Annotated in this window: 87 protein-coding genes and 2 tRNA genes (1 of these 89 running past the window's edge); 39 read left to right on the top strand and 50 right to left on the bottom strand. The window is 40.0% G+C overall.

The features are described from left to right. On the top strand, nucleotides 1-144 hold the 3' end of the coding sequence (locus tag B2W36_RS06895; RefSeq protein WP_293887039.1) for a hypothetical protein. 771 nt of this gene lie to the left of the window's left edge; 144 of the gene's 915 nt are visible here — the last part of the coding sequence; its start codon lies off the left edge, out of view; the stop codon is at nucleotides 142-144. Nucleotides 145-199: 55 nt separating this feature from the next. On the opposite strand, the gene B2W36_RS06890 is transcribed toward B2W36_RS06895, so the two are convergent. The 3 genes from B2W36_RS06890 to B2W36_RS06880 form a co-directional block, all read right to left on the bottom strand. Next, nucleotides 200-1,705, bottom strand: a complete 1,506-nt coding sequence (locus B2W36_RS06890; protein WP_293887038.1) for a S41 family peptidase — start codon at nucleotides 1,703-1,705, stop codon at nucleotides 200-202. Nucleotides 1,706-1,859: 154 nt separating this feature from the next. Further along, nucleotides 1,860-3,068, bottom strand: a complete 1,209-nt coding sequence (locus tag B2W36_RS06885) for a hypothetical protein (protein ID WP_293887036.1) — start codon at nucleotides 3,066-3,068, stop codon at nucleotides 1,860-1,862. Nucleotides 3,069-3,091: 23 nt separating this feature from the next. Then, nucleotides 3,092-5,500, bottom strand: a complete 2,409-nt coding sequence (locus B2W36_RS06880) for a TonB-dependent receptor (RefSeq protein ID WP_293887034.1) — start codon at nucleotides 5,498-5,500, stop codon at nucleotides 3,092-3,094. 344 nt (nucleotides 5,501-5,844) lie between these two features. Between B2W36_RS06880 and B2W36_RS06875 the strand changes: the two genes are divergently transcribed. From B2W36_RS06875 to B2W36_RS06865, 3 genes are read left to right on the top strand one after another with little or no spacing between them, the layout of a single operon-like run. Further along, the gene (locus B2W36_RS06875) at nucleotides 5,845-6,177 is read left to right on the top strand and encodes a hypothetical protein (protein ID WP_293887032.1); all 333 of its coding nucleotides are present in this window, start codon (nucleotides 5,845-5,847) and stop codon (nucleotides 6,175-6,177) included. 3 nt (nucleotides 6,178-6,180) lie between these two features. Further along, nucleotides 6,181-6,456 carry a hypothetical protein gene (locus B2W36_RS06870; protein WP_293887030.1) on the top strand — a complete coding sequence of 92 codons (276 nt, stop codon included), beginning with the start codon at nucleotides 6,181-6,183 and terminating at the stop codon, nucleotides 6,454-6,456. 10 nt (nucleotides 6,457-6,466) lie between these two features. Next, on the top strand, nucleotides 6,467-8,293 hold the full coding sequence (locus B2W36_RS06865; protein ID WP_293887028.1) for a PepSY-associated TM helix domain-containing protein: 1,827 nt from the start codon (nucleotides 6,467-6,469) through the stop codon (nucleotides 8,291-8,293). A gap of 142 nt (nucleotides 8,294-8,435) precedes the next feature. Here the strand turns inward: B2W36_RS06865 and B2W36_RS06860 are convergent, their stop codons facing one another. Beyond that, the gene (locus B2W36_RS06860; protein WP_293887026.1) at nucleotides 8,436-9,716 is read right to left on the bottom strand and encodes a replication-associated recombination protein A; all 1,281 of its coding nucleotides are present in this window, start codon (nucleotides 9,714-9,716) and stop codon (nucleotides 8,436-8,438) included. Between the two features lie 216 nt (nucleotides 9,717-9,932). Here B2W36_RS06860 and B2W36_RS06855 point away from each other — a divergent pair, with 216 nt between their 5' ends. From B2W36_RS06855 to B2W36_RS06845, 3 genes are all read left to right on the top strand, one after another. After that, nucleotides 9,933-11,030, top strand: a complete 1,098-nt coding sequence (locus B2W36_RS06855) for a tetratricopeptide repeat protein (protein ID WP_293887024.1) — start codon at nucleotides 9,933-9,935, stop codon at nucleotides 11,028-11,030. A gap of 198 nt (nucleotides 11,031-11,228) precedes the next feature. Then, nucleotides 11,229-13,355, top strand: coding sequence for a carboxy terminal-processing peptidase (locus B2W36_RS06850; RefSeq protein WP_293887022.1), 2,127 nt, complete (start codon nucleotides 11,229-11,231; stop codon nucleotides 13,353-13,355). Nucleotides 13,356-13,600: 245 nt separating this feature from the next. Beyond that, nucleotides 13,601-14,431 (top strand): universal stress protein, encoded by an 831-nt coding sequence (locus B2W36_RS06845; RefSeq protein WP_293887020.1) that lies wholly within the window; start codon nucleotides 13,601-13,603, stop codon nucleotides 14,429-14,431. 53 nt (nucleotides 14,432-14,484) lie between these two features. Here the strand turns inward: B2W36_RS06845 and B2W36_RS06840 are convergent, their stop codons facing one another. After that, a complete protein-coding gene (locus B2W36_RS06840) occupies nucleotides 14,485-14,892 on the bottom strand; it encodes a DoxX family protein (RefSeq protein ID WP_293887018.1) in 408 nt (135 codons plus the stop codon). A 237-nt stretch (nucleotides 14,893-15,129) separates the two neighbouring features. Between B2W36_RS06840 and B2W36_RS06835 the strand changes: the two genes are divergently transcribed. Continuing rightward, nucleotides 15,130-15,960: a universal stress protein gene (locus B2W36_RS06835; protein WP_293887016.1), complete on the top strand. Its 831-nt coding sequence runs from the start codon at nucleotides 15,130-15,132 to the stop codon at nucleotides 15,958-15,960. A gap of 39 nt (nucleotides 15,961-15,999) precedes the next feature. Here B2W36_RS06835 and B2W36_RS06830 read toward each other — a convergent pair whose 3' ends face one another. After that, entirely contained in the window at nucleotides 16,000-16,902 is a 903-nt protein-coding gene (locus B2W36_RS06830) for a S66 peptidase family protein (RefSeq protein ID WP_293887014.1), read from the bottom strand. A 240-nt stretch (nucleotides 16,903-17,142) separates the two neighbouring features. Here B2W36_RS06830 and metG point away from each other — a divergent pair, with 240 nt between their 5' ends. After that, entirely contained in the window at nucleotides 17,143-19,212 is a 2,070-nt protein-coding gene (gene metG / locus B2W36_RS06825; RefSeq protein WP_293887332.1) for a methionine--tRNA ligase, read from the top strand. Nucleotides 19,213-19,346: 134 nt separating this feature from the next. Here the strand turns inward: metG and B2W36_RS06820 are convergent, their stop codons facing one another. From B2W36_RS06820 to B2W36_RS06780, 9 genes are all read right to left on the bottom strand, one after another. Next, nucleotides 19,347-20,129, bottom strand: a complete 783-nt coding sequence (locus B2W36_RS06820) for a GLPGLI family protein (RefSeq protein ID WP_293887012.1) — start codon at nucleotides 20,127-20,129, stop codon at nucleotides 19,347-19,349. Between the two features lie 118 nt (nucleotides 20,130-20,247). Further along, complete coding sequence (locus B2W36_RS06815; protein WP_293887011.1) at nucleotides 20,248-23,034, bottom strand: outer membrane beta-barrel protein; 2,787 nt, start codon at nucleotides 23,032-23,034, stop codon at nucleotides 20,248-20,250. A 213-nt stretch (nucleotides 23,035-23,247) separates the two neighbouring features. Next, the gene (locus B2W36_RS06810) at nucleotides 23,248-23,688 is read right to left on the bottom strand and encodes an RrF2 family transcriptional regulator (RefSeq protein WP_209577387.1); all 441 of its coding nucleotides are present in this window, start codon (nucleotides 23,686-23,688) and stop codon (nucleotides 23,248-23,250) included. Nucleotides 23,689-23,832: 144 nt separating this feature from the next. Continuing rightward, nucleotides 23,833-25,476, bottom strand: coding sequence for an alkaline phosphatase PafA (gene pafA / locus B2W36_RS06805; protein WP_293887010.1), 1,644 nt, complete (start codon nucleotides 25,474-25,476; stop codon nucleotides 23,833-23,835). A gap of 56 nt (nucleotides 25,477-25,532) precedes the next feature. Beyond that, nucleotides 25,533-28,334 (bottom strand): excinuclease ABC subunit UvrA, encoded by a 2,802-nt coding sequence (gene uvrA / locus B2W36_RS06800; RefSeq protein ID WP_293887008.1) that lies wholly within the window; start codon nucleotides 28,332-28,334, stop codon nucleotides 25,533-25,535. A 145-nt stretch (nucleotides 28,335-28,479) separates the two neighbouring features. Beyond that, on the bottom strand, nucleotides 28,480-30,285 hold the full coding sequence (gene typA / locus B2W36_RS06795; RefSeq protein WP_209577176.1) for a translational GTPase TypA: 1,806 nt from the start codon (nucleotides 30,283-30,285) through the stop codon (nucleotides 28,480-28,482). Nucleotides 30,286-30,363: 78 nt separating this feature from the next. After that, nucleotides 30,364-31,554, bottom strand: coding sequence for a glycine C-acetyltransferase (gene kbl / locus B2W36_RS06790; protein WP_293887006.1), 1,191 nt, complete (start codon nucleotides 31,552-31,554; stop codon nucleotides 30,364-30,366). Nucleotides 31,555-31,813: 259 nt separating this feature from the next. Continuing rightward, nucleotides 31,814-33,061 (bottom strand): ABC transporter permease, encoded by a 1,248-nt coding sequence (locus B2W36_RS06785; protein WP_293887004.1) that lies wholly within the window; start codon nucleotides 33,059-33,061, stop codon nucleotides 31,814-31,816. 155 nt (nucleotides 33,062-33,216) lie between these two features. Next, entirely contained in the window at nucleotides 33,217-33,642 is a 426-nt protein-coding gene (locus B2W36_RS06780) for a DUF2147 domain-containing protein (RefSeq protein ID WP_209577168.1), read from the bottom strand. A 257-nt stretch (nucleotides 33,643-33,899) separates the two neighbouring features. Here B2W36_RS06780 and B2W36_RS06775 point away from each other — a divergent pair, with 257 nt between their 5' ends. Both B2W36_RS06775 and B2W36_RS06770 read left to right on the top strand, forming a co-directional pair. After that, nucleotides 33,900-34,241 carry a phage holin family protein gene (locus tag B2W36_RS06775; RefSeq protein WP_293880060.1) on the top strand — a complete coding sequence of 114 codons (342 nt, stop codon included), beginning with the start codon at nucleotides 33,900-33,902 and terminating at the stop codon, nucleotides 34,239-34,241. A gap of 169 nt (nucleotides 34,242-34,410) precedes the next feature. After that, nucleotides 34,411-36,327, top strand: coding sequence for a heavy metal translocating P-type ATPase (locus tag B2W36_RS06770; protein WP_293887003.1), 1,917 nt, complete (start codon nucleotides 34,411-34,413; stop codon nucleotides 36,325-36,327). A 168-nt stretch (nucleotides 36,328-36,495) separates the two neighbouring features. Here the strand turns inward: B2W36_RS06770 and pgi are convergent, their stop codons facing one another. Then, a complete protein-coding gene (gene pgi, locus B2W36_RS06765) occupies nucleotides 36,496-38,163 on the bottom strand; it encodes a glucose-6-phosphate isomerase (protein ID WP_293887001.1) in 1,668 nt (555 codons plus the stop codon). A 215-nt stretch (nucleotides 38,164-38,378) separates the two neighbouring features. On the opposite strand from pgi, the gene prfB reads away from it, so the two are divergent. The 3 genes from prfB (at nucleotide 38,379) to B2W36_RS06750 (ending at nucleotide 42,664) form a co-directional block, all read left to right on the top strand. Continuing rightward, a protein-coding gene (gene prfB, locus B2W36_RS06760) for a peptide chain release factor 2 (RefSeq protein ID WP_293880361.1) occupies nucleotides 38,379-39,462 on the top strand; the annotation gives its coding sequence in 2 pieces (ribosomal slippage) (nucleotides 38,379-38,438 and nucleotides 38,440-39,462; 1,083 coding nt in all). A gap of 420 nt (nucleotides 39,463-39,882) precedes the next feature. After that, on the top strand, nucleotides 39,883-41,328 hold the full coding sequence (locus B2W36_RS06755; protein ID WP_293880066.1) for a glycosyltransferase: 1,446 nt from the start codon (nucleotides 39,883-39,885) through the stop codon (nucleotides 41,326-41,328). A gap of 34 nt (nucleotides 41,329-41,362) precedes the next feature. Further along, complete coding sequence (locus B2W36_RS06750) at nucleotides 41,363-42,664, top strand: nucleotide sugar dehydrogenase (protein WP_293887000.1); 1,302 nt, start codon at nucleotides 41,363-41,365, stop codon at nucleotides 42,662-42,664. A 119-nt stretch (nucleotides 42,665-42,783) separates the two neighbouring features. On the opposite strand, the gene B2W36_RS06745 is transcribed toward B2W36_RS06750, so the two are convergent. Further along, nucleotides 42,784-43,422, bottom strand: coding sequence for a carbonic anhydrase family protein (locus tag B2W36_RS06745; protein WP_293880070.1), 639 nt, complete (start codon nucleotides 43,420-43,422; stop codon nucleotides 42,784-42,786). A 204-nt stretch (nucleotides 43,423-43,626) separates the two neighbouring features. Beyond that, nucleotides 43,627-43,698: transfer RNA gene (locus B2W36_RS06740), tRNA-Glu, on the bottom strand. Nucleotides 43,699-43,838: 140 nt separating this feature from the next. Between B2W36_RS06740 and B2W36_RS06735 the strand changes: the two genes are divergently transcribed. Continuing rightward, the gene (locus tag B2W36_RS06735) at nucleotides 43,839-46,355 is read left to right on the top strand and encodes a family 20 glycosylhydrolase (RefSeq protein WP_293886999.1); all 2,517 of its coding nucleotides are present in this window, start codon (nucleotides 43,839-43,841) and stop codon (nucleotides 46,353-46,355) included. A gap of 129 nt (nucleotides 46,356-46,484) precedes the next feature. Here B2W36_RS06735 and nagB read toward each other — a convergent pair whose 3' ends face one another. Both nagB and B2W36_RS06725 read right to left on the bottom strand, forming a co-directional pair. Then, nucleotides 46,485-48,413 carry a glucosamine-6-phosphate deaminase gene (gene nagB, locus B2W36_RS06730; protein WP_293886998.1) on the bottom strand — a complete coding sequence of 643 codons (1,929 nt, stop codon included), beginning with the start codon at nucleotides 48,411-48,413 and terminating at the stop codon, nucleotides 46,485-46,487. Nucleotides 48,414-48,557: 144 nt separating this feature from the next. After that, a complete protein-coding gene (locus B2W36_RS06725; protein WP_293886996.1) occupies nucleotides 48,558-49,706 on the bottom strand; it encodes a methionine aminotransferase in 1,149 nt (382 codons plus the stop codon). 72 nt (nucleotides 49,707-49,778) lie between these two features. On the opposite strand from B2W36_RS06725, the gene B2W36_RS06720 reads away from it, so the two are divergent. Beyond that, a complete protein-coding gene (locus B2W36_RS06720) occupies nucleotides 49,779-50,462 on the top strand; it encodes a peroxiredoxin family protein (protein ID WP_293880079.1) in 684 nt (227 codons plus the stop codon). A gap of 185 nt (nucleotides 50,463-50,647) precedes the next feature. On the opposite strand, the gene radA is transcribed toward B2W36_RS06720, so the two are convergent. The 3 genes from radA to B2W36_RS06705 form a co-directional block, all read right to left on the bottom strand. Next, on the bottom strand, nucleotides 50,648-52,033 hold the full coding sequence (gene radA / locus B2W36_RS06715; RefSeq protein ID WP_293880081.1) for a DNA repair protein RadA: 1,386 nt from the start codon (nucleotides 52,031-52,033) through the stop codon (nucleotides 50,648-50,650). A gap of 145 nt (nucleotides 52,034-52,178) precedes the next feature. Continuing rightward, nucleotides 52,179-53,339: a dipeptidase gene (locus B2W36_RS06710; RefSeq protein ID WP_293886994.1), complete on the bottom strand. Its 1,161-nt coding sequence runs from the start codon at nucleotides 53,337-53,339 to the stop codon at nucleotides 52,179-52,181. Further along, a complete protein-coding gene (locus tag B2W36_RS06705) occupies nucleotides 53,336-55,060 on the bottom strand; it encodes a serine hydrolase domain-containing protein (protein WP_293886993.1) in 1,725 nt (574 codons plus the stop codon). The genes B2W36_RS06710 and B2W36_RS06705 overlap by 4 nt, the downstream gene beginning before the upstream one ends. A 230-nt stretch (nucleotides 55,061-55,290) precedes the next feature. On the opposite strand from B2W36_RS06705, the gene xseA reads away from it, so the two are divergent. Both xseA and xseB read left to right on the top strand, forming a co-directional pair. Continuing rightward, nucleotides 55,291-56,577 (top strand): exodeoxyribonuclease VII large subunit, encoded by a 1,287-nt coding sequence (xseA, locus tag B2W36_RS06700; protein ID WP_293886991.1) that lies wholly within the window; start codon nucleotides 55,291-55,293, stop codon nucleotides 56,575-56,577. Between the two features lie 40 nt (nucleotides 56,578-56,617). After that, entirely contained in the window at nucleotides 56,618-56,839 is a 222-nt protein-coding gene (gene xseB, locus B2W36_RS06695) for an exodeoxyribonuclease VII small subunit (protein ID WP_209577096.1), read from the top strand. Nucleotides 56,840-56,952: 113 nt separating this feature from the next. Here xseB and B2W36_RS06690 read toward each other — a convergent pair whose 3' ends face one another. The 5 genes from B2W36_RS06690 to B2W36_RS06670 are packed head-to-tail and all read right to left on the bottom strand — an operon-like array spanning nucleotide 56,953 to nucleotide 65,406. Next, nucleotides 56,953-57,699, bottom strand: a complete 747-nt coding sequence (locus tag B2W36_RS06690; protein WP_293886989.1) for an aspartate/glutamate racemase family protein — start codon at nucleotides 57,697-57,699, stop codon at nucleotides 56,953-56,955. A gap of 56 nt (nucleotides 57,700-57,755) precedes the next feature. Further along, the gene (locus tag B2W36_RS06685; RefSeq protein WP_293880091.1) at nucleotides 57,756-58,739 is read right to left on the bottom strand and encodes a DUF4973 domain-containing protein; all 984 of its coding nucleotides are present in this window, start codon (nucleotides 58,737-58,739) and stop codon (nucleotides 57,756-57,758) included. Between the two features lie 15 nt (nucleotides 58,740-58,754). Beyond that, on the bottom strand, nucleotides 58,755-60,812 hold the full coding sequence (locus tag B2W36_RS06680; RefSeq protein ID WP_293886987.1) for a RagB/SusD family nutrient uptake outer membrane protein: 2,058 nt from the start codon (nucleotides 60,810-60,812) through the stop codon (nucleotides 58,755-58,757). Between the two features lie 11 nt (nucleotides 60,813-60,823). After that, nucleotides 60,824-63,937, bottom strand: coding sequence for a SusC/RagA family TonB-linked outer membrane protein (locus B2W36_RS06675; RefSeq protein WP_293886985.1), 3,114 nt, complete (start codon nucleotides 63,935-63,937; stop codon nucleotides 60,824-60,826). A gap of 11 nt (nucleotides 63,938-63,948) precedes the next feature. Continuing rightward, complete coding sequence (locus tag B2W36_RS06670; protein WP_293886983.1) at nucleotides 63,949-65,406, bottom strand: IPT/TIG domain-containing protein; 1,458 nt, start codon at nucleotides 65,404-65,406, stop codon at nucleotides 63,949-63,951. Between the two features lie 694 nt (nucleotides 65,407-66,100). Between B2W36_RS06670 and B2W36_RS06665 the strand changes: the two genes are divergently transcribed. Then, nucleotides 66,101-66,772 carry a DUF6624 domain-containing protein gene (locus tag B2W36_RS06665; protein ID WP_293886981.1) on the top strand — a complete coding sequence of 224 codons (672 nt, stop codon included), beginning with the start codon at nucleotides 66,101-66,103 and terminating at the stop codon, nucleotides 66,770-66,772. 315 nt (nucleotides 66,773-67,087) lie between these two features. Beyond that, complete coding sequence (locus B2W36_RS06660; RefSeq protein WP_293886979.1) at nucleotides 67,088-68,047, top strand: class I SAM-dependent methyltransferase; 960 nt, start codon at nucleotides 67,088-67,090, stop codon at nucleotides 68,045-68,047. Nucleotides 68,048-68,171: 124 nt separating this feature from the next. On the opposite strand, the gene B2W36_RS06655 is transcribed toward B2W36_RS06660, so the two are convergent. The 3 genes from B2W36_RS06655 to B2W36_RS06645 all read right to left on the bottom strand — a co-directional run bounded on the left by B2W36_RS06655 (nucleotide 68,172) and on the right by B2W36_RS06645 (nucleotide 69,118). Then, complete coding sequence (locus tag B2W36_RS06655) at nucleotides 68,172-68,414, bottom strand: DUF3253 domain-containing protein (RefSeq protein WP_293886977.1); 243 nt, start codon at nucleotides 68,412-68,414, stop codon at nucleotides 68,172-68,174. 91 nt (nucleotides 68,415-68,505) lie between these two features. Beyond that, nucleotides 68,506-68,646: a DUF2256 domain-containing protein gene (locus tag B2W36_RS06650; RefSeq protein ID WP_293880103.1), complete on the bottom strand. Its 141-nt coding sequence runs from the start codon at nucleotides 68,644-68,646 to the stop codon at nucleotides 68,506-68,508. Next, the gene (locus B2W36_RS06645) at nucleotides 68,633-69,118 is read right to left on the bottom strand and encodes a DUF4385 domain-containing protein (protein ID WP_293886975.1); all 486 of its coding nucleotides are present in this window, start codon (nucleotides 69,116-69,118) and stop codon (nucleotides 68,633-68,635) included. Before B2W36_RS06645 ends, B2W36_RS06650 begins: the two co-directional genes overlap by 14 nt. 694 nt (nucleotides 69,119-69,812) lie before the next feature. Between B2W36_RS06645 and B2W36_RS06640 the strand changes: the two genes are divergently transcribed. Continuing rightward, on the top strand, nucleotides 69,813-70,430 hold the full coding sequence (locus B2W36_RS06640) for a hypothetical protein (protein ID WP_293886973.1): 618 nt from the start codon (nucleotides 69,813-69,815) through the stop codon (nucleotides 70,428-70,430). 1,022 nt (nucleotides 70,431-71,452) lie between these two features. Further along, nucleotides 71,453-73,516, top strand: coding sequence for a S41 family peptidase (locus tag B2W36_RS06635; RefSeq protein ID WP_293886971.1), 2,064 nt, complete (start codon nucleotides 71,453-71,455; stop codon nucleotides 73,514-73,516). Between the two features lie 252 nt (nucleotides 73,517-73,768). Here the strand turns inward: B2W36_RS06635 and B2W36_RS06630 are convergent, their stop codons facing one another. The 5 genes from B2W36_RS06630 to B2W36_RS06610 all read right to left on the bottom strand — a co-directional run bounded on the left by B2W36_RS06630 (nucleotide 73,769) and on the right by B2W36_RS06610 (nucleotide 81,413). Next, the gene (locus B2W36_RS06630; RefSeq protein WP_293886969.1) at nucleotides 73,769-75,121 is read right to left on the bottom strand and encodes an HlyD family efflux transporter periplasmic adaptor subunit; all 1,353 of its coding nucleotides are present in this window, start codon (nucleotides 75,119-75,121) and stop codon (nucleotides 73,769-73,771) included. Between the two features lies 1 nt (nucleotide 75,122). Further along, nucleotides 75,123-77,351 (bottom strand): peptidase domain-containing ABC transporter, encoded by a 2,229-nt coding sequence (locus B2W36_RS06625; protein ID WP_293886967.1) that lies wholly within the window; start codon nucleotides 77,349-77,351, stop codon nucleotides 75,123-75,125. Nucleotides 77,352-77,507: 156 nt separating this feature from the next. Next, entirely contained in the window at nucleotides 77,508-78,626 is a 1,119-nt protein-coding gene (gene glf / locus B2W36_RS06620) for a UDP-galactopyranose mutase (RefSeq protein WP_293886965.1), read from the bottom strand. Then, nucleotides 78,623-79,555, bottom strand: coding sequence for a hypothetical protein (locus B2W36_RS06615; protein ID WP_293886963.1), 933 nt, complete (start codon nucleotides 79,553-79,555; stop codon nucleotides 78,623-78,625). The genes glf and B2W36_RS06615 overlap by 4 nt, the downstream gene beginning before the upstream one ends. Next, nucleotides 79,545-81,413: a glycosyltransferase family 2 protein gene (locus B2W36_RS06610; protein WP_293886962.1), complete on the bottom strand. Its 1,869-nt coding sequence runs from the start codon at nucleotides 81,411-81,413 to the stop codon at nucleotides 79,545-79,547. The genes B2W36_RS06615 and B2W36_RS06610 overlap by 11 nt, the downstream gene beginning before the upstream one ends. A 690-nt stretch (nucleotides 81,414-82,103) precedes the next feature. Between B2W36_RS06610 and B2W36_RS06605 the strand changes: the two genes are divergently transcribed. Then, nucleotides 82,104-83,168 (top strand): hypothetical protein, encoded by a 1,065-nt coding sequence (locus B2W36_RS06605; RefSeq protein ID WP_293886960.1) that lies wholly within the window; start codon nucleotides 82,104-82,106, stop codon nucleotides 83,166-83,168. A 31-nt stretch (nucleotides 83,169-83,199) separates the two neighbouring features. Continuing rightward, complete coding sequence (locus B2W36_RS06600) at nucleotides 83,200-84,051, top strand: hypothetical protein (RefSeq protein WP_293886958.1); 852 nt, start codon at nucleotides 83,200-83,202, stop codon at nucleotides 84,049-84,051. 253 nt (nucleotides 84,052-84,304) lie between these two features. Here B2W36_RS06600 and B2W36_RS06595 read toward each other — a convergent pair whose 3' ends face one another. The 3 genes from B2W36_RS06595 to purD all read right to left on the bottom strand — a co-directional run bounded on the left by B2W36_RS06595 (nucleotide 84,305) and on the right by purD (nucleotide 86,611). Beyond that, the gene (locus B2W36_RS06595) at nucleotides 84,305-84,865 is read right to left on the bottom strand and encodes a phage integrase SAM-like domain-containing protein (RefSeq protein ID WP_293886957.1); all 561 of its coding nucleotides are present in this window, start codon (nucleotides 84,863-84,865) and stop codon (nucleotides 84,305-84,307) included. A 311-nt stretch (nucleotides 84,866-85,176) separates the two neighbouring features. Next, nucleotides 85,177-85,248: transfer RNA gene (locus tag B2W36_RS06590), tRNA-Glu, on the bottom strand. Nucleotides 85,249-85,336: 88 nt separating this feature from the next. Further along, nucleotides 85,337-86,611, bottom strand: a complete 1,275-nt coding sequence (purD, locus tag B2W36_RS06585; protein ID WP_293886956.1) for a phosphoribosylamine--glycine ligase — start codon at nucleotides 86,609-86,611, stop codon at nucleotides 85,337-85,339. Nucleotides 86,612-86,733: 122 nt separating this feature from the next. Here purD and B2W36_RS06580 point away from each other — a divergent pair, with 122 nt between their 5' ends. The 6 genes from B2W36_RS06580 (at nucleotide 86,734) to B2W36_RS06555 (ending at nucleotide 94,622) form a co-directional block, all read left to right on the top strand. Then, entirely contained in the window at nucleotides 86,734-89,418 is a 2,685-nt protein-coding gene (locus B2W36_RS06580) for a carboxypeptidase-like regulatory domain-containing protein (RefSeq protein ID WP_293886954.1), read from the top strand. 35 nt (nucleotides 89,419-89,453) lie between these two features. Further along, a complete protein-coding gene (locus tag B2W36_RS06575) occupies nucleotides 89,454-90,218 on the top strand; it encodes an enoyl-CoA hydratase/isomerase family protein (protein WP_293880113.1) in 765 nt (254 codons plus the stop codon). 17 nt (nucleotides 90,219-90,235) lie between these two features. After that, entirely contained in the window at nucleotides 90,236-90,919 is a 684-nt protein-coding gene (locus B2W36_RS06570; protein ID WP_293886952.1) for a hypothetical protein, read from the top strand. A 32-nt stretch (nucleotides 90,920-90,951) separates the two neighbouring features. Next, nucleotides 90,952-92,688, top strand: a complete 1,737-nt coding sequence (locus B2W36_RS06565; protein WP_293886950.1) for a phospho-sugar mutase — start codon at nucleotides 90,952-90,954, stop codon at nucleotides 92,686-92,688. Next, nucleotides 92,688-93,230 (top strand): NUDIX hydrolase, encoded by a 543-nt coding sequence (locus B2W36_RS06560; RefSeq protein ID WP_293886948.1) that lies wholly within the window; start codon nucleotides 92,688-92,690, stop codon nucleotides 93,228-93,230. Before B2W36_RS06565 ends, B2W36_RS06560 begins: the two co-directional genes overlap by 1 nt. A gap of 78 nt (nucleotides 93,231-93,308) precedes the next feature. Then, on the top strand, nucleotides 93,309-94,622 hold the full coding sequence (locus B2W36_RS06555; protein WP_209577041.1) for a nicotinamide mononucleotide adenylyltransferase: 1,314 nt from the start codon (nucleotides 93,309-93,311) through the stop codon (nucleotides 94,620-94,622). 200 nt (nucleotides 94,623-94,822) lie between these two features. Here B2W36_RS06555 and B2W36_RS06550 read toward each other — a convergent pair whose 3' ends face one another. Continuing rightward, nucleotides 94,823-95,650: an N-acetylmuramoyl-L-alanine amidase gene (locus B2W36_RS06550; protein WP_293886946.1), complete on the bottom strand. Its 828-nt coding sequence runs from the start codon at nucleotides 95,648-95,650 to the stop codon at nucleotides 94,823-94,825. Between the two features lie 242 nt (nucleotides 95,651-95,892). Beyond that, nucleotides 95,893-98,766 carry an aminomethyl-transferring glycine dehydrogenase gene (gcvP, locus tag B2W36_RS06545; protein ID WP_293886945.1) on the bottom strand — a complete coding sequence of 958 codons (2,874 nt, stop codon included), beginning with the start codon at nucleotides 98,764-98,766 and terminating at the stop codon, nucleotides 95,893-95,895. A gap of 579 nt (nucleotides 98,767-99,345) precedes the next feature. Here gcvP and ctlX point away from each other — a divergent pair. Continuing rightward, on the top strand, nucleotides 99,346-100,296 hold the full coding sequence (gene ctlX / locus B2W36_RS06540) for a citrulline utilization hydrolase CtlX (RefSeq protein ID WP_293886943.1): 951 nt from the start codon (nucleotides 99,346-99,348) through the stop codon (nucleotides 100,294-100,296). Nucleotides 100,297-100,455: 159 nt separating this feature from the next. On the opposite strand, the gene B2W36_RS06535 is transcribed toward ctlX, so the two are convergent. From B2W36_RS06535 to rpmB, 7 genes are all read right to left on the bottom strand, one after another. Further along, the gene (locus B2W36_RS06535; protein WP_293886941.1) at nucleotides 100,456-103,635 is read right to left on the bottom strand and encodes a TonB-dependent receptor; all 3,180 of its coding nucleotides are present in this window, start codon (nucleotides 103,633-103,635) and stop codon (nucleotides 100,456-100,458) included. Between the two features lie 260 nt (nucleotides 103,636-103,895). Then, complete coding sequence (gene bshC, locus B2W36_RS06530) at nucleotides 103,896-105,485, bottom strand: bacillithiol biosynthesis cysteine-adding enzyme BshC (RefSeq protein WP_293886940.1); 1,590 nt, start codon at nucleotides 105,483-105,485, stop codon at nucleotides 103,896-103,898. A 325-nt stretch (nucleotides 105,486-105,810) separates the two neighbouring features. Then, the gene (rimO, locus tag B2W36_RS06525; RefSeq protein WP_293886938.1) at nucleotides 105,811-107,148 is read right to left on the bottom strand and encodes a 30S ribosomal protein S12 methylthiotransferase RimO; all 1,338 of its coding nucleotides are present in this window, start codon (nucleotides 107,146-107,148) and stop codon (nucleotides 105,811-105,813) included. Between the two features lie 18 nt (nucleotides 107,149-107,166). Then, on the bottom strand, nucleotides 107,167-108,129 hold the full coding sequence (gene ftsY / locus B2W36_RS06520; protein ID WP_293886936.1) for a signal recognition particle-docking protein FtsY: 963 nt from the start codon (nucleotides 108,127-108,129) through the stop codon (nucleotides 107,167-107,169). Nucleotides 108,130-108,267: 138 nt separating this feature from the next. After that, a complete protein-coding gene (locus B2W36_RS06515) occupies nucleotides 108,268-108,429 on the bottom strand; it encodes a DUF4295 domain-containing protein (protein ID WP_070562566.1) in 162 nt (53 codons plus the stop codon). Nucleotides 108,430-108,480: 51 nt separating this feature from the next. After that, on the bottom strand, nucleotides 108,481-108,663 hold the full coding sequence (gene rpmG, locus B2W36_RS06510) for a 50S ribosomal protein L33 (protein ID WP_002998409.1): 183 nt from the start codon (nucleotides 108,661-108,663) through the stop codon (nucleotides 108,481-108,483). A gap of 75 nt (nucleotides 108,664-108,738) precedes the next feature. Further along, nucleotides 108,739-108,972: a 50S ribosomal protein L28 gene (rpmB, locus tag B2W36_RS06505; RefSeq protein ID WP_046672597.1), complete on the bottom strand. Its 234-nt coding sequence runs from the start codon at nucleotides 108,970-108,972 to the stop codon at nucleotides 108,739-108,741. Nucleotides 108,973-109,189: 217 nt separating this feature from the next. Between rpmB and B2W36_RS06500 the strand changes: the two genes are divergently transcribed. The 3 genes from B2W36_RS06500 to B2W36_RS06490 all read left to right on the top strand — a co-directional run bounded on the left by B2W36_RS06500 (nucleotide 109,190) and on the right by B2W36_RS06490 (nucleotide 110,839). Next, nucleotides 109,190-109,441 (top strand): signal peptidase, encoded by a 252-nt coding sequence (locus B2W36_RS06500; protein ID WP_293886935.1) that lies wholly within the window; start codon nucleotides 109,190-109,192, stop codon nucleotides 109,439-109,441. Beyond that, the gene (gene recO, locus B2W36_RS06495) at nucleotides 109,425-110,147 is read left to right on the top strand and encodes a DNA repair protein RecO (RefSeq protein ID WP_293886934.1); all 723 of its coding nucleotides are present in this window, start codon (nucleotides 109,425-109,427) and stop codon (nucleotides 110,145-110,147) included. The genes B2W36_RS06500 and recO overlap by 17 nt, the downstream gene beginning before the upstream one ends. Nucleotides 110,148-110,311: 164 nt before the next feature. Next, complete coding sequence (locus B2W36_RS06490; protein ID WP_293886933.1) at nucleotides 110,312-110,839, top strand: DUF805 domain-containing protein; 528 nt, start codon at nucleotides 110,312-110,314, stop codon at nucleotides 110,837-110,839. 61 nt (nucleotides 110,840-110,900) lie between these two features. Here B2W36_RS06490 and B2W36_RS06485 read toward each other — a convergent pair whose 3' ends face one another. After that, on the bottom strand, nucleotides 110,901-111,095 hold the full coding sequence (locus tag B2W36_RS06485; protein WP_293886931.1) for a quinol oxidase subunit 4: 195 nt from the start codon (nucleotides 111,093-111,095) through the stop codon (nucleotides 110,901-110,903). Between the two features lie 173 nt (nucleotides 111,096-111,268). Next, a complete protein-coding gene (locus B2W36_RS06480) occupies nucleotides 111,269-111,460 on the bottom strand; it encodes a cold-shock protein (RefSeq protein ID WP_209577023.1) in 192 nt (63 codons plus the stop codon). Nucleotides 111,461-111,622: 162 nt separating this feature from the next. On the opposite strand from B2W36_RS06480, the gene B2W36_RS06475 reads away from it, so the two are divergent. From B2W36_RS06475 to gcvT, 5 genes are all read left to right on the top strand, one after another. Beyond that, a complete protein-coding gene (locus tag B2W36_RS06475) occupies nucleotides 111,623-112,339 on the top strand; it encodes an SIMPL domain-containing protein (protein ID WP_209577021.1) in 717 nt (238 codons plus the stop codon). Between the two features lie 2 nt (nucleotides 112,340-112,341). Then, complete coding sequence (locus B2W36_RS06470) at nucleotides 112,342-112,833, top strand: DUF4112 domain-containing protein (protein ID WP_209577019.1); 492 nt, start codon at nucleotides 112,342-112,344, stop codon at nucleotides 112,831-112,833. A 138-nt stretch (nucleotides 112,834-112,971) separates the two neighbouring features. Continuing rightward, complete coding sequence (locus B2W36_RS06465) at nucleotides 112,972-113,340, top strand: DUF4359 domain-containing protein (RefSeq protein WP_293886929.1); 369 nt, start codon at nucleotides 112,972-112,974, stop codon at nucleotides 113,338-113,340. 1 nt (nucleotide 113,341) lies between these two features. After that, complete coding sequence (locus tag B2W36_RS06460; RefSeq protein WP_293886928.1) at nucleotides 113,342-114,034, top strand: pseudouridine synthase; 693 nt, start codon at nucleotides 113,342-113,344, stop codon at nucleotides 114,032-114,034. A gap of 183 nt (nucleotides 114,035-114,217) precedes the next feature. After that, nucleotides 114,218-115,300 (top strand): glycine cleavage system aminomethyltransferase GcvT, encoded by a 1,083-nt coding sequence (gene gcvT, locus B2W36_RS06455; protein ID WP_293880190.1) that lies wholly within the window; start codon nucleotides 114,218-114,220, stop codon nucleotides 115,298-115,300. Nucleotides 115,301-115,343: the final 43 nt, after the last annotated feature.

Below are 115,343 nucleotides of genomic sequence, written 5' to 3'. Positions count from 1 at the left end.
ATCCGGTGGAACAAAGACCTTTTCGCAAGCATGAACACCATATTGGAGAAAATCATTGCACAGGTTCCTGTCGGTTATTTGAAATGTTTGCCAAATGCTGCCGCGGCTGAGCTGTGCCATTCGGCTATCTTTCCGAACGACTAATACCCTAAAAAATCCCCTAAGGTGTTTGCACTGCTTAGGGGATTTTTACACTTTATCACTTTTTAAACATTCCGATTTCTGGTCTTGGATAAACTTTTCCTATTGGTAATGAATATTTAAAACTGGTTTTTTTACGTGATGATGCTTTACTCTGCCGGTTTGGAACAGCATCATTCAAAGCAGCTTCCAACATGTTCTCTTCTGGATCACCTAAATCTGCAAATACGTAATCTATAATATTTTGTTCATCTGCTAATAAACCATCCCAATAATCTGATACTCCATCTTTGTTTCTGAGTTTAAAAGATACGGGCCAAAAATAAACCTTGTTTTGTATGAGTTGTCTAAAGAAACCGACAGGCTTACCAAATGTATGTGTTCCTGACGCTATAATTTTGACTGCAATATTATGAGGTCTAATAACGTTGATTAACATTTCTGCTGCTGACGCTGTGTGTTCGCTTACTAAAAAATACACTTTATCTAGATTTAATGTACTAAGCCCTTGAAAGTATGTATCCCGTATATTCAATTCCTTTCTTAAACTTGACGTAGCATCAGATTGTAGGTATTTGTTGGTTTCGTAAGTCAGCATAAGTTTAGATTTAAGCTTTGAACCTCCAATCTTGTCTGCTATATATACTGCTGCATCTACATATCCTCCTCCATTATATCTTAAATCAACAATAAGACTTTTAATATTTTGATCCTGAAATTTTTTAAATACAGCGTCTATATTTTTCTTATTTATCTTTCCTCCTGTAGTTTCTTCTTCAATTTCCTCGAAGGAAGATAAAGCGAGATACCCAATATTATTATTGGAGAAATTAAAAATACTTTCTTTATAAACAGGATCTATAACATATTCTCCATAAGTTAACTCTCTTTTTAGCACGCTTCCATCATTACGAATAACTTCCAAAGTAAATTTAGGTGAGCTTAAAGCGCTTGAAAGACGATTTAACATATCAGTTTTTGCTTCAGAATCATCAATCCCCACTGAGAATTTATTATCATTATTAATTGCTGTCACAATGTCAGAACGTCTGAATCCAGCTAAGTAAGCAGGAGATCCCCCTTCTACAAAATCTATTATTGGTTGTACCGTCTTGTTATCACTAGTACCAAAATGGACATTAAACATCTCAAATCCATAACCATTGTACGTATCCATTTTTATTTTATTTGAAGCAAAACTGCTAATATTATATCCATTTGCTCCTACAAAATATGAAAACCGATCTATTACACCTTCTTTATATTTTGGATATGAAGGAGTCATTTTTTTAAGCGCACTTAAAACCTGACCCGCCGAGGAATACTGATCGGTAAACTTGGACGGATCGGCTTTATAGTCAGGAATGGATGTCTCCCAAAGGGAATATAATTTATAATACTTGTAAATATCATCCTTAATTAACTGCTCTTCGGTACGCTCGGTAACAACGGGCTCAGGTTCTGGCTCGGGTTTGGGGTTATCCTTTTTACAGGAAACAACAACCAGCCCTGTCAGCGCTATACCAACATACTTTCCGGCTCGGATTAAAGTCTTTAATTTCATAGTTGAAACATTTGTAAAACAAACATAAAAAATTTAATCCTATCTGCAATAAAAAAAACACGCTAGCCTTGGGGAGTGCCAGCGTGTTTACTACCTATTGAAAAACGTTATAATAACAATCTGTCATAGGGAAAGGTTTTAAAAAGTTTGTACTTTATTTTAATTTATTGATGTGATAGACCTGCGTAACTCCAGGATCAATTTCAGCACCTTTTTTAACGCTATTGTTCTTAATATTATATTCGTAGATAAACCACTTTGATGCGGGTGTTTTTACTGCGGTATAGAGATTGCCGTCTTGAATCAAATTGATGGTAGTCGTAGGATCGCCACCTGTCATCTCGGCTAAGTTGGCGACAATCCTTTTATTGGCAACATCAATAACATAGGGTCTGATATACGCTTTACCATCACCCAACCAAGCAAGATCGCCCCCCTTTACAGCGTAGTCTTTCAGATCGTATAAGTAGCTTTTGTCAAATTCCGTCTGTCCATTATTGACACGCAAGATCGCATAGGTACCATCTGTTTTACCTCGCGTCAGCAGATAAAGATTGTTGTTATCATCGAGGAAAGAATAGTTTTCTCTCTGCCAGTGACCAGCAACATAGCTCGCGCGATCGTCACTCATCATATGACCATTGGCCATACTTGGGTAATCACAGATATAGGCATAAGCTTTTGTGTTGACAGGTTTATAATCGGAATCGTAGTAGAAAAACCCAAAATAGGCCTTACCTCCAGCAACGCGCATACTGGTCACATTGAGGATCGTAGGATCGACCGTTCCATCTTTCTTGTATACAGTGTAATCCAACATCGGGATCTGCGCTTTTAAAGTCTTATTCAGCTTCATATCCTTTGTATTCATAAAGTAAATATCTTTTTCAAATATTTTTTTCTCTAAGTTGGCATCACTAGCTCCTGTACTTGTAAAGACAATTTCGTCGTTTGTGCTAAATTGGCTGGCAACTTTCCCAAGGTAAAAGTCACTCGGAAACGCATAATTATCTACTTCTTTGAATAGAAGCCCTTGAGGGGTTTGTACCAATTGGTGCTTACTGAAACGTGTACCATCGTTGGACAGGTAATAATAACCATTAAAGATGTATGCGTAACCGGCATAGCGGGCTTGAGGTAAGTTGCCGGTAATGTCTACGCCCTTATTGTTGGCTGGCGATAACAAGGTATCCTTCATGATCTGATCGGTCGTTAAAAGATAGGAGCCATTTGCCGTAGCAACCCATACGGAATATTCTGTCGGTTCGGGCGTTGTCACCTCTGGTATATTCGGACTATCTTTGCAAGAAGATAGCAATAGTGCAGCGAATGCACAAAAACCAAATAATCTATTTTTTTTCATGATTATAAATGTTATTTTATTAATTATAGGATTGAAACTCTAAATTTTACATAAAATGCGCGCCCCGGTTTTTGAAGACGAAAGTTGTCGTAAGCGCGTTCATCAAAGATATTACGCGCCTCACCCGAGATATTATAGCGGTTGCGGTTCCAGGAATAGCTAAGCAGCAAACTGTGTACTAGTTGTGTGGGAATATAATTCTTGGAAGCCAGCGAACCCAAATGGCTGTCGCTTAAGTAAAACCATTTGGTATACTGTGTCGTCCAATTGATCTGTGTACGGCTGCCTTTACTGAACCAATCGTTTTGTGCAAAACCCAAATCCAAATTACCATAGACCCATGGCCGGTTTGGGATCTGGTACCCATAAGTCGCGCTCACTTGTTGATTATTTTCATTGGTGTATTTCTGATTGTCGATGGCTTGGTCATAACTACCATTGAAGGCGGCGGTAATAACATCTTTATACCCGTAGCGTACTTCGAAACTTCCGCCGTAGATCTTTACGCCCGGAATGTTGTAGTACTGAAATTTGTCCTGTCCATTGTCTGTTACAATGCGTGTATTTTGATAGTCTTTTGCCAAGCGATAAAAACCGGAAAGATCGAGGTTGATAAAGTGGTTTTGGTCAAAAAAGGTATTGTAGTAAAAACCGCCATTGAGATTGTCGCTATTCTCGGGCTTTAAATCCCAATTGGAAAGAATATTAAAATTATTACCATATATTGCTGTCATCTCAGGCAATTTATAGGCTCTTTCTGCAGAAAACTTAACACCACCATCTTTGAATATCCTATATCGGGCAGCGATACTATAGCCCGTATTGCCCAAATAGTTTGTTTGTGTCACGATGTCACCACTCAAGTATTGATTATTATCGTCGTATTTTCGTTCGTCAATCTTTTGGTAGGTATCAATACCATAGTATTTAAAGGCAAGGTTGGCAACCAGTCGTTTGTCAAACCATTGACTTTGCCAGGCTAGACCCGCAATATGTTTAATCATATTCTTTGGTAATCCCGAAGTATTGTGATTTAAGATTTTATCATAGGTTTGACGGTCATTGGTACTGATATTATAATTCAGGTTTAAGCTCTGCGTGCGGCTCTCGTCAAAGTCGTAATTCAAGTTTATTCTTCCAAGTAAACTACTGGTATTATCTCTTATATATTTCTCTCGGTTAGGGGTATTTCCAGTGGAATTGCTAATTGGACGACCACCCCACTCATAGTTATATTTTGCCGTATCCCTGTTGCGGGTGACGTCATAACCATAGTTGGCATACATATCGGCGTAAAGGCGGTCTATTAGAAAGTTTTGTTTTTTGTAGCTAATGGTCGGCATAATGTAAGCGGATTCTGTCCAGTTGCCACCAAAAGGTTTATTGATTGTCGCACCGAGTTGATTTTGCTTATTGTTACCTGAATACGTCAGCCCTACGAAGAGTTGATCGGCCCAGCTTTTATCGCGCAGCCCGACCTCAATCTGACCCATGCTTGAATAATAACGGTCATGAAAACGTCTGGCATCGTCAATCGTGACAAATTTATTATCGATCACTTTTTGAATAAGGATTCCATACTTCTCCTCCGTATACATCTTGTAATCGTTGTCGGAATAATTATAGAAAGCATTGGTACGGACTGATAGTTTACTTTTGGGATTGGTGTACATCCCTACTAACGATGCTTGATGTGTATTGAAGGATCCATAACTATAACTCAGATCAAGAAAGTGCCTATTGCGTTGTTTAGTAATGATGTTGACGGCACCACCAAGAGCATCTGATCCCAAAAATGCCGGAACTACCCCCTTATAAATCTCCACCCGGTCCACCAGATTGACCGGGATGTTATTTAACGACATGGCTGGTCCGAAATCATCCATTGGAACACCATCGATATAAATTTTCGCAGCCAGCCCGTTAATGCGAAAAACAAAATTGGATCCCAGTCCGCCGTCTTCACGGATGGTGACACCGGGTGCCGTACGCAGGATTTGATTGACAGTAGCCGTCTGATTGGCGTATCGGTTCATATCAATCACACTGACATTAAACCCTGATCTTTTTATTTCGTTAACTCGGCGTTGGTTTTCGGTCTGACCCCTAACATTGGCCGTTTCAAGAACACGTTCATCTCTCTTGAGCTGAATATCTTTGTAATTCTCATTGCCTTTTAAAAGTGCGCTCTGTGCAATGTACCCGATAGAAGTTACTTCTAGCTTATAGGGTGGCTTAATGTCTACACGCAACTTATAAAACCCATCCAAATCCGTAGAGGTTCGGTTTTCTGTGCCCAGTATACTAACGGTAGCACCTTCAATTCCTTTTCCAAACAAATCTTTTACATAACCTGTAAGGATGCGCTGTGCTTGGACTGAGTTCGTAAAAACTAATAACAATATAAAAACGATGTAGGAAGACTTAAACATGTTCGTTTATTAATAATTTCAGTTGTTTATCATGACGTTTAAATAGTCTATTCATTGAAAAATCTCGAATCCATCTTGATCATTAGAAGGAGACTATTTTTATCGCCGGCACAAATATAGATTTATTTAGATTTATTACAAATAATAATTTCAATTAACCTCTATATTTTACTTGAGCACAAGTAAACTCATAATGAGGTATATACACATATAAAAGAGTGTTGATTAATAAAGCGGGTAAATTTTTAGACAAGTTGTAAGAATAAATATAATTGATATATTTGCATAGTTTAAAATGAATCTAAATAAAAGAAATGATTTTTAATCACTATAAATAGTCAACAATGTATACGCTTTTACTCCTATTTATTTTCACCGGTAGCTTTTTTTGGTACTGTTCCTCGGCAAAGGTGCATATCAAACCAGGTTCATCTTTCGTGATCGCTCTTAGACAAAATAAGAGCCGTGCGAGGTTACTGGCCATGGCTGTGCTCGGTCTTTCATGGCTATGGACCATGTACTTGCAGGGTGCTCTTTCAGGAACATTGGCTTTTGGAGCCTATACCATGGGATTCTTTAGCCTCATCGTACTCTTGTGGCCCTATCGGTATTTTAAATGGAAACAACTGACCGTTATCCTGCTTCTTTCTCTGTTTTTTGAACTTTTTGTGTTTTAAGACATGCCTGCCAATAAAAAATACCTAAGCTCTCCTTTACAACGTTTCCTCAAATTGACCGCTGGTTTCTTTGGGGGCTATTTTGTGATGCTATACTTCCATCTTTGCCTAACGAAAATATGCGATAAAACAGACATTTTGATTACGGCTTACGTAACGGGGTTTATCGCATGGGCAATATTATTGCTCGTCGCCTTTCTTTCAAAAAGTGGTTGGCTGATATGGGGCATATACCTGTTCCTGATCGCTGTATTCTATGGCATCTTTATGTACCTATAATACCCTTATCATGAATTTAAGACGTTACAATATCTACTTCAATACGCATACAATCTCTGGGATAATCATTTGTGCTATTTTGTATGTGATTTTTTTTGCGGGATCTTTTTCATTTTTTAAAAATGAAATCAATGCCTGGCAAAAAAACGAGTCCGACAAAGGTGGAAGCTACCAAAATCTGGTTTTTGATCATCTCCTAGATTCTATTGCACAGATTAAAGAACTAAAAGGAAGGGATATTACCTTTTACATGCAACACAACGGTCATGCGAGTTATGTCAATATCGGGGCATCGCAGGATACCCTGGTGGCCAATAAAGCGAAAGCGGTAGCGGCGCAAAAAGAATTGGCCGAAAAGAAACGACTCGCGACGGAAAATAAAGGTGCAGCGGTAAAAGATGCAAAGGCCAAAGACGAAAAAAAGAAAAGACGTGGCCGCGGCCGACGGGCAAATGACGATTCCATGTATTTTTCCTATGACCTGGCTACTAAAAAACCGTCAGATTATAGCGATGGCTATACCATGGGTGAATTTTTGTATCGCCTTCACTTCTTAGCGCCGCTCAACCAAATTGGGATCAATATTGGCAGACCCTTTGGCTACACCCTTGCCGGGCTGGTATCTTTTATCTTTCTCTTTGCGCTGATCTCTGGTCTGATGCTCCATTGGGATAAAATCAAATCCAACTTCTTTGTCTTCCGACCCGGCAACAAATGGAAAACGGTATGGACAGATATGCATACGGCCCTGGGTGTGATCGGCTTTCCATACCAGTTTATGTATGCCCTGACGGGAATCGTACTGATCGTAAACTCCGTATTGATTATTCCGTTTAGCAAATATCTCTATGATGGAAAGGAGGATCAAGTATATGAAGCCCTTGGCTATAGCGACAACACACAATATACGTATTTGTATGAGCCGCTCAAGACAAGCTTCAACATGGGTAACTTCTTGGACAAACTCGAAAGCAAATGGCCAAATAGCCATATGAACCGCATCTTTATCAAAAATTATGGGGATAAAAGCATGCATGTCGTAGCGCTTTATGATGCCGATATCGATAAAAACTTTGCCGGTTCGGGGAAAATTATCTATCGGGTGGCCGATGATAAAATCCTCTTTGAAAAATCGGCGGCAGAAAATGGCTCTTATCTAGATTATATGAAGGGGTTTATTTACCGACTCCATTTAGCAGATTTTGGTGGCTATCCCGTCAAGATTATCTATTTTGTATTGGGTATCATGGGCTGCTTTGTGATCATATCGGGTATTCTGATCTGGCTCGTCGCAAGGGATAAAAATAATATCCCCAAACGCAAACGCATCTTTAATTTTTGGGCGGCCAATGTATTTATGGCAAGCTGCCTGACGATGTTCCCAATCACAGCAATGTGCTTTATTGCAGTCAAGCTGGCGACGAAAGTAGATCAATCGTTTATATTCCATGTTTACTTCTATAGCTGGCTGGCCCTGGCTGTTTTTTATGTGATCCGGCGCAACATCGCAAAAACAAACTTAGAAACACTTCTACTCGGCTCGATATTGTCTCTTGCAATCCCAATTGCGAATGGTGTAAAAACGGGGAGCTGGATCTGGGAAACTTATCGCTCAGGAGCAAACGATATTTTACTGGTGGATCTCCTCTGGTTGTCTTTGGGCATCATCGGCCTACTCATCTTTAAAAAGATGCTGCAAAACCAAAAAAAGGAAAATGCGAATGGTAAAACGGACTCATCCGATGACAGCGTTGTTGGCCGTACGACGGGTACAGCCAGTCGCATGCCGCTTAAGAGCGCCTTTGCCCTAAAAAACAAACCTGCTACAAAATACTAAAGTTACGATGTTCATAGTTGCAAAGGCAAGCTTTATCGCTCGCCTTTGCTATCGTGTTGACGCTGATTCTTTCCTATCGTCCGACAATTCTATTTATGGAATTTTGCACAGCGAAGCCTGTGTATTTAAATCTGGGCCGGGATCAATAGTTGTATTTCTCCTTCCACTTGTCCCGTAAACTTTGCCTTAGTTTCTCCTCCTGTGGGTTTTTACCAGGCTCATATAATTTGACGCCGCTGATTTCTTTCGGAAGAAATTCCTGGACAACAAAGTTTCCTGGATAGGCATGCGAATACTTGTATTCGGCACCATAATTTAAGTTCTTCATCAACTTTGTTGGGGCATTACGGATAGCCAAGGGTACGGATAGGTCGCCGGTTTGTTTCACCAAGGCCTGTGCCTTATTAATGGCCTCATAAGAAGCATTACTTTTGACCGAGGTAGCCAGGTAGATCACGGTCTGCGAAAGAATAATACGCGATTCGGGCCATCCAATGACATTGACCGCCTGAAAACAGTTGTTGGCCAACAATAAGGCATTCGGATTGGCATTGCCAATATCCTCCGAAGCCAAAATCAACAATCGCCGTGCAATAAAGGATGGATCCTCGCCGCCTTCGATCATCCGCGCGAGCCAATATACCGCTGCGTTTGGATCTGAACCGCGTATGGATTTGATAAAGGCGGATATAATATCGTAATGCTGCTCTCCTGCTTTGTCATAAATCGCCATATTCTGCTGTACCTGTTTCAGTACAAAGGCATTTGTGATCGGCTCTTTATGCAACACCGCAGCATTCACAACCAATTCAAGGACATTCAATAATTTACGGGCATCACCACCGGATAGCCGCAATAAGGCCTCATACTCCTCAACAACGATCGCCTGTTTCTGCAGATATTCATCTTCATGCAATGCTTTTTCGATCAGTCCAATAAGATCCTGCTCGGAAAGATGCTCCAATACATACACTTGACAACGCGAGAGCAAGGCTGAAATAACTTCGAACGATGGATTTTCTGTAGTGGCACCAATAAGTGTTACCAGCCCGCGCTCAACCGCTCCTAACAGGGAATCCTGCTGGGATTTGGAAAAGCGATGAATCTCATCGATAAATAAAATAGGCTGATCTTGGTTGAAGTTCATCAGCCTTTCGGCTTTTTCGATCACCTCACGAATATCTTTCACCCCCGCTTGAATCGCACTTAATGAAAAGAACGGTCGGTCCAGTTCTTTGGCGATCAGCAGGGCCAAACTCGTTTTACCCACTCCCGGTGGCCCCCAAAGAATCATGGAAGGAATATTCTTTTGCTGGATTGCATGATAGAGCACTGCGTCAGGGCCGACAATATGCTGTTGCCCGACATAAGCGCTCAATTGCCGCGGTCTAAGTCGTTCTGCTAATGGAATTCGTGTCGCCATAGTACAAAGTTAAAAATTAAAATAGCACAAGGACTAAATATTTTAGTTTAACGCTTTAACATTTTTTCACACAATTTTTCGTCATATTTGCTCTACGCTATATGTAAATTGCTTTTGGCAGTACATGAGAGGGCCTAAAAGTTGATCAAAAACAGCTTTGGATTGCTCGAATAACTACTATAGTAAGCATTAATTGTGACGTAATCATCAATGAGAATGACAAAATACTGTTTTTTTATCTTGACCACCTTGACCATATTCATGAATATACCGCGTCGGGTTGTGGCACAAAATGCAGAAAAAGATTATACGGGCGCGATTAAAAAATACGATGCTTCGTTTAAGGGTATTGGCCCCGAGGTATATTTCTTACCCCCGCCTAAAACAGCCAATGAAATACTGGAAGAACATTATGCGGAAAAGAAGTCTTTCAGCAAAGAAATTGCGAGGCAACTGCTACTCCAGCGCTTGCTACTGCAGCTGCGAAGCACCAATAACCTTGGACATTTTCACTATTTAATGAATCCGATGCCAGCGACAGCCAACGCGTGGAACGATGCGATTGAAGGGCAAAAAAAAGCAGAAAATTGGACTGCAGGCTATGCTTTATCAAATGAAGCCGCCTTATTTTCCATTAAAAATAACGACAGCAGCAATGCGTCAGCATTTCTATATCAGGCACTTTCTTTGGCTAACCGTACCGATAATAGGGATGATATTGCAACCATTAATTTGAATATCAGCAATTTCCAACTGTACAGTGGGGACTTTCAGCGTGCCGAAGAAAGTGCACAAAACTATCATGCCTATGCGACGAAGAGCAAAAGTTATGCGGAGCAGGCAAATGCCTGGCTTTTAATTGCCATGGCTCGAGCGGGCCAGGGACAGTATAAAACAGCCGAAAATAATATCATACGCAGTGCGATACCGCTATTCAATAAAGCCAAAGCATATGAAGGAAAGATCTTTGCCTGGGAAATGCTTGCAGAAATCTATTTTAATCAGCATAAATATACGGAAGCCCAATGGTTTTTGCTGCAGGCACGCGACCTGGCCAATGCCAAGAAACTGAGTAGCGAACTCGCAGAAATTGAATACTTGCTGGCCTCCTCCAAACAAAAGGATGGTAACTATAAGGTGGCACTCAAAGAGTTTGTGCAGGCTGCGGAGTTGGCCGCAGACGAAAATAATAAGCAACTATCGTTGGCGATACTGGACAAACTCGGCGAAGTATATCTTGTTTTAAAGGACTATCCATCGGCTGATCAGACTTACAAAGCCTATACACAGTTAAAAAATGAACTGTATAAATAAAACAATCTACCCCTTCTGCTGGTCTACTGCAAGAGCAGTTTACAGAGCGACATTAAGCTTTTTGTAAATATTGAAGGATAAATCAAATAAATTTTTAGATTCTGCGATAATGTGCTATGAATTTCACTAAATTTAGCACGCTTATCAAAAAGAGCTGAATATTTTTTAAAAAGAATGATTAATAAAACCGTCGAAAATATGTTTAGGAAACTCATATTTGCACTTTTTGTTGTATCCATTGTTTCTTGTGGTTCAAAACCACGAGTCGCACTTCCTGATGGCGGAGGGCTTAAACCAAGCACACAGCATCAGATCATCGCCAAGGAAGTCTCTGGATTATTGGAAAATGCAAGCTACAAAAAGGTCAAAATGAACGATTCAATATCGGGCATTATATACGATAATCTGATCAAAAGTTTGGATCAAGGGAAAAATTACCTGCTTCAATCGGATATTGATGAATTTCAGTCCTACAAAAACAATCTTGCCCAGGACATTAAAAATGGAGATCTATCAGCTGCTTTCCATATTTTCAATGTCTATTCGAAGAGATACCTGGAAAGAATGCAATATGCGCTTTCAGAAATCGGCAAAAAACAGGATTATACGAAAGACGAGTACTACCAACCTAACCGTGAAAAATTAGGATGGTTCAAAACGGCAGATGAAGCCAATGACCAATGGCGTAAACGTGTGAAATACGACTTGCTCAACTTAGAAACTGCCAGTGGCAAATCTACCGACAGTGCAAAGACCAAACAGGTAGAGACATTAAAAAAACGTTATGTCAATTTGATCTCACAAGCCAAAAAAAGCAATGCAAACGATGCTTTTCAGATCGTGATGCAAGCGTTGACAGATGCTGTAGACCCGCATACTTCTTATTTTAATCCATCTTTTGCCCAAGCATTTAATGAAGGAATGGCCAATACTTTTGAAGGGATTGGTGCAAGATTATCCATCGATAACGAAGCCGTAAGCATCTTTGAAATTATCCCTGGTGGACCTATTTTCAAAGACAAGAGCATTCACGTCAATGATAAAATCATCGCTGTAGCGCAGGGAAAAGATGGTGAATTTGAAGATATCATTGGTTGGAGACTTGATGCGGCTGTAGCAAAAATCAAAGGTCCAAAAGGAACAATCGTTCGTCTGAAAATTATTCCTGCCGGCCAGCCCATGAACTCTCATCCACGTATTGTATCCCTGGTACGGGAGAAAATCGTTGTTGAAGAAGAGTCTGCGAAAAAAGAGATCATGAACGTCAAAGGAGCGGACGGAAAAATGTATAAAGTAGGTATCATCAACATTCCTAAATTCTACATGGATTTTGAGGCTTACAGAAGGCGCGATCCGAATTATAAGAGCACCACGCGAGATGTGAGGATGATATTAGACACGCTGAAACAACAGAAAGTGGATGCGGTGGTTATCGACCTGAGATTTAATGGTGGTGGTTCTTTACCTGAAGCAATTGATTTGACAGGTTTATTTATCGACAAGGGTCCTGTTGTACAGGTGAGAGATACAAAAAATAACATTGATGTTGAAGAAGATAAAAATGCCGGTGTTTCCTGGGATGGCCCACTGGGCGTTATGATCAACCGCTTCTCGGCTTCGGCTTCTGAAATCTTTGCTGGTGCTATCCAAGATTATGGAAGAGGGATTATTTTAGGATCTCAAAGCTACGGCAAGGGCACAGTGCAGTCGGCAATAGACATGTCACGTGTGATCAGCCCAACCAGCCGATTGCTGTTAAAGGCATCGGGCGAAAAAGATCCGGACACCCCGGAAGGCGCCCCTCAGTATGGACAGATCAATATTACATTGGGTAAATTTTATCGGGTTAACGGAAGCAGCACACAACACAAAGGTGTGACGCCTGATATTGTATTCCCTTCTCAGTTTTCTGCAGAGAAATTTGGCGAAAGCTCAGAGAAATCAGCACTCCCTTGGGATCAAATCCAATCAAGTAACTTCAAAAAAGTAGCTGATCTGAGTGCAATCGATAAAAAATTGGAAGCAATCCATGAGGCACGTATCAAAAACTCATTGGAATATAAATATCTAAAAGAAGACATTGAAGAAGCTCAGAAGGATGAGGATGTTAAAATTCCATTGGAATTCAACAAATTCAAGAAAGATAAAGATGACAACCTCAAGAAAAATAGAGACCGCATCAACGCTTTATTGAAATTACAGGGGAAACCAGCTTGGGAAGAAGGCAAGTCACAGCCTAAAATCGACCTGGATTTCGTGAAAGACGAAAGTGCAAAAGTGATGACCGATTATATCATCAACTTTGGCACAAAAAAACCGATGTAATTTCACCAAAAACTAAAACTGTAACGTAAATAGCAAGGCAACCCTGATTGGGGTTGCCTTTTTTTATGATACTCATCACTTTGGAGGGGTCTTAACATTAAATTCACGTTTTATTTGTAACTTATCGCTAGATTGATTGTTTTGGTAATATACCGCCGCTATACGAGACCCTATGATCCACTTAAGCGAAGGATCGGGATGGCATAGCAGCAGATTATCAAGTTAAACGTATAAAAAAGAATATCATGAGACATATCCTCCTGTTAACTGACTTTTCAGAAAATGCTCTTCTAGCAGCAAAACAAGTTGCACTATGTACAGAAGCCTGGAAAACCCAAAAGGTGATTGTATATCACACGTACAATAGTGTTACCGTCGTCGATAATGAACCTATTGTTGTTGTCAATGAAGAAGTAAAAGAGGCCAAAGAGAAGGAACTCGCTGACTGGTTCGACCAAATTAGACTATTGTTCCCACCACAAGTAGCATTATCCTATCAAATGGAAGACGTGGATTTACCGATGGGCGTTCAAGAAATATGTCGTGCCCAAGCTATTGATCTTGTCGCATTGGGTATTACAGGTCAAACAGGCTTTGCTAAAATCCTGGTAGGAAGCAATGCCATTACGTTAATGGATATATGCCCCAAGCCGATGCTTATCGTGTCGCATAAGGTAGATCCGGCAGTCCCCAAAAATGTACTGGCAACGACAGATCTGAAAGAGGTGGATCGCAAACTGGATTTATTTAATTTGGACCAAGTTTTGGAAACCTTCCAAGCAAAATTATATGTCCTGAATGTCGCGAAAAAAGAGGCGTCTGCTGCAGACTTGGCACAGGAACTAAAACACCTCCATGAACGCCTGGACAAATACCATCCTATTTATGACTACATTAGTCACGATGATGTTGCAGTCGGTATTGAAGAATATGCAAAAGAGAAACATATAGACCTCATACTTTCATTCCATAAAAAGCAGGGACTGTTATCTAGCCTATTCAAAAGCAGCATATCAAAAAAGATCGCCTGGAATGGCGCCGCCAACTTATTGGTTATTCCCATGGATAGATCATAAATACAGTATATTTTCGCAAAGCCATCGCAATGAAAGTGAAGGGGAAAAACCGTTTACTTTTTATCAACTGAGTGTTTACCGGGACCGATAAGAATGAGTCCTAAAAACACAAAACAGAGCTCAATCGCATGGGATGCACCAGAGATACCATCTCCTTTGGAAAGATGCATTAATCCGGCGATAACCATTGTGAAAGCAAGCAATAGTGCTGCTGGTCTGAAAAAAAGACCAAGCAATAAAAATAGTCCGCCCACAGTTTCGGTAGCAGCAGCCATAAAACCCCAAAAAGTAGGCAGAAAATGGATACCAATCGTGCCCATTGCTTTACCTATGCCGGCCCAAAGCTCTGGGCCACCCTGCAACTTGGGCAGACCGTGCATAATCATCATCACGCCCAATCCAATACGCAAAACCAGAAGCCCTGTATCCCTATACTTACTCAATGAATTCCAAATTGCCATATAAAACGGTTAAATTATTAATTGATGAACAAAACCACTCGCGCTAAATTAATGAAATTATTTAAATTGAAGGTCCTGCAGCGCTATGCTAGGAATAAATTTATTGTATTTTTAATACTTTATGCGTAATTTAATAGCTATAGAACCAATGATAATTCTGTGAGCTGCAACAGAAAATACCGTTTAAGTCGGTATAGCTTAGCGACGGATTATAGCATAAACAAATAACTAATAAGGATGAAAAACCTACTCTTGTTAACAGACTTTTCGGACAATGCCTACGCCGCTGCTCGATACGCCGCGCAATTAGCTCCGCTATGGGGTATTGAAAAGGTTGTCTTGTACCATACGTACGAAGTAATCCCTACCGTAGGTACCGAGCCTGTTGTCATCAGCAATTCAGAAATTCTAGAAGAGAAACAAAAAGACCTCAATACCTGGCAACAGGAACTGATGTTGCTTTTTCCGGAAGGGATTGCGTGGAAATCTGTGCTCGAAGAATATGAACTAAGCTACGGCGTAAATCGTACTTGTGCAGAGGAGGATATTGACCTCGTTATCGTCGGCACCGCAGGTAAAAGTGGCCTAAAGAAACTGCTACTCGGAAGCAATACGCTCAAACTGATCGAAAATTGTCACACACCTTTACTGGTGGTTCCTGCACGGGCTGAGCTTAGGGTACCCAAAAAGATTTTGATCGCCTCAAATCTTAAGGAAGTAAAAATAAAATTAAACCGCCTTCTGGTCAATGCATCTGAAGTATTGCGTAAAAGTGAGGTGTTTGTGGTACATGTCACCAAAGAAGATCCTGCAAATAAAGCTGTAAACGCTGAAATAACCATCATGAAAGATCTGCTAGCTCCCTACAATCCCTTGTATAGTTATATCCTTCATACAGACATTGCCCTAGGGATTAACCAATACATAAACGAAAATAATATCGATATGATGGTTACTTTCCACCGCGACAAGGGCTTATTAAGCCGAATTTTCAACACCAGTTTAGCCCAGAAAATGGCTTGGAAGAGTCAGGCGGCAATGATGGTCATTCCGGTACATTCGGGATAATCAGAATAGGTGTTGCAGCTAAATGCTGTTCAGCTATACCTACAAGTAAGTTAGCTGAACAGCATTAGCCGTGGTTTTCAATTCCACCTTTCGGCCAAATACGAGGGCATGATTGTCATCGATATGACCTGCCGGATAGGCAAACGCTACCGGAAAATCGTATTCTTTAACTTTATCCCACACAATTTCTTCCACACTTTGCCCAAAAGCAGGGTCGTTGTCCTTCATGGAAGAGAAACCGCCGACAATAAGACCGCTCAATTTTTTTAGTTTTCCCGCACGCTTCAATGCCCACAGCATGCGATCGACGGAATAGTAAGCTTCACCAACATCTTCAATAAATAGAATCTTATTTTTGTAATTGACATCCGAATCAGAAGCAAGCACAGATAGTAAAATGGCTAAATTTCCACCGACCAATTTTCCTCGGCCCTCACCTGCACGATTGGGATAGACGCTCTGCTCATAACTATAATCCATATTATAGCCAAATAAGGCATTTTTTAGCGTTTCCAAAGAGGCTTCTGTCCCCGTCTCAAAAGACTTGGGCATCTGCCCATGTATTGTGGCTACCTTAAAATTCCGTTGAATATGACTGTGCAATACGGTAATATCGCTAAAACCCACCAGCCATTTGGGGTGTTTTTCGAAGTTCGAAAAATCGATTTCATCGACAATTCGAACACAACCATAGCCGCCACGTGCGGCGAATACCGCCCTAATCGATGGATCGTCCAGTGCCCACTGCAAATCAGCTGCACGTAAACTGTCTTGTCCGGCAAACTGGTGGTACGATGTGCTGACAGTCTCTCCCACCACAACCTCCAATCCCCAGCTCTCCAATGTTTTTATGCCTACATCAATAGATCCACGGATAAAACTCGCAGGACAGACGATCGCAACTTTATCGCCTACTTTCAGAAAATCAGGTATTTTGGACATCTTTTTATTGCTAATGATCAAACAACTGGAAGCACAAAGGCTATTTTCCAATAAAAAATTTATGGGAAAACAATGTGCTTATCCCTACAAATAAACGTAAATTTATCTGAGTTTTCTACCGCTATTTGGAATAATATTTTTGCGATTGTTTGATATGATACGCATTTATATTGCATATAAACAGCAATTTATCTAAGTTTGCCAAAGAAAACAAGTACACACTTTAATATCTTTCAAGCATTGAGTATTCTAGATAAAAAACGTTATACCATCACATCGGCATTACCGTATGCCAATGGTCCTTTACATATTGGACACCTTGCCGGGGCTTATATCCCCGGGGATATCTTTGTGCGCTATCTGCGTCTGAATCAAAAAGATGTAGTTTATGTATGTGGTTCAGATGAGCATGGTGCGGCGATTACCATCCGTGCAAAAAAAGAGGGCATTACCCCACAGCAAATTATTGATAAATACAATCAACAAATCAAAGAAAGTTTTGAAGAGTTTGGCATTTCTTTCGATATATACCACCGCACATCGGAGCCCATACATCACCAGTTATCGCAGGATTTCTTCTTGAACCTTTACAACAAAGGTGAATTTGTCGAGAAATTTTCCGAACAGTATTACGATGAGGAGTACCACCAGTTTTTGGCCGACCGCTATATTACAGGTACTTGCCCAAATTGTAAGTCCGAAGGTGCCTATGGCGACCAATGCGAAAAATGTGGAACATCCCTGAGCCCGACAGATCTGATCAATCCGATTTCGACATTGAGCGGAAAGACTCCGGTATTGAAAGAAACAAAGCACTGGTACCTACCTTTGGATAAATACCAGCCATGGCTGGAAAAATGGCTGATCGAAGGAAAGAAAAATATCCTTAAATCCAACGTGTTTGGGCAATGCCAGTCTTGGCTTAAATCGGGTTTACAACCGCGTTCAATGACCCGTGATCTGGACTGGGGTGTCGATGTGCCGCTGGAAGAAGCACAGGGTAAAAAACTTTATGTTTGGTTGGATGCGCCTATCGGTTACATCTCAGCAACGAAACAGTGGGCATTAGACCATGGCAAAAACTGGGAGGACTATTGGAAAACGCATGAAAACCCTGCCGATGATTCTACATTGATCCATTTTATCGGAAAAGATAATATTGTCTTCCACTGCATTATCTTCCCTGCTATTCTTCATGCTCACGGCGATTACATTTTGCCTGAAAATATTCCGGCCAACGAATTCCTGAACCTTGAGGGCGATAAGCTGTCAACGTCTCGAAACCACGCGGTTTGGCTCCATGAATATCTACAGGAATTCCCAGACAAACAGGATGAATTGCGTTATGTATTAACGTCTATATTGCCAGAAACATCAGATGCTGAGTTTACCTGGAAGGATTTTCAGGCCCGCATAAACAATGAGCTGGTAGCTATCTTGGGCAACTTTGTAAACCGTGTCATGGTTCTTTCCCACAAATATTTTGATGGTAAGGTATTGAAGGGAGCTGCATTGTCTACGGTAGACCAAGCCGTATTGGATGAATTAAAATCATATCCGGTTTCTATTAAATCTTCTTTGGAACAATTCCGTTTCCGCGAAGCTTTGGCAGAATTCATGAATGTTGCCCGCCTTGGTAATAAATATCTTGCGGATGAGGAACCATGGAAAATCATCAAAACGGATGAAGAACGGGTTAAAACAATATTAAACGTCGCAGCACAGATCGTGGCGAACCTTGCTGTCCTTGCGCAGCCGTTTTTGCCTAAAACAGCAACCAAATTATTTGAAATGCTCAATTTTCCTCAAGGAAACTGGAATGACGCGGGTTCAGATGCGTTGATTGAGGTGGGGCATCAATTGGGTGAAGTACAATTGCTATTTGAAAAGATAACAGACGAACAGGTCGACTTCCAGCTCGATAAACTTACAGCAGCAAAAGCAAAAAACCTAGCCGACAACGCCAAGGTTGCTCCTGCAAAAGAGAATATCAGCTTCGACGATTTTGTTAAAATGGATATCCGTGTCGGAACCATTACAGCAGCTGAAAAAGTTGTCAAAACAAAGAAATTATTGAAGTTGACCATCGATACGGGTATTGATACACGGACGGTGGTTTCGGGTATCGCAGAATTCTTTAGCCCTGCAGAAATTGTAGGGCGTCAGGTGTCCATATTGGTCAACCTTGAACCTCGTGAAATAAAAGGAATTATGTCGCAAGGAATGATTCTTATGGCAGAAGATGCCGATGGTAGACTGGATTTCGTCAAACCAGATACAACAATTAAAGTAGGAAGTACGGTACGTTAATAGCAAACGTCATACATGTATAAAAAAGCCTGTTCGTTTGGACAGGCTTTTTTATACGCTATTTTTGATAGGAACTTCGAGGCCACCACTTTCCGGTGGTAGCTTATCTTCTCTCCCTTCGCATAGTCCGGCAATTAAAAGAATATGCTCTGCATACGCTTCTTAAAGTCTTTCTCGTCCATGTAATCGTAAACGGTATCTTTCAGCTTTTTCAGGATCTCTGCTCGAGATTCGGCCACCACTTTTTTCTTTTTGGTGAGCACATTGGAAACCGGAGCATTCGTGATCTCCACCTTGGTTGCAAACATATTGACGTTCATACTTGGAATGGACACTCCCATGATTAGCCCGGGTAGCCCATGAATAAGTTCCGGACCACCTGAAATAGGAATTTGCCCTGCGAAAAAAGCAACCACATACACCGAATCTTGCACAATTCCATTGACTCGTCGACAATCGTATCCGGCAATATTTCGATATTCATCGGTATACTTCCATTTTACAGCAGGCAATGAATCTTTAAGTAACAGTTGATCATCACCAAATGGAAGCAATTTGAGAAACTCCTGCTGTTGAAAATTGATGTATGTTTTTGAATCCGGAAGGATGGACTGATATCGAGTGACATTGCGGTAACTCGGAGGGTAGTCTTCCTGAATGGTCTCAAAGAGGGTTTCATGATCGTAAAATTTCAATATATGATGGGTCACCACCTCGGTAGGACCATTTTTGACGGCATTGTCGACCGTTAACTTGTTCCAGGTATCTAAATCTGGTTTGTTGAGGTAATTACGCTTCAAGAAGTTCTGTACATGAAACTTCCGTTCATAGGTCACTATTCCGCTGCTCGGAAAATAGGCATGCTGTGCCTGGGCTGTGCTCATGCACAGCAACAAAACCCAAATCATCGACTTCATATATTTACTCATTTGGTATCTCCTTTCATCTGCAAATAATTAATTTTCCCATCGAACTGATGGCGCTTACCAGAATTAAAATTCTCCTTAACTCCGGACAAAAAAATGGATAATGCTATCATGGGCGGTTCATTGATGTAAAATTGTAGATTACTTTTAGGATACCATAACGGCGCAATACGTCGTTGCTCGTCTGAATAAATGACGTTCCATTTTGATAACGGTACACGCCATTATTTTTATTTAAAATATCATTGACGAACACCTGCACTTCCAACGATTTATCTTTCAATAGTTTTTTGGATACATAACCATTCATATTCACGACATTGATGGACTGTAAAGTTTTCGTAGCAGCCTGATAATTTTGATTGGTCGTTAAGGAGATTTTGAAATCTTTTGGCAAGTAATACGTGAGCTCGGAGTAGGTCCTCAACGTAAAAGTGGAACGATTTAACTCGGGCTGCAAATAGGAATTCATTTGCTGAACACCTGGCCTGATGGAAATATAGAAATCCATCTTATTCGCCTTATAGCGACTAAAACCGATATTCGGTGAAACACTCCACGTTTGATTTCTATTGAGCTTTGGCTCTTCGGTATACGATGATAGGTAACTAAATTGGCTATTGTACTGCACCTGCATCCCTAGATTCATTTTCAACCCCCATTTTTTTTGTAATACAAAACTGTATCCACTACCGCCATACATCCGCCAATTGTCCTTGTCAATATTGACATAGGAAATCTGCTGTGTACCTCTATCCAAATCGTACCGCACACTATTGTTGATGCTATTTTTACCTTGATCTGCATTTACATAAAAATAGATGCTCTGATCTTTCAGCTGCTTATAGTTGTTGTAATCAATTGAATACGAATTGTTAAACCCGGCTTTTAGGTTTGGATTATCCAGATATTCAATAAGCGGCTGTGCATTTTGCTTTAGGGGTTCTATCTGTGTCAAAGAAGGTTGACTGGTACGTCCACTGTAACGGAAATTGATATTTTTACTTTTAGAGATTTTATAATTCACCGAGAGAACTGGATTAACTGACGTTTGATTGCGCTGTAATGTTGTATTCAGATTATTATACGTCCTCTTCACATCCTCAAAATCCACCCTATTGCTTACATTGACAGTCAACGTACTAGATTTGTAATTCAGCGAAGTATTCACTGCACTTTTCAAGCTGGTGTAATCGAAATCATTTAATAGATTCTGATCTAGCACAGTATATTCACCTGTAACGGGATCTTTATCAAAAGACTGATTCAGCGTTTCCGATTTACTGCTGTTGAATGCATATCCAACGGCGGCAGTCAGCCGTTTTGACAAGGGCTCCGAATAAGTTACAGAGGCGCCGTAGGTATTATTGGCCAGCTTATCATTTTTAAATTGATCAATCAGGGTGGTATCACCTGAATTTTGAAAAATATTTTCAGAAAAATAGTGGATTTTGGAACGATTCTGATCCGTATTTGCATTCATATTAAAGGTGACAGAACGGCGCTCTTTTCTGAAGCGGCGTGTTAACATCGCATTGACATTAAAGCGATCCTGATCAGCATTCAAATCATTTTTTGATGTCGTCTTTGTGATCAAGACTCCATCCAGTGTACGTTGATCAGCTTCAGAACCAGAGAAATTATCACGGCTAGACTTCATAAATCCCATATTAACGGTCAAATCGGACATCGAATCCAACTTCAAATCATACCTCAAATTAGCAGTATTGGATTTACTTTCGTTCTCCGACCGCGTCACGTTATTGTCTACCTGCGCCCGCTCAGGTAGATTATTTTGTGCATTGTAGGTACTGGTGTTGCCTACACGGATCTGATTACGCTTAAAGTTGACATTGATTTTGTGCTTATCATCTTTAGTTTTATCGGAATAGCTAGCCCCCATATTGATCGCTCTTGGTACTCCTCCACCGGAATACGTACCGTCCCAGTCGCCATCAGAACCGTCGCCACCCGAGGTAATCATAATACCTCCACCTTCCATCACCTGCACATTGCTGCTTCCGCCAACGCCATATTTCTGGCTATCTTCAAAGCCCAGTCCGACCATACCATCATTGGCAAGAATACCATACGCGGCAATTTTTTGCGAACCTTTAAACTTATTGAACATCACTTTACCGCCGTAATAGTGATCCGTACCCGCTCCGGCAACGGCTTGCCCAAATAGTCCCTTCTTCTTATCTTCTTTGAGTTTGATATCAATGGTCTGCGTGCGCTCCCCATCATCCACCCCCGTTCGAACGGCGAGGTCTGATTTCTTTTCATAAACCTGCACTTTACTGACCATATCGGACCGAATATTCTTAGTAATTAACGTTGGATCATCACCGAAGAACTCCTCCCCATCGAGCAATACTTTTTTCACTTCTTTGCCCTGAGCGGTAATCTTGCCAGATCCATCCATCGTAATGCCGGGCAATACTTTTAACAGGTCCTCCACTTTGGCATCTTTATCAACTTTGAAACTACCGGCATCGTATTCAATCGTGTCTCCTTTAATAACCACCGGAATTTTCCCATTCACCTGCACCTCCTCCAATAGTAGGGCTGCTTTGGATAGTTTGACCAATCCAATGTCTAAATCTCCAGCACTCACTCGGATATCCTTTACCAAATCTGCATACTGGGGATAGGAAACGACCATTTTATAAGTTCCTGTATCCAGATTTGCTACTTGGAACGTTCCATTTTCTTTTGTCCGACCAAAGGTAATCAAGACCGAATCTTTCGGGTTGAGCAGTGCGACTGAAGCCTGATGTAGTTTTGCAAGATCCTTGCCATCCACAACCGACCCCGAAAGCTTATGTTGTGCATAGGACTTTGAACTTAGGGTAGCTAGCAAAAGAAACAAAACTAGGGAATAGGTTAGTTTCATAAATTAACGTTTATATATTGTCGGGTAAATATAACGCTAATACTACGGAAAATTCGTAAAATAATGTTAAATAATTATATAATTAAAAAACACGTTAACATCAAAAAAAGAATCAAGCTAAGACACTGGATACCAAAATATCATGACAAAAAAAAAGAGGCCTGACTTATTTGTCAGGCCTCCATTGAAAATGAAAAAAAATTTTTATTTTCTTTATTCTACATTTAAATTCAATTCTTTTTCCTTATTGATTAAATGGGCAATACTCGTATCATTCAATATCTGCAACATGGCATTTCTTACCTCAACGAATGTATCGCGTATGCCACAGGCATGCTCTTGGGTACACTCTTCGCACGATCGGTAGAAATTTAAACTTACACAGGGTAGCAACGCGATAGGCCCATCGATCAAGCGCATAACCTGCGATAAGAAAACGTCTTCTGGTGCCTTATTGAGGCTATACCCTCCCCCAGCACCTTTCTTGCTATAGAGAATTCCGGCATTTCGCATTTCGAGCAGAATCTGTTCCAAAAATTTCTTGGGAATATTCTCTTCCTGCGCAATCTTTACGATTTGCATAGGCTCATTACCGTAGTTACGACCAAGCACCATTAGTGCCTTTATTGCATATTTTGTCTTTTTGGAAAGCATATTTATTAACCCCCTGTTGAATCGCAAATTTACGTTTTTTATTCAATAGAATAAAACCCGCACCATTTCATGCCTATACCAGCTGTAAACACCCCAAACGGAAGCTTCACCTCCCTATACTGGAAACGTATCTACTGCATTTCCTTATTGCCCCAATACCGCCGTGATGGGTTTTCCAATACTACCATTTGGTTCGGTAATGTGCAAAAGTGCTGCAATTGTGGGTGCAATATCCACAATATGTACCTCTGTATTGGATACTCCTGGCTTGATACCCCAGCCCATAAATACCAAAGGAATATGGGAATCGTAGGCAGACCATGTTCCATGGGTAGTACCTGTCGAGCGAGGCGTACCATCGTACCATTGTGGTTCGCAAACAATCTGGATAGCACCACTACGCTTAAAGTTATAACCATTGATCATTTTCTCGCGAATAGGCGCTGGAATCATTAGGCTTTCCCCCTTCTCCATATCAGCAACATACGCCACACCTTCGGTATGACGAAGTTCACGAATGATAATCTCTTTTATTTTATTGCGATCCAGCTGCAAAGAATCGATCAACTGATTGTTTAAATGAACCTGATAGTTCATCATGCTTTTTACAAGCTTCTCTTGTCCAAATTTCTCTTTAAGCGTTTTGTTAAGACCTGTGATAATCTGACGGGAATAGAAATAACCACCGTTTCCTTTCATATCCATAAAGAACCGAGAGTTATAAGAAGCGCCGTGGTCTGCCGTCATAAAGAACGTATAGTTACCCTTGCCGACGGTGTTATCGAGGTATTTGAAGAATTCCGCAAGTTGTTTATCAAGTTGCAGATACATATCTTCAATCTCCACGGCTGTCAATGAATAGCGGTGTCCCACGTAATCTGTCGCAGAGAGACTCACACAAAGAAAATCGGTATTGTTAGTTGGGTTATTACCCATCTGTTCATTTTTGATTGCCTCCCTGGCCATATCTAATGTAAACTGATTACCCATTGGCGTGGTTTTGATCAGCTCATAGCCCTCGTCTTTCATCAACTTGGAAGTGGCGCGAGGCAGTGTCGGTTTCTCTTCACCCGGATACTTACCTTCATAGATATTGTCATCTGCAATACTGTTGGCAGCGTATGTACTGATGTCATACATTGGCTTCCAGTCGCCTTTCAGATATTTCTCGGCTAATTTTTTCTTATTGAAGTCCACCACCCATTTTGGAAGTTTGTCCATATAGAAATTGGAAGTAATCCAATCACCGGATTTTGCTTCAAACCAATAGGCCGCATCCGCAAAATGCCCTGCCGGCAAGATCCCACCGCGGTCTTTAATTGCGATACCGATGACTTTGGACTTAAAGTTAGAGGCTAATTTCAATTGGTCGGTTACAGTAGATGCAAGCAAATTGCGTGGAGACTGCTGCCCCTCCTTTGCGGTAGTACCTACACCGACAACATTGTCGTCCTGCGTACAATACATATTCTTTCCGGTCTGCTCTTCAATCCAGTCATTACCCGCAATCCCATGGATGGAGGGAACAGAACCTGTATAGACCGAACTGTGCCCAATAGCCGTATAGGTCGGGATATAATTAATCAATGTATTTTCGCAGGAGAACCCTTCTTTCAAAAGTCGTTTGAAACCATCATTGCCATATCGATCTGCAAAACGATACAAATAATCCCACCGCATTTGGTCCACCATCAGGCCGACAACCAATTTTGGTTTTTCTGGCTGTTGCGCCATGGACGAAAGCGCTGCTATTCCAAGGACGACGCTTAAAAAAAATCTTTTAATCATAATCGTATTAAGTATTAAAATATTTGTTTTATCAATTTCACAGGCTAAAGTAGGGTTTAATCTTTTAAATGTGCTTTTAAAAATTGCCCTGTATAAGAATCTTTACAATGAATAAGTTCTTCAGGAAGCCCCGCAAAAACGAGTTTACCGCCTTTATTTCCGCCCTCAGGCCCAATATCAATGACCCAGTCTGCCGATTTAATCATATCCATATTGTGTTCAATCACCAAGATACTGTTTCCTAAGGCAATCAGTGCATCAAATGATTTCAAGAGCTTTTTGATATCCTGAAAATGCAAGCCTGTCGTTGGTTCATCAAAGATAAAAAGTGTTTTCTTGCTATTATTTCCCTTAATTAAGAATGAAGCCAATTTAATCCGCTGGGCTTCACCTCCCGATAGCGTACTCGACGATTGACCGAGTTTAACGTAGCCCAGTCCAACATCCTGTAGAGGCTGCAGTTTGGCCAATATTTTAGGCTGGTCTGCAAAGAATGTAATGGCTTCATCCACGCTCAACTCAAGAACATCCGCTACCGACTTATTTTTGTAATGTACATCAAGTACAAACTGCTTAAATCGTTTTCCACCACAGGCCTCGCAGGGTAAAACAATATCAGCCATAAATTGCATTTCAATTTTAACTTCACCTTCACCCTGACAGACATCACATCGTCCGCCTTCAACGTTAAATGAAAATGCGGCAGGTTTCAATCCAGCAGCTTTAGCTGGTGCTTGACTGGCATATAAAGCCCTGATTTCATCCCAGGCTTTGACATAAGTGACCGGATTGGATCTCGACGAACGGCCAATCGGATTTTGATCGACCATTTCAACTTGTTCAACTCGGGCAATGTCTCCCTCAATCGCATCATAGATCCCCGTTTGTTCACCGGAGTAATTACCAATAGACTTCTGCAATGCAGGATAAAGGATACGCTTAACCAATGAGGTCTTACCGGATCCCGAAACACCGGTTACGACAGTGAACGTATTTAATGGAAATTGTACATCAATTCCTTGTAGGTTATTTTCATGGGCTCCCTTAATGGTAACGCTACTCGACCACGAACGGCGTTTTTTAGGTACTTCAATCCGGCTTTTTCCACTCAGGTATTGACCTGTCAAGCTTTTAGTATCTTGTAGAATCTGCTGATATGTACCCGCAAAGACCATCTCCCCGCCGTTGATACCTGCTTCAGGGCCGATATCAATCAGATAATCCGCAGACTCCATCATCTCTTGCTCATGTTCGACTACGACCACTGTATTACCGACATCGCGTAATGATTTCAGCACAGAAATGAGGCGCTGTGTATCACGCGGATGGAGACCAATACTCGGTTCGTCCAACACATAAATAGAACCTACGAGCGAACTTCCCAAGGAAGTCGCCAGATTGATTCGCTGTGACTCTCCGCCTGAAAGCGTATTTGACAGCCGATTCAAAGTCAGGTAGCTTAAACCAACATCGCAAAGAAATTGCAGTCGATTATTAATTTCGGCAAGAAGTCTTTTTGCAATGACCAGCTCATTACCGACCAGTGGCAAATTTTTAAAGAATTCCAGTGCCTCTTCCAAAGGCATCAATACAACATCTGTGATGGATTTTCCACCAACCTTGACGTAAGTAGCATCTTTCCGCAATCGGGTGCCACGGCAGTCTGGGCAATCTGTTTTCCCGCGATAGCGGGAAAGCATTACACGGTATTGAATTTTATAGGTCTGGGACTCGAGCTCTTCAAAGAACTGCGTAAGACCAGCAAAATATTTATTTCCTGTCCACAAGAGCTCCTTTTGAGCCTTGGTCAGATCCATGTAGGCACGATGTATCGGAAAATCGAACTTCAATGAACTTTTAACAAGCTTTTGTAGCCATTCTCCCATTTTCTCTCCTCGCCAAGGTGCTATTGCGCCATCGTATACCGACCGGCTTTTGTCGGGAATAACAAGGTCCGGATCAATACCAATGATTTTCCCATAACCTTCACATCGGCGACAGGCACCATAAGGGTTGTTAAAACTGAAGAAATTTGGAGTAGGCTCCTCAAATGTTATTCCGTCGAGTTCAAATTTATGGGAGAAATGATGGCGCTGACCATTTTCTTCCATATAGAGTTCACCCTTACCTTCGAAAAAACCAGTTTGGATAGAATCAGAAAGCCGATTTATCGTATCATCATCCTGTTCAATACGCACGCGGTCGACAACAATAAGGACTTCTCCATCTTGGAGGTCTTTATTGGCGATGGCTTTATCCTCTATCACAGCTTCAATTTTCTGCATACGGTCTTCGTAGAAAATACGCACAAAACCTTTCTGCAAGAGTAGAGAAAGTTCTTCCTTTAATTTACGCCCGTGAGAGGGAATAAGCGGTGCAAGAAGCGTCACGGTGGTATCATCACCTAAATTCAGCGCAAAATCCACCACTGAGCTCACACTGTCTTTAGTCACCTCACGACCAGATATAGGAGAAATTGTCTTTCCAATACGGGCATATAACAATTTAAGATAGTCATATATCTCCGTCGAAGTGCCTACCGTCGAGCGCGGGTTGGAGGTAATGACACGTTGCTCGATGGCAATTGCTGGAGCAATGCCTTTGATGTAATCCACCTCAGGTTTGTTCATACGCCCCATAAACTGCCTGGCGTACGAAGAAAGACTTTCGACATAGCGCCGCTGTCCTTCGGCATATAGTGTATCAAAAGCTAAGGAGGATTTTCCTGAGCCCGACATTCCAGTGATAACAACTAATTTATTTTTAGGGATATCAACGTCAATATTCTTTAAATTGTTAACTCTTGCTCCCTTTATCTGAATATATTCTTTTGGAGTATGCTCCACCTTTTTACTCATAATTATCCTTATCTCACACAAAGTTACGTATTATTGGCTGATTATATTCCTGCGAATTAAAAAGCAGTTCGGTTTTCTTTAGTACATAAAAAAGCCATCGAACAAAATATTCGATGGCTTTTTATGTATCCTGTTCTACGATTGACTATTGGAATTTCTTCGCGTTTACTTTACGCTCATTTTCAGTCAAATAGATTTTACGTAAGCGGATAGATTGTGGTGTAACCTCAATATATTCGTCCGCTTGGATATACTCCATAGACTCCTCTAAAGAGAATTTAATCGCTGGTGCGATACGTGTGTTATCATCTGTACCCGATGCACGCATATTTGTCAACTGTTTACCTTTAACGATGTTGATCGTTAAGTCATTGTCACGAATATGCTCACCTAAGATCTGGCCTTCATAAATATCGACACCTGGATCAACAAAGAACTTACCTCTATCTTGCAATTTATCGATAGAGTACGCTGTAGTTGTACCTTTATCTAAGGAGATCAATACACCGTGCAGACGTCCAGGAATTGTTCCTCTCCAAGGCTCGTATCCTTTCAGACGGTGAGCCATTACAGCTTCACCAGCAGTAGCAGTCAATACGTTGTTACGTAGACCAATGATACCACGAGAAGGGATTTCAAACTCAAGATGTTGCATTTCGCCTTTCGTCTCCATCACTAGAAGTTCACCTTTACGTTGCGTGACTAATTCAATAACTTTACCAGAAACCTCTGCAGGCACGTCAACTACCAATACTTCGATAGGTTCACATTTTTTGCCATCAATTTCTTTCAAGATTACTTGCGGTTGACCTACTTGCAATTCGTAACCTTCACGACGCATTGTTTCGATCAATACAGATAAGTGAAGAATACCACGTCCGTATACCAACCAAGCATCTGGAGATTCCGTAGGAACAACGCGTAAAGCCAAGTTCTTTTCTAATTCCTTTTGTAAACGATCGTGAATGTGTCTTGAAGTAACCAATTTACCTTCTTTACCAAAGAATGGAGAGTTGTTGATCGTAAACAACATGTTCATTGTCGGTTCATCAATGCTGATAACTTCCAATTGTTCTGGGTTTTCGAAATCTGCAATGGTGTCACCAATATCAAAACCTTCAATACCAACTACTGCACAGATATCTCCACATTTAACTTCTTCCACACGACGACGACCTAAGCCTTCGAATGTATGCAGTTCTTTTACGCGTGATTTAACGATTTTGCCATCACGTTTTACCAACGAAATAGGTTGACCTTCTTTGATTGTACCACGTGCTACACGACCGATAGCGATACGTCCAACGAACGTAGAGTAATCCAACGATGTGATCTGCATTTGCAATGTACCTTCAACAAATGGGGAAGGTGGGAAATGACTGATGATAGCATCTAATAATTCAGATACATCTTCTTTCTTTTCTTTCCAATCTGTTGACATCCAACCATGTTTGGATGAACCGTATAATACTGGGAATGCCAATTGTTCTTCTGTCGCATCCAGACTATAGAATAAATCAAATACGTTTTCGTACACCTCTTCAGGGCGACAGTTTTCTTTATCAACTTTATTCACAACTACCAAAGGTTTCAAACCTAATGATAATGCTTTTTGAGTAACGAAACGTGTTTGTGGCATTGGACCTTCGAAAGCATCCACAAGCAAAACAACACCATCAGCCATTTTCAATACACGCTCAACCTCACCACCGAAATCGGCGTGACCAGGTGTATCAATAACGTTAATTTTTACACCTTTATATTCTACAGAAACGTTTTTAGCGACGATAGTAATACCGCGTTCACGTTCTAAATCATTATTATCCAGAATTAAATCACCTGTACCGTCATTATCTCTAAAAAGATTTGTGAAGTGTAAGATTTTGTCTACCAACGTAGTTTTACCGTGATCGACGTGAGCGATAATCGCTATGTTTCTAATATTTTGCATCTAGCAAGTAAATTTGTTTTTAAATTCAGGGTGCAAAGATAAACATTTTGCACCATAAATTTTATAACTATGTGTATTTTATTTAATTACACCTAATTCTCTACCTACTTTAGTAAAGGCGGCAATTGCTTTATCTAGGTGTGCAAGCTCATGTCCAGCTGAAATCTGCACCCGAATACGAGCTTTTCCTTGAGGTACAACGGGATAGTAGAAGCCAATCACGTAAATTCCTTCCTCCAACATTTTTGATGCAAACTCCTGCGCTAATTTCGCATCATAGAGCATAACAGGCACGATCGGGTGGAAACCTGGCTTGATATCGAAACCCGCAGCCGTCATTTTTTCACGGAAGTAGATGGTATTTGATTCCAGCTTGTCGCGCAATGCAGTAGTCTCACTCAGCATGTCCAATACCGCAACGGAAGCTCCAGCAATAGCCGGTGCTAATGTGTTTGAAAATAGGTAAGGACGTGAACGCTGACGTAACAAATCGATAATTTCTTTTTTTCCGGAAGTAAAACCACCTGATGCTCCACCTAATGCCTTACCCAACGTACCCGTAATGATATCTACACGATCAATCACATTGAAAAGCTCATGTGTGCCACGTCCCGTCGCTCCGATAAATCCTGTACAGTGCGACTCATCAATCATCACTAATGCTTGATATTTGTCTGCAAGATCACAGATCTGATCCAATGGAGCTACTGACCCATCCATTGAAAATGCACCATCTGTAACAATGATCTTATGCCGCGCACCAGATGCTGCTTGCAACTGAGCTTCCAAATCTGCCATATCTGCATTTTTATAGCGGAAACGCTGAGCTTTGCACAAACGGACACCGTCAATAATGGAGGCATGATTTAATTCATCTGAAATGATGGCATCTTCAGCACCAAATAAGGGCTCAAACACTCCACCATTAGCGTCAAATGCAGCCGCGTATAAAATAGTATCTTCTGTTCCGAGAAATTTAGAAATTTTTGCCTCTAATTCTTTATGCACATCTTGGGTACCACAGATGAAACGTACTGAAGACATTCCATAACCGTGCGTATCAATCGCTTTCTTAGCAGCCTCGATTACTTTTGGGTGCGAAGACAGACCCAAATAATTGTTAGCACAAAAATTGATAACTTCTTGCCCTGTGCTTACTTTGATATCTGCTCCCTGCGGAGTAACGATCACTCGCTCTCGTTTATACAATCCCGCTTCTTTGATTGCTTCCAATTCCTTTGCTAAAACTGGTTGTAATGTTGTGTACATAATTCGATTTTAATTTTTATACAATATTACAGTTTTTTCATTGGAATAACTTGTGTTACCTTCCCTGATGGACGTTATTCACGGAGAATTTATCCCAAATCAATGATTTGGTAACATTAAACCGATTGCATAAAATACGCGTTTGTCCCATCTCTGCAGCTCCAATTAAAATAAGCACGAATACGCATACAAACCATCGTGTAACGATAGGTCTTATCTTTCTTAAAATTAATTAAAGTATTGAAAGCAGAGGGAAAGTTTATTCGTATCGGAGCGCATCGACCGGATCCAATTTAGATGCTTTTGAAGCTGGGTAATAACCCGACAGCATACCGACGAGTCCGCATACTGCAAAGCCCATAATAATTGCTCCCCACGGTATAATAAAAGATGTACCGAGCTGCAGGGCCAGGATATTACCGATCAGAATACCTATAAAGATCCCGGCAACACCACCGATCATGCAAATCACAATTGCTTCCATCAAAAACTGTTTACGGATAACACTCGGTGTTGCTCCGATCGCCTTACGTATACCGATCTCGCGTGTCCGCTCCGTGACCGAAACAAGCATAATATTCATCAATCCAATTGAAGCGCCCACCAGGGTGATAAAAGCAATCACTACAGCCCCTAAAGTCACCATTGCCATATTTTGCATCAGCATCTGGGCAACCGCATCGGACTTGGTAATTTCAAAATCATTGGTTTGCCTTGAGGCCAATCCGCGGATGTTTCTAAATACGATAGTAGCTTCACCAATCGCCGCTTCCAATCGCATAGGATCGTTGGATGAAACAGTTATCACATAGGAGGGATCAGCACCCTGCATCACTGCCCTTGCCTTGATCAGCGGAATAAAACATGCCCTATCTCCCCCCATCCCCGCAGAAGAACCTTTACTTTTTAATACACCGATAACCATATAACGGATATTGTTAACGGTAATAAACTGCCCTACCGGATCAATGATTTCATTGAAAAGCATTTTACTGACTTCACTGCCAATGATAATAACACCACTACCTGTTTCTACCTCTCTGGTGGAAAAATTACGGCCTTCGTTGACAACATACCCCGATGTCTGCAGATAATTTTCGTCGGTGCCTATCAGGCCAATATTGGGGTTTGTTTTTTTGGATTGAAATTTTGCAGTCGTATTCCAGCTCACATTGGCACTGACTGATGTCAATGCATTAAAGTGAAAATCTTGTTTAAATCGGACGGACTGTGCATACGTTATATTAGCGAAGACTTTGGAACGCGTCCCCTCATTCCCGATGCGAACATTGAGCCCGCGGTTGCGGATGTTGAAAGAGTTTGACCCCATCGATGAAAAGGAGTCTGTCAGGGAGTTCTTCATGGCATCTATCGAGGTCAACACCCCTATAAGAGCCATCATTCCTATGGCAATAATCAGTGCTGTTAGAAATGTACGCAGCTTATTCCCTACAATAGACTGTAATGCAAGCTTGACATTCTCAACATAAGACATTTTTACGGCCATAAAGCTAATATGTATGATTTGTAGGGATGAAAATACTGTAATTCCCGCACAAAACCAAAAAGGCAATTTACTGCTATGGAATAAATTGCCTTTTTGGTTGTGACCTCAGCTGTGCATGCTAGCGGATTACACCAATTTAGCAGCTGTTATCGTTCTTAATGAATTCTTTTCCATGTCTCTGTACGTCCGAGCAGGCTCACGCCCATATAGCCCCTGATATCAAGCTTATCACCTTTTAGCGTCATCTTGCAGCTATATGTTTTGCCTGACTTTGGATCGTAAATCTTTCCATCGACATAAGTACTGCCATCTTTTTCAAAATTGGTCAAGATCTCCAGCCCTTGCACATTCCTGCCCTGCAGGGCTTTATCTGGATTTTTTATATCTTTCTTTGGCTGACCTGCTTCGTTGTTAGGAAATTTCAGCCAATAGAGCTTACCAAAAAACTTATCGCCTTTTTTGTAAATTTCAACACGACCTTCGCCACTTGGATTTTCCCATTTTCCGATGATGGGATCTGTTTGCGCAAATAATGTTACTGTAGTCAGCAACATTAAGAATGACATCATAATTTTCTTCATGGGTTTATTAGTTTTATGAGCATGTGAAGCTCGTTATAAATAAAGATAAGAAATATTTACTATGCTCGCATATATTTAATATCAAAACTGCATTTAGTTAACAACAAAATATCCTTAATGTATCTGGCCATTAACCTGCAAAAAGCCTTTTTTTCGTAATACCTAGAATTCATACGTCAATAAAGTTTGGCATTGGGTTTGCAACATTATAATCATATTATTTCTTTTTTAACTATTTACAAAAATTAGCACATATTATGAAATTTATTATTAGTCTTTTACTTACCGGGTTGGTCGTGGCGGTTGCCTGCTGGCTTGTACCTGGAGCTCATGTTGCTGGATTTGGCTGGGCCATTGTTACCGGACTCGTGATTGGATTTGTCAATGCAACTGTAGGATCGATTTTACGGTTATTTACGTTCCCCTTAAATTGGCTAACACTGGGTTTGGTATCCTTTATTATTACAGTATTAATGGTTCTGCTGTCCGATTGGCTACTCGGTTCAAAATTTGATGTAGATGGTTTTTGGACTGCCGCGCTGTTTGCCATTGTCGTTGCCGTATTAGAGATGATCGTTGGCAGTATGTCAAAAGATTAAAGATACATTATATTACGTAGTTAAAGGTGTTCAAATCAATTGATACGAACGCCTTTTTTATTTCTTATTCCTTACCTCAGTCTACTGACATTACACACCCATCCGCATTCCTCTCGCTATTTACGGCAGAAATCGTTAAATTTAATTTTTTAAAAAGAAACGCTGATATATGTGTGAACACAACCATGAGCATAGCAATGCCACACAAGAGCACTCCCTTACGACAAAGGAGCAGCCTTGGTGGATTGCCCAGAGCAAGTTGCTCATCGCTCTTGTCATCCTGCTTACTTTACTTTTATTGAAATATGCTTTCAAGATCACTCTTCCGTTTGGCATCAGTTTAGCCCTAAATAGCATCGCTTACCTGCTTGCGGGAATACCTGTTATCCTGATGGCTTTCCGTAAGGCAAAAAGGGCTGATATTTTTAATGAATTCTTTTTGATGACTGTGGCAACCTTAGGTGCATTCGCTATTGGAGAATTTGAAGAGGGTGTTGCGGTAATGGTATTCTACCAAATCGGAGAATGGTTTCAGGACACCGCCGTAGACAATGCCAAGAAATCGATCAAATCACTCTTGGATATCCGTCCCGATACCGTTATTGTATTACGAAATGGCCAACAACAACAGGTAAACCCAAAGACTGTCACAACTGGCGAAATCATCCTTGTAAAAGCGGGTGAAAAAGTGGCTCTTGATGGTAAGTTGAATACAGAAAAAGCCGCATTTAATACCGCCGCTTTGACGGGAGAGAGTAAACCTGACACAAAATATAGGGGTGAAACGGTTTTTGCGGGGATGATTAATTTGGAAACGGTTGTAGAAATCGAGGTCTCCAACAAATTTGAGGATAGCAAGTTGAGCAAAATCCTCGAAATGGTACAAGATGCTACAGCGCGTAAATCCAAAACGCAGTTGTTTATTGCCAAATTTGCTAAAGTATATGTCCCCATAATCTTTGGTCTTGCGCTATTGGTGCTTATTGTGCCCCTATGCTTTGTGCAAGACTATAGTTTTAAGGACTGGTTCTACCGGAGTTTGGTCTTCTTGGTAATTAGTTGCCCCTGCGCCCTAGTTGTTTCTATCCCCTTGGGTTATTTTGGCGGAATAGGTTTAGCCTCGCGAAACGGAATATTATTTAAGGGAGGCAACTTCCTCGATGCCATTACCGCAGTTGATACTGTAGTAATGGATAAAACAGGTACACTCACAGCGGGTGTATTTGAAGTAACGGAGGTTGTTGCAGTCAATGGAGATCCCCAAGAATTATTGGATTATGCAAAAGCGATAGAGGTACATTCCACACATCCCATTGCGAAGGCGATCGCCAGTTATAATCCAGGCAGCACAGCCCTAAAAACGGAAAATATTCAGGAAATTGCAGGCCATGGACTTTGTGCCACGGTGAATGGAAAGCAAACACTAGCAGGCAACAGCAAGCTATTGGACAAATACAACATTAGCTACCCGGATGATTTGAGGAAAATGGTATATTCCATTGTGATGCTTGCCATCGATGGCAAGTATGCCGGTTATATAACCGTTGCAGACCGGATTAAAGCAGGATCGAAGGCCGTTATTCAGGCAATGCGTGCGCAAGGTCTTTATACGGTCATGTTATCTGGCGATAAAACAGCGGTAGTAAACATGGTAGCCAAAGAGCTGGGGATAAACGAGGCATATGGCGACCTCCTCCCTGAGGATAAGGTTAGCCATGTACAGCAACTGCTCGATCAAGGACGCCATGTTGCCTTTGCCGGTGATGGTGTAAATGATGCTCCAGTAGTTGCATTAGCACAGGTAGGCATCGCAATGGGTGGACTCGGCGCTGATGCGACGATAGAGACAGCTGATATCGTAATCCAGAACGATGAGCCCAACAAGATCTTATCGGCCATCAAAATCGGAAAAATAACCCGCAATATTGTCTGGCAGAATGTAATCTTGGCAATGGGAGTAAAGGTCATTGTTTTGATCCTTGGGGCCGGTGGTGTTGCAACACTTTGGGAAGCGGTCATAGCGGATGTGGGAGTCGCCCTTTTGGCGATTTTAAATGCTATCCGAATACAGCATAAAAAAGTATGAAAATGACGTTATCCAAAAAATTAGATCGTAACACTTGTAGAAATTAGAGCACTGAAAAATACTGTAGTGGAATACATCCATAATTAAAAAAAAGCGGGGCTGTCCAAAATTGAACAGCCCCGCTTCCTATGTTTCATCCATGATCTACTTCAGATCGAGTAAGAAATTTTAATTCCGCCAAGCCTTGTACGCATTGATCAATCCATTAGTAGAAGAATCATGGCTTGACACCGTGTTGTCATCATTTAATTCCGGAAGGATTTGGTTGGCCAACTGTTTACCTAGTTCAACGCCCCATTGATCGAAACTATAGATGTTCCAAATCACACCTTGGACAAAGATTTTATGTTCATAAAATGCAATAAGTCTTCCCAATGTGCGTGGAGTCATTTTTTTCAATAAGATGGAATTCGTCGGGCGATTACCCGAAAAAACTTTATAAGCTTTAAGCGCTTCTATATCTTGATCTGATTTCCCAGCTTTCTTTAATTCGGCAACCACTTCTTCCGCTGTTTTACCATTCATTAGCGCCTCGGTCTGCGCAAAAAAATTGGACAATAACAATTGATGATGATTTCCAATTGGATTAAGGCTATTTGCAGGCGCAATAAAATCGCATGGAATCAACTTGGTTCCCTGATGGATTAATTGATAGAACGCATGTTGTCCGTTTGTACCGGGCTCACCCCAGATAATTGGGCCGGTCTGATATTGCACTTGTTCGCCATTCCTATCTATATATTTTCCATTACTTTCCATATCCCCTTGTTGGAAATAGGCAGCAAAACGGTGTAGATATTGATCATAGGGAAGAATTGCATGGCTTTCGGATTTGAAAAAATTATTGTACCATACGCCAAGCAAAGCCAATATGACCGGAATATTGGATTCAAAAGCAGTTTCTTTGAAATGAACATCGGCATCGTAGGCACCTTTTAGCAGCTCTTCGAAACGGTCAAAACCTATTGCCAGACTGATAGAAAGACCTATTGCAGACCAAAGCGAATAACGTCCGCCAACCCAGTCCCAAAATTCAAACATATTTTGAGTATCTATTCCAAAGGTTTGTACTGCTTGTGTGTTGGTGCTCAATGCCGCAAAATGCTTAGCGACGTCTTCCTCAAGAGCGCCACTTGCCAAAAACCAGTCTTTGGCTGTATGGGCATTGGCCATCGTTTCCTGTGTGGTGAACGTCTTTGAAGCAATCAGAAATAACGTGGTTTCAGGATCTACAGCTTTCAAAGTTTCAGCAATATGCGTCCCGTCCACATTAGAAACAAAATGTACATTTAAACGTGTTTTATAAGCCTTAAGAGCCTCTGTTACCATCACGGGACCAAGATCTGAACCGCCAATGCCGATATTTACCACATCGGTAATCTCTTTGCCCGTATATCCTTTCCACTGACCAGATAGCATGTTTTCTGTGAAAGCTTTCATCTGCGCCAATACACGTTTAACATCAGGCATCACATCTTGACCATCCACGTAAACGGGTTGATCAGATTGATTCCGCAAGGCCGTGTGTAACACGGGCCTATTCTCGGTGACATTAATACGCTCGCCCGAAAACATCGCCTCTATTGCCTCAGCAAGACCGCATTCTTTAGCTAGCTGCACCAAGAGTGCTCTCGTGTCTTCCGTAATGCTATTCTTGGAATAATCTAAAAGAATATCTTCAAATGCTATTGAAAATTTATCGAAGCGTGCAGGATCTTCTGCAAAAAGTTGGCGTAAATCTTTGAAATCATTACTATATGGCCCAAATAAAGATCCAAAATGCTGGGTGAGATCCTTATAGGCTTGCGTCTGTGTAAAGTTAATTTTTGGAAACATCTGTTTTTACTAAAATATTTGTTTTAAACGTCAACAAAAGTCTTCTAGATCGCTATAATACACCGAGTGTAGATCCTCACATGAAGGTTTATTCTGCTGACAATACCAAAACTAAAAAAAAAAGGTCACATATCCCTATTTACCAACGGATATTCAACGTTAAGTTCTTCGGCAGAGGCATGAATTTATTAATTAAAATTTATACTTTAGCGGATATGACAAAAGAACAAATTCAAGACTTGAGGGATCGTGTGACTTCCCTGAGGAGGCATCTTTGACATCGATGCACGCAAAGAAGAAATAGAGAGAGATCAAGCGATTACGCTTGAAGCAAGCTTTTGGGACGATTCCAAAGCGGCAGAGAAAATACTTCTGGCCATAAAAACCCAAAAGGTATGGACAGACCACTTCGACGAAGTTGCAGCGGCGGTTGAAGACGCCTATGTCATGTATGAATTCTACCAATCGGGCGACGCCAGCGAAAAGGAAGTGGACGAACAATATCAACTCGCCTTAGAAAAAGTCGAAGAGCTCGAATTTAAAAATATGCTTAGTGCTGAAGAGGATCAGCTGGATGCAATCTTACAGATTACTGCCGGTGCAGGCGGTACTGAAAGCTGCGACTGGGCTGCCATGCTGATGCGGATGTATATTATGTGGGGCGAGAAAAATGGTTATAAAGTAACCGAGCAAGATTCTCAGGAAGGTGATGTAGCCGGCATCAAGAGTGTTACCCTGCAGATATCGGGAGATTTTGCTTACGGCTACCTCAAGGGAGAAAATGGTGTACATAGGCTCGTTCGGATATCCCCATTTGATTCTAACGCAAAACGCCATACCTCTTTTGCATCAGTCTACGTTTACCCCTTGATCGATGATAATATTGAGATCGATGTGAAGGATTCTGAAATTGAATGGGATACTTTCCGCTCTGGTGGTGCAGGTGGGCAGAACGTAAATAAAGTAGAAACCGCAGTTCGATTACACCACAAACCCACGGGCATCATTATTAAGAATCAGGAATCCAGATCGCAATTGCAAAATAAGGAAAATGCGATGCGTTTATTGAAATCACAGTTGTATGAGATTGAAATGCGTAAACGCCAAGAAGCTACAGCTGCTATTGAAGGAAACAAAAAGAAAATCGAATGGGGTTCCCAAATTCGAAACTATGTCCTACATCCGTATAAGTTAATTAAAGATTTACGGACAAATTACGAAACATCCAATACACAAGCTGTGTTAGACGGTGATCTCAATGATTTTCTGAAAAATTACCTGATGGAATTTGGCGGATAAAGAAATTAGAAATTGATCATTTGAAAGACGCCCGCATTAGCGAGCGTCTTTTTTTTTTCCTTCTCCTTTCCATTATAATGATGGCCGTTTTGCTACACAGTTAGTGACAAAAACTGTCAATTTCGTTTAACAAAAAGATAGCAAATGTTAAAAAATCTTAAAAATCCATTCATTAGAATGAAGTCACATTTTAAGTAATTCCCTTTACAATTCGAAATCAAACAACTAATAACCAATGTCTTACATATAATCTTTTTGTATCAATAACGTTACAATTATGGATTGCATCGTGTTTTTGGCATGAAATAAAGGCATGTGTTTTGCATTTATGGAATCGTAATATTTTCATTACAAAAGATATCGAAAGCGATATTAAATTAAAGATTGAAAAAACGAATGTGTATCTAAAATAGAACGGTTATGAATTACATGAAAGAAAACTCGATCGTATCCAAGCAGATGACCAAGCAATGGCAGCCTGCTGTATACGATGTAAATGCAGCAGAAAAGCGATCTGAAAATAAAGTTCGCAAAGAGGAAGAAAGTAACTTTGGTCCTAAAGAGTATGGTATTGTTGGAGCAACATTTTTCATTTTATTTGCGTCGGTCTTTGGCGTATATATGCTTCAGCCCGACTTTGATGCGTTACGTTTCCAACGTTTAGATAGTATTGGAGGAACATTTTTGATCGGTTTCGGTATACTTCTTGCCGTTATTGCAATCAGCTTTTTGATTTTTCTGATTGTACTTCACCGTAAATACAAGCCAATAGCATCGGTGTCTGATGAAGAATTGCCAACGTGTACTATTATTGTGCCGGCGTATAATGAGGGACAACTGGTTTATGATACATTACATAGTTTAGCAAGCAGCGATTATCCAGAAAAAAAGCTGCAAATTATTGCGATTGACGACGGTAGTAAGGATAATACTTTTGAATGGATACAACGTGCCAAATTGGAACTGGGCGAGCGTGTTGAGATTTACAAACAGCCTAAGAATATGGGTAAGAGACATGCCTTATACCGTGGTTTTAAGTTAGGAACAGGAGAGATCTTTATTACAGTGGACAGTGACTCTATTGTAAAAAAAGACACCATACGTAATATGGCAAGCCCGTTTGTAACAAACAAGGAATGTGGGGCAGTAGCTGGAAATGTGCGTGTACTAAATACCAAAAAAGCGATCATTCCACGTATGCTAAATGTTAGCTTCGTATTTAGCTTCGAATTTGTACGTTCTGCACAAAGTATGCTAGGTACTGTGATGTGTACACCAGGAGCGCTTTCGGGATACCGCAAAGAAGCTGTCATGAACTGTTTAGAAGATTGGATCAACCAAACATTTATGGGGCAGCCTTCTGATATCGGTGAAGATCGTGCGATGACCAATATGATTTTGAAACAAGGATATCATGTCTTATTTCAATCAAATGCATATGTTTACACAGACACACCTGTACGTTATAAAAATCTATACAAGATGTTTATCCGTTGGGAAAGAAGCAACGTTCGCGAGAACATCGCCATGAGTAAATTCGCATTTAAGAATTTCCGTCAAGGTCCTAAATGGGGGGCGCGTATCTTATTGCTTATGCAATGGAAAAAAGTATTGTTATCTTATCCAATGCTGTTGCTTATGCTGTGGACTGTATTTCATTATCCACTGATGTTCTTAAGTTCAACATTGGTTGGTATCTTGATATTCTCCAGTATCCAGGCATATTTCTTTGCCTCTAAAAATGCAAACGCCAAAGAAGCTTTCTGGGCTTATAGCTACAGTATATTCTATGCTTTCAGTTTATTTTGGATTACACCATATGCGATAGCAACGGCAGGACGTAGAGGTTGGTTGACAAGGGGATAAAATTAATGCAAAGAACGTATATTTATAGCTATATATGAGAGATTTTCAGGTAAAAAAGATTGCCGTCATCGGCCAGGGGTATGTTGGGTTGCCATTGGCAATAGCATTTTCAGATTTTTTCCCGGTGATTGGATTTGACATCAATAAAACACGTATTGAGGAACTTAAGCAGGGGGTTGACCGTACACTAGAGACCGATAAAAAAGAATTGGCTCGCGTTAGAGATTTATATGCTACATCAAACCAAAGTAAGGGCTATGATGCAAGTAGCTCAACTGCAGACATTGCAGATGCAAATGTCTATATTGTTACTGTACCAACTCCCATAGACCGCTATAATTCACCCGATCTATCGCCAGTGATCGGAGCATCAAAAATGATAGGCGAATTATTAACTGCTGGCGATCTTGTTATTTATGAATCCACAGTCTATCCTGGTTGTACGGAAGAGGAATGTATACCGGTTTTGGAGAAATATTCGGGATTAACGTTCAATCAAGACTTTTATGTTGGTTATTCTCCTGAACGGATTAATCCGGGCGATAAAGTTAACTCGCTTCAGAAAGTGGTCAAAGTAACCTCAGGAAGCACTCCGGAAGCGGGGTTGGCAGTGGATGGACTATATAAAAAAATTATTGAGGCCGGAACCCACTTAGCGCCCTCAATTAAAGTAGCAGAAGCTGCCAAGGTGATCGAAAATGCTCAGCGCGATGTAAATATTTCCTTTATGAATGAGCTTGCTCTGATTTTTGATCGTGTAGGTATAGATACGCAGGATGTATTGGATGCAGCGGGCACAAAATATAATTTCCTCCGCTTCAAGCCAGGATTAGTCGGTGGGCACTGTATATCGGTAGACCCCTATTATCTTGCTCAAAAAGCTACACAACTGGGTTATCATCCACACGTTATATTATCTGGAAGGGAGGTGAACGATCAGATCGCTTCTTTCATTGCTTCAAAAGTTGTGAAGCTGATGATTCAGAAAAACATCAAATTTGATGGAGCCAAAGCTTTGGTATTAGGTGTTACATTCAAAGAAAACTGTCCTGATATAAGAAATAGTAAGGTTATTGACATGATCCACGACCTTCAGGAGTTCGGTTTAAAGGTAGACGCCTACGATCCGTGGGTGAATGTAGAGGAAGTAAAATCACATTTCAATATTGAATTATTATCAACTCTTCCAGAAATTGGTTACTATGATTCTGTTATACTCGCCGTAGGCCATAGAGAATTCTTACATTTAGACCTCAGCAACCTGAAAAAAGAGAACTCTGTTGTATTTGATATCAAGGGAATACTTGATCGAAAATTGGTAGATGCACGATTGTAAGAAATTTTTGCAGAAGATCGTTGAATAGTTCAACTTCAATTCAAGTTGGCCTTATCTAACTAATGGAAGGTTAGATAAGGCGCTACTCTACTCAGTATCATAAAAAAACCGGCGGCCAGCTAGTATAACCAGCTTACGCTACCGGTTTCAACATCATAATTTGCTCCCACAATTTTAATTTTCCCCTCTTCTTCTAGTTTACGGAGTGTTGAACTCTGTCTACGGATGTCTCTAATCGCATGCTTAATGTTTTGTTGATTGAGCTTTTCAAGGAGCTCACTATTCTTTGACGAACGCTCTTCCCCCTCGTCTATCACTTCATTGATGATTGGATCAAAATGATTAATTAGGTGGTTTAGATTATCCATCCCCATTCCTTCGATTTGCGCAGCATCTAATCCTCCTTTTAATGCCCCGCATTTGGTATGACCAAGCACAACAACAAGTTTTGAGCCCGCTACATTGCAACCAAATTCCATCGAACCTAAAATATCCTGATTGACAAAATTTCCTGCAATACGAATACTGAAGATATCGCCCAATCCCTGATCAAATATAAGTTCTGCTGATGTGCGGCTATCGATGCAGCTCAGCACGACAGCAAATGGCCACTGCCCTTCGCGAGTAGCGTTCACCTGTTCCAGAAGATCGCGGTTTGCTTTTAGGTTATTAACAAAGCGTTGATTTCCCTCCTTCAAGAAATCCAATGCCTTTTCCGGTGTAATCGTCGATTGTGTTTCGTACGTATGTGCCTTCATAAGATTTTATTATTTGGAATATTAAAAGTAAAATTAATATGTTACATTTTAATTACCAACAGGGCTAAATACGTGTAATTTTTACGGTTCTTTCCACCGCACTATAGTGCGAAAATAAAGTAAAGGGTTTAATAAAAGTGCTATAAACAAAAAAAGCTTGCAATATAAATTGCAAGCTTTTTTTGTTTTTAATCTTTCGACTCGTAGCCCGTAGGGGAATCGAACCCCTGTTTCAAGAATGAAAATCTTGCGTCCTAACCCCTAGACGAACGGGCCGATTTTTGTTTCGGTGTGCAAATATAGAAATATTTATAAATCTGTCAAAATTATTCTGTTTTTTTTATTCATTTTTTTTGAAATAGATGATTAAAATCCCTAGAATAGCTATATTTAAAGTCATTGAAAAAGTAACCAACATGACTAATTTTAAAAAAATTAAAAAACCGCTACTCTATGCTGGACTGGGCTTGGCTTTATTAAGTCAGGAAGCCTATGCCCAAAAAACGGGAGCAATCGCAGATCAGCTGCAACTCACCTGGAGGGTTCAGGAAGGACAGCATATCCGTAAAAACCCGGTATCCACCATTATCTTAAAAAACAAAGGAAAAAGTGCTGTTCAACTCAACGACTGGAGCCTTTGGTTTAATTTTATCCGATCTATTGATCCCGACAAGGTCGACAAACGTTTCGCAATAGACCACCGAAACGGCGATCTTTTTCAGGTAAGCTTTAAGAAAAACAACTTTGTATTGCAAGCTCAGGATAGTGTCCACATCGATTTTATAACGACGGGGCTAGTCAATTACACAGATGGCCCCATTGGTCTATATCTAAAAAATAACCAGACTGGGCTTGCCACCACTATTTCAGATTATTCTGCTGTTAGAACTGCTCCTCAATCAGAAGCTGAAAAAACAGACTACTTCGCATATAAATACGACCAAAACAAGTTCGTAGAAGGTGTCACCGCACAAAGTATCATCCCCTTACCAAGCCACATTAATGTCAACATCAACGAAAAGTTTAATTTATCAACAGGTACAAAACTTTTTGTAGATAATGAATTTGCTAGCGAAGCGAGATTCCTGACAGATTTCTTTTCAACATATTCAAGTATTAAGCTAACGGCTTCAACTAGCCCGCAGCGCGGTATTGAAATCGTAAAAGTTAACACCTTAAAGCCCGAATCCTATCGATTATCGATTACTGCTGATGGTGTAAAAATAGAAGCTTCAGATAAAGCTGGTGCTTTCTATGCCATTCAATCTTTAAAATCATTAATCAATCATGATCAGTGGAATAAAGCTACAAAATCCATTGCTTTACCGCACAGCAATATTGAAGATAGCCCACGTTATGGGTACCGTGGATTTATGCTGGATGCTGCCCGTAATTTTCATAGTAAGGCCGAGGTTTTAAGAATATTGGATCTTATGGCTGCTTATAAGTTGAATAAGTTCCATTTTCACTTCATTGACGACGAAGGGTGGCGACTGGAAATTCCATCCCTACCTGAACTCACAGCTGTCGGAGCCAACCGTTCGGCTAATTTTGAAGATGGTAAAGCAATACAACCTGCTTATGGATCTGGAGCGACAGCCAAGCCGCATCAATTCTATAGTGTGAACGACTACATCGAAATTTTAAAATATGCTCAGGAAAGACACATAGATGTGATTCCAGAGGTGGAAACCCCCGGCCATGCTCGCGCAGCGATCAAAGCCATGCGTGCACGTTTTGCCCATTACTCAAAACTTGGCGATCAGCAAAAGGCAGAAGAATATTTACTGGATGATGCAGAAGACAAATCCGTTTACAATTCTGCGCAAAACTGGAATGATAACGTTATGAACCCAGCGCTACCTTCAACGTACCGTTTCCTAAGCAAGGTGATTGATGAAATCAAAGCCATACACGATCAAGCAGGGGTTCCACTGAAAATTATCGATTTGGGAGGTGACGAGACTCCAAGTGGTGTTTGGGAGAAATCGCCGAAAATATTGGCCTTTATGAAGGAAAATAATATCGCAAATGTACTCGACGTATGGCCACTGTATATTTCCAAGATTAATGCCCTGGTTCAAGAAAAAGGACTGACGATGTCGGGATGGGAAGAGATGGGCATGCGCAACAAAGGCAATGGCATGGTTGTAAATGCGGATCTGGGAAAATCAGGCATCCATTTAAATGTATGGAACAATCTACCCGGACAAGGACAGGAAGACCTCGCCTATCGATTGGCCAATGCTGGCTATAAAGTTGTTTATACGAGTGCAGCAAATAACTACCTGGATATGTCATGGGATCGTGACTTTGCAGATCCAGGACATAGTTGGGTAGGCACTGTCAATCTGAATAGAACTTATTCCTTCTCCCCTGAAAATTTCTTTATCAACTTAAGAAAGGATGATACGGGAAAAGACTTTAAACCAGAGGCATACACCAATAAAGAACAGCTTACAGCGGAAGGGAAGAAAAATCTCCTCGGGATCAAAGGTGCTTTATGGTCAGAAAAGATCGCTACTGACCAACGTCTCGAAGAAATGATATTTCCACGTTTAATTGCGATTGCTGACCGCGCCTGGGCCCCAGAACAAGCTTGGGAAAAAGGGAATTCTTTTGACGAAGCTGCGTATCGCAGATCGTATACTGCCTTTATCAAAAAGCTAGGCGAGGATGAATTGAGAAAACTGGATAGGATAAATGGAGGCTATACTTATCGACTTCCAAAAATTGGAATTAAGAAAGAGGGCAACCAACTCCTTATCAATACCGATTATCCTGGTTTTAAAGTCTATTATAGCGACAACGGCAGTACACCAACACAAAAATCCAAAACAGTGAATGGCCCGATACCATTCCAGACTGGAAAGAAATACGTATTTAAAGTATATGACGCCAAAGGACGATCCGGTGATGTGATCAGCTACTAGTTTACCCTAATCTATTTATAGGGTACTTTTGAATCAATACTAATGGTTATATAAACAAAAATCCCTGCTTCGATCTTGAAGCAGGGATTTTGTTTATAGATATTCTTGCGTATAAACTAACGTGTTAATCTAATCAAATTTCCATCTTACAAATGCTTCAATGGCTTCGTAATTTGCTAGACCTAATTGATCATATAAAGCTGCTGTTTCGCTCGTGCGATCTTCTGCACGTACCCAGAATTCACGTGGATCATCACCAGGGAATACAGGTAAGTCTTTTTGAGACTGATGCTTAAAGATAGCCAAACGCTTACGATAAACTTCTTGTGGAGATAAAGGAACGGCCATTTGGATTTCATGAATAGGATATTCATGCCATGCTCCTCGGTATAACCATAACCAACAATCTTTGGTCCACTCATCTGTTTTGCTCAACCTATTTAATGCTTCAAACAAAATGTCAAAACATACTTTATGTGTACCATGTGGATCAGCAAAATCACCTGCAGCGAACACCTGATGTGGTTTTACATGACGCAATAACTCCATTGTTTGCTGAATATCGTCTTCGAAAGATACATTTTTCGAAAACTTCTGTCTATCATAGAAAGGCAGATCCTGGAAGTGGATATTTTCATCCGGCAAACCTACCAAACGAGCTCCCGCGATAGCCTCTCCTTTACGAATCAATGCTTTGATTTTACGGACCAATTCGGTGTCAATCTGATTCGGTTTTTTTGTTGCAAAAATTGCTCGCTCCTCATCATAAATCCGACCAATCTGGGCAGCCTCTGAGTCGGCTCCGATCTGTTTAGCGAGATCTTCGGCAAACTCCAGATAACGTACCACATCATCGTCCCAAACCGCTGTGTTACCACACGTCTGATAAGCAACATGTACATTGTGTCCTTGGTCTGCCAGACGAATAAATGTTCCTCCCATAGAGATCACATCATCATCAGGGTGCGGAGAAAATACAATCACATTTTTCTTGGCTGGATTGGCACGCTCAGGACGTTGTGAGTCGTCGACATTGGGTTTACCTCCAGGCCATCCAGTGATCGTATGCTGAAGTTCATTAAATATACGGATATTGATATTGTATGCAGGGCCAGTTTCTGTAACCAACTTCGCCATACCATGTGCATTATAATCCTCGTCGGTAAGTTTCAAGATTGGTTTTTTGATTTCTAACGCTAACCAAACAACGGCTTTTTTGATGAGCGAAGGTGTCCAAGTAACGTCTTCTGCCAACCAAGGAAGATCAAAACGTGTCAGCAACGAAGCAGCGGCTTCATCCAATACAAATTCAACATGGTCGGACAATTGAAGATAAGTTGCAGGAATCTCTGCGGAGATTTCACCTTCAACGGCTTTTTTAATGATCTCAGCTTTTGTTTCGGTCCAAGCCATTAAAATGATTTCTCTTGCCTTGAAGATTGTACCCACTCCCATGGTAATTGCTTTTGTCGGTACATTTTCTTTTCCACCAAAAGCACGGGAAGCATCACGACGAGTCAAATCATCCAAGGTGACCACACGTGTGCCTGAATTAGGCGCAGAGCCTGGTTCATTGAACCCGATGTGGCCTGTACGGCCGATACCTAATAATTGAATATCTAACCCTCCTGCCGCTGTAATCTTCTGCTCGTAAGCCGCACAGAATGCATTTACTTGATCAGGAGCTAAGGTACCATCTGGAATATTTACATTTGCCGGATCGATATCTACGTGGTCGAACAAGTTTTTGTTCATAAACGTAACATAGCTCTGATCCGCATCAGGTTGCATAGGATAGTATTCGTCAAGATTGAAGGTAATCACGTTCTTAAAGCTTAAACCTTCTTCTTTATGCAAGCGAATCAGTTCTTGATAGACCTTTACCGGTGTGGCGCCAGTAGCAAGGCCTAGAACAGCCTTCTCACCTTTCTCTTGCTTTGCACGAATAATTTCAGCTATACGATTTGCAACGTTTTTCGAAGCTGAATTTTGATCTGGATAGACGCTCACGGGGACTCTTTCGAAGCGTGTCTCTTCCAATAAATTTAATCTAGCCATTTTTTTATGGGTATATTGATAAACGTGAATTACAAATTTATAAAATTAGTGACTCAAGTTGAAGTAAAATTTTAATAAAGTACTTCTTTCTTAGCAATATTTTAAATAAAACCTTTTAGCTACATTTTTAGCGCCTAAATACCTTTAAATTTGATTCAAAATCGCTATCGCTTTTGATAATGTTTCATCCCTCTTCGCAAAGCAAACGCGTAAAACCTGCTGATTTGTAACCTCTTTATAGAATGCGGACAGTGGAATTGTTGCTATCTTATGTTGTGTTGTTAAGGAGCAGGCAAATTCAAATTCCTTTTCATTGCTAATGCCGCTATAATTTATATTCAAGAAATAAGTCCCTTCACAAGGAAGAATCGTAAAACGTGAACCTTTTAATCCTTCTTTCAGTAGATTTCTTTTACGCTCAAAAAAGTCCGATAGACTTTTTACATAACTTATATCGGCTAGATACTCTGCTATAGCATATTGCATAGGGGTATTGACACTAAATACGTTGAACTGATGTACTTTTCTGAATTCGTGGGTTAATTTCGGCGGGGCAATACAGTAACCAATTTTCCAGCCTGTAGTATGCAACAACTTACCGAAGGAGGCGACAACAAAACTTCGTTCACGCAGAGTAGGTATTTCCAGTACCGACTGCGGCGCTGCCCCGTCAAACACAATATGCTCGTATACCTCATCGCTCAGCAACAGGATGTTAGTCCCCTCCAATAGCGCTCCCAACTTAATCAGTTCTTCCTTGCCCAATACTTTCCCCGTTGGATTATTCGGATTGTTGATAATAATCAGTCGCGTTTTACTGTTCATTAATGTTGCTACGTAATCCCAGTCAATCTGAAAATCGGGCGCCAATAATCGGACGGGCACAACCTTACCGCCAAACAGTTCGATGGTTGGCGCATAACAATCGTATGCAGGTTCAAATATAATAACCTCATCCTGCGGTCTAATTACGGTAGCAATAGCTGTAAAAATGGCTTGCGTCCCCCCTGAGGTAATGGTTAATTCTTCCGTTGCATCGACCTCAACGTTATAAATCTGATCATATTTTTTGACGATCGCATCCCGTAGAGACTGTGCTCCGATCATTGGTGCATATTGGTTGTATCCCTTTAGCATCGCCTCAGTAACCAATTTTACCAACCTCGGATCGGCTTCAAAATCGGGAAAACCCTGGGAAAGATTTAAGGCCTGATGCGCATTGGCCAACATGGTCATCTTAGTAAAAATCGTCGTACCAACATGCGGAAGTTTAGAGGCTAGGTTGAAGTTCATTTTTTGACATTTTATTAATCTACTAAATTAGTGGATTTTCTTATATTTGTAAATATATATAAGAATAGTAATATGATAAAATACATCACACTACTTTTTTTGATTCTGCCATTTTTCGGATCAGCGCAAAAAAAGGAACTTACCAAAGAAGAGTATATTGCTCGTGTTAAGGCTGCTCCCGATTCTATCTCGACGTTGGTTGACTTGCGTAGAGTCGGAGGTTATGATCCTGTTTACACAGAGCTTCAGGCACTTTATAATTCCTTGAGTAATACTGTAAAAAACTCAAGTGAAGGGAAAGAGTTTCAAGATTATTTAAATACGTTAGAAACCGTTCAAATTGGAAAAATAGCACCAGCATTTACCCAAAATGACACCAGCGGAAACCCCGTCAAACTTTCGGATTTTAAAGGGAGATATGTGCTTCTTGATTTTTGGGCCTCCTGGTGTCCGGACTGTCGCGTAGAAAGTCCAGATCTTGTAAAAACATACCAACAATTCAAAGGTGAAAACTTTGAAATATTGGGAATATCCTTTGATAAGGACCGCAACTCCTGGATTAAAGCCATTCATGCCGATAAACTACACTGGAGACATGTTTCGGATCTAAAACGTTGGCAGAATGATGTCGGAACGCTATATGGTGTAAAATCTATTCCCCAGAACGTGCTGATTGATCCCAATGGAAAAATTGTGGCGAAAAATTTACACGGTGATGCTTTACGTGCAAAATTGAAAGAAGTATTGAAAAAGTAACCTATAGATGACCAATTCCAATAAAAAGACCATGCCTTTAAAAGCGCATGGTCTTTTTAGGTTTAATGACTACGGTGTTTCTCAACGCAAACTACAGCAAAACGTTTTCTGCACAAACTGATGCGTAAAATACATCCCGTAATCCTTACTAGACGCTTATTTACCAACCAAACAAGGCGCTTCTACTAACCAAACAAGGCACTGAATATATCCTCTAACTTGGCGACAGGCCGAATTGCAATAGTATATTTTTTCGCATCCAGGCCTTTGGTATTGAATTTAGAAATAAATATACCATCAAAACCCAACTTTTCAGCCTCTTGTATTCTTTGTTCAATCCGATTTACAGCTCTTATCTCGCCCGATAATCCAACTTCACCTGCGAAAGTCAGATTGGAGCGAATCGGTATATCTTGCTGTGAAGAAATAATCGCTACCACTACGGCCAGATCGATTGCAGGATCTTCCACGCGCAACCCACCGGCGATATTCAGGAATACATCTTGTGCACTCAGCCTAAAGCCAAAGCGTTTCTCCAAAACGGCCAAAAGCATATTTAACCGTTTCGTATCGTACCCCGTAGAAGAACGCTGTGCTGTACCAAATGCTGAGTTGCTCACCAGCGCTTGCACCTCGATCATCATTGGCCGCATCCCTTCCAGCATTGCCGCAATGGAAACTCCACTGACTGGCTCGTCACGTTGCGAAATCATAATCTCAGAAGGGTTGGACACTTCCCGCAGTCCTGACCCCTGCATTTCGTAAATGCCCAGTTCTGAAGCCGATCCAAAGCGATTTTTTACGGCCCGCAAAATGCGGTAGACATGGTGACGATCGCCTTCAAATTGGAGTACGGTATCCACCATATGCTCTAATACCTTGGGCCCAGCAATCGATCCATCCTTGGTAATATGCCCCACAATAAAGACGGGAGTACTCGTCTCCTTGGCAAACCGCAACAATTCAGCGGTACATTCGCGAACCTGAGAAACCGAACCCGGAGCGGATTCAATCTGTGCGGAATGTAAAGTCTGTATCGAGTCAATAACAATGACATTGGGCTGTACCGTCTCGATCTGCTTGAAAATATTTTGCGTGGATGTTTCCGTCAGGATATAGCAATTAGCTTTGGATGACTGTGACAGTCGTTCAGCCCGCATCTTGATCTGCTGCTCACTTTCCTCCCCGGAAATATAAAGTGTCTTGACTTGTGGAATGGATAAAGCTAACTGCAACATTAACGTTGACTTTCCAATCCCAGGTTCTCCACCGATAAGCACCAGTGACCCCGGAACAATCCCGCCACCAAGAACCCGATTAAACTCCTGATCAGGCGTGGATATACGAGACTCATCTTGGTAAACAATTTCGTGAATAATAGCCGCTTTATTCGCCCTTTTCGTATTGCCTCCAGTTGTAGAACTACGCCATTCGGGGACTTTTGAACTCCCTTTTTCGACCACTTCTTCAACAAAGCTATTCCATTGCTTACAGGAAGGACATTGTCCCATCCATTTGGGAGATTCATAGCCACAATTTTGACAGAAGTATGCTGATTTTGATTTTGCCATGCTACGAATTTACAAATTTATAGCTGTTAAAAGCGTAATGACATGGCCGCACGCATTACATCTTACCCAAGCTATTACACATACCTCAATAATGCGGCATGTATACCGGAACGTTACTGAAAAGCCTTAAAAAAAAAAGAAGTGTTTATTCTTCATTTTCTTTCAAAATCCGCAAGAAATTTTGTCCCATAATTTTCGCTATATCCACATGTGAATACCCTCGCTCCAGCAGTGCTTTAGTCAATAGCGGAAACTTAGAAACATCTTCCAGACCTTGCGGTGAGGATTCTATGCCATCGAAGTCTGAGCCTACCGCAACGTGATCAATACCAACTTTTTTGACCAGATAATCGATATGATCCAATAATTTCGACAATGGAGCATCCGCCTGTCGCTGAAGTTTCTTTGGCAACTTTTCATACATAGACCAAGTACTCAGTTTTGATGTCCCATCATCACCAAATTTGCTTAGATACAAACCCTTAAGCCTCGCTTCATAGGCAGGATCCAAAAAACCCGAATAAAAATTTACACCAACCACACCCCCATTGCTTTTCAGCGCCTCCAACTGTGCGTCTTTCAGGTTTCGGAAATGTGGACATAATTCAAAGGCATTACTATGGGAAACCAAGATCGGTTTTGTCGATACCGCCAACACGTCATAAAAGGTCTGTTCGCCACCATGGGACAAATCAACCATCATGCCCAGTTCGTTCATCTTCCGGATAATTGTTCGACCTTTCTCCGTCAACCCTTTATCCTTGGAATCCATGTTGTCTGATTCCATCGCGGCACAACTTGCCCAAGACAAATTATAATTCCAGGTCAAGGTTAAATATTTGGCACCACGGGCATAAAGTCGCTCAAGATTATCCAAATTTTCTTCAATCATATTTCCACCTTCCACACCGATCAAAGCGGCTATTTTCCCTGTTTTTACTATCGAATCGATAGCTTGTGAAGACTTTGCCAAACTTATTTTATCGGTATTTGCCGCAATCATTTTTTCCAAGGCATCTATCTGGTCATTTGCGTGCTTGAATGCACCGGTTTTCCATTTAGCATCATCGGACCATACCGCAAATACCTGCACATCGACACCACCTTCCCGCAGCCGCGGCAAATCAGTAGCACCTGTTTTTAACCGTTGGCCAATATCTTTCCCCTGAAAAATGGATGCATAAATCACATCATTGTGTCCATCGACGACGACCATATTCTGGTGGATTTTTTTATAGTTTTGGCTATATCCAATAGAAGTACCTGCTGTCATTGCTAGCCCTAGTAATATGAGGCTCTTAATCATCGTTGACTTTCATTGATCGATTCATAAATAGCATCCTGAATTCTGCTTCTGATATTCAGATCCAAAAGCTTGGTCGTCACTTGAGGGTGTACCCGATTGGACAAAAAGATATAGATCAATTGATTTTGTGGATCAATCCAGATACATGTTCCAGTATAGCCTGTGTGACCAAAGACGGAACTATTTGCTAACTTCGATGGATATTCATTTTTAGGATTGGGATCCCAACGGTCAAAACCCAACCCCCGGCGACTGCTTGTTGATTGCCTGGATGTAAATAAGTCAACTGTTTCCGTTTTAAAGTAGCGCTCTCCACCATACTCACCTCTATTTAATAACAGCTGGCCATAGATTGCCAAATCGTTTGCGGTAGCAAATAGTCCGGCATGCCCGGCGATACCTCCTGCCATTGCCGCACCTTGATCGTGTACATAGCCTTCTAACAATGTTTTCCGAAATGAGGTATCTTGTTCGGTAGGAACAATTTCATCTTTTGCAAAACGTATTCTGGGAAGATAACCAGCGCGCTTCATCCCTAATGGCCTATAGAAGTTTTCCTGGACGTAATCTTGCAGCGGCTCAGCCGTTTGATGTTCTGCAACTTCTTTCATCACATACATGCTGATATCACTATATACATAGTTTCCTGTGGGCTTTACCGGAGATTTTAGCATCTCTGGCCACATGAAATCACGGTAATAATCGTTAAGGATATAGCTATTATCCGCCATTTCTACTTGATGGTTAGCATCTGGAACTGAAACAACGTCTCCAGCTTTCAGATATTTATAAAAGGGAATAAAGGGTGTAAAACCGGCCTCGTGCAGCATGACGGAACGAAGCTTGATATCCTTCTTATTGGTATACTTTGCCTGCCATAGGTAATGCCCCATGGTACTATCCAAATTAATCACATTCCGCTCAGTAAGGCGCATAATGACAGGCGTTGTGCCGGCAATCTTACTGACAGATGCCAGATCAAAAATATCATTTGTTTTTGTTGGAATATCTTTGGAATAGGTATGGAATCCATAAGATTTCTCCAGCAGAACTTGTCCATCTTTAACAATCATGACAACTGCTCCAGGTGTCGCTTGCTTATCAATGGCTTCTTGGGCAATAGCATCAATTTTCTTGGTCAATTTCGACAGATTCAGATGAGCGCTTGACGCAGAGCCGTACTGCAGTCTTGTCTGTGTAGTTTTAACATCACCAGCAGTGATGGGAACTCCACCAAAAACTGACATTGCGACGTGACGTTGTCCAGTTTCTGAAAAAGGGGCTAATAATTCGATCAAGTCAGACGATATGAGTTCAGTTAGTGTCTTTTTGCTTTTTTCATTTTCGAAAAAATGACAAAGGATGACTTTCTTATTGTTTAATACGGCCTGTTTCAACTGGGCGAGACAATCTGCATCCAAGTCATCTTCCTTTCCAGCGACAATAATTGTATTATAGTATTTTATATCTTCATCGAATTTACTAAAATCAAAAACTCTAGTGTCTGCATAACGGGCCAACTGCTCTGTAAACACATTATATTTTACTGCATTGGGAACAACAACAGCGATGCGAAGCCGATCTAGATTTTTCAAAGGCAGCAACTGATCGCGGTTATTAAACAGTATTGTTTCATTTTTAACATTAGATTTATATTGAGCAAACAGGGGGTTAATACAGAACAAACCTGCAAATAACACCCCAAAAAGTCCTTTTTTCATTCTGCTTTTATCGTTTTTTAGGTTATATCAAATAAAAATACGAATTAAATACACAAGGAATACAGGACGGTTAAAAAAAATCAATTTTGTTACGTTAAAACTGTCTTCGAATTAAAATGTCTTTTTCCTTTAACTTTAGAGGTACAAGCAATCTTTAAGCGAATTTCAACTAGCCTTTGATTAGCCGGGTCCCGATTGCATCCTGAGGGTTTTTTCTGTAAGTTTGACTAATGCCAGAATTGATTCAAGATAAAACCATATTTTCCTTACTGGAAGTTAGCCGCAGTATCCAAAAGACACTTGCAGAGCGGTACAAGAGTTTGTACTGGATTAAAGCGGAAATGAACAAGCTCAATCATTATACCCATTCTGGCCATTGTTATCCCGAGCTAGTCGAAAAACAGGACGGTAAAATTGTCGCTGAAATGCGGTCTATCTTATGGAAAACCGATTACAACCGTATCAACAACAGTTTTCTTAAGATTGCTCAAGAACCGTTACGAGAAGGAATTACGATGTTATTTCAGGCAAGTATCTCCTATGATCCGATGTACGGATTGAGCCTGCGCATTGTTGACATCGATCCGACATTTACCTTAGGCGAACTTGAAAAGGAGAAGTTGGACAGTATTCGAAAGCTGAAGGCAGAAGGAATCTATGAGTCTAATAAGTTGTTGGCCTTTCCAGCCGTTCCCAAACGACTAGCGATCATTTCGGTAGAAACAAGTAAGGGGCTTTCTGATTTTTACAAGATTATTAATCAAAACCTTTGGGGTTACCGCATCGAATGCACACTCTTCCCCGCATTATTACAGGGTGACAAGTCAGTGCCTTCCATTATCAACCAACTTGCCGTTATTGCCGAAAAAATCAGCTTGTACGATGTCGTTGCCATTATCCGGGGCGGGGGTGGTGAAGTCGGTCTTTCTAGTTATAACAATTATTTACTGGCGCGGGCTATCGCGATGTTTCCCATTCCAGTATTAACCGGTATTGGACATTCAACAAATTATACGGTCAGCGAAATGGTCGCTTATAAGAATGCGATCACCCCCAGTGAGCTCGCCGACTTTTTGATCCAAAAGTTTCACAATTTCGCTATTCCGGTCGATAAGGCAGCGGAGCGAATACAGCAACTTATTGCTACTCGGTTTAAAGAAGAGCGCAACATGCTATCTCAAACCGCAACGCATATTCAATGGGTCGGAAAAAGAGAAATACAAAGCGCCAGAACGGCCATTCAGCAATTTCAGCATGAACTTAGCGCCTTGATAAAATTGCGCTTTTACGAGCATAAGACAGCGCTGGCGCATACCGAGCGAATTATTCAGCTGGCTGATCCAATTCGATTATTAAAACAGGGATTTTCAATTACAAAAGTTAATGGAAAACTGCTGCAGTCGATTACACAAGTATCACCCGGCGATGTCATACAAACCATACTCGAAGATGGAGAATTGCTAAGCACAGTGACGGATAAATTTCCAAAACAGGAATTGGACGAAGACAATGCATAATTTAGCGATTGGCAAAAAAATTTAAAGAAAGCATAGCACAATGGAACAGAATTATACCTATACAGATGCCTTTAACGAGTTACAAACTATTGTAAGGGAAATTGAGAATGGTTCAACAAACATTGATGAACTCGCCGAAAAGATTAAAAGAGCATCAGACCTTATTCAGGTCTGTAAAGCCAAATTAACGGCGACAGAGGAAGAGGTGAATAGTTTATTACAGAAAATATCACCAGCAGAAGAGACCAATGAAGAAGAATAGAGAGATCTATCAAATGACCTCTCTATTAAAGAAGAAATTTCATCAAAATTATATAAGATTATAGAAGACCTTCAACCATTTGATGTACACTTTTCTGCGAAGCAAAGAATAGACTACAAGGGCTTTAATTTATCGGGAGCAACCGCATGAATGAGTGCACGCGCTAAAATTCTATTCGGGTCTATGACGATCATACCATTGTAATCTCGTTCCGGAATAGCCAAAGGTAACTCCGCACATCCCAAGATAATGACTTGTGCGCCCTTTTTCTTCAAGTCATCCATGGCCGATAATAAATCCTCCCTCGCCTTATTCGCAATCGGTACAGGCTGCGCTTTTATTCCATATTCAGCATCATAGATTGCATTATTTACCTTTTCCTGTTCCGTTCCTTCTGGTGTGACGACATCAAAGCCCTTTTCAATAAAAGCCTCCCGATATAAACTATATAGCTGCTCGCCTGCAGTAGAAATAACACCCACCATGTTATCAGGGTAGTTCTCGTTCACAAATCGCACGGTCTCATGAACAATATGCAATAGTTGTAACGTGCTTCCGGTGCGTGCAATTTCCTCTTTAACGACAGAAAAAATAGGCTCTGCATGTACGATATTTGACGGAATTGCTGCGATGGTCGCGCCCGCCATTTCCAATTTTTGTAGCACCGAAGCGATGGCCTTTCCAGGATTTTCATTGGATGTATCCAATAAATAGGCTTTCCGATCCGGGATTAAATGAGGACATGAGAACAATAATAGCGGCAAGTGTTCCTGATCGGATCTTGCCGCTGTTTCATCAATAATTTTCTTTGTAATATCTAGGCCGCTATAAGGGCCAAGTCCACCGACTATACCAATCATAATGCTATTATTATATCGATGATATAACCAATAGCATCAAAAATGGTTTGGAGAAATTACCATTCTATCGATTGATCTTCATCAGGAATTTGTGTATTTAACTGCCGCTCTAAGATTAATGATCCTGAAACTTTAAATTTAATTGCTGTGGTAGAAACTAAGGTATAATCGGTAAATTCATAATCGACATTATTTAAAGTAATATAACGATGTAATAAATAAGGACGGACAGCATCCATTTGTTCCGAAATCGTATAACTTGCGTCTTTTTTAACAGCAAACTTCATATTTGGATTTTCGGCTCGAAAAGTAACCCCTCCAGTTTCACTAAAGGTTGCAAAGATTTTATAATTCTTCCTGTCTTTACGATCTTCATCAATATTTCCCGCATAAAAGAAAATCGTATTTTCATCAACCACGTAACTTCTTATTTGACTTTTCACAATCGGTGTTTCACTTTCATGCCCATCCATCACAACTTTTAAGGCTGTCCCGCTGTACGTTCCTGAATAATTATTAAATGGATTGACACGTAGTAATGCTTTTTTGTAATGTTTTCTGGGATTGATTTTGTATTGCGCAGCAGGATCTTCCAAAATCGTCAGCGGAAGCACCCATTTTTCGGCCATATCAATTCCTTTCAACGAAAAATCAATAGCCATCAATGCTGTATTCTCTCCTGTTTTTATGTTCACCGTTTCGGGAATAGAAAAATAGCTATTATCCAGCTGTTTGTAATAAAAATCTTGCCTGTTCTGAAAACGTTCATAATTCAATATGCCCAATGTATCAGCGTCTACACCAACGCGTACGGAAAGATTCATATCATTTGTTGTCGATCCACTCACTTCCAGCGGCTGTAAAAATGTAGTTTTTTGTCCGTCTTTATAACGGACATAAATATTGGCGACTCCCTCACTTTCCAGAGGGGCCTTAAATGAGACATAATGTTCAAATTGCTCCTCTTTCCATTCGTCGTTGCAGGCGTTGCAGACGAATAACACCATCAGGAAAAAAAGCTGTATCGATGACTTTTTCATAAATTTTATAATTGATTAATCATTATAAGTCCAACCAGGATTTTGTGTTAAATTCTTGTTGCGTTTAAGTTCTGTATGGCTGATTGGCCAAAACCACATTTTGTCTGCGAAGGTCGTTTTCAGTGTCCAAATCGCAACGGGTTGGTAAAAGAGATCACGTTCTTTTTCATTCATTAAGACATTACAGCCATAAACCGGCAGGGCTTCTTCCACTGGAGCATCCATCCAGCGACGTAAATCATAATAACGTTGCCCCTCGCCCATCAGCTCTATAAAACGTTCACGCTTGATGGTACGACGCAATTCGTTTTTACTGCCATATACACTTTCCGGATAATCCGGAACTCCCGCCCGGATCCGTACAGGCTGAATACCTTTTTTAATTTCAGCGATGTCACGACTTAAAGTGTAACTTCCCCCCCGCCAGGATGAAATTGTAAAAGAACCACTTAATTCATTTAATGCTTCGGCATACATCAATAATATGTCTGCGTAACGGATTGCAGGCTCTGCCTTGGGTACCACACGTGACCCTACACCACCTTCGTAAGTATCACTCGGGTGAACAAACTTTTTAACACCAAAACCCGTACGCAACCAATATCCATTGGCAGAGTTAAAGCCATTGCCTTTGGGATCTGCACTGTAATAAAACACTTGCTTATTACGATTTTCCTCTTTTGTCTCATTCAGCAGCGTCCAAAAACTTCCGCTGTAAGCTACTGAGGCGTAAAACCTGGGTTCACGATTCGCATATTGCAGAGAAGCACCTGCGCGCAGTGGTCGGTATTTTTTTGCATTATAATCGTCCTGGGTAACATATCCCGTACTTCTGTTTGAGCCGTTACCTCGACCTATTTCCTTATCTTTACCCGGTACATCTGTACCATCATTCATATAATACGCATCGACTAGTTTCTGTGTCAGTCCGTGGGTATTCCATCCTGTCGCCGAGCGTGGCAATTGATGAATAACCATTTGGTCAATCCCTTCATTAGGCTGGTTGCTACCACGGGTAAATATCAGTTCCGGATTGCCTGAGGCAGATAACGTACCGTCGAAGACCTGTGCATACGATTTCATGGGGTCAATATTTGCCCATCCTTCAGGCCAGCTTTTAGCTGAAAAATTGTGATCTTCGGGAGGTTTGACGGTGGCATCGTCACCAGTCTCCTGAAAAGGCACTGTATACAGCTTGTACACGCCGAGCTCGATTACGTCTCGTGCGGCAGCTGCAGCTTTCGCCCATTTCTCTTCCTTGAATTCTGCTGAAAGCAAGCGTTTACCCTGTTTATCGACCAATAATGCTGCATAACCGGAGTTATTACCATTGGCCAATGGACTTGCGGCGTAGAGTAAGACTTTGGCACGGGCAGCCAACGCCGCCCCCACAGTTGGTCGAGCAGAGCCATCTTGTCCGCGCTTCATCCCTAAAGACTCCATTTCTCTAGCTGCCTGTAGCAGTTCATCACTGATATAGGTTGCGCACTCCTCATAGGTGCTCCGCGGAATCGCCAGATCATCATAGCTATCCGTATAATCCAGTCCTTCATCCGGCAACAGCGGAATGGGCCCATATTTACGGAGCAACAGCCAATAAAGGTATGCCCGAGCAAATCGTGCTTGCCCACGGTAATCCGAAATTTCAGTTGCCGACATCTCACTGTTCATGTATATGTTCTGAATGAAGGTCGACGCATTACGAATGCCCCGGTAGGATTGCGTCCATGTACCCTGTTTATCACTTTCAGTATATTGGCCCATTTTGAACATATTGTAAGAGAGTTCATTTTTTGAGGGATCATAATCTCTATCTCGATCACCGTAATACATGTCATCGGCAAAACAATGCGGCGTCAAACCTTTACTGGCAACATCAGCATTCTCTCCTTTAAACTCCTCAAATACATGCGCTAACCATTCTTCCGAATATACCTTACTTTTAAAGGTCTTCTCTATATTAAGTCGATCCTTAAAATATTGATCGGATTTCAAATAATCCTTTTTGCAGGATGAGACAAAACTTGCTCCCAGCACAAGCAGCATTGCTACGCATATTTTATTTCTTTGCATCTTTCTTAATTTTATAGGTTGACATTGATACCAAATGTAAACGACTTAGGTAATGGATAATCTTCACCCCTTGGCGTCGCTAGCTCCGGATCCCAAAGCTTGAACTTTGACCAGGTCAGCAGATTTGAACCAACTAAAAACAAACGGATGCTATTGATCTTTATCCGGTTGGTCATCTGTTTTGGCAGGGTATATCCAATATCCAAGGTTTTCAAACGGAGATATTGACCATTCTTCAACCAAAAGGTTGACTCCCTAAAGTTATTTGGATTGGGGCCATAACTCAACCTCGGATAAGAAGCATTTGGGTTTTCTGTCGACGGATCACCGGATATATCAGCCGAAATCCAACGGTTATCGCCCATTACCCCCTTCAACACTTGTCCCCATTCACCTTCACTAAACGCATAAACTGTTTTTCCATAGGTAAAGAACGTCGATTTACCAGATCCCTGAAAGTGCACACTAATATCCAGGTTCTTCCAGCTTGCTGACGCCCCGACACCATAGACTAGATTCGGACGTCTTGTTGCTCCGATAGCGACACGATCACCGTCGTCGATGATGCCATCACCATTAACATCCTTATATTTAATATCGCCTGGTTGGTAGTTGCCAAATGTTTGCTTAGGACTATTGCGTATGTCATCATAATCTTGGAATAGGCCTAAAGCAATGAGTCCTTTTGCCTGATCAACCCGATAGCCTTTTTGGTTTTGATAGCCATACACGTTATATTCCTCATCGATCTCCGTGATTTCATTCTTACTATAGGTAATATTACTTCTGGCAGTTAAATTGACTTCGCCCACTTTCTGGTTATATAGTAGGCGTCCATCAAAACCTCTTGATTTTACCGCTCCCACATTCGCGCTTGGTATAGATTCTAATCCTACCAGTGCAGGCAAATAATTTCGAGCCATATATATGCCCGTGCGTTCCTCATTGAAGAAATCTAAATTAGCAACTATCTTATCTTTAAAAAGCGCCAGATCAAATCCCAGGTTCTTTTTAGTCGCCATCTCCCAGGTCACATTGGAGGAAGATACCTGACTATATTTCATTCCGCCATAGTATCGGTCGAAACCATAGTCTGCCCACTGATACCCCCCTTCGGGAATCCATACCTGGTCTTCAAAACGTCCGATTTCACTAATTGTCGATAGATAAGGGAAGCGTGCGCCACCGGATAACTGATCGTTACCTACTCTTCCCCAGGAGTACCGGATCTTGAACATATTCATCCACGAAATATTATCTTTCACAAATGGCTCTTCGCCGATATTCCAGGCTGCAGAAACCGCAGGAAAAAAACCATATTGTCGACCCGGGGCAAAATTTTCCGAACCATTATAGCCAAAATTAAAATCAGCGATGTAACGTGACTTCCAATTATAGGTTACCCGGCCAGCTAAGGCCTGATTTCTTCTTGCAATTCCATTTTTGATATCATCGCCAAGATTGACTGTGCGAATAAGTGCATCACGGGTAAAACGGGCCACGGCACCAACAGTATGATTCCCGATACTACGATCATAGTTAAACATCATATCATAAAATTCGCGTCGCTCGCCACTGGCACTGCTGGCCTGATATAACTCTCGCGGATTTGAAATATGTGTAAAGATCAAATTACCATTCTCATCACGGGCGCGTTCTGCGCGCCATTGTTCAGGCCATTTACGTCGCGATATGGTATTATCGTTATTGGTATCATATCCAATAATTCCCCTAAAACGTAACCCCCTAGTTATAAAGTCAAAATTTTGTTCAATGGAGATATTGGTCTGTATATTGTTTTGCCAATTTTCATTGTATCCTGTCTGCGTAGCAACTACCCACGGATTGGTCTGATTTCCTGTTCCAATGGCAGGAACATAACCATTTGAATAGATTACCGGCGTGCGAATGGGAGAATATCCGAATAACACTCCCCAAAAATCATCGTCACCTAAACCTGGACTATTTCTTTTATTGAGAGAGCCTGCAATACCTATTTTTAACACGGTACTTTTAGTTACGTTAATATCTGTATTCAACCGATAATTATACCTTTTGTAATTTGCGTTGGTATTGTAATCATTCCGTAGCGTTTCGTCGGTCTTATACATACCACCTTCATCGATATAACTTCCCGACAGAAAATAACGTGCTGTGGCTCCACCGCCTGTCATATTCAGATTGGCCCGGTAAGTCATCGCTCCGTCTTTGAGCAATAAATCTTTCCAATTTACATTGGGATAGAGATCCGGATCCAATCCCAAACGTAGTATTTCCAATTCTTCAGGTTGATAAATCGGGGCAAAATTTCGTGTAATACGTGCCTCGTTCAATAGATTTGCATAGGTAACGCCGTCTTCAAATTCAGGTGTAATGGTACGGCTATTATAGATATTCTCATCTTTAAAATTAATACTGATCTTACCATCTTTACCGCGCTTTGTTGTAATTAAAATGACACCATTTGCCCCTCTGGAACCGTAGATTGCGGTCACAGCGGCATCTTTCAGGATATTAATGGTTTCAATATCTTCGATATTAATGTCATTGATATTCCGCTCGATATTATCGACCAAAACAAGAGCAGAAGCACCTCCACCAAAGGTCGAAATACCGCGGATCCAAAACTCGGTAATATTTTTTCCTGGCTGACCAGACTGCATCATACCTAAAACTCCAGGCGCATTTCCAATTAAAGCGTTACTAATACTCGATGTTGGATTTCCTTTCATCGTGTTGACGTCAACACTACTGGTCGCTGCAGTCGATGTCAGTGTTCTTTGTGTACCCGTACCGGTTACGACAACTTCATCGAGCACACTGGTCTCCGATTCATTCAGTGTCACATCGATAACGCGATTATCTTTCACCAGTATTTCCTGCTTTTTGTAACCAACAGATGAATAGACCAGCGTCTTGTATCGCTCTACTTTTATCCGATAACTCCCTTTATTATCTGTTGTTGTTCCTAACCCCGGCGCATCCTTCACAAAGATGCTGACACCAATAATTGGTGCCTTTTGGGCGTCGACAACGACACCCGTTACTTCCAAAACATCCTGTGCCAGCGCACCGAAAGTGGCACAGAGGAGTAACATACATGTAAATACTATTTTATTCATCATCTTATCACAGGTTAATCTTGGTTATTTTCATCCATCTCCTCTAACGCGATTTTACGGATGCGTCGATTCTCGCGGTCGCCAATATAAAAAGCTCCCTCTTGCTCATTGTAAGCGATACCTGATGGACGGTCAAATCTCGCTTCTTCTCTCAAATCACCATTGACATAACCATAAGGGTTGCTATTGAGGCTTGAGCTTCCCCGACCAGCAAATGTGGTTACAGCTCCCTCTGGTGTAAGCACACGAATCGCATGATTCATCTGGTCCGTAAAATAAAAGTCATACTGATCAGGTTTTCCCGCTTCTACGTAGGTTTGGTTTTTCACGAATACACCTTGGTATGGTTCATTTACACGAGCGGAAGAACCTACACCATCTTTGTACCCCGATTCCCTAACTTTTCCGCAAACCAGATAAGGTTGATTAAAACGTTTCTTTTCCCAATTGTAATCGGCACGCATAATATAGCCCTGGTTGATCACCAAGATATAAGCATAGTTACCACTTGGATGAATCAACGCGCGGTATTCCCATTGTGGATCCTGAATAACATATAGAAACTCTGCCTTCGTTGTCTTATCTGTGAAATATTGATTGAGGTCAAAACGGTAAAATTCCCCTTTTGCGTAGCTATTAAAGTACATTTCACCATTCACGGGATGAATGGATGCACCGTTGCATTGTTTACTTCTTGTCAGGACTTCTTTATCGAGGAAATTCCTTGCTCGCGAAAACAACAAGGTAGATTCATCATTTTCGCCACCACGATCCTGCGAAACAATCATATAATTGCCGTCTACAGAAAAGTCGACACTACGAGGGCGATCAAAATCCGACCGTTTTTTAGTAATTGTGCTATCCTCGAAATTGATCAGATACAGGCCATTATTATTATCGAAGGTCATCCAAAGATGCTTTGGGTTTAGGGGATCAAACTTCATAAAAGAAGAAAGCCAAAAACCACTTGCCATCTTGTTCTGATCAGCATCTTTAAACTTCCCGTCTTTCCAAGGCTCATCGCCACGTGAATTTCTATAACCTGCCAGGGTCGACACCACCAATTTACGCTGATAGTCAAAGGGCACTTGCGCCTTACCGATAACAGGCTTTTCTTCAGCGCCAACGCGCACTTCTATATCCCCTTTAAACGCCTGTTTTGGTACCAGACAATAAAGGGATTCACCCAAAGCGTTGATTACCACGGCTTTTTTGCCCCCGATAAATACCTGCACATTTTTTGGATCGTTTCCAAAATTTTTCCCGTAAATCACCAGTCGTTGCCCCATACCACCTGATTTAGGCGCAAAGTCCGAGACAACAACAGGTTGTGAAGGATCAAAGGGCATACCCTCTGAAATGCTGCCAACATTATCATTCTTACAGCTTCCAAAGCCCAAAATAAGCACTGTAATGGCCCAAATCAACCGATTTAGGAATCCATTATTAGCCGCTATCTGTTTAGTTCTCATAAGGTTGTTAATTGATTAGAGTTTATTTTTATAAACATGAGTATATCACCTTCCATGAATCCTAGACTCACCGATTTGACACATATTCATTCGTTTTTTAGCAATACATACCAGCTATTCTAGGGTAATTTTAGGACGAACGGATTGATGCCCGCCCCATCATTGGGCGAACGCTTAATTTTGACGTATACATAATTGGTTATTTTTTAAAAAGCTAAATGGTATTAGCTATCCTAAGCTAAAAAAAGACTTTACGACAATAGTTTCAAAGTCTTTTGGTTTTTTAAATTTATAGTTCTAATAATTTTCTATTTGATTCCCGCTATTCATATTGACCTCCAACAATACCTTTCCCAAGGTCTGCATTAGCTTCTTCACAAAGAAGATGGATGATTAATTTATAACTCGATTTTCTAACTGCTTCTCTAAGGTTTTTTTCTTTCTATAATTGATTAATCAAATTTAGATATTGTAACGATTCTGATAGGATAGAATTATCTCAATAATATGCGGATTTGTATCATGACTACATTAAGCGGGGCTAGTTAAAAAATGATTTTTTTTGATTTATTATTGTATTAGTTTTATATTAAGCTTTCGGAGATATTTATTCAGCACTTTCAAAATCAACAGTGTTATATCTGCCAAAAACTGGATTATTTAAGCTTTAAGAATTCGGCCTCTCAAGATCACGATGAAAAATTTAGGTAAACTAATTGTTTTGTTTATTGCATTAATATTTGCGACCATAAATGCTTACGGTCAAATAGATACTGTTTTAAGAGACAAAATCATTCAAATGGCCAAGAAAGATCAAGATTGGATGATGAACCCACCGAAAAATGTTCATGATAACAGTCAATTCTTTCAAAGAATGGAAGAGATATATCAAGAAAACTACGACGACGCAAAAGTGATTTTTTCAAAGTTTGGTTTTCCTGGATATAATAGGGTTGGGAAAGACGGATCAGATAAGTTTTGGCTGGTCGTGCAGCACTTAAATAAATGGCCGGATTTTCAAAAATTGGTACTAAAAAAGATGGAAGCTGAAGTAAAGAGAAAAAATGCTTCTCCAGATAAGTATGCATATTTATTGGACCGAATAAATCTTAACAAGGGGGAATTGCAAATATATGGCACACAGATTTGGTATGACGTCAGATATCACCGGACTTTTCCCTATCCGATTGTAGATATCAAAACAGTTAATAAGCGAAGAAAAGCTGTGGGTTTAGAAGCTCTCGAAATTTATTTGAATACCACAACAGAATCACATTTTGCACTAAGGGATTCTATAAATCTAAAATCCGGGGTCAAAAAACCTTGGCTTTATAAAGTTCCTTCGAACATGTTTGGTAAATATTAAAATTGAATCAATGCATTGAAAAATACAATTCTCTTTTAAACAATGTTATTTTCGTTTCCAAAAATTATGGTTTGTGACCTTTAAATGTTCTAATTACGCTCATTATACAAATTTATAGCACTTTAGCTAAATAAACGGAATATATACCCACGATATCTCCTACATTTTATATTGTTTACAATATTTTAATACGCCTGTAGCATTTTCAAATAATTATCCGTTACAATAAATAAACCTAAAATAAGGTTAAGACCAAGAGGGGATCATTTATTTGTCTGATCAATATCAGATAATGTAACTACTATAAACTTTATTATGGAAAATAATTTACAAAAACAGGATCTATTCAATGAACATAGCTATGACCTTCATGCCAATTGGTACAACAACCTCTATCCTGAAAAAGAACAAAAGGTAAAAGTAATCAATTCACTAAATAACTATAAAGGAAGTATAAATCACTGGCTGCAGGAACTTTTTTTCAAATGCCTCACTCCTTTCACGAAGGACAAAAATGCGAAATGGCTTACTCTTGGTGATGCTTATGGACATGACGCGCGCTACCTCCTGGACCAAAATATCCACCATGTCACCGCCAGTGATCTAGATGACAGTTTCCTGAAAATCTCCCATGAACAAGAATTTATTAAGGATTTCTCAGCCCAAAACGCTGAATCATTAACATTGGAAGACGATAGCGTAGATTATATACTCTGCAAGGAAAGCTACCACCACTTTCCCCGCCCCTACGCAGCACTCTACGAAATGATCCGAGTAGCCAGCAAAGCCATCATAATTATAGAACCGCAGGACCCGATATCCAAAATGCCAACCTTATTGTATTTAGCCAATCTGCTGGCAAGCATCAACGACAAAAAGATCAATAAGATATGGAAAAATAGGTTTTCTTATGAAAGGGTGGGAAACTTTGTCTACAAAGTTTCAGAACGGGAATTTGAAAAATTCGCTGCCGGACTCAATCTTCCCATGATTGCTATAAAAAAACTTAATCCAAATTTTTGGTTTCCCGGAAGCGAACATATCAAAGCGGATAGAAAAGAGAAGGCTTTCAGGCGTATTCTTTTCCGAAAGAAAATACGTGATTTTTTTTCCCGTTGGGGTATAATGCCTAGTCAGACACTTTCCATTGCCGTTTTTAAGAATATGCCGAATGAATCTCTGAAGAAATCACTTATTGACGAAGGATATAGATTGATCGAGATCCCTAAAAACCCATATATTAAAACCTGCCGTATTAATACCCTAGAAAGATAGCTATGAAAAATTATTCTATATTACTTTTATTAATAGTGATTTTTGTTTCCACCAATTCATGTAAAAAGGAGAAGGCCATATGCGGGCAATCGGTTATTCAGGAAGCAAATTTAGTTTGCTTCCGCTAAGTTTTTCTTATACGAATGGGGCCTTTGATATGATTGATATCAATGGCCTTTCCCTTTTGGGTGATCAAAACTTTCCCCTGCTTCTGCAATGAAATTGCTACATCAACAACTTCTTGCATATGTGCACGCCAATCCTTTGGAAAAAGTTCCCTGGCAATTTCAGAAGGACAGAATGTCTTTTCGCGACCACGGGCTTCGGCAGCTGATAAGATGCTTTCAATTATTGCCTCTTGCTTCATAGTGTAGTAACAGAGAAAAGCTTCTTGAAGTTTTTAATTGAACACTTTAGGTATCGTTTTTAAGTATGTCGTAGCGTCAATAGACAAATTACTATGTCTTCTTTTTCTTGCAACGCTCTGAACAATATTTGACATCTGCCCAATTTTTCTCCCATTTTTTACGCCAGGTAAATGACCTTCCACAGGTCGCGCAAATCTTCTGCGGTAGATCTTGCTTTTTAACCCCTTTCATCTTTCCATTGTTTTTTCATCGAACCGTATTGCACATTGGCTTCTGCCTGCTTCCATCGTTTATAGAACACTTCTGCTGCTGCAGCCTTCTCCCTAGCACCCGTTCCACGTTCCAATAGCGCATAATCATCTTCCTTATCGTACTTTTTCCCTCCTTTATAGTTTGCGTAGCGACGTGCACGCGTGTATCCCATCTGCAGATATTTGCGTGCCATGTCTGCTCCAACAAAGTCATCCGCTTTTAGATAATCCTCGAATAAATTGAAAATCTTCTCACTGCTCTCCTCGGCAATGGCCTCAGTTTTGAAGCGCCAATGCTGACCAATTTCCGATTTATATGGCTCACAGATCAACACCCCCTGTTCTCCTTTACCAACTCGGTATTCGTCTGGTTTCGAGCGATAATCAATATTGGGCTTCCAGGGGTAGTCGTTTTTATCAAAGTTCAGGTAGCTCGGCTTTGGGATGCTCATATGTATATTTTTAGATTTTTACCTTTCTTTTAATAGGGCTGTGTGTTTTGTGCATGTTTATGTTCACTATATTATGCTCATTTCATAAAGCTACCCCTATTTAGTTATGTAAAAAACTGAATTTCGGCCCAAATAGTTTGGCTAGAGCTACCTTATTTTGATTCTGCTCATTTTTTTGCAAACAAAATCAGCTCCTATAACCAGAACATTGCTATACGGGAATCTCTACAGAACAAGGGGGGCCAAACCTGTCTCAAACGCTTCTCAAAGAAATCCAGAGGCGGTTTCAACGGCTATCCGAAGGGGTAGCGATATCACATTCGGGAAACTGTTTCATCACTAACTCCCTATTAACTTCTACCTTTTATCGAATTGGTCTCGGCTTTAAATCGGCTTTTCCTTGAATTTTACCCGAGGCAGATCCGAAGCCCGCCCGAAGAAAGTTCGAGCAATGCTGGGAAAAGAGCAGGAATTGGTCTGGTATTGGTTGGCTGTAGGTTTTAATCGCAGATATGGCATGGCTTCCATTTTCAATCGATAAATAAATAATAAATTTCAAAATTATACCTACCAAAAGCGTCCCAATTAAAAAATCTTCTATCCCCACTACCGCAGCCCAAAAGCTAAGTCTCCATAGATTTTGAACTCATATTTAAGTTTCTTATTTTAGCCATTCAAAAACCGTTATTATGCCATGAAGAGAAACCGATTGATCCTTGTGTTCGTTTTTGCCCTATTGTTTGTTTCCTGCAAAAAAGATAATTCTGGACAGGATATGACTAACCTCCTGAAAGGAAAATGGAACTTAAAAAGTTATGAAACTACCCTTTCCACCGGTGATAAAAATGGAAACAGTAATGTTCAGACAGACAACCTGCCTTACCAATATCTGATTTTTGATGGTCGTGACAGTGCTTCATTACGGTTGATGGAGCCGTATTTTATCGGTTCAAGTAGCACCGGAGATGGCGGAAAATGGGATCTAACAGGCGCAGATGTAAGCATTAAAGACGGTAGCATCCAGACCAGAGAACCTATTTATTACCGCGAATATTATTATCAGGTCGCAGGAAACCGTCTCTTGCTTAAGGAAAACAAGACATTTAATCCATCCGCATGGGTAGAGAAATGGGGAAACCCTGCGACAGGAATTGTCGATTCCCTCGCAGATTATTACCCAAAGCTTAGGAAAGATATAGATTGGTGGGATATATCCGTCGATGAAAATTCATTAAAATTGCAGCAGGAAATCAGCTATAGCGGCAAGGATAGCTTTCGTTCCAAAGTAATAATGGTCTTTTCAAGAGATTAGAGAAGGGCCACTATTTCTACCCGTATGCTCTGCAAGAAGAAGTTGAAAAACCAAAAAGCCTGCAAATATTTAATTTGCAGGCTTTTGTATGTGTTGACTTTTAGATCTGTAGCCCGTAGGGGAATCCACCCCTACTTGAATCAATCTATTTATCAGTAGTTTACAAACCTATATCTTCCCTACTCATCGAATAACTCACTGGTTTGACATACGTTTAGCTGCAAGTGCTTATCAACTCCAATATACGAAAAATCATTAAAATTTAGTAGTATTTAAGAACAAGTATTGAGATGTTCAAAAAATATGCTACGCCTTACCCACAATTATTTATAAGGCAATTAATTAGTCACATTTAAGGTCTGATAGGCCATCATTTGATAAACAATATTTAGTAAGATTCAATTACTGGATCGGTGAACTTTCCTATCCAACAGTATTATTCTTTAACCTGAAATTGAACAAGGGATTGGAATTCGTTCGTTTTGGGTTAGCTAAGTTGAGATTAGACCACCGATGCATTACCTAGATGCATGGAAGAACAGAACAAGTCCGAATAACGTTATAGTAGCTAAATAGACCTTGTCTATTAAATTGGCAGAGCAGTTCCCTTAAAAAGGCTATAAAACACATAAGCAGATTAATGTCCGATACGCGCTGACCGAGATCGAAGCGAAAAATCTTACTCCTAATGTTTAATAGAGATAAAATAGCGACTAATTTATAGAGAAAAGTTAAATAATAAAATGTGAAGTTCGGTTCAACTCAATATTTCTATAACTTATATACCTTATAAGACAATCTCAATTTAAATAGCTATATTGGTAAAGGTGAAATACCTATAAATCTAAATTTATCATTGGTTCTAATCGAGTTTTATGAAAAAACATGTCTTTTGCTTTTCATTACTTTTATTTACATCCCTATTTTTATTTGCACAATCAAATCCAACTAAAAAGGGGTTTCTTTCCTTCGATAATGCCATAATAATCTCGTCTGATAACATATCACCTAACCCACCCAAAATGGGATGGTATAGCAATAGTCCGCGGGTTATAGTCGATGATAAAACACGATACGATAACAATCAGCCCTCATTATTGATTTCTTCTACTAAGGAAAAGGACATCGATGCATTCTTTCATTTTTCTAACAGAGACATAGTCGGGAAAAAGGTCGTTTTCCATGGTAAATACAAATATGAGCAGGCTCAAGACGCACAAGTCTCTTTTTCGATTGCATTAAACACATTTTCACGGTCTATCATGACAGAGAATACGACTGTAGGATGTAATGGTGATAAAGAGTGGAATAGCTTTTCGATAGAAATGCCACTAGATCGGACCGAGCATTTTTATTTCCATATCATCAGTTCCGGAAATATCAAATTGTGGATAAGTGATTGTCAGGTGGAAGTAGACGGACAGTCCTTCGACATTTTGGAAAATCCAACAGCAGAAGCAGATAAAGATTTTGATTTTATAGAATCGTCTAATATTACTTTAGGCAGTTCCCCTACCCCTCAGCTGCTAGAAAATTTAGAAATATTGGGCAAGGTCTGGGGTTTTCTAAAATATTTTCATCCGCAGGTTGTGATCGGAAAATATAACTGGGATTTTGAACTTTTTAGAGTATTGCCCGAAATTGCAAATGCAAAAAATAGAGAAGAAAGAAATTGGCTTCTTGGCAAGTGGATCGATAAATATGGTGATATAATAGAGACAGAGAACTATTCGATCAATGACTCTGCTCAATATCATCGTTTTGCTTCGCTCAATTGGTTAGAAGATCCGAAACTTTTTGACAGGGAGCTATCTGCCAAACTTTTAAAAATAAAGAATGCGAAACGAAATAGTGTTTTTAACTATTATATGGTACCCTTAGCCTGGAAAGAGGAAGTAGAGTTTACCAGAGATAAGCCTTATAACACAATCAGCTGGCAAGATCAGGGTTATCGTATCCTTACGCTATATCGTCTTTGGAATGCTATTGAATATTGCTTTCCCTATACCAGCTACACAGACAATAAATGGAGCTTATTATTAGGAAAATATCTGCCCGAATTTGTCGTGACGCCATCAGAAGGTGTACTCGACCGTTCAATAAAAGAACTTGCTGCTGAAATTAATGATTCGCACGGTGAAGTCATTTCGGGCAAACCAGTACCTCCTATGCGAGGGCTTCCCATGTCTTTAACCCAAACCTCTGATGGAAAACTTGCGGTGTCCTCTACCCGGCTGATGGAGATAGATCGGGGTGCTGAAATTTTAGCCGTTAATGATAAACCCGTGTCAGAGATTATTGAGATCTATCGTCCGATAATACCCGCATCCAATGAAAAAGCGCTTATCCGGAATGTGACACACAAACTTTTTCTCACACCGGCCGAAAAGATAAAAGTGTATTTTAAATATAATGGTAAAGAACATACCGAGCAGGTTCCGACACAAACTTTTACAAGAAATGAGCACATTGAAATTAAAAAACCTCAGGAGTATAGCTTAAAGAAAAAAGATATCCTCTATATGAACTTAGGTGAGATTGGAGCAGAAGCAATGGAAAAAATGCTGAAAAATAAACCGGATGCGAAAGGGCTTATTCTCGACTTACGTAAGTACCCGCAGGGATATACGAAAGATATATTAGAGAAATATCTTTATCCTGAACCTACGGAGTATATGTGGTTTTCTATGAATGCTAAAAAATATCCGGGCAACTTTTTTCTCGATATACGGGGCAATGTAGGCCTAACAAAAAACAGGGATTATTTCAAAGGAAAAATTGCAATTTTGGTGAGTGAGACCACACAGAGTCTCGGAGAATTATCGGCCATCGCCTACCGTGTTGCTCCAAAGAGCGCAATCATCGGGACACAATCTGCAGGGGCTAACGGACATATTGGGTATCTCTTTTTGCCGCGGGGAATACGATTCGTATATACGATGGCCGGTGCATTTTATCCAAATTGGAAACCTAATCAACGGGTAGGTGTAACGATAGACATTCCTGTCAAACAAACGGTAGAGGATGTGAAAGATGGCGAAGATATGTGGATCAGGAATGCAATAGAATATATTGAGAGTAACTGAGATAGGTAAATTCCAAAAATAAAGACTGTAACCGGTGCTGTGACAGCAGAATAATTTATTCACTTTTATAAAACTATTTAAATAGTGCGGGTTATCCATTGAAAATGCAGCACCGACCACTAATATGTGATATATATTAACCATGGGTGGTACGTTGTACTATATAAATGGGTCAATTATTTTTTTTAAGTACCTACCTGCATATATTTCTGCTTCTCATTTCTTTTTTTCTTTAGGAAAGAATAAACGCTGTCATTTTTGATGTCCCACATATTTTAAATTGTCAAAAAAACGTTCTATCAGACGCCTATCTTTGGTAACTATTTCCACTGTCCCCTTACTTTCAAATTTAAATTCCAATTGTGTACCGTAATTAGTTCGTAGACCGCCCGGAAAACTTAAGGTCACCAAATAGCTGTCCATCACCTTATCGCCGTTAGGCAGTGGACTGGAAACAAGAGAGATGTTTGCCACCACTCCTTTGATATAACCATATTCCATATATGGATAATCCGCTAATTTAACTATAGCTACCTGTCCGAGTTTTACTTTTCCTGCACCGGATATCGGCAAGAGTACCTGTCCCAGAACATCTGTATTATGTGGCACAATGGAAAATAGCGGCTCGCCTGCCTGAACAAATTGATTCTGATTCCAGAATTTCAAAAATTGAACTTTACCTTGTAACGGTGTACGAATGAGATAGTATTTCTCCCACAAGTTTATCTTATCAATCAGATTATTATAACTGGTAACCGCTTCCAGATCAAATTGAAGTTCTTTCTCACTTTTGACAATTCTATTTTGTTGGATAGAGTTTTCAGTATTGCTGATTTGCTCCCGAACTGCCCCTGTGTTACGTAAGGAACTTTTAAACTGATCTTCTGAGCCAATATTGCTTGCTATGGATTGTTCAAACTCTGCCTGGCTGATAACTTTCCTTGCCAATAGAATGGAATCCCGTTCCAAAAATTTTCTTGTTATCTTCATATTCGCATTACTCAGATTTTCTTTGTCTCCAAGTATGCGTAGAGCCTGCTGCTGCTCATCTAGAATTTTAGCAAGTGAGGCGGCCTGTTTATCGTATAATCTGTTCCTTTGATAATCGGCAAGCTGCTTTACACTACCCAAAAAAGAGGAGTATGGTATGGTCAGATCTCCCAGATTTATATTCCGGGGAAGTTTATTATATAATGCATATGCGTCAATTAATGGCAGGCTCAGGTTTTTGATCGCATGTTTTATACTATCGATCAAAAACGGATCCGCAGGGTTATCTATCCAGGCGAGTAACTGACCATTACCGACGGTATCTTGTGACCGGATTCCATTGAGCCGAAGTTTCCCATTTTGTTCAGCTATCAGTTTTAAGGGAGCCTGTTGTGCTGAAATTGTTACCTCACCTGTCACGATATCAGGATACTTCACAACGTAACCAAAGAACAGCAATAGACCAACTATTCCACACACGACGTAGGTGATATACTTCGCAAAAGTATTTGGCATCCGTTCAATAATATCGCGCACTTCTTCTGTACGCTCATCAAAAATATTTTTGAGTTCCTGTTTTTCTCCCGTCCCTGGATTTACGTCTTTTAGCTCCATATCAGTTTGACAATATCTTAACTTCCGACTGACTTTCTACCAATTGATAATACCGTCCCTGTTTTTGCATTAACCCATTATGATTACCAACTTCTACGACCTGTCCGTCACGCATGACTACGATTTGATCTGCTTTTCGAATAGTACTTAACCGGTGGGCCACTACGATCACAGTCTTACCATAAAAAACCTCATCCAATGCAGCCGTTATTTTCTGCTCATTGATGGTATCTAAAGAGTTGGTCGCTTCATCAAAAAAGAGTATATCAGGATTCTTATATAATGCGCGGGCAATAAGGACGCGCTGTTTTTGCCCACCGCTGAGCCCCCTTCCGTTTTCGCCCATTTTTGTTTGGTATCCCAAAGGCAACTGCTCTATTTCGTAGCCAATATTGGCCGCTGAAACAGCATTTCTTAATCTTTCATTATTCGGTTTTTCATCATCAAGGATAATATTATTTAGGATTGTATCATTAAATATTTTACCATCCTGCATTACTGCGCCACATTTATTGCGCCACTGCCTTAGTCCTATATTATTAATATTCATTCCTCCGATCAATATCTCACCGTAACTTGGCCTATAAAGGCGAAGCAATAGTTTTAGCAAAGTAGACTTTCCGCTGCCGCTATCACCGACAATGGCGGTAACTTTTCCTTCTGGTATTGTTAGATGAATATTTTTCAGTATCAAAGGAGAGGCATGTGTGTACTGGAAAGAAATATTTTTTAAAATAATATCCTTATTTCCAGCAAGATCCATATCATTGTTCCCTGTATCTTCGTCTTCATTTTTAAGTAGCTGGACTTCATTTAGACGCTGAAAAGAAATCTGGGCAAACTGGAACGAAACCATAAAAGAAATCAATTGCTGCACAGGCCCATTCAGCATTCCGATAATAAATTGCGTTGAGATCATTACCCCGAAGGTGATCTCCCCAGCAATAACTGCTTTTGCACAAAAGAAGGTAATTAAGAGATTTTTTACAGAATCAATAAAACTTGCACCTAAATTCTGTATATTGTTGATACCTAGCATACGAAGATTTACTTTAAAGAGCCTTGCCTGAATGGCTTCCCATTTCCATCTTTTTGCCTGTTCATAGTTATTGATTTTTATATCTTGTATACCGGATATTGTTTCTACCCAATAACTTTGGTTTTTGGCTGTTAATTCGAAATAATCCCAGTCCATCCTGCGACGTAATTTTAGGAATGCCATTACCCAGCAGATATAAAGGGTACTTCCAATTAAGAAAATATAGAAGATGGTCGTATTGTAAATTGACAGAATAATGCCAAAAATAAGAAAGGTTAATGTTGAAAATATTAAGTTAAGCGAATTGTTCATGATAAAACTACGTATCCTTTCATGGTCATTTGCACGTTGAAGTATATCACCCAACATCTTGTTTTCAAAGAATGCGACTGGGAGTTTCATCAGTTTTATGAGATAATCGGAGATCAGTGCTATATTGATCCTGGAAGAGAGATGCTGCAAGATCCAATCTCTGACCGCAGAACTTAAGGTAATACTTACGATCAGGGCGAGATTTGCCACAAGTACTATATTAATGAAACTTACATCCTGAGTCTGTATTCCGACGTCAATTACAGCCTTCGATATAAATGGTAAAAGAGCCTGCATGCCCGTGATCAGAAGCATCACTATGCCCAAGTAGGTAAAACTTTTTTTGTAAGGTGAAAAATAGCCAAGTACATTTTCCAGGTGTTTTTCGCGTTCTGCTTTTTCACCTGCCTGGCGTTGCTTGAAATCTGCCTGAGGCTCAAGGGCAAGGATAATACCTGATGTTTTATTTTCATCCAGCCTGATCCATCTTTCGGAAAACTCCTCTTTCTTGTAGCAGATATAACCCTTGGCCGGATCTGCTACATACAATTCCACGTCTCCATTCCGCTTTTCTCTTATTTTATATATTACGACAAAATGGGAGTTCTCCCAATGAATGATAACCGGTAACGGAATCTTTTCAATAAGATCTTCCATACTAGAATGTGCCGCTAACGTACGCAATCCGATATGTTCCGCTGCAAATGAAATTCCCGCTAAAGAAACCCCCTCACGTGTATTGCCACAAAGATCCCTCAGGTATTGAAGTGAATAGTATTTTCCATAATACTTCGCCACCATCTTCAGGCAGGCCGGACCACAGTCCATCATATCCAATTGCCGGTCTAAAGGAAATGATTTCATTTTTGTGATATTCATATATTCAAAAACTAATCTTTCATAAGTTAATAACTAACTGGTATCTTCTGTCCGTTCTTGAACTACTGGCTATCGGTTTACTACCCTGATTAATCAATAGGCAAAGTACAAGATTTTAATTCAGAACTATTTTAATCCGGTACGAGGATAAAAAACTTATGGTATTTGATCGATTTCATTTTTAATTTTGGTAAGGGCCGATGCGATGATCTGATGCATGTCATAATATTTATATTCGGCTAACCTTCCCCCAAAGATTACATTTTTATCCGCTCTTGACTTTTCCTGATACTTTTTATATAATCGGTTGTTATTCTCGTCATTTATAGGGTAATAGGGCTCACTCCCTTTTTCATACGTTTTAGGAAATTCATGTGTAATAACAGTTGAGGGTACATTTGAATACTCAAAATGCTTATGCTCAATAATCCGGGTATATGGAACATTGATATCTGTATAGTTTACAACCGATGTTCCCTGATAATTGTCACAGTCTAGAATACTATGCCGAAACTCAAGGCTCCTATAGTCCAGATGGCCGAATTCAAAGTTATAAAATGCATCAATAGCCCCAGTATAGATTATTTTTTTCGCCTGGGAAATTAAACCAGCTCTTTCTTTAAAGAAGTCTGTCGACAGTTTAAGATCAACATTTGCCAAGAGCTTCTCAAAAAGAAGATTGTATCCTCCAATGGGTATTCCCTGATATATATCTCCAAAGTAATCATTATTAAACGTAAATCTTAACGGGATTCTTTTGAGAATTGATGACGGAAGATCCGTTGCCGGTCTGCCCCATTGTTTCATCGTATAGCCTTTTATTAATTTTTCGTATATATCTGTTCCGACTGTTTCCAGTGCATGCTCCTCTAGATTCCTGATTTTAGCAATAGGCTGTATTTTCTGGGATGTTATAATAGCACGCGCATCGTCAGGCGTTATGATATTCCATAGTTTTGAAAATGTATTCATATTAAACGGAAGATTGTAAACCTCATCCTTATAATTTGCAATCACTGAATGCCTGTAATTGTTAAATGAGACAAATCTGCTGACGTATTTCCACACCTTTTCATCATTGGTATGGAAAATATGGGCACCGTATTTGTGTACATTGATATCATTTATTTTTTCACAATACATGTTCCCCCCGATATGGTCACGCTTTTCGATCACTAAACAACGAAAGCCTCTCTCTTGCAGTTCATAAGCACATACGGCTCCAAATAATCCTGCTCCTATTATTAAGTAGTCATAATTATAGCCTAAATTCATTCCGATAGATTCCTTGATTTATTGCTATTTTCGAGTAGACTTAATCCTATTCCGGCAAGTCCATCTATAAGCGACATATTTTCATTCGTTATTTTTCCCTGTTTTTCTTTTATAAGATCATATATGCCTGCTGGGATTGGGCTTCTTGCCTTTATATCAAAAATGGTGGCGTAAAAACTTTCTGTCATGAAGATGTATTCATCCGAATAATTTTCTGTTCTGGAGCCAACAAGATCTGTAAGTTTGGGTAAATAGACCTTTGCCATATTTTCAAATGCGTAGAATATAATCCTGAAATCATAATGTAGAAATTCTATGTCGGCACGGAATATTTCATCATCTATTTTTTTTAATAGACCGAGTATCCTTTTGCTATATTCTTTATTCGTGATCAGTGCAAATAAGAAATATAGCATAGCACCGGTTTCTTTTTGGGGGAAATCTATAAATGTACCGAAGTTTTCAAAAAAACTGAGTGACTTATCAATCATAATGGAGTCCGGGCTACGGATGTTTTCCGAAGTACATAAAAAATATACCCCCAGCCAGGCCAGCTCACTGCTATCAGCGATACTTTTTACTATTTTTGGCCTAACATTTAACAATAACTTTTTTGAGTCCTCCACAATGGAGATGAGGTCATCATCTACAAACTTGTGTTTAATCAAATAAGATATCCCTATGCCTATTTCTAGCCAGTCAAATATGGTGGATTTCTTTGTCTTGAAAGAAATAAAAGATTCCCTGATTATGTTGTCCGCTATATTTGCATAATGTACATGTTGGCTTGATTCAGAAAACTTATAAAAAAGAGCTGCCACACCAAGTTTTCCCCGCATAAAACTCAGCGTCGGTAAATTTTGATAATACAGTAATAACGTATTGGCGATTGCATACAACTCTTCCTGGTAATTGCTGTTATTTTTCATTTTCTTGAGAATCGATTATAGTACCAAAAAATTCTACCAGTCCAGGTAGATGAAAGTCAAAAGTAAAATGCTCTCTTTTCGATTTTATATTTTCTGTTAGCTGTTTCAAGTGTGTTGAATCTGTTAGCTGTTTTGCTAAATCAGACGGTGTGTTAAAAAATATCCCAAACTGATATTTTTTAACAATTGATTGCATTGCAACGATATGATTTCTGTTGTCTTTCTGGATAACAGGAAGTCCGGCCGCCGCTAGAACAGACAGTCTTGCGGGTATGTTTAAATCGTCCCAACCGACCAGATCAAGTTCCCCATTGTTAGCACTGTCGAAACAATGGAGCCAGCCTGCATCATATTGTGATAGTTCTGCCACCCATTCTGAATTTTTACAATGTTTGTGGATGTGGAAATGGTTAGGCAGCATCTTTTTCAGGTTACGGATGAAATCCTGATGCCTTTCATGATAGCTTTCGGTATACAGATGGATATGGATATTATGTTCAGACAGAAATTTGAGGTCATTTGGATGCATGCCGATCATTCTGCCGACAACCACGGTATGGATCCCGTCCCGTAAAGATGACAGTTTAGGAGAAAATTGTTCGGAAAAAAAATCCTTGTGCGGTAGATCTCCGTCCAGAATAAAACTTTGGGAATTATTGATTGTACCCTCTGACATAAATTGTTCAAACCATTTCTTACATTCTTCGTTAATGTAAATCTTACCCTGCGCATTGGTGTACAGATACATCAGCTTTTTCCAGTTTCCCTGCGCCATACAGACCTGAGGACTTTCCTTAAAATGCCAGGCAAAGGGGATCTCCGGAAAATTCCGCATTACCTCATAGGCTAGATCAACGGCACAGAAATTCAACAGTCCGTAAATTATATCCGGCTTTATTCTTCTTATTTCATTTTGATAATTAGGATAATCGATGTATTCGACATTTCCAAAAGGAATCGGGCCTATATTGATATGCGGATAGGGTGGCCTTTCAATCCATAACCCATAAAGTTGATGACCGGCTGTTTCAAAAGAAGCAATACGTTCCGGATTATAGCCGAGCTCTCCAACAATAAGAATCTTTAAAAATTCTTGTTTCTTAAGAACCGGTTTGTCAATAAAATTTTCATAAATCACTTCCTCATCTACAAATTTGTAATCCGAAACTTTTATTTTTAGCGGTGTTTTTACTTTATAATAATTTCTGTAATAGTTGAGGTTCCCTCCGTATTTCTCAGCCATTATTTTATGTCTCTGATGTGGATGCGAAGACCAGTAACAGGTGATATTTTGTGTGGGGTAAAAAGCCCCTTTTGTGGTCAGTGCCTGCCAGAACGTATAATACAGATTTTCCGAAACCCATTCAGCACGTTCTACCCATAAATCTTGCGTTTTTCGGTGTGCTACCTGCACGAGTTGAAGACAGTAATTATTCCGGGTCGTTTTCGTTTCAACATCGGGGGTGGAATTCAACGAATCATTTGAGGCATACTTCATGCCGCTGAACGCCAGTACAATATCTTCGGATTGCTCCAGGCTACCAAAGAGCGTTGAAAGGTGATTCTTGTAATAGTAGTCATCAGAGGGCAGATAGGCGATATAATCATGGGAGGCCAAAGCTGTAGCTTTGTTGATACAGTAGCCGATGCCCATATTTTGTTCATTTTTAATATAGGTAATCTGATGCCCGTACTCGATTAATAACTCCGATATATATTGATCCGTATTATCTGTTGATCCATCATTTATAATAATTAATTCCCATTGCGTATAAGTTTGCTGAAATAGGCTTCGAATAGCGCGAAGGATAAAACTATCCTGGTTATAAGTGGGCATAATTACTGAAAATCCCGCCATAAATTTAAGGTTATCGTTTTTTATAATTAAATCATTTCAATCTAAGATTGCATAGTAATCAAAGATTTGTAGGTTGCTGGACTTAAGTTTTTTAGTTCAATAACTTCCAGTCGTTTAGGCCAGTTTGAGCTTGATATCCAACGGCAATAAATTTAATCTTAATATATTTTCATACTTTCCGGCTATTGTTTTTAATTGATTAGCACATAATTACACTGTTCAAGAATGTTTATTGGCAAAAACAGTAATTTAGCTCTTATAATTAGAGTATGCTTTTAAATATAAAGAATATTTTCTATCTTTATACTATTGACTAAAATAACTTTTTATATTCCGTTACCTTCATATTTAATTTCAGCTGTCATTATTGTCTTTTATTGAACATTATTGGGAATCATGTGTTCTTAATAGAAATATGCGATCATGTTATATTATTGTTGTCAGTGATCTTAAAACTATTTTTTTTATTGACTGATCATCCAATTGTTCGAAATATGTTGTTATGAAACTATTACTAGCTTTATTCTAAGTTTTGAAAAAAAATAATTATAGATCACAATAGATTATAAATTAACTACTTATATATGGCGCGGGCAGTTGATATAGCACAGGTTTTAACACAAGCAAGATGTCAATAATTTTGAAAGGCATTCGTAAAATAGATTATCACATATATTTAAATAGAAACAAATGAAAAGGTTAAAATTGAATTTGGATCAATTAGGCCAGGAGCTGGAAACTTTGGAGCTTAAATATTTAAACGGGATCAAGGGAGGATCCGGGGAGTACGGTGGCTATGATTCCTGGGGAGATCTTTGGAATGCAATGCAAAATGGATACATTCCGCCAGAAGGTACTTATACTCCTGGCGGATATGGGGGTTATGGCGACTGGGGAGATTTTGGTGGGTATGGCGGCTATAATAATCCAATAGATCTTCCGGAAGTGGGTGTAATCGGTTATGGCGGCTATAATAATGGCTATTGGGATCCCTGGGGCAGCTACGGTTATGACAATGGCTGGGCTAATTATGGCGGTTATTACTTCTATGGATATGGCCTTTACTATGGTTATGACAACTATGGAGGTTATTACGGGGGCTATTATGGAGGCTACTATGGTTCCTCCGGCGGAGGAAGTGGAAGTGGTGGCGGAAGCAGTAGCGGTACTGAAGGACCGGGTAGTGGCGATCCCTGGAAAAGAGATAGTAATAATAATTTAATCATTACAACAACTGATAATAAAGCATCCGTAGATTATAGGGGAGCAACTGATTCAAGATTTGACAAAGTAATGCTGTTTTTCGACCAAGTAATCATTCAAGACGAATCCGGAAATCCAATTCTTGCTTATAAAGTAACAATGTATAAAGATGAGGCAGGCAATTTAAATTTTGATATTCCTGAAAAATACAAATCGAACTGTCACGGCTGGAGTATGGATTTAGATTTATGGATTTTTGATCCAAAGGATGCAGCTGCAGGGCCAAATGACACAGTGCATGAAGATATACCCTTTCAGAATATGATGAATAATAATTACGAATCTAATGCATCTGACGCAACAATAATTTCTTTTTACACAGGTAATCAATTAAGTCATTCAATTCGGAGAGATCCAGATACCGGCGAGATATGGAGTAAAACAGACAACGCTGCCGTAGAGCATTATCAAAGCTTAGACGATTTTTACAGTAAAAACGGCAACCTAGCAAAATATGGTAGTTCAGAAAAGAAATATTATAATCCCTATTAGAAGAAAGCAATACTTTTTGAAATAAGAATAAATGATGGAAAGAACACTAAGAATAACACTGTTTTGTGTATTTGCTCTGGTTAGCCAACTAACTTATGGGCAAAAGGTATTTAGAAGTCATTCCAGCGATCAAAAAATTGCGGATATCTTTCATCAATATCCCAACTTAGATTCAGTCGCTATTATATTTACTCACGATCAACCATTTTTATTATATTTAGATGAGGCTCCCGCTGAGGGCAGCATAAACCTAGATAATAGCAGTAGATTGAGGAGGATGCGTTCTTTTTATATGTTAGGTTTTGAGAGTGATCAATTTTTTTTAAAACGTCATTATCAGGAGCTGTATGAGTTCATATTCCAAAAGAGATTGATCTCCAAGATCAATAAAGATAAAGACAAGGAGTATCTGCAAATATCACTGACACGAGAGGGAGCTTTTTTTAGAGCTTTGGATGGTCCGGCGTCTCCTGGAGCTCATTTTAACAAAAGAAGAAAGCAGGTATTTTTTGACCTTTTAAATACTAATCTCTCAGCAATAAAAACACCTGTTGTTGACTCTTTATTAATCATACAAGCAATCGTAGAAACGGATGGCTGGTTGTTAGAGCCCCATGAGATACTTTATGGCACTACCGGACCATTATATGATTATTTTTTTAAGATATATACCGACTTTTTTGAGTCAAAAGAGAAGTACCTATTTACCTACGGTCTTTTTATGCCTAAAATAGAGGGAGGTACTCCAAGAAGAGGTCTGATTGATATCTATATTCGTCTGAATCCGGACAACACAATTACAATGTCGGCAGTGGGAGATTACAGGAAGCTAATGATCAAAAATTATAAAAAAGATCCAAATAATCCTGTTTTTGAATATTAACTTGATTATAAAAAAATCTGATTTAAATAACTCACTGTAAATTTAATCAATATAATATAGAGGTCATAAAATGTTTTGGCTAATTATATACGCAATACATATGACAATTAAATAGAAATATAGATGCTAAAAGCCAATGAAAGTATAAGAATTTACAAAGTAGCATCTATATTGGATCCTTCTTAAAAGAGATTTAATATAATGTCTAAAGTTATTAGATAGACTTTTACTGTTATTTTCTTAATTTTTATGGTTAGTTGCAATCAGACACAGCTGAACAGCCCATTGTGGAACGCAGAAAAAACTCGTATCCTGTGACGAAAGCATGGTCAATCTTTCTTGTGTCTATATCCTGCGACCTGTATTCTTTTTCCAGGTACCCGCCAACATGGGAAAAAGAGGTTTTATACCCTTTTAGCGTATTGGGCTTAAACCCGTTACCCAAAAGCGCTTCCATCTGGTTGTTGTGTTCCCTAAAAACATCTAAGAAATTTTTGAGTTTGATATCCTTTCCCTGAAATCTAAGTTTAAGGGACTCCGCTGTGATTTCTTCTCCTGCCGCTACCATAGCAGTATGGATCGCGCTTACTTTAGTTACGAGTGTATCAAAGTAACTGTTCAAGGTCTTTACAGTTTCTGTTGTACCCTTTGCGCGGTTGGCTTTAGAATTCCATTTCGATGGATCGCGTTCACGTCCCGTGCAAGTTTCTTTTAGCATACCTCTGGTAGTAATCCGCATGTAGATTGGCTTGGGTCCACTAACATAATTTTTTGGTTTCTTCAGATAGAAGAGCAAGGAATAATTTGTACTCATGACAACATCATTTAAGTGAAACAAACCCTGTACCGACTTTCGGGACAGGCTCTGCATCGCCATTGAAAAAATAATGAAAGCAGATGCAAATGTAGCCTTGCAACTAAAACGGATCAAGATGTTCTATTTTTAAACATATTGATTTTCAATCAATTAATCCATTATCAGTGAGTAAGTATACTGGAAAAATGACTCACTGAATGACTCACTTTTTTCTTGAGAATTCGTGTAAGTTTTGTAGATACTGAAAAACAAAAAAGCCTGCAAACGTTTAATTTGCAGGCTTTTGTATGTGTTGACTTTTAGATCTGTAGCCCGTAGGGGAATCGAACCCCTGTTTCAAGAATGAAAATCTTGCGTCCTAACCCCTAGACGAACGGGCCTTTTAAGCAACTCCAACCACATTGTTGTTTTTGGAGTTGCAAATATAGACCTTAAAATCAGTATTCCAAAAAAAAAATTAAATATTTTTTAAATAAGGTCGAAACCGATATCTCTTCGGAAGTATTTTCCTTCAAAATAGATCCTGCCCGCATCTGCTGTAGCCTGTTGAAGGGCTTCAAACAGCGTATCTTGCAATGTGGTCACGGCAATGACACGTCCACCTGCAGTAACGATCTTGCCCTCTACTTCCTTCGTACCTGCTTGAAATACGATGGATTCTTTGACATTTTCAATATTGGTGATCTCTTTTCCAGATTCATAATCTCCGGGGTAACCGCCGGCAACCAACATCACTGTCACGGCTGTTTGAGGCGATACGGTATAAGAGCGTTGATCCAAATTGCCTTGAGCAACACCTTCCAATAAATCCAACAGATCCGATTCAATACGTGGCAATACGGATTCAGTTTCCGGATCCCCCATACGAACATTATATTCGATCACATAAGGTTCACCCGCCACATTCATCAGCCCAATGAAGATAAACCCTTTATAAGGAATACCATCCTTTTTAAGTCCCTCTACTGTTGGTCTGATAATGCGCTCTTCAACTTTATTCAAAAAAGTCTCATCCGCGAAAGGAACAGGAGATATCGACCCCATGCCTCCAGTGTTTAGACCTGTATCGCCTTCCCCAATACGTTTATAATCTTTTGCAGAAGGAAGCACTTTATACGAATTGCCATCTGTCAAAACAAAAACTGACAATTCAATTCCTTTTAAAAATTCTTCAACAACCACAACCCGGCTCGCTTCCCCAAATTTAGAATCTGCAATCATCGCCTTTAACTCAGCTTGAGCATCCTCTAGGGTCTCGCAAATCAGTACCCCTTTACCTGCAGCCAGACCATCCGCCTTCAGCACAATAGGTAATTTTTGCGTTTCAAGATACGCCAGCCCTTCGTCCAAGGATGTCGCATCAAAGGACCTCGAAGCTGCTGTAGGTACACCATGGCGATCCATAAACTGCTTTGAAAAATCTTTTGAGCCTTCCAGCTGAGCACCCTCCTGTTGCGGTCCTATAACGGGGATATGCTTTAAGTCTTCCCGGTTTAAGAAGTAATCATGAATACCTTTAACCAAGGGCTCCTCCGGACCTACCAGCACCATGTGCACATTATTTTCCAGAACGAAGGTAGCAAGAGCTGCAAAGTCAGTAACCTTAATATTTACATTCTGACCATACGCCCCCGTTCCTGCATTGCCTGGAGCAATAAACAATTGATCTAAACGTGGACTTTTCGACAATTTATAGGCAAAGGCCGATTCACGACCTCCTGAACCGATTATTAGGATATTCATAACACAAAGATATTTTTTTTATGCTAATTTAAGGTATCAGTTGATTTTAAATGGGACTAATATTTAATTTATAAATTGATTAAAGGAAAAATATTTTCTAATTTTCATGAAACATTAGTCATATGTATCCTAAATTACTGCTTTTAATAAATTTCCTGTTATTCGCTTTATTGGCACCGGCTCAGGTCGACCACACGCTACAAAAGCTAGAAACCTACCACGAACAACACGTGAAGGAAAAAATCTATCTCAATGTGGATAAAAATGACTATTCGGCAGGAGAAACGATCTGGTTCAAATTATACTGCACCACAGCTCCTTTTAACTATTTGAGCAATATCAGTAAAATAGCCAATGTGGAATTGATCTCCCCCACAAATAAAATTATTAAAAGCATCAAAATCCCGGTCACAATCGGCCTCGGCATAGGAGATCTCAACTTGCCGGATACACTGGAAGAAGGCTCCTATCGAATTAGATCATTCACCAGATGGATGCAAAATGACTCGACAGCTAATTTCTATGAGCGTGTCATTCCTGTCACAAATGGCCGATCGGATAATGTAATGACGAAAAGTAGCCTCATTAAAAACGGAACTGAAAACATCTTCCAGATCAATCTCAAAACCATCCAAGGAGCGCCCCTAATCAACAACAACATTAGTTATACCCTACAACAAAATAATAACAAAGAAAAATCTGGGCGATTAAAATCAAATGAAAATGGCACCATAGCACTGGAATTGAAAGATGACTTTAAGGGAGGAACGCTATCATTACAATTCCTTTCTCTAGACAAAAGACGTGTGTTAAAAAGTTTTATTATCCCTGACCCAAACAGCCAAAATAGCCTACAGATTTTCCCCGAGAGTGGTGATTTCGTCAATAACATCTTATGCAAAACAGGCTTCAAAACTCTCACACCTACAGGCTTAGGAAAAAAGGCAAAAATAACCGTAAAGGAGGAAAATCAAACTTCCATTGCCGAATTTGAAACCAATTCATTAGGAATGGGAAGTACCCCCCTTCTGCTGCAGACAGGGAAAAAATACATAGCAACAGCATTTTTTGAAGACGGATCTTCAACGAGCACTTCATTGCCCGCTGTATTGAACTCGGGTTATGTGCTAACGGTAAATTCAGCACTGAAGGATAAGATTGCTGCCCAGTTCTCCGCGACTGATGATTTAGTCAATGGCCAAGAAATTTATTTAGTCGCGCAATATAATGGTCTTGTCTTCCATGCTGCCAAACAAAAATTCAATGCAGCAGAGGTCTTATTTAATATTCCGAAGAAAAATCTTCCCTCCGGTGTATTACAATTGACCATTTTGACCGCGCAAATGGCGCCCCTCGCAGAAAGACTTGTATTTAATTACAATACCGAGTCAACTTTACTGCCTGTTTCAATAGCACTCAATAAATCCAGCTTCACAATCCGTGATAAGGTAATCGCAAACCTCAATGTTCACTACGGCGACCGTGACACGTCAAAAGTTGCCGCACTCTCGGCTTCGGTTGTCAACCTGAGTAAGGTGGATTCTACGACAGACCGCTATTATTCGTCTATTGTCTCTGAACTTTTGCTGAAAGCTGATCTTCGCGGCTTTATCGAACGCCCCAATTATTACTTCGAGGATTTAACCAATATAAAAATTAACGATTTGGACAATCTCATGTTGATCCAAGGCTGGCGTAAATTGGATTGGAAAAGCTATGAAAATACCCTGGCCGCATCGTTTCTTCCAGAAAAAGGGCTTACGGTATCTGGAACCGTCAAGAAAACGGCGCGTAAGGCTGTTGTACCTAACGCTAAAGTAACCATTATACCCACAAGCAACATGTTGCTAAGTTTAGATACACTGACCGATAGTAATGGTCGATTTGCTTTTGACGAGCTATTCTTTGCTGATAGTGTCAAGTTTATTGTAACAGGCGATGGTCCCAAAGAGAAAAAAAGAGTGGATATTATCATCGACGAACCGCTTAACCCTTCACTAAATAAAAGTAAAGATCAACCCCTGTTGATTAATGACATCAATACCAATCTGCTTACACAACTAAAAAATAGTCAACAATTTCTTGGCGAATTGGAAGCAGCGGGCATTATCCAGAAGAGCATTCGATTGGAAGAGGTTCAGGTCAATAGGGTAAGAACAACTAAAGCGGACAAGAACTCCAGAAACCTGAATGGTCCGGGAAACGCCGATCAAGTCATATCCGCCGAAGATCTTTCCGCGTGTACAACACTGGAACAATGCCTTGCTGGACGATTAGTTGGTGTTATGTTTCGAAATGGTGTTCCGTATAGCACGAGGTCCATGGGATTAAATGGTGGGAACCCGATGCAAATTGTCCTTGATGGCATGTATATTGAAGCTGATCAAATTAATATGATTAATGTGGCAGATATTGCAAGTATAGAAGTGCTTCGTAGTATCGGCAATACGGCCATATATGGCATGTATGGCGGCAATGGCGTGATTGTGATAACAAGCAAATCGGGTGATGCGCTTTCTTCATCGTATACCCCTACAGGAATCGTCACAATTGTACCCAAGGGATTACATGTAAACCGAACTTTTTTTAAACCTCAATACGATGTGACAAACAAAAATGAACTGCGACGTGATCTAAGAACGACAATCGCCTGGGAACCCAATCTGATTACTTCCAAAGATGGAAAAACACAGTTTGAATTTTTCACATCGGATGAACCGGGGAACTATAAAATAATTGTGGAAGGAATAAGCATGGATGGAAAAATTGCGCACTTCGAATATTTGATAGAGGTAAAACCACAATAGCAGCGCAAACAAATCGTTATCATTAAAACAAGAATATGCAACATATTAAGACCACAATAGACGATCATATTTTAAGTATTTTCCTCGACAGAGGAAAGTCTAACGCCATCGACACGCAACTACTGAAGGAACTGATCGATACATTGGAAGCATCCCAACAAAATGAAGCTATCTATGGCACCATATTGATTGGAAAGGAAAACTTCTTCAGCGCAGGACTCGATCTTATCACTTTATTCCAATATGATGAAGAACAAATTAGGGAGTTCTGGAATTTATTCCTAGAAGCGACATCTCTTTTAGCTGCCTTTCCAAAACCGCTCGTTGCTGCAATATCAGGCCACAGCCCTGCTGGAGGGTGCGTACTCGCCCTTTGCTGCGATTACCGGATTATGGCCGAAGGTAATTTTGTAATTGGCCTCAATGAAATTCCTGTCGGGCTCATCGTCCCCGAAAGTATATTTGAGCTATATGCTTTTTGGATCGGAAAAAGGACTGCGTATCAGAACTTGCTCGAAGGGAAATTGCTTTCTCCCGTAGAAGCCAAAAATCAGGGCCTTGTAGACGATATTGTTCCGTCAAATATACTCTTCAATACAGCAACAAAAAAAATAAAACAGATCACACAGTTCAACCAAAAAACCTGGACAACATCGAAACTGAACTTCCGAAAGGAAATAATCCTTAAATTGCGCGAGAATAGAGAAGAGACAATCCAGCGTATTCTCGAACAGTGGTGGCTTCCGTCAACACGCTCTATTTTAAAGTCAATCATTGAAAACTTGACTTCAAAGAAGTAATTTAAAACAAAATCATCATGAGAAATGTCTTTTTCTTTATTCTTATTTGTCTCACAGCAGCAACTATCTCCTGTAGAAATAACAAAAAAGAAGATAAAGCTGTAAAAATCATTCAGGATTCAATTCCTGTGGATACGATACAAAAACGCGATACTCTTGAAAAAGAAGTAAAGAAACAGAACTCAGAAACATTGGAAGAAGTGCTCGAGAAACTTGCAAAGGCTTATTCAGAACAAGATAGCAAAACAATAAATTCGTATATACATCCCAAACTGGGGATTTACATTATCTATCGCCCAGGCGCACTAGACTCTTATGTACATCAAAACAGTTTCAATTTTTCTAAACCCGTACCGGAATACCATGCTTATGAAAAGTTAATATACAAGGGACCATTGAAGTCAGGAAAACTACCTATTTTTGATTGTGGTACGATGAAGTGGGACAAACTCGGATTCTATTATGATAGAAAATCTCGACCTAATGAATTGTCCCAAACGGCAAAGTTCATGAATGAAATTCTTGATGCCAAAATAAATAATACTGAAATGCAGCGACTAAGAAATTTAGAATCCAAAAGTTATAGAGCCATAATGACCTCTAATGAGCACGAAGAACCATTTGTTTTTCATGTGACAAAAGAAGGAGAAAAATGGTTTATTACAGTGATAGACCGCGCCTATGCCGGTTGCGATGCATAATACTTTGTACATTTTAGCCAAACTTAACGATAATGAAAAATTTAGATAAAGACATACAAAAGAAAATCGAAGATTGGTTAACCCCCAGTTATGATGAAAGAACTCGAAAGGAAGTTCAGGATTTAATCGATAGTAATGAGGAGACAGAACTTACCGATTCTTTTTACAAAGATCTGGAGTTTGGAACCGGAGGCTTGAGGGGCATTATGGGCGTAGGCTCCAATCGGATGAATAAGTACACGATTGGTAAAGCAACGCAGGGCCTGTCTAACTACCTTAAAAAACAGTTCCCAGACCAGGAGATCAAGGTAGCGGTATCTTATGACAGCCGCAATAATTCACAGGCCTTTGGGCAGCTCGTTGCCAACGTGTTTGCAGCCAACGGCATCAAAGTGCATCTGTTCACGTCTTTACGACCAACCCCCATGTTGTCCTTTGCCATCCGTCATTTTGGCTGTCAGAGCGGTGTGATGCTAACGGCTTCGCACAATCCAAAGGAATACAATGGTTATAAGGCCTACTGGAATGACGGCTGCCAGCTAACTGCCCCGCACGACAAAAATGTAATCGATGAAGTAAACGCAATCCGTTCAGTCGATGACATCAAATTTGACGGAAATACACAAAATATCATTCCCGTCGGGGAAGAAATCGACCAGATCTACATCGACGCCAATAAAAAACTCAGCATTCATCCTGAAGCTGTATTAGCGCAAAAAGACTTAAAAATTGTTTTCTCTCCGATACACGGCACCGGCATTACCATTGTTCCTAAAATGCTAGCAGCCTGGGGCTTTGAAAATGTGTCCGTTGTTTCTGAGCAGGCTACTCCTGATGGCAACTTTCCAACGGTAATTTATCCGAATCCCGAAGAGGAAGATGCCATGGCCTTAGCGAAGAAAAAAGGGGAAGAAATTGATGCTGATCTTGTATTGGCAACAGACCCGGATGCTGACCGTGTAGGAATTGCCGTAAAAAATAACCAGGGACAGTTTCAGCTGCTCAATGGTAATCAGATCGGTAGTTTATTGATCTACTACGTCCTTAGTGCTAAAAGTGATCTTAAGCAGCTGGGATCAAATCCATATATTGTTAAAACGATTGTAACAACAAACCTGGAGGCAGACATTGCAGAACATTTTGGTGTGCCCTGTTATGAAACGCTCACCGGTTTTAAATATATTGGCGAACTGATGACCAAATTAGGCGATTCAGCAAACTACCTGGCAGGCGGGGAAGAAAGCTATGGTTACCTTGTCGGTGATCTTGTACGTGACAAGGATGCACCAAATGCCTGTGCTTTTCTGGCCGAGATGACCGCCTATTTCAAATCAAAAGGCAAAACTGTCTATGAGGTGCTCATGGACATCTACAAAGAATTTGGCTGCTACCAGGAAAAACTGATTTCTTTGACAAAAAAAGGAAAAGCTGGAGCCGAGGAAATTCAGGCTATGATGTCGGGGCTGCGCGCTAATTTACCGACTAGCCTTGGAGGTGTTCAGGTCAAGGAGATCCGTGATTATCAACTTTCCCAAACCACTGATATGCGTACCGGCGAGAAAACTGCGATCTCACTGCCTAAATCGGATGTGCTGCAGTTCATAACAGTCGATGGTGACGTCATTTCGGCACGCCCATCGGGGACTGAGCCTAAAATCAAATTTTACTGTTCTGTAAAAGAAAGCTTAAAGGACACCGCAGACTATGCCGATGTACAAAAAGCTTTAGAAGAGAAGGTCGACCGTATGATGAAAGATATTGTAAACTAATGGAAAAGTGGAAGCTATTATCTTCTGAATATATCTGTAAAGAACCTTGGGCGACGTTGCGAAGAGATGCATGTGAGCTCCCTGATGGAAGAATCAACGACCATTATTATGTACTGGAATACCCCGATTGGGTAAATATGGTTGGCGTTACTGAGGAGAATGAGCTCCTGGTCATTAAACAGTACCGACACGGAGCAGGCATCATTTCGTTGGAGATTCCAGCGGGCACTACAGAGCCGGGAGAAGACCCCAGGAATGCAGCTGTGCGTGAAATGCTTGAAGAAACAGGCTATGCATTTGACCAGATTGAAGAGATCGCCACGCTTTATGCCAACCCCGCAACGAGTGGCAATATTACCTATACCTATCTGATGACAGGAGGTAAAAAAGTTCAGGAACAGGCATTGGATGAACACGAAGAAATCGATGTTTACCTCATCCCGCTTGAAGAAGCAAAAGAAATGCTGCTGGACAATAAATTCAGTCAAGCATTACACGCTAGTGCTTTATTCTACGCTTTCAATAAATTAGGCTTGTTATAAAACAAGCCTAATTTTATTCTGTTTTTTTCGTTCATACTTTAATTTTCACTAGCCTTTTGATTTTTGTACCTTTGCATCATGGCAAGAGAAATTTTTGAAACTAAGCGAAAAGCCCTGAAAATAAATCTAAACCCAGAGATTTATGGTACTTTCGCAGAGATCGGTGCTGGACAGGAAGTCGCACGCAACTTTTTCAACGCAGGCGCCGCTTCAGGCACAATTGCTAAGACAATGTCCGCTTACGATATGGCATTTAGTGATGCAATTTATGGCGAAGAGGCCGATGGACGATATGTCAGCAGAACGCGTGTAAAAAAAATGCTCTCCCATGAGTTCAATCTTCTTACACAAAGGCTTCATGGCGATAAATACTGTAACAAAAAGTTCTTTGCCTTTGCAGATACCGTAACAACACTCAATTTCACGAAGACAAATGAACCTCACGGTTGGATCGGACTTCGCTTCCAACATGAAGTTGGAGGTCCTACGAATGATATCATTGTCCATGTCAGACTGCTAGACAGCGACAACCAATTGCAACAAAAAGTTTTAGGCATTATTGGTGTCAATCTATTATTTGCTGCTTATTATTACGCAGAGAATGTGCAGACGATGATTGAATCATTAGTTGACAATCTTTCTGTTGGATCTGTAGAAATTGACCTGGTTAAACTCAACGGCCCACTCTTTGAAAATGTCAACCAACGTCTCATCAATTTATATCTGATTGCAAAAGGGTTTGCCAAAGCTGCAATATTTCAACCAGATGGCAAAGCAGTACAAATCAAAGATTACCTGTACAAAAAGAACATTATTTTACTCCGTACCAAATACCGTCAAAAATCACTTCCAAACTTTGATCTATTCAATCTTGCCGTTGAACAGTTCAAAAAAAATACCGGCGCAACAGACACCGATACTATTGTATTAATTGAGGTACTGATGGGAAATGTTTTGGAAGATACACATGAAATTACTGATGAAGATCTGCAAGAATTTGCTTCTAGGGCGGATGAATTATGTGCTACAGGAAACAATATTATCGTCAGCAACTTTAGAAGAAACAATCACTTGGCAGAGTTTATAAGTAACTTTAAACCCAAAAATATCGGTATTGCAACAAACGTTTACAATTTAAAGAATATTTTCAATTCCGATAATTATAATAAAGAACTATACACCAATGAGCTTCTTTCCTATATTTCAGGAATGTTCAATAAAAATGTGAAACTCTACGCCTATCCTTACCTCCTTAAAAAAGAAAATAAGATTATTACCACGCATAATATGCCAGTTTCCGAAGAAGCGAAACCGCTTTTTGAATTTTTAATTAAAAATGGATACATCATTGATATTGAAAATTACGATGAGAAATTTGTAAAAACCGTATAATAAGAGTTCTGCTAATTACAAGTTATAAAATAGCCCAATTTATTCAATTGGGCTATTTTATTTTGAACCTTCATGACGCTAATAAATGTATCATTGGAGGACAACAACGGACAAAGTGGATAATAGCAACATCATTCGGTCCGATTTTATAGAAATGGCTGCTCTCCGAGCTAAAAGTCAGAAAAATGCTCAGGCACTGCCTATAAGAATTTCTTATAGATGGAATAAAGGATTTTAAGATCATTATCACCCAAGAACGCCGTATTTACATCCTGCTGGACATAGTGAATCTTAAATGCTTTAATTGCTGCATCGACATTGCTCACATCGTATCCGATGATACGTAATGCCATTTTTGGATTAAAGTCTGCTGGTGGCGTCTCTAAATAGTCTTCATACCAAAAACCGAAGCCTTGATCGGCCAACTTTTTCCATGGGAAACGCGATGGATCGTTTTTCCGAGTTGGTGCTAGATCCATATGTCCTATGAAATTGGCCTGCGGAATTCTGTAGGTCGTCTTTAAATAAGTCAACAACTGCGTCAAGGCATTTATCTGTGCGTCAGTCCAAGGATCAGTGGTCCCATTATTGTCCAGCTCAATGCCAATAGAAGAAGAATTAAGATCTGTATCGTTGCCCCATTTTCCTAATCCAGCATGATGCGCACGAAAGAGATCATTGACCATCTGCACTACTTTTCCATCTCTACCGACCACATAATGCGAACTTACGCCTGCTTTCGCGGAATGAAATGTGCGGACGGTCTGCCCTAATGAATCCTGAGCTGTATGATGAATAACGACAAAATTGGGTTTACGGATACCAAAATTAATCGATGCAATCCATTGTTGATCTTTGACATTCACCTTCTCCAATTGACCGGTTACAGGCGATTGTTTGTACAGCTTTGAAAACTCCTTTGCCTGCTTCTTATATACCTTTTCAGTCTTCGCGTATTTTCCTCCTGCACAGGAAGTCAAGAATACTGCCGCGACACAAAAATTGAGGGATAACTTTAGTATGTTCATATTGAAATGTTTCAGCACAAACTAAGACAAATTTGCCAAGAAAACCAAATTTATTCCCCTTATCCAGTTGCACTGCAGACGCACAACATCTTATTTTATTCTCCTTCTCCTTCTCCTGAGGAACAAAAATGGTTGCTTGTCGTAAAAAGTTAAGGCTGTTATTTGAGCTTACATATCAAATGGCATAAAAAAAGGCAGTCCAAGAAAATTTTGGACTGCCCTTTTTCATATAGTATCCGAAATTATGCTTCGGCGTACTCTTCAATGGAGGGACACGAACAGATCAATGTACGGTCACCTTGAGAATCGTTTACACGTCCCACTGAAGGCCAAAATTTACGTTCTCTTACATACTCCAACGGATATGCAGCTGTTTGACGACTGTAAGGTCTATCCCACTCATCTGCTGTTACAACCGAAGCGGTATGTGGTGCATGCTTCAGTACATTATTCGCTCGGTCTACCGACCCAGTTTCAACCGCAGCGATCTCTTCACGAATAGCAACTAAGGCGTCACAGAAACGATCCAATTCAGCTTTAGACTCTGACTCGGTAGGTTCAACCATCAATGTTCCCGCAACAGGGAAAGAAACGGTCGGTGCGTGGAAACCATAGTCCATCAAACGTTTTGCAATATCTGCAACCTCAATACCAAAGTTTTTAAACCCACGACAATCTAAGATCATTTCGTGTGCGCAACGTCCATTTTTACCCGAATAAAGTACTGGATAGGCGTTTTCCAAACGTGCTTTGATATAGTTTGCGTTTAATATCGCGGTTCTAGTTGCATTTGTGAGACCTTCGCCCCCCATCATGGAGATGTAAGCATGCGAAATAAGTAAGATCGAAGCCGAACCAAATGGGGCTGCCGAAACAGCAGAGATACCTTCTTCACCGGAAGTAGAAACCACTTCGTGGTTAGGCAAGAAAGGAACCAGATGTTTTGCAACACCAATAGGTCCCATACCTGGGCCGCCACCTCCGTGAGGAATACAAAATGTTTTATGGAGGTTTAAGTGACAAACATCGGCCCCAATATGACCTGGGCTTGTCAATCCAACCTGTGCATTCATGTTGGCTCCATCCATATAAACCTGGCCACCATTGGCATGCACAATTTCACAGATTTCAATAATAGACTCTTCAAATACACCGTGTGTAGATGGGTAAGTTACCATCAGTGAATTCAAGTTTGCAGCGTGCTCAGTCGCCTTCGCTCTCAAATCTGATATATCGATATTTCCAAATTCATCACATTTTACGACAACCACTTTCAAGCCTGCCATAGAAGCAGACGCAGGGTTCGTTCCGTGCGCTGAAGCAGGGATCAAACAGATATTACGTCCGTGATCACCGCGGCTCTCATGGTAAGCGCGAATAACCATCAAACCTGCATACTCCCCTTGCGCTCCTGAGTTTGGTTGGAAACTCATCTTCGCAAAACCTGTAATCTCAGCTAACCAATCATTCAATTCGCCAATCATCTGCATATATCCAGAAGTTTGATCTGCTGGAGCAAATGGGTGCAAACCACCGAATCTAGCCCAAGTAACCGGTACCATTTCCGCTGTAGCATTTAATTTCATGGTACATGAACCCAGAGGAATCATCGAATGACAAAGTGATAAATCTTTTGCTTCCAACGATTTGATGTACCGTAACATCTCGTGTTCAGAGTGATAGCTATTAAAGTTTGGATGGGTTAAGTAGGCGGAAGTACGTACTAGATCGGCAGGGATTGAAGAACCTAAGTTTTCTTCCAATGTATCGAAATCGACATCATTCAATGTTTTACCTTGAATTTTAGCAAATACTTTGACGATCGTTTTAATATCTTCATAAGTCGTTGTTTCGTCGATAGCAATTGAAACTTCTGGACCATTATAATAAAAGTTCAATTCATTGTTTAACGCTTCTGACTTCAGTGCACCTGCATGAGCACCTAACTCTACCCGTAATGTATCAAAATAAGCCGTATTCATTTGGCTATAGCCCAATGATTGTAACGCTTGATCCAACAGATTGGCCAACGCATTGATGCGTGATGCTATATTTTTAATTCCTTGAGGCCCATGATACACGGCATAAAAAGAAGCCATAATCGCCAAAAGGGCTTGTGCAGTACAAATATTTGACGATGCTTTATCGCGGCGAATGTGCTGTTCACGCGTCTGTAAAGCCATACGCAACGCATATTTGCCATTCGAATCGGAAGTAACACCGATAATACGACCAGGGATGTTACGTTTAAAGCTGTCGCGTGTTGCAAAATAGGCTGCGTGAGGACCACCAAATCCCATCGGCACACCAAAGCGCTGCGAATTACCAACAACAACATCTGCTCCCCATTCTCCCGGAGGCGTCAACAAGGCTAAACTCATCAGATCTGCCGCCGCACACACGGTAATGTCTTTACTGTGAGCTGATGCTGTAAACGACTTATAATCAACAATGGAACCGTCAGCTGCAGGATATTGAACAAATACTGCAAATACGTCATTTGTCAATTCTGATTCAGCAATAGCCGCAATTTTCAGCTCGATACCAAAAGACAACGCACGGGTCTTCAATACATCGACCGTCTGCGTGTAGGCATTATCAGAAACCAAAAATACATTTGCATCTTTATTTTTCCGGGCTGAATACAGCATAAACATAGCTTCAGCTGCAGCTGTTGCTTCATCTAATAAAGATGCGTTTGCTATTTCTAAACCAGTGAAATCACAAATTACAGTCTGGAAATTCAACAATGCTTGCAACCTACCTTGTGCAATCTCCGCCTGATAAGGAGTATACTGCGTATACCATCCCGGGTTTTCAAATACATTTCGTTGAATTACGCCCGGAAGAATTACATCGTAATAACCTTGACCAATAAAAGATTTAAAAACTTTATTTTTCTCAGCGATTTCCGCAATACGCTTTAAATAGGCGACCTCAGACAATGCTTTAGGAAGATTTAAAGGTTTTGGAGCACGAATTTGAGAAGGGACCGTTTGGTCAATAAGTTGGTCAATTGACGAAACGCCTAATTTGGCCAACATTTCATTCGCTTCAACTGGACTTGGGCCATTGTGGCGATTTTCGAATTTTTCTTGGAAGTGTATATTGCTCATGTGTGCAAAAAGTTAACGCTTATAGATGATAGTTAGCGACATAATAATTAGGCAATTAACTCTCTTATAAACAGTCGTTTTTTGGATGAGCAAAGATAGCAAAATAAATGACTGAAAACGAAGCAAAAAAGTGGATAAAAAGTCAGTTTTACTCGACTATTAAAATGCAATCGATTGTGTTTAATACGTTATTTTTAGAATAAACACAACCATACCGATTGATCATTATAAATATAACAAACAACCGCCCGATCACTTGCTACAATTTTAAAAAAAGTGCTATTATCTGCTGCAATCTCCATGAATTTTTTCCTCTACATTCCTATTCTTTTTTGCAATGCCAATGAATTTTCAATAAATTAGTATATGTACCAATTGTAAAGTGGCTTGGAAATAACGATAGGTAATTTTTGCCAAGAAATCTTGATCCCAACGACGTATTGCGTTATCAAGAAATCTGAACAAAGAAACCATTATCCAGCGAGGGAAGCCCCTCTTTTGACAAATGATAAATAATCAAAAAAAATGAATATCATTTCTATTTAACAATTATAAACAGCGAAGTAACGATTATAAATCATGAGAAAACAGGTAACAGACAGCGTCCTTTTGGTAAGGCCCTCTGTCTTCCGCAAAAATGAACAGACTGCAGTCAACAATTTCTTCCAAAGGGATATTGAAAATCTCAGCATCGAAGAGGTCAATAAAGAAGCCCAAGGAGAGTTTGATGCGCTAGTAAATGAGTTGAAGTCACACGGCATATTAGTGACAGTCATTCAGGACGACGAAAAATCAGAAAGTCCCGACAGTATCTTTCCCAACAATATTGTATCCTTTCATCAGGATGGAAAAATAATCTTCTATCCCATGTTCGCTCCAAATCGCCGAAAAGAACATTTATTGGATTTCGAAGGTCCATTGAAACAGAACGGTTATTATGTAAAACTGACCAAAGATTTGAGCGATGCCGAAAACAATAAACAATATTTGGAAGGGACCGGCGCACTTGTCCTCGACCGAGCCAACCGTGTAGCCTACTGCGCTTTGTCAGAAAGGGCAGATCGCGATATGCTCGATGAATATTGCCGGACCGAAAACTATACACCGGTTGTATTCCATGCTTTTCAAACGGTCAATGGACAACGCAGACCGATCTATCACACCAATGTAGTGCTCGCGGTAGGTGAAGATTTTGCCATCTTATGTCCACAGGCAATTGACGATCCGTCTGAACTAAATACCCTCTTGAAGAGTTTAAAAGACACAGGCAAGGAGATTATCGAGATTAATGAAAACCAGCTTGAATCTTTTGCGGCAAACTGCCTCCAGGTGAGAAATAAATATGGGAATCGCTTTATTGTCCTGAGCAATCAGGCATTATCCTCACTGACGTTGTACCAAACCGCGCAGTTAGAAAAGCATGGTAAAATTATTCACCAGGATCTCCATGTGATCGAAACATGTGGTGGCGGAAGTGTACGCCACATGATGGCCGAAGTTTTTCTTCCAAAAGAAAAAGTCCTGAGCTAGCCCTCGAGCATAATGATGCTCCAAGGCAAATCGTTTTAAATAATCCCTTGTTGCCTAATCAGGATGATTTAATAAACAAATAAAACGCCCCTTAGGAGCAAGCAGAGGCCCCTAGGTGCGTTTTATTTTTAAAACATAGTGTTCCTATTTTTCATTCTTTTAGAACGAATACCTTAATCCCAATTGGAATTGATACGGGTTACCCGAAGGTGATACGATACCAGAGTTGTTTACATTATAATTAAACTGTTGCTTCGTAACGTCAAAAGGAATCAATTTCTCTCCAGCGGCGTCCTTTCCACCCAAAGCATATAAATTTTGATTACCCAAAGACTCATTGACGCCCCAAGTCTTTTTGAATAAATTGGCAACGTTGAAAAGATCGCCCGATATCTCCAATGCGTGGTTTTTATATAAACTGAATTTTTTCGCAATTCTCAGGTCAATTAAACCGTAAAAACCATTTACGCCACCATTACGTTCGGCTATTTTTCCTTCATATTTTTTGATATAATCTTTAAGGCTTTGACTCGCTTCTGGATTATTCAACAAATTATTCAGCCCTGTAATCAACTGTTTTGACGTATTGGGACTGTTGGGATCAAAGATAAAGGCCAGATCATTGTCTCCCGCCACAAAGTCTCCATTGATATTTCCTCCGGCCAATAAACTATATCGTGTACCACCAATACCAGAGTAACGTACCCCCACACTAACGCCATAGAATGTTGGCAAGGTACCATAGATTACAATCTTGTTGCGGAACTGATTATTCGAATAACTCATCTTGCTCAGATCGCGCGGATCGTCTTTCACAGCCAACGATAAGGTCGCTGTATTCGCCACGTTTCCGTTGAAAGAAGTATTATCTTTGGCATCATTCCAGGTATAGCTCACGGATATAGATCCATCTTTGAAATATTGATAACTTGCATCCAATACAACCGCAAACTGATTTACTTTTCCTTCAGAGTTTAATTCCAGTACACGTCCGAATTTATTGGAAATCCGTCCTTTTTTCCAATCCGGTGCTCCGTCAACAATCGATGCTGCGGGAACAAACACACCACGATTATCTTCATTCGTCAATCTGAAAAACGGATCCTGAACCATGTTACGATCTACATACATGTAGTTGTTACGCCCTAAATTCATATACCCCGAAAGACTCGCTTTCAACTTTTCAGTAAAGAAATGTGTATAAGATACATTGGCCTTGTATACTACTGGAATTTTAGCATCAGGTCCATAGGTATTGATCGTAGGCACTTGAAATTGTGCTAAGGTTGGTGTTGTTGACGGATCTTTTCTGTACCCCACAAAATCAGGTGTGGGCACATCACTGCCACGAACATCCACCGTCGCAAAATGCTTCCCATCGAAAGTCAAATTGTTGATGGTCATATAATTGTTAATATCAGACGCGAAGACTCCTGCTCCTACCCGGAAAAAGTCCTTTCGCTCTTCATTCACATCCCAAGTCATTTGGAAACGAGGCTGTACCACAAAGGATTTTAACTTATGATCTGTACGAACACCCACTTCTTTCAGCAATTCTTCGTTTAGTGGAGAAGTCGGATAATGTCCGTAATCCAATCTTAGGCCAGCAACTAGATCCAATCCCTTCGCCAACTTCGTTTGTAATTGCCCATATACACCGGCATTAAATATCTTACCGGCCACAGCTGGGTCACTTACCAAAGGAACCTCACGATAGTAAGCATATGGCTTCATGTCGTCAAAGTTTTGCATGGCCGTCTTTCCATCACTCGGTCTAAAGTGAAAGCGACCATTAACCTCACTTCCATAAATGGAGTTTGCATGGGTATACATCAAATCGACACCGAAGGTATAATTGATATTGTCGGTACTATAATAAATATTATCGACGAGCTGAAATACATTGTTTTTAAATGATTCCTGCGCAAAACGATGTCCACCCAATTGCAGTGTGGTCTTTTTATCTTCTCCAGCTACCTTGGAGACTGCATCTTCTACAATTGCACGGGGAATATTTTGACTTGGTAAAAGATCTCCCGGGCTACTTTTTTGATAGGTATAGAGATGCTGTACTTTCAATTCATTAGTTACCTTAGGGGAAATGGTCGTACGCAAAGTTGCCAATAGACTATTATCAATGTTTTTGTCATTCCCATAAGACTCATACAAGGTTATTGGTTTATTATCCTGCAAGCCCAACTTATTGTTGTCACTTGTGAAGTTATTTCGGACCGTCAATAGGTTATCTTCATTGATCTGCCAGTCAATTCGTCCAAAAATCGCATCAGACCCTCGCTTCTTATCAAATGCGCCGTATTGACGCTCATTCCCCAATCCGTATTTTTTACGTCCAATAGAGACAAACTCATCCAAGGTCGAGTTTGTCACATTAAATCTCTTCTCATCGGCTTCAGAATTGATATCGGCAATAATCAAGGGGCGGGCATCGCGCTGATGATCCCAAGCTACAAAATAATGCAATTTGTCTTTAATGATCGGACCGCCTAATGTAAACCCATATTGATACGTTGAAAAATCATTACTCCGTTTATTCCCTCTAATATCGTATGGACTGGATAACCAATCCGCCCTCGAATAAAGCCATGCACTTCCGTGCGTTTGATTTGTCCCCTGTTTAGTCACCGCACTCACTGTTCCCCCTCCAGCTCTTCCATAAGTCACGTCATACTGATTGGTAACCACTTTAAATTCACGAACGGCTTCTATTGAAATGGAGAAAGGAGCGCCACTACGGCTGGTTGTCGAACCTGCAGAAGTCGGATTTTTGGCATTCATACCATCAATGGTAAAATTGGTAGATGACCCCAGCTGGCCTCCTATATTATCTCCTTTGCTTAAAGGAGATAGATCCATCAACGAAGTAAAATTGCGACCGTTGACAGGCAATTTCGCTATATCTTTTGCTGTAACCGCGGTAGCAGCACCCAGGTTCTCGATTTTATTCTTTAGCGTACTTATTCCTGTTAAATCAACCGTTTCTAATACATTTGAGGTATTTTGGATAGGAATGATCAGACGGACAATATCGCCTTGATTTAAATTAAATCCCGAACGAACCTGTTCCCCATATCCTATATAAGTGACTTTAATTGTATATGGACCACCTAAAGGTAATTCCTTAAAGTTGAAATCGCCATTTGCATTCGTGGATGTCTTCGTTGTAAAGCCTGTTGATTCATTACGCACTTCAATTGAAGCACCATGAACCCCTTTGTTGCGCTCGTCTGTGATCTTTCCGGAAAACCCTGCTTGCGTCGTTTGGGCATAAAGACCGGTCCCAAGCGCAACAGCACAAGTTGTAAGTAGAAATTCTTTCATTTAGTTGTTGATTTTTATAATGAAAGCAAAACTAAACTGAAACTATTAACAGAAACTAAACGAAATATTATGAAATTATAAACAAAACATTTTAAAGGATGTAAACCTAAAATGCAATCAATTTTTCAACAAATAAAGCGCTATCGGAACGTGCAGTAAAACCTTCCTTATCACGCAAATACCACAGAAATTAAATGGAAGGTTCTTTGTCACCAATAACATAAAAACACGTCAGAAAAAAGTCAGCCGAAGCTGACTTCCTAATACAAAATCGTAAACTTAAAATCCAAAGGATTAAAATATTTGTAAAGATCCTTAATGAGGTTATCGCCATGTTTAATGTAAAGTAAAGCGAAATTCTCAGATCTTTCCTGCAGTCCTCCGCCCGGAAAGAGTTTTTCCTTAACATGATCGATGTCGGTTAAAGCATGTTGGTGATTTCGCTTCTCGGCTTTCAACAGTTTTTTTTCTAAATTATTGATCGCTTTTTTTAACCGTGCTTTTACCGCCTCTGTACTTGGTCCTAAACTTGGATCAATTTTATGGGTTCGCAACTTTATCTTACCAAAAATGGCATTCAGCTCCATCCATTCGTCATTGAGATTCAGACGTTCTTTGGTATGGCGCCGTACATATTCCTTCTTCAGCACTTCTGCTGAACGAAAGATACTCTTAAACGTAAGATCAACGCGAAATAATTTAGCCGCTATTTTATCGTCTGTTATCATCGCGGAATTGCGTGGTATCAAAATTGGAAAATCAACCTGATATTGGTCAAAGTTAGACTTTAATTGCATCCAATAGACCATTTCGGCCCCACCGCCAATGTAAGCAAGATTAGGAAGTATAATTTCTTGATACATCGGGCGCATAACTACATTGGGACTGAAACGCTCGGGATAACGCTCGATTTCCTGCTCCAGCTCCGCCTTTGTAAAATAAATATGCTGATGCAATACTTCGTATCGACCGTCAGCAGTTAGCACTAGGCGTTCTCTAAATTCATCCGTTAAATAAAAGAAATTAATTTCACGTGCATGTACTTGAGTAGAAAAACCTTGTGACTCCAACTCCTCCGATCGAGAAGTTATTGCCTTAAAGCTATTTTCAGAGAAGATATCTTCCTTAATAATCGGCTTAAACAGTTCCTTCAACTCCCGATCATCCGCATCAATAATCAAAAGACCGTATGACTTAAACAGCTCATTGACCATATACCGGGTTGCATCTGCTAAACGATTGTGGTTTAGGTAGGCTTCTTCCACAATGCGTGTAAGCCGAGTAGAGTTTTCTGAAAGCCCTAAAATATTTGTATACTGCTTCACGGCGTCAACAATCGTCGTTGTATCCATTCTTCCGGTAGCAGAAACAGCCGGGGTATCCCAACTGATTTTCTTCCCAAAGACTTTGGTATGATTGATTTCTTCAAAATCATGATCTTCAGTCGCCATCCAATAGACTGGAATAAAATTTTTATCGGGATGTTTCTCCTTCAAATCTTCTGACAAACGTATCGCTGTCATGATTTTAAAAATGAAATACAAGGGTCCAGTAAAAATATTGAGCTGATGCCCCGTAGTGATCGTATAGGAATTCTGGTCGAGCAACAGTTCTATATTGGCAGCCACATTTGGAGAATTCTCTAATAGCTCGCCATATTGCTTTTGAAGGCGTTCAACGAGAATCTTCCTGTATTCAAATGGCCTCTTTTCTTCCAATTGCTTTTCAAAACCAGCCCAGGTAGGCCAATTTCCAACAAAAGGTTTTAAGGCTTCATCATGTGCTAAATAAGCCAATAAAGTCTTGGAGAAACTATTTGTTTCACTATATTCAATATAAGTTGCCTTCATCTGCAAATTGTGTTAATATTTTATTATTGTCAATCGATAAAGAAAATCCCCTAAAGTAACCTGAAATAGCAGGTTCTCTTTATCGTCCCAATAGTGCCAACAGGCTGTCATGACCCTGATTTTAAACAGCTATATAGCGTTTTAAATCGGGATTGTATGCGTACAAATGTATCGAGTTTGCCCCGACAAAATACTGAATTTTCACAAAAAGCCTGTGCTGCTTTTAAATTATATCATTTTACTGACAATTGCCGAGGAAAATAAATGGGTCTCCCTTATTCAAAGGAGACCCATTTGTTTTAATATCAAATATAAGCTAATAAAACTATTTCCTTACAATCTGCCCATATAGATCGAAATCTTCGGCACGGTCAATTTTTACCTGAACAAAATCACCAATACGTGCATAAGAATCTGCAGCAGGAATCAAGACCTCATTGTCAACCTCTGGGGAGTCGTATTCTGTGCGGCCAATAAAGTAATCACCATCTATACGATCAACCAGCACTTTATAGGTATGACCAACCTTAGACTGATTGATATCATACGAAATCCCTTGCTGCACCTCCATAATCGCTTCGACACGCTCCTCTTTTACTTCCTGAGGTACATTATCCTCCAAAGTATGTGCGTGTGTTTTTTCTTCGTGAGAATAAGTAAAACAACCTAACCTGTCAAAACGAGTCTCTTCAACCCAGTCTAACATCTCCTGAAAGTCCTGTTCAGTTTCACCTGGATAACCACAAATTAATGTAGTACGCAAGGCGATATCCGGAACTTTGTCACGTATTGCATGGACAAGGTCAATCTGCTTCTGTTTCGTTGTACCTCTGCGCATCGACTTCAACATCGGATCAGATATATGTTGCAGTGGCATATCTAAGTAATTACAGATATTTGAACGTTCATTCATGGCGTCCAAAATATCCATTGGAAACCCCGAAGGATAGGCGTACTGCAGTCGGATCCATTCGATACCATCGACATCAGATAAATGACGCATGAGATCAGAAAGATTACGCTTTCCATAGATGTCGAGGCCATAATAAGTTAGATCCTGCGCTATTAAAATCAATTCTTTGGTACCATTGGAAGCAAGGAATTTAGCTTCTTTCACAAGATCTTCAATGGATTTGGAAACATGCTTACCACGCATCAAAGGAATTGCGCAGAAAGAACATGGGCGATTACACCCCTCGGCAATTTTAAAATAAGAAAAATGAGAAGGTGTTGTCAATAGTCGCTCACCGAGCAATTCGTGCCGATAATCGGCACCAATGGACGTCAATAGATCCGGCAAATCGTTCGTACCGAAAAAAGCATCAACATTGGGGATTTCAGACTGCAACTCTGGTTTATACCGTTCTGAAAGACAGCCAGTAACGATCACTTTATTGATTTTTCCCTGTTCTTTTAGATCTGAATATTGCAAGATGGCATCAATTGATTCCTGTTTCGCATTATCAATAAAACCACAGGTATTGATCACGACGATATCATTCGCCTGTATATTGGATGCTTCATGAACAACTTCCATCTGATTGCCTTTCAACTGGCCCATCAGAACTTCACTATCGTGAATATTTTTCGAACAGCCCAAAGTCACCACGTTGACACGTGGTTTATTGATCAAAGGCGCTGGTTTCGCGTATTTTGTCTTCATATGATTAGAAGGCAGACTCTATTTAAAAAGGGAGTCTACAAATTCCTTTTTGTTAAACAACTGAAGATCACCAATTTTCTCTCCTACACCAATATATTTCACGGGGATCTTAAATTGATCGGATATACCGATAACTACACCACCCTTAGCTGTTCCATCGAGCTTCGTTAATGCTAAGGCATTCACATCTGTTGCCTGCGTAAATTGTGTACACTGCTCAATGGCATTTTGTCCTGTCGACGCATCCAAAACCAATAATATTTCATGTGGAGCCCCCGGAACAACCTTTTGCATAACATTCTTGATCTTAGTCAGCTCATTCATTAAGCCAACCTTATTGTGCAACCGCCCTGCCGTATCTATGATACAGACATCTTCACTATTAGCGACAGCGGATTTTACGGTATCATAAGCCACTGAAGCGGGGTCTGAACCCATGGCTTGAGCGACAACACGAACGCCAACACGCTCGCCCCATAATTTAAGTTGATCAACGGCTGCAGCACGAAAGGTATCCGCAGCACCCAATACAACTTTGCTGCCAGCTTGCTTCAGCTGATGAGCCAGTTTGCCAATAGTTGTTGTTTTACCAACCCCATTAACACCCACAACCATAATAACATAGGGCTTATGCTCACCATAATTGAAATGTTCGAAATCAGCGCTATTATTTTCTGCCAGTAACGTTTGAATTTCCTCCTTCAAGAGATTATTTAGCTCTGAAGTGGAAACGTACTTATCTCGGGCAACACGGGCTTGTATGCGATCAATGATTTTTAAAGTCGTCGTAACCCCCACATCAGAAGTAACCAAAACTTCTTCCAGATTATCCAATACATCGTCATCCACAGTTGACTTACCAACTACAGCTTTTGTAATCTTGGATAGAAAGCCTTCTTTTGTTTTTTCCAAACCCTTATCTAAGGCCTGTTCTTCTTCTTGTGTTTGTGGTTTTTTCTTAAAAAAATCAAATAATCCCATGGAATGTGTAGTGAAAATTGATGTCCAAATATAAACAAATGTCCTCAACAAAAAAAGCCCTTTCGGTAGGATACCAAAACGGCTATTTTTATCGAATTCTTTTTAAAGAAAAACTTTAAAAAAGGAAAATACTACTCGTTATTTTTGAGCTGCTGCAACGACGTCTTTCACTTTATCGTTGTGAACCATACCTTCTTTGAAAGTATACGCGCCAGTTTTTGCAGATTTAGTAGTAATAATAACCTTTGTAAATTCTTTACCGCCACCTTTTTGTAACGATGCAACTGCTTTCTTTGCCATGGTATATTAATATTTTACTTAGCATCTCTTTCAAGTGCCAAGATATGTGACTTACTTAATTTCTTTATGAACAGTAACTTTTCTCAATACTGGGTTGAATTTTTTCAACTCTAAACGCTCAGTTGTGTTCTTTTTGTTTTTAGTAGTGATGTAACGAGACATTCCCGGAAGACCACTTTCTTTGTGTTCAGTACATTCTAAGATAACTTGTACTCTATTTCCTTTTTTAGCCATTGTTTTACTTTATTTTGAATCCTATTAGGATTGAAATTTCATGAATAATCTTAATGTAACAGGCGCGACAATCAATTAGATTGAGCCTTTAACGATAAATTTATTGATCGCTGCTGTAATCCCGTTCTTGTTGATAGTCTTGATAGCAGAAGTAGATACTTTCAACGTAATCCAACGATCTTCTTCTGGAATGTAAAAACGTTTAGTTTGTAAATTTGGATAGAATTTACGTTTAGTTTTAACGTTTGAGTGAGAAACGTTATTCCCTGTTAACGCCGCTTTGCCTGTTAAATCACAAATTCTTGACATGATATTATTTTTTTGTTGTCTTTATTACAATATGTTAATACTTTGCACTCTCTGCAAAGAGTTTGCAAATATCTATATTTTTTTTTAGATAAGCAACAAGATGATTGGAATTATTTTTAAAAATAGTTCTACATAGGACGGGTATCGACAAAAATAAAGGATTTTATTGTATTATATTTGCTCTGTAAAGAAAAATAGTTTTCAACAATTCACATTTATGAACAAATATCTTCGCAAGGGTATAAGAGAAATAATCATCGGTGTCGTACTGGTGATAGGGGGATATTATCTCATGGAACAACGCTCCAACTGGTATAAGGTCGCTATGCTGATTGGAGTCATTGTATTTAGTGTCGGCTTCCTGACTTTAATCTATCGCATGATTCGTAAGGTAGACCGCGATGCCCTTATTGAGATGCGCGGGGAAGGACATAAAAAAGATAAAGAAGGGAATGCTGAACAAAACTAGAGCTGTAGTTTTAAAAACAACAAACTATTCGGAAAGCAGCCTCGTTGCCCAGCTATATACCGAACATTTTGGCATGCAATCTTATCTTGTTACCGGAGCAAGGAAGCCTAAAGCAAAAATCAAGGCCAATATTCTCCAACCTTTACATTTATTGGAAATAGTCGCCACACATAAAGATAATGGTTCGCTACAGCGGATCTCCGAAGCACGTCAAGCACCTGCACTGCAAGAAATACCTTACGATATCGTCAAAAGTTCGCTGGCCCTTTTTCTGAATGAAATACTTTATAAAATACTGAAGGAACAAGAACATGATAGCTACCTTTTTGAATTTATTCATCAATCTATACTTTGGCTGGATCAAAGTCATTCAAACCTGGCCAATTTTCATCTCGTCTTTTTAATAAAACTCACACGCTTCCTTGGGTTCTATCCGGCCAAATCTAAACAAGTACTCCCCTATTTCAATCTTCACGAAGCAACCTTTTCAGATAGTCTACCCGAACATCCGCTTGTTTTACAAGAACCACATACGTCAATTTTTAGAAATTTAATTGATTCCGAATATTCAAATTGCGATCGAATTAAGATGAGCAGCTCAGATAGACAATTTTTGTTGGAAAAAGTACTTGATTTCTATCGCTTGCACCGTACAAATTTTAAAGAAATAAAATCGCTCTACATTCTCGAAGAGATTTTTCGATAAGAGTGTACGATTTAACTGAATATTTAGCCTATAGGCTCCAGCTAGCTATCGACTTGTCTACAATAATTGATCTCTTGGATAAATTATTGGTACATTTATTGTAACAAAGCTGAAATAACATGTAGTTTACTAACATAATTTTCACTAAAAAAAGTATTAATAATATGGAACTTAAAGAAGCCTTTTTAAAAGTTGTTCGAGACAACTATGCAAATTTTGAGGGTAGAGCCCGTCGAAAAGAATATTGGATGTTCGTTCTCGCTGTATTTGTTTTATTTTTTGCACTCGGTATCGTTGGCGGTATTTTGTCGGTTGTAAGCGATACTTTAGCGAGTTTGTTTTACGGTATCATGGGGCTAGCGTATTTAGCGTTATTGATTCCTGCGATAGCCGTTACTGTAAGAAGACTTCATGACACAAATAAATCGGGCTGGTTTATCCTGGTTTCCTTAATTCCATTTGTTGGAAGTCTATATTTACTTTACTTAGAAATTCTAGAGGGTGATAAAGGTCCGAATCAATATGGACCAGATCCTAAGGCTGTTGAAAATGCTTCAAACCATCCTTTTAATCAAAGCCAAGATCCATTTGGTTCTGCTCGTACGCAAGATCCATTTGGAAATTCACAAATTGGAAGTTCGCAGCCTTCAAATCCAACACCGCCGGCACCCGACAAAGATCCCTTCGCTTAGATTCTAAAACCTTATAAAAAAAGCTTTCACATTCCTGTGAAAGCTTTTTTATGCTGTGTTGTTAATGTCTATGCTTTTTCTTTTGTTGCCCGGGAGCAAATTCCCGTGCAGATCGTTCTCCATAGTATTTTTTTGCTTGCCCAGGAGGCATTTTTTTCGGTCCACGTCCATGACCGTGACTATGGTGTGTTGAATAACATGCCGACATCGAAATCATGATGACCGCAGAAAGAACTAATGCTAAAGTACCCTTCATTTTTAAATTGAAAATTTAAGTACTTTTATAAACAATTATCAGTCCAAACTCAATTATCAAAGCCTCAGTCTCATTTTTTTGCTACCAAAAACCCTAAACAATATCTGCTAAAAAATAAAAAAGCCTATGCTGTTCGCATAGGCCTTTTCACAATAAATATATCTTCAATCTAATTAGATAACTCTTACATTTACCGCATTAAGACCTTTACGGCCTTGTTCAACTTCGTAAGATACACTATCATTCTCACGAACTTTGTCTACTAATCCCGAAACGTGAACAAAAATTTCGCTCTCGCCGGAGTTAGGGATGATGAAACCGAAACCTTTGGTTTCATTAAAGAATTTTACTTTACCTTCTTGCATGGCACTATATTATTAATTTCCCTAAAGGTATAGAAATAAAATCAAAAATTTTAACCTTTTTATTTTTTTTACCCGTTAAACTTTTTCATCAACTTTGGCTCCAATCTTGTAGCAATGCGATAATAGCAATCGTATTATTAGAAAAACTTTAAGACAAAAAATATGAAAAAAATAGTGTTAGGACTTGCCTTTTTAGGTTTTATGACTCAATTAAATGCGCAACAAATGGTTAATAAAGAGTTTGTATCCACGGTGGGACGTGCAGAAGAGGAAGTAACTCCCGACATCATCTATATTGATGTGACGCTAAAAGAGTTTTATGAAAACGGTAACACCAAGAAAAAAGCGGCAATAGACAAATTAGAAAAAGATCTGTTTGATTCGGCAACAAAAGCTGGTGTCAAAAAAGAAGATTTTACCATCCAAAACATCTGGAGCTACAATGTACCGGACAAAAAGAAAAAAGACACCGATATTCTGCTTTCTAGACAGTATCGTATTAAGGTAACCAACTTGAATAATTTGGATCAATTACTCGATGGCGTCGACAAAGCGGGTATCCAAAGTACTTATATCAGTGAGTACGATTACTCGAAGAAAAAAGAACTGGAAAAAAGCTTAAAAACCAAAGCAGTATTGGATGCCAAAGTTAATGCACAGATTTTAGCAGAAGCAGCAGGACAAAAAATCGGAAAGGCTATTGTATTGTCTGAAACACCGCAGCAGATTATCTTTGGCGTTCAGCCAATGATGCGCAATGCGATGTATAAAGGTGCAATGGAGCAAGCTGCAGATAGTGCTGGCAGTGGTGGACTTGACTTAAATATCAGACCGATGAAAGTAACAAGTGAGATCAGCGCTTCGTTCGAATTATTGTAATCATGCACCGAGAGAAAACTCCCGCAGATAAATTAAAACAAATTGACCAAGATTTCGGTTGGATAGACCGAATATCTTGGTTAATGGATAATCAGTTTAAAATTGGAGGCTTTCGGTTTGGCCTAGATCCGCTGTTAAATCTTATTCCCTTAGGCGGTGCGATAGCAGGATTTGGTACATCTTTAATCCTTGTACTTGCCATGTGGCGTAACGGCGCCAGCCCCAAGCTCGTTATACGAATGCTTTTGAACATCTCGCTGGATGCGATTCTTGGTAGCATTCCACTTCTCGGAAACTTGCTCGATTTTTTTAGCAAGGCCAACGAAAAGAACATCAAATTACTCAGACAACACTATTACGAAGGAAAACATACCGGATCGGGCATTGGAATCATCATCAGTATACTAATTGTTTTTTTGCTCCTCATCTCGGTTACATTATATCTTATTTGGACCTTTTTTTCTTGGGCTTTCTCACTTCTTAATGGCGGCTAGAAACTGCTATTCTTAACACATTCCAGCAAAAATGGATTCCTTTCTGGGGAAACAATTGCATATATCCAATATCTATTTAATAATTTTGATGTCGATAGTCATCTCGTATGCTGTCAAAAACTTAATCCCGATTTTAAAATGAGTAAAAAAAGAATATTTGCACTGATTCTAATCGCCGTCATGTTGACCGCTATTTTGACTAACCCAAGCAAAGAGGAACACGAAAAGATTGTACGGGCTAAAGCTGAACAGCTGTTGAAAAGCCAGCTTCACGCAAAAGATCAGCAGTTCTTCGGATTGGGGATGCAGCTCTTTGGTAACGATATTGTCGATAAATTCATTCAAACCTCAGTCGTGGTAGACAACTACTATTTATTTTCCTTGACAAAAATCAAATGGCAAGGTACCGAACAGATCATCGGTGGAGGAGCTTTCAAACATATTTGGCTGAGTCCAAAAATTGATGAAAAAGCAGACGAAATTATTGCAGCGCTCAAAAAGATCTAATATGCCTTTAGAAATACTTTACGAAGACGAATCCATCGTTGCCATCAATAAACCGCATGGACTATTGGTACACCGGTCTTCTATCGCGCGCGATGCCTCAGAATTTGCGCTACAGCTACTTCGGGATCAGTTAGGGAAAACAGTTTATCCTGCACATCGTTTGGACAGGAAGACCGGGGGCATACTGCTATTTTCCCTTGATAAGGAGACTGACCAATATTTACAAAAAAGTTTTCAGGAGCGTAAGGTAGACAAAAAATACCTCGCCGTCCTGAGGGGCTTCGCGCCAGCAGAAGGGCTGATTGATTATCCTTTGAAAAGAGACGATGGTACAACTCAGGAAGCACAGACATCTTTTCGTTTGCTTGCTCAAAGTGAGCTGTCCGTTCCTTTCGGAAAATTTCCGACATCGCGATATAGTCTCGTTGAGGCCAATCCCATTACGGGACGTATGCATCAGTTGCGTCGCCATTTTGCGCATATCTTCCATCCTATTATTGGCGATCGTCCGCATGGATGCAATAAGCAAAACAAGTTTTGGAAAGAAACATACCAAATGGACACCATGCTCTTACATGCGTCGGAGCTCACCTTTAAACACCCTTTATCGGGTGAAGACGTACATATCAAAGCGGCCTTGCAAGCTGATTTCGAACGCGTATTGGAAATACTAAACCTCAACGACAGATGCTAAAGCTAATTTTAGAAGCCTTTATCAGTATATCTGGCATTACCGCAGCTTCTGGGATTGTCTAGATGATCACCTGACCGTCTATTCCCTTAAAGTCAACAATTAAATCGATTGTTCTAAAATAGATTCACAGTGAGGAATCACGTATATTTTATTAAATTTGCAGCTGACTAAAACTTAATTTTTATGTTAAAAAATACTGCCCTTTCGGAGACGCACATTGCTTTAGGAGCAAAAATGGTTCCCTTTGCAGGCTTCAACATGCCGGTACAATATACGGGCATTAATGATGAGCACGAAACAGTTCGTACAGGTGTAGGAGTTTTTGATGTAAGCCATATGGGTGAATTCATCCTAAAAGGTGAAAAAGCCCTGGACCTACTTCAAAAAATCTCTTCCAATGATGTGTCAAAATTATACGATGGCAAAGTTCAATATGCTTATATCCCAAATGAAACTGGCGGTGTAGTTGATGACTTCCTAACTTACCGTATAGACGATAAAACGTATTTTTTGGTTGTAAACGCATCGAATATTGAAAAAGATTGGAACTGGATATCAAAGTATAATACGGATGGTGTAGAGATGAAAAATATCTCAGATCAAACTTCCTTATTTGCTGTTCAAGGCCCTAAGGCTGCTGATGCACTTCAATCGCTTACGGATATCGAATTAGCTCCCATGGAATATTACACTTTTGCAAAAGGTACATTTGCGGGTGTAGAGAATGTTTTGGTCTCTGCAACAGGATATACTGGCGCTGGTGGTTTTGAAATCTATGTGGCCAATGAAGATGCTCAGAAAGTTTGGGACGCTATTTTTGAGGCGGGTAAGCCTTATGGAATCAAACCAATTGGTTTGGGTGCCCGCGATACCCTACGCTTAGAAATGGGCTTCTGTCTATATGGAAATGATATCGATGATAATACATCGCCCTTAGAAGGTGGCTTGGGGTGGGTAACGAAGTTTACAAAAGACTTTGTGAACGCTAAAGCACTCAAAGCGGAGAAAGAGGCTGGTTTGAAGAAAAAGCTTGTTGGTTTCGAAATGATTGATAGGGGTATTCCACGTCATGATTACGAAATTGTCGATGCCGAAGGAAATGTAATTGGACGTGTGACTTCGGGAACGCAATCACCAACATTAAAAAAATCAATTGGATTGGGTTATGTGGATACAGCTTTTTCAAAAGATGGTAGTGAAATCTTCATTCTGATCCGTAATCAAAAAATCAAAGCAAAAGTAACAAAACCACCATTTGTGAAGTAAAAAAAAGAAGCCTGCGATATCGGAGGGCACTGAAAAAGTCTCA

Source organism: Sphingobacterium sp. UBA3549 (genome assembly GCF_002376635.1).
GTDB lineage: Bacteria > Bacteroidota > Bacteroidia > Sphingobacteriales > Sphingobacteriaceae > Sphingobacterium.
This window is presented reverse-complemented; position numbering and strand designations above follow the sequence as displayed.

Bases quoted from the DNA above. Each gene is read 5' to 3' on its own strand.
- B2W36_RS06535 (WP_293886941.1), bottom strand. From the start codon at position 103,635: ATGAAAGAATTTCTACTTACAACTTGTGCTGTTGCGCTTGGGACCGGT.
- B2W36_RS06640 (WP_293886973.1), top strand. From the start codon at position 69,813: ATGAAGAGAAACCGATTGATCCTTGTGTTCGTTTTTGCCCTATTGTTT.
- B2W36_RS06750 (WP_293887000.1), top strand. From the start codon at position 41,363: ATGAGAGATTTTCAGGTAAAAAAGATTGCCGTCATCGGCCAGGGGTAT.
- nagB (WP_293886998.1), bottom strand. From the start codon at position 48,413: ATGGCTAGATTAAATTTATTGGAAGAGACACGCTTCGAAAGAGTCCCC.
- B2W36_RS06465 (WP_293886929.1), top strand. From the start codon at position 112,972: ATGAGTAAAAAAAGAATATTTGCACTGATTCTAATCGCCGTCATGTTG.
- B2W36_RS06755 (WP_293880066.1), top strand. From the start codon at position 39,883: ATGAATTACATGAAAGAAAACTCGATCGTATCCAAGCAGATGACCAAG.
- B2W36_RS06490 (WP_293886933.1), top strand. From the start codon at position 110,312: ATGGAACTTAAAGAAGCCTTTTTAAAAGTTGTTCGAGACAACTATGCA.
- B2W36_RS06615 (WP_293886963.1), bottom strand. From the start codon at position 79,555: ATGAAAAATAACAGCAATTACCAGGAAGAGTTGTATGCAATCGCCAAT.
- B2W36_RS06560 (WP_293886948.1), top strand. From the start codon at position 92,688: ATGGAAAAGTGGAAGCTATTATCTTCTGAATATATCTGTAAAGAACCT.
- B2W36_RS06660 (WP_293886979.1), top strand. From the start codon at position 67,088: ATGGAAAATAATTTACAAAAACAGGATCTATTCAATGAACATAGCTAT.
- bshC (WP_293886940.1), bottom strand. From the start codon at position 105,485: ATGAAGGCAACTTATATTGAATATAGTGAAACAAATAGTTTCTCCAAG.
- B2W36_RS06605 (WP_293886960.1), top strand. From the start codon at position 82,104: ATGAAAAGGTTAAAATTGAATTTGGATCAATTAGGCCAGGAGCTGGAA.
- ftsY (WP_293886936.1), bottom strand. From the start codon at position 108,129: ATGGGATTATTTGATTTTTTTAAGAAAAAACCACAAACACAAGAAGAA.
- glf (WP_293886965.1), bottom strand. From the start codon at position 78,626: ATGAATTTAGGCTATAATTATGACTACTTAATAATAGGAGCAGGATTA.
- typA (WP_209577176.1), bottom strand. From the start codon at position 30,285: ATGCAAAATATTAGAAACATAGCGATTATCGCTCACGTCGATCACGGT.
- B2W36_RS06460 (WP_293886928.1), top strand. From the start codon at position 113,342: ATGCCTTTAGAAATACTTTACGAAGACGAATCCATCGTTGCCATCAAT.
- B2W36_RS06565 (WP_293886950.1), top strand. From the start codon at position 90,952: ATGAAAAATTTAGATAAAGACATACAAAAGAAAATCGAAGATTGGTTA.
- B2W36_RS06705 (WP_293886993.1), bottom strand. From the start codon at position 55,060: ATGAAAAAAGGACTTTTTGGGGTGTTATTTGCAGGTTTGTTCTGTATT.
- B2W36_RS06630 (WP_293886969.1), bottom strand. From the start codon at position 75,121: ATGGAGCTAAAAGACGTAAATCCAGGGACGGGAGAAAAACAGGAACTC.
- B2W36_RS06470 (WP_209577019.1), top strand. From the start codon at position 112,342: ATGCACCGAGAGAAAACTCCCGCAGATAAATTAAAACAAATTGACCAA.
- xseA (WP_293886991.1), top strand. From the start codon at position 55,291: ATGCCAGAATTGATTCAAGATAAAACCATATTTTCCTTACTGGAAGTT.
- B2W36_RS06725 (WP_293886996.1), bottom strand. From the start codon at position 49,706: ATGAACTTCAACCTAGCCTCTAAACTTCCGCATGTTGGTACGACGATT.
- B2W36_RS06775 (WP_293880060.1), top strand. From the start codon at position 33,900: ATGAAATTTATTATTAGTCTTTTACTTACCGGGTTGGTCGTGGCGGTT.
- B2W36_RS06500 (WP_293886935.1), top strand. From the start codon at position 109,190: ATGAACAAATATCTTCGCAAGGGTATAAGAGAAATAATCATCGGTGTC.
- uvrA (WP_293887008.1), bottom strand. From the start codon at position 28,334: ATGAGTAAAAAGGTGGAGCATACTCCAAAAGAATATATTCAGATAAAG.
- B2W36_RS06720 (WP_293880079.1), top strand. From the start codon at position 49,779: ATGATAAAATACATCACACTACTTTTTTTGATTCTGCCATTTTTCGGA.
- B2W36_RS06480 (WP_209577023.1), bottom strand. From the start codon at position 111,460: ATGCAAGAAGGTAAAGTAAAATTCTTTAATGAAACCAAAGGTTTCGGT.
- B2W36_RS06780 (WP_209577168.1), bottom strand. From the start codon at position 33,642: ATGAAGAAAATTATGATGTCATTCTTAATGTTGCTGACTACAGTAACA.
- B2W36_RS06685 (WP_293880091.1), bottom strand. From the start codon at position 58,739: ATGAAAAAGTCATCGATACAGCTTTTTTTCCTGATGGTGTTATTCGTC.
- B2W36_RS06810 (WP_209577387.1), bottom strand. From the start codon at position 23,688: ATGCTTTCCAAAAAGACAAAATATGCAATAAAGGCACTAATGGTGCTT.
- B2W36_RS06610 (WP_293886962.1), bottom strand. From the start codon at position 81,413: ATGGCGGGATTTTCAGTAATTATGCCCACTTATAACCAGGATAGTTTT.
- rpmG (WP_002998409.1), bottom strand. From the start codon at position 108,663: ATGGCTAAAAAAGGAAATAGAGTACAAGTTATCTTAGAATGTACTGAA.
- B2W36_RS06675 (WP_293886985.1), bottom strand. From the start codon at position 63,937: ATGATGAATAAAATAGTATTTACATGTATGTTACTCCTCTGTGCCACT.
- B2W36_RS06575 (WP_293880113.1), top strand. From the start codon at position 89,454: ATGCAACATATTAAGACCACAATAGACGATCATATTTTAAGTATTTTC.
- B2W36_RS06745 (WP_293880070.1), bottom strand. From the start codon at position 43,422: ATGAAGGCACATACGTACGAAACACAATCGACGATTACACCGGAAAAG.
- pgi (WP_293887001.1), bottom strand. From the start codon at position 38,163: ATGTTTCCAAAAATTAACTTTACACAGACGCAAGCCTATAAGGATCTC.
- B2W36_RS06840 (WP_293887018.1), bottom strand. From the start codon at position 14,892: ATGGCAATTTGGAATTCATTGAGTAAGTATAGGGATACAGGGCTTCTG.
- ctlX (WP_293886943.1), top strand. From the start codon at position 99,346: ATGAGAAAACAGGTAACAGACAGCGTCCTTTTGGTAAGGCCCTCTGTC.
- B2W36_RS06710 (WP_293886994.1), bottom strand. From the start codon at position 53,339: ATGATTAAGAGCCTCATATTACTAGGGCTAGCAATGACAGCAGGTACT.
- B2W36_RS06670 (WP_293886983.1), bottom strand. From the start codon at position 65,406: ATGAGAACTAAACAGATAGCGGCTAATAATGGATTCCTAAATCGGTTG.
- B2W36_RS06835 (WP_293887016.1), top strand. From the start codon at position 15,130: ATGAAAAACCTACTCTTGTTAACAGACTTTTCGGACAATGCCTACGCC.
- B2W36_RS06485 (WP_293886931.1), bottom strand. From the start codon at position 111,095: ATGAAGGGTACTTTAGCATTAGTTCTTTCTGCGGTCATCATGATTTCG.
- B2W36_RS06555 (WP_209577041.1), top strand. From the start codon at position 93,309: ATGGCAAGAGAAATTTTTGAAACTAAGCGAAAAGCCCTGAAAATAAAT.
- purD (WP_293886956.1), bottom strand. From the start codon at position 86,611: ATGAATATCCTAATAATCGGTTCAGGAGGTCGTGAATCGGCCTTTGCC.
- B2W36_RS06855 (WP_293887024.1), top strand. From the start codon at position 9,933: ATGACAAAATACTGTTTTTTTATCTTGACCACCTTGACCATATTCATG.
- B2W36_RS06770 (WP_293887003.1), top strand. From the start codon at position 34,411: ATGTGTGAACACAACCATGAGCATAGCAATGCCACACAAGAGCACTCC.
- B2W36_RS06880 (WP_293887034.1), bottom strand. From the start codon at position 5,500: ATGTTTAAGTCTTCCTACATCGTTTTTATATTGTTATTAGTTTTTACG.
- B2W36_RS06515 (WP_070562566.1), bottom strand. From the start codon at position 108,429: ATGGCAAAGAAAGCAGTTGCATCGTTACAAAAAGGTGGCGGTAAAGAA.
- B2W36_RS06735 (WP_293886999.1), top strand. From the start codon at position 43,839: ATGACTAATTTTAAAAAAATTAAAAAACCGCTACTCTATGCTGGACTG.
- B2W36_RS06890 (WP_293887038.1), bottom strand. From the start codon at position 1,705: ATGAAATTAAAGACTTTAATCCGAGCCGGAAAGTATGTTGGTATAGCG.
- B2W36_RS06815 (WP_293887011.1), bottom strand. From the start codon at position 23,034: ATGAAACTAACCTATTCCCTAGTTTTGTTTCTTTTGCTAGCTACCCTA.
- B2W36_RS06600 (WP_293886958.1), top strand. From the start codon at position 83,200: ATGATGGAAAGAACACTAAGAATAACACTGTTTTGTGTATTTGCTCTG.
- B2W36_RS06580 (WP_293886954.1), top strand. From the start codon at position 86,734: ATGTATCCTAAATTACTGCTTTTAATAAATTTCCTGTTATTCGCTTTA.
- B2W36_RS06860 (WP_293887026.1), bottom strand. From the start codon at position 9,716: ATGGCGACACGAATTCCATTAGCAGAACGACTTAGACCGCGGCAATTG.
- B2W36_RS06845 (WP_293887020.1), top strand. From the start codon at position 13,601: ATGAGACATATCCTCCTGTTAACTGACTTTTCAGAAAATGCTCTTCTA.
- rpmB (WP_046672597.1), bottom strand. From the start codon at position 108,972: ATGTCAAGAATTTGTGATTTAACAGGCAAAGCGGCGTTAACAGGGAAT.
- B2W36_RS06680 (WP_293886987.1), bottom strand. From the start codon at position 60,812: ATGCAAAGAAATAAAATATGCGTAGCAATGCTGCTTGTGCTGGGAGCA.
- B2W36_RS06820 (WP_293887012.1), bottom strand. From the start codon at position 20,129: ATGAAGTCGATGATTTGGGTTTTGTTGCTGTGCATGAGCACAGCCCAG.
- radA (WP_293880081.1), bottom strand. From the start codon at position 52,033: ATGGCAAAATCAAAATCAGCATACTTCTGTCAAAATTGTGGCTATGAA.
- B2W36_RS06885 (WP_293887036.1), bottom strand. From the start codon at position 3,068: ATGAAAAAAAATAGATTATTTGGTTTTTGTGCATTCGCTGCACTATTG.
- B2W36_RS06690 (WP_293886989.1), bottom strand. From the start codon at position 57,699: ATGATTGGTATAGTCGGTGGACTTGGCCCTTATAGCGGCCTAGATATT.
- B2W36_RS06665 (WP_293886981.1), top strand. From the start codon at position 66,101: ATGAAAAATTTAGGTAAACTAATTGTTTTGTTTATTGCATTAATATTT.
- B2W36_RS06655 (WP_293886977.1), bottom strand. From the start codon at position 68,414: ATGAAGCAAGAGGCAATAATTGAAAGCATCTTATCAGCTGCCGAAGCC.
- xseB (WP_209577096.1), top strand. From the start codon at position 56,618: ATGGAACAGAATTATACCTATACAGATGCCTTTAACGAGTTACAAACT.
- B2W36_RS06875 (WP_293887032.1), top strand. From the start codon at position 5,845: ATGTATACGCTTTTACTCCTATTTATTTTCACCGGTAGCTTTTTTTGG.
- gcvT (WP_293880190.1), top strand. From the start codon at position 114,218: ATGTTAAAAAATACTGCCCTTTCGGAGACGCACATTGCTTTAGGAGCA.
- B2W36_RS06645 (WP_293886975.1), bottom strand. From the start codon at position 69,118: ATGAGCATCCCAAAGCCGAGCTACCTGAACTTTGATAAAAACGACTAC.
- gcvP (WP_293886945.1), bottom strand. From the start codon at position 98,766: ATGAGCAATATACACTTCCAAGAAAAATTCGAAAATCGCCACAATGGC.
- B2W36_RS06625 (WP_293886967.1), bottom strand. From the start codon at position 77,351: ATGAATATCACAAAAATGAAATCATTTCCTTTAGACCGGCAATTGGAT.
- B2W36_RS06550 (WP_293886946.1), bottom strand. From the start codon at position 95,650: ATGAACATACTAAAGTTATCCCTCAATTTTTGTGTCGCGGCAGTATTC.
- rimO (WP_293886938.1), bottom strand. From the start codon at position 107,148: ATGAAGACAAAATACGCGAAACCAGCGCCTTTGATCAATAAACCACGT.
- pafA (WP_293887010.1), bottom strand. From the start codon at position 25,476: ATGATTAAAAGATTTTTTTTAAGCGTCGTCCTTGGAATAGCAGCGCTT.
- recO (WP_293886934.1), top strand. From the start codon at position 109,425: ATGCTGAACAAAACTAGAGCTGTAGTTTTAAAAACAACAAACTATTCG.
- B2W36_RS06785 (WP_293887004.1), bottom strand. From the start codon at position 33,061: ATGGCCGTAAAAATGTCTTATGTTGAGAATGTCAAGCTTGCATTACAG.
- B2W36_RS06850 (WP_293887022.1), top strand. From the start codon at position 11,229: ATGTTTAGGAAACTCATATTTGCACTTTTTGTTGTATCCATTGTTTCT.
- B2W36_RS06595 (WP_293886957.1), bottom strand. From the start codon at position 84,865: ATGAGTACAAATTATTCCTTGCTCTTCTATCTGAAGAAACCAAAAAAT.
- B2W36_RS06830 (WP_293887014.1), bottom strand. From the start codon at position 16,902: ATGTCCAAAATACCTGATTTTCTGAAAGTAGGCGATAAAGTTGCGATC.
- B2W36_RS06475 (WP_209577021.1), top strand. From the start codon at position 111,623: ATGAAAAAAATAGTGTTAGGACTTGCCTTTTTAGGTTTTATGACTCAA.
- B2W36_RS06635 (WP_293886971.1), top strand. From the start codon at position 71,453: ATGGGATGGTATAGCAATAGTCCGCGGGTTATAGTCGATGATAAAACA.
- B2W36_RS06870 (WP_293887030.1), top strand. From the start codon at position 6,181: ATGCCTGCCAATAAAAAATACCTAAGCTCTCCTTTACAACGTTTCCTC.
- B2W36_RS06570 (WP_293886952.1), top strand. From the start codon at position 90,236: ATGAGAAATGTCTTTTTCTTTATTCTTATTTGTCTCACAGCAGCAACT.
- kbl (WP_293887006.1), bottom strand. From the start codon at position 31,554: ATGTACACAACATTACAACCAGTTTTAGCAAAGGAATTGGAAGCAATC.
- B2W36_RS06865 (WP_293887028.1), top strand. From the start codon at position 6,467: ATGAATTTAAGACGTTACAATATCTACTTCAATACGCATACAATCTCT.
- B2W36_RS06650 (WP_293880103.1), bottom strand. From the start codon at position 68,646: ATGAAAGGGGTTAAAAAGCAAGATCTACCGCAGAAGATTTGCGCGACC.